The following is a 109,400-nucleotide window of genomic DNA, read 5'->3' on the forward strand; positions in this document are numbered from 1 at the left end:
CCGGCGACCGCGCGCAGGGGCGGCGCCTCGGCGCGCGTGCCGCCACCGCCGCCCGGCCCGCCAGACGGGGCACCTGCCGACGGCGCGGGCCCCGCTTCCTGCAGCCGCCGCACCAGGTCGCCCGGCGTTGGCAGGTCGGCCACATGGGTGAGCCGGATCACCGCCATCTCGGCCGCCATCATCGCCGAGGGCGCGACCGCCAGCTCCTCCATCGCCTTGAGCAGCATCTGCCAGGTCCGGGTCAGCACCCGCATCGACAGCCGCCCGGCCAGGTCGCGCCCGCGCCGGCGCTCGTCGGGCGAGACGGTGGGATCCTCGGCCGCGGTCTCGGAGATCTTCACGACCGAGATCCAGTGGGTCAGCTCGGCCAGGTCGCGCAGCACCACCGCGGGGTCCGCCCCTTCGGCATATTGCGCGCCAAGCTCGGCCAGCGCGCCGGCCGCGTCGCCGCGCATGATCGCCTCGAAGAGGTCGAACACCCGGCCCCGGTCGGCGAGCCCTAGCATCCGGCGCACCGCGGCGGCGTCGGTCTCGCCCTCGCGGCCATGCGCCACGGCCTGGTCGAGCAGCGAGAGCGCGTCGCGCACCGAGCCCTCGGCCGCGCGGGTGATCAGCGCCAGCGCGTCCTGCGCCACCTGCGCGCCTTCCTTGGCGGCGATGGCGGCGAGGTGCTCCATCATCACCTCGGGCTCGATGCGGCGCAGATCGAAGCGCTGGCAGCGGCTCAGCACGGTCACCGGCACCTTGCGGATCTCGGTGGTGGCGAAGATGAACTTCACATGCGCCGGCGGCTCCTCGAGCGTCTTGAGCAGCGCGTTGAAGGCCGAGGTCGAGAGCATGTGCACCTCGTCCACGATGTAGACCTTGTAGCGCGCCTGCGCCGCCCGGTAGCGCACCGAGTCGATGATCTCGCGAATGTTGTCGACGCCCGTGTTCGAGGCCGCGTCCATCTCGATCACGTCGACATGCCGCCCCGCCGCGATCGCGACGCAGGCGTCGCACTCGCCGCAGGGATCGGTGGTGGGCGCATCGCCGCGCCCGGTGCAGTTGAGGCCCTTGGCGATGATCCGCGCCGTCGTCGTCTTGCCCACGCCGCGCACCCCGGTGAGGATGAAGGCATGCGCGATGCGATCCAGCGCGAAGGCGTTGGTGAGCGTCTGCACCATCGCCTCCTGCCCGATCAGGTCGCGGAAATGCCCCGGGCGGTACTTGCGCGCGAGGACCTGGTACTCGGCGGCAGGGCTCGGGGTGGTGGCGTCGGCCATGCGGTCTCCGGTCGTCGGGGGGTTGCGGGCACAGATTAGGGCGCGGCGGCGACCGGTCGCAAGCGCCGATGGCCCCGCGGCCGGCCTTCGCCGCGCCTCAGCCCGCGAGCTTCCCCAGCAGTCCGGCCAGCGTGCGCGCCTCGCCGGGCCCGAGCCGCGCCGCCACGTGCCGACCGATCGCGGCGCGGTAGACGGGCCAGGCGGCCTCGCGCCGCCGCAGACCCTCGGCGGTGATGCGCAGCCGCTGGCCGCGCCGGTCGTCGGGGTCGGCCGCGCGCGCCACCAGCCCGGCCGCCTCCATCCGGTCGATCAGCCGCGAGAGGTTGTACTGCGCGACCAGAAGGCGCGCCTGCAGCTCGACCGGCCGCAGCCCCGCGTCGCCGGCGCGCTCGAGCTCGAGCAGCACGTCGTACCAGCCCAGCGGCGGCATCCCCGCGGCCTTGAGATCTGCCTCGACCGCCGACACCAGCGCCCCCGAGACCCGGACGAGGCGCGCCCATGCATGCACCGCCTCGGGGTCGGCCCCTCGGTCGGCCCCTCGGTCGGCCCCGGCATTCCCCGGGCCGCCGCCATGCGCCATCGTCCCCGATGCTGTCTGGTCTTCGCGGGTCATGCCCCCGATCTACCATGTCGATGCATTCGCATGAAGGTTGAAACTTGATGCATATGCATCTATATCACGGTAAATGCACATGCATGGAGTTGCCGCGATGACCCTGACCCTGGTGAGCCACGTGCTCTGCCCCTACGTGCAGCGCGCCGCGATTGCGCTGGCGGAGAAAGGCGTGCCCTACCGCCGCATCGACATCGACCTCTCGGACAAGCCGGACTGGTTCCGCCGGATCTCGCCGCTCGGCAAGGTGCCGCTGCTGCAGGTCGACGACGGCACGGGCCCGGTCGCGCTCTTCGAATCGCAGGTGATCGCGGAATACCTCGAGGAGACCCGGGGCGCGCTGCCGCTGCATCCGGCCGACCCGCTCGAGCGCGCGCGCCACCGTGCCTGGATCGAGGTGGCGTCGGCCACGCTCGCCGCCATCGCCCGCTTCTACGGCGCGCCTAACGATACCGCGCTCTCGCGCGAGCGCGAGGCGCTGGCCGCCCTCCTGGCGCGGATCGGCGCCGAGCTGGGCGACGGGCCGTTCTTCGGCGGCGACCGCTTCACGCTGGTCGATGCCGCCTGGGCGCCGGTCTTCCGCTATCTCGACGCTTTCGAGGCGATCGGCGAGGCGGATCTCACGGCCCCGCTGCCGCGCCTCGGCGCCTGGCGCGCGGCGTTGGCCGGGCGCCCGTCGGTGCGAGGCGCGGTGGCTGCCGACTACCCCGCGCGGCTGCTGGATTTCCTTGCGCGCCGCGACAGCGCCCTGGGGCGGCGGCTGCGCGACGCCGCCTGAGCCCTGTCCCGCCGGGGAGGCGGCGCGACCCGGTCAGGCCGCGTCGCGGATCACCCCCTTGTGCGAGAGATGAAGCTCGCAGAACTGCCCATAGGTCGCGTCGAGATTGATGGGCAGCGCACCCTGCGAGCGGGTGCTGCCGCTGCCGATCTCGGCGAATGTGTACTCGAAGCCGTTTGGCAGGTTGATCCGCACCCTGTGCTCGGCGCCGGTCACCGGGTTCAGGATCGGCTCGCCGCGCGCCTCGAAGGCGCCCGAGACACGGACAAGCCCGCGCCGGGCGGGGATGTCGACATCGATCTCGATGTCGCAGAACTGCGGCTCAAGCTTGTTCGGCGACATGGCCGAGAAGATCCACCACATCGTCGCGGCCTCCTCGGTATCCTCGCCCGACATGATCGCGAGCGCCGCCTTGCGCTGGGCCGCGCTCGCGCTGCGGTCGACGAAAAGCTGCATCGTGCCGTTGCCCTCGTGGACGGGGCCCGGCCACTTGTACTGCGCCGCCATGCGGACGCCATCGAGCGAGACTTCCCCGTGGTGCCCCTTGTCGATCGCATAGCCGACCGAGGCCTCGCAGAACCCTTCGTTGGGCAGGGAATTGAACTGGCAGGGGCAGGCGTAGCAGCAATTGCAATTGCCGAACTCGACGCCGTGAATCGTCCAAGGGGTCATCGCGGTCCCTCCCGTGGCGGCCCCGCGCTCCCCTGCGCCACGGTCTATCACAAAACCGCGCGAATCGGTATCGCGGCCGGCCGGCGGATGGACGGCGCCACAGTCGCCCGCGTCACCGCGGCGGGTCATTTCGGACTTAATGCAAGGAGGTGAGAGGCTGGACAGCGACCCAAGCGGGGCTCGTTACGGCTGCTTCCTTCCGGACCTGACCGGGTTGGCGAGGCGCTCGCCCGCGCCAACCTCTCACCCCGCGATATAGCGATTCGATGACGTCGGCACAACCGGCGGCACGATGGGCGGAGGCGCGGCGCACGGCCACGGCAAGCGGCCACAGGGGCGTGCCGGCGGGCGGTGTCAGGGTTCGCTCTTTGAGCGGCGGCGGGATTGCGGCTCCCCCGCGGCTCTGGCATTCAGAGGGCCCCGCGCCACGCAGCCAACAGGCCCCCGACCCGATGTCCTTCTCGCAACCGATCACCTTCGCCACGGGCGGCACCACGCTCGACCGCGCCGCGCATCTGCGGCGCGAGGCCGGGGCGCTGCTCGCATCGGCCGAGGCGCGGCTCCTCGTGCTCGCCGGCGGTCGCCCGGCCATCGACCTCGATGGCGAGGGGCCGCGGCTCCTGTGGCGCGCCCCCGATCCCGGCGTGCTGGCCGAGGCCGGCGAGGCGCCGGTCTTTCTGGGGCTGATCGACGGGGCGCCGCGCTTTGCCGCGGACCTGCCGCCCTCGGCCGCCGAGGGCCCCGACCCGCGCCTGCCCGAGGGGGCGAAGTTCATCGACCTGCGCTCGATCGCGGGGCAGCTGACGCCGGGCGAGGCCAGCGTCGCCGCCACCGCCAAGGGGGTGCTGGGCTGGCACGAGTCGCATCCGCGCTGCTCGCGCTGCGGCGCGCCGACCGTACCCGACGACGGCGGCTGGCGCCGGCGGTGCGGCGGCTGCGGCGCGCTGCATTTCCCGCGCACCGATCCGGTCGTGATCATGCTGGTCACCGACGGCGAGCGCGTCCTGCTGGGGCGCCAGGCCTCGTGGCCGTCGGGGCTGCATTCCTGCCTCGCAGGCTTCATGGAGCCCGGCGAGACCATCGAGGACGCCGTGCGCCGCGAGGTGTGGGAGGAGACGCGCGTGCGCGTGGGCCGGGTGCGCTATCTCGCCTGCCAGCCCTGGCCCTTCCCGACCAGCCTGATGATGGGCTGCACGGCCGAGGCGCTGTCCGAGGAGATCACCCTCGACCCGACCGAGCTCGAGGATGCATTCTGGCTGCCGCGCGCCGAGCTCGCCGCGGTGCTCGAGGGCCGACACCCCCGGCTGGGCTCGCCGCGCGTCGACGCGATCGCGCGCAGCCTGCTGGCCGCGTGGCTTGCGGGCGAGGCGGATCCTGTCTGAGACGCCGCGGCGCCCTATCTGTCGGTCAGCACGAAGCGGAGTAACGGGCCGATGATGCATCCCCCCACCGACACGGCCCATCTGCGGCAGGCGCTGAGCACGTTTGCCACGGGCGTGACCATCGTGACGGCGATGGACACCGAGACCGGCGAGCCCGTGGGCTTCACCGCCAATTCCTTCACCTCGGTCTCGCTCGACCCGCCGCTCCTGCTGGTGTGCCTCGCGCACACGGCGGCCAGCTACCGCATCTTCTGCGCCTCGGACGGCTTCGCGGTGAACGTCCTGTCCGCCGAGCAGGAGGCGGTCGCGAAGATCTTTGCCACGCGCGGCGCCGACAAGTTCGCCTGCGTCTCGTGGACGCCGGGCCTGCATGGCGCACCGCTGATCGACGGCTCGCTCGCGCGCTTCGACTGCGCCATGCACGAGCGCGTCGCCGCCGGCGACCACGACATCCTGATGGGCCGGGTCACCGCCTTCTCGCTGCACGAGGGCAAGGCGCTGGTCTATCACGGCGGCGCCTTCGCGGCGCTGGGCTGAGAACGCCTCAGCCCGCCCTGTCGGCGCGCAGCTGCGCGTAGGCGTCGTTCACCGTGGCGAGCCGCTGCTCGGCCAGCCGGCGCGCCTCGTGCGGGACGCCGCGCGCCACCATCTGGTCGGGATGCAACTCGCGCACCAGTTCGCGGTAACGCGCCCGCACCTCGACCGGGTCGGCGCCGGGCGCGATGCCCAGCACGCTCCAGGGGTCGATCTCGCCGGGCAGGTGGCGCGCGCGCATGGCGCGGAACTGTGCCTCGGACACGCCGAAGATGCGCGCCACCTCCTCGAGGAAGGCGTGCTCGCACGGGTGATACTCGCCATCCGCGATCGCGATGTAGACCAGCCCCTCGAGCAGGTCTGCCAGCACCGCCGGCCGGTCCCGAAACATCGCCGCGATCCGCTCGGCATAGACCTCGAAGCCGGCGACATCGGTGCGCGCGAGGTTGTAGATGCGCGCCGCGTTCTCCTCCTCCTCGGGCGGGATGGAAAAGATCTCGCGGAAGGCAGCCACCTCGTCGCGGGTCACGCGCCCGTCGGCCTTGGCCATCTTCGCGCCCAGCGCGATCACCGCGATGGTGAACGCCACCGTGCGCTCGGGCGGCGTCGCCAACCGCTCGAACACGCGGCTGAGCGGCTCGCCTCTGGCGAGTGCGGCGAGGCTTTCCCTGATTCGTGACCAGATCGACATGGTGCGGATGTTATCACGCGCGAATCACGCGTCTCCGGCGGCGCGCGAAATTCGGGGCGTCAAGGCGACGCATCCGGCGCGGCGCCATCGAGCGCGAGCACCATCAGTGCAAGATCGAGGCTGCGGCCCATCTTGCAGCCGACCCCCGTCAGCCGGCCCTGCTCCTCGAATCCCAGCGCGCGGTGGAGGGCGAGGCTGGGGCCCTGGTCGGCGCTGATGCCGCCCACCATGCGGCGCAGCCCGCGGGCCCGTGCCTCGGCGATCAGCCGCTCCATCAGCGCGCGTGCCACCCCGCGCCGCCGCGCGCCCGCGGCCACGTAGACGGAATGCTCGACAGTGTGGCGATAGCCCTCGCCCGGACGGAAGGGGCCGAAGCTCGCGTATCCCGCCACGGCACCGCCATCGGTGGCGACGAGGACCGGAAAGCCGCCCTCGGTGCGCGCGTCCAGCCAGGCGCGCATCTCGCCGTCCGATCTGGGGGTCTCGCCCCAGCTCGCGGTGCCCGACAGGATCTCGGCGTTCAGGATGTCACGGATGCGAGGGAGGTCCGACGCTTCCGCTGCCCGGATGCTGATCCGGGTGCCGGTCGGCTGCGGCCCGGGCGCGTTCAGCGCCGGGGATGATTGCGCGCGTCGTCCCGGCGGATACGCACGGGGATGGCACGCTGCTCGGGACGCGGCCGGGCAAGCACCAGCAGCCCGGCGCCCATCAGGGCGATCGCGGCAATGGCCAGGGTCATCCGAGTCTCCCCTCTCTTTCGCTTAACAGAGTAATCGTCTAAGCCGATCCGAGTCCATGACTAAGTGGGCTGGCTGCGGAGCGTTGCAAGGGGCGAGGGCGATGTCGGACGGCGCTTGGGACTTCTGGATCGACCGTGGCGGCACCTTCACCGACGTTGTCGCGCGCGAGCCGGGAGGGCGGCTGAGCACCCGCAAGCTCCTGTCCGAGAACCCCGAACAGTATCCCGACGCGGCACTGCACGCGATTCGCGGCTTTCTCGGGCTCGGCCCCGACGCGCCGATTCCCCCTGCGCGAATCGGTCGCGTCAAGATGGGCACCACGGTCGCGACCAACGCGCTGCTCGAGCGCAAGGGCGCGCCAACGGTGCTGGTGACCACCCGCGGCCTCGGGCAGCAGCTGCGCCTGGCCTACCAGAACCGCCCCGACCTCTTCGCCCGCCACATCGTCCTGCCCGAGATGCTGCACAGCCGGACCATCGAGGCCGACGAGCGCATCCGCGCCGACGGGACGGTCGAGCGCGCGCTCGACGAGGCGCGCCTGCGCGCCGACCTCGAGGCCGCCCATGACGCGGGCTTTCGCGCGGTCGCGATCGTCTTCGTGCATGGCTACCGCCACCAGGCGCACGAGGCCCGCGCGGCGGCGATCGCGCGCGAGATCGGCTTCCCGCAGGTCTCGGCCAGCCACGAGGTCTCGCCGCTGATGAAGATGGTCAGCCGCGGCGACACGACCGTGGTCGACGCCTATCTCAGCCCGATCCTGCGCGCCTATGTCGACCGCGTGGCGTCGGCATTCGAGGGCGCGGACGAGGCCCACGACCTCGGCTCCAGGCTGATGTTCATGCAGTCCTCGGGCGGGCTCACCGATGCACGCTTCTTCCAGGGCAAGGACGCCATCCTCTCGGGCCCGGCCGGTGGCGTCGTCGGTTGCACCCGCACGGCCGAGATCGCGGGCTTCGGCAAGGTGATCGGCTTCGACATGGGCGGCACCTCGACCGATGTCTGCCACTACGCCGGCGAGTACGAGCGCGTGCTCAACACCATGGTCGCGGGCGTGCGCATCACCGCGCCGATGATGAACATCCACACCGTCGCGGCGGGGGGCGGATCGCTCCTGCAGTTCGACGGCACGCGGCTTCGCGTCGGGCCGGAAAGCGCCGGCGCCAATCCCGGCCCCGCCTGCTACGGCCGAGGCGGGCCGCTGGCGGTGACGGACGCGAATGTCCTGACCGGCAAGCTGCGCCCCGAGTTCTTCCCCGCGATCTTCGGCCCGAATGCCGACCGCCCGCTGGATGCCGAGGCGACGCGGGCGAAGTTCGACGAGCTGGCCGCGAGCGTCGGCAAGACGTCCGAGGAGATCGCCGACGGCTTCCTCAGGATCGCCGTCGAGAACATGGCCAACGCGATCAAGAAGATCAGCGTCCAGCAAGGCCATGACGTGACGGAATACTGCCTCGCGGTCTTCGGCGGCGCCGGCGCGCAGCACGCCTGCCTGATCGCTGACGTGCTGGGGATGGAGACCTGCCTTGTCCACCCGATGGCGTCACTGCTCTCGGCCTATGGCATGGGGCTCGCCGACATCCGCGCGAGCCGCCAGCAGGCGGTCGAGGCGGTGCTGACGGACGGGTCCCGCCTGCAGGCGGCGGTCGATCTCGACCGGCTGGGCTCGGACGCGCTGTCGGAAGTCGAGAAGCAGGGCGTCGCCCAGGGCCAGATCCGCCTCGTGCAGACGGCGATGCTCAAGGTCAAGGGCACCGACACGGCGCTCCCCATCCCCTTCGGGACGGTGGCCGAGATGCGCACGGCCTTCCGCGAGGCGCACCGCGCCCGGTTCGGCTTCGACGCGGGCGAGACGGACCTTGTGATCGAGGCCGTCTCGGCCGAGGCGATCGGCGCCGCCGCCGACCTTGCCGAGGCGAAGGTCGCAACCGCCGAGCGCCCCGAGGTCGCCTTCGAGACCGCAAAGACCGCCCCCTTCTACAGCCAGGGCGCGTGGCACGAGGCCCGCTTCGTGCGGCGCGAGGCGATGCGCCCCGGCGACCGCCTCACCGGCCCCGCCGTGCTGGTCGAGCCGCATACCTCGATCGTGATCGAGCCCGGCTGGCAGGCGCGGATCACCGAACACGACCACGTCGTGCTCCACCGCATCGCGCCGCGCGAGGGCGTGGCCGTCGGCACCCAGGCCGACCCGGTGATGCTCGAAGTGTTCAACAACCTCTACATGTCGATCGCCGAGCAGATGGGCGCGGTGCTCGAGAACACCGCGGCCTCGGTCACCATCAAGGAACGGCTCGACTTCTCCTGCGCCGTCTTCGACGCCGCGGGCGATCTCATCGCCAACGCGCCGCACATGCCGGTGCATCTGGGCTCGATGGCGGCCTCGGTCCGCACCGTGATCGCGCAGAACCCCGACATGCGCCCCGGCGACGTCTTCGTGCTGAACGCGCCCTACAATGGCGGCACGCATCTGCCCGACATCACCGTGGTCACGCCCGTCTGGAACGACGCCGGCACCGAAGTGCTGTTCTACACCTCGGCCCGCGGCCACCACACCGATGTCGGCGGCCTCACCCCCGGCTCGATGCCGCCCGACAGCCGGGTGGTCGAGGACGAGGGCGTGCTGATCGACAACTTCCTGCTGGTCGACGGGCCCACGGGTCGCTTCCGCGAGGCCGAGATGCGCGCGTTGCTGACCGGCGCGAAGTACCCCGCGCGCGCGCCGGACATCAACATTGCCGATCTCAAGGCACAGGTCGCCTCGTGCGAGAAGGGGGTGCTCGAACTGCGCCGCATGGTCGATCATTTCGGCCTCGACGTGGTGCGCGCCTACATGGGCCACGTCCAGGACAACGCCGAGGAACTGGTGCGCCAGCGCATCGAGGCGCTGAAGGATTCCGAGTTCGTCTACGAGATGGACCCGGGCTTCGACGGCGAGCCGCGGCAGATCCGCGTCAAGATCACGGTCGACCGCGCCGCGCGCTCGGCCACGGTCGACTTCACCGGCACGACGGCTCAGCTTCGCACCAACTACAACGCGCCCGAGCCGGTGACGCGCGCCGCCGTGCTCTATGTCTTCCGCTGCCTCGTCGACGACGCGATCCCGATGAACGAAGGGGTGATGAAGCCGCTCGAAGTGATCCTGCCCAAGGGCACGATGCTCAGCCCCGAATACCCCGCGGCGGTGATCGCGGGCAACGTCGAGACCAGCCAGGCCGTGACCTCGGCGCTGTTCCTTGCGCTCGGCGTGCAGGCGGCGGCGCAGTCGACCATGAACAACACCACCTGGGGCAACGCGAAGTACCAGTATTACGAGACGATCTGCGGCGGCTCGGGCGCGGGCGTGCTGAACGACGGCACGGGGCATCCGGGCACCTCGGGCGTGCACACCCACATGACCAATTCGCGCCTCACCGACCCCGAGGTGCTGGAATGGCGCTTTCCCGTCGTGCTCGAGGAATTCGCCATCCGCGAGGGCACCGGCGGCCTGGGCAAGTGCCGCGGCGGCGACGGCGTGAGCCGGCGGATCCGCTTCCTCGAGGACATGACCATCGCGATCCTGTCGGGCCACCGGGTGGTGCCGCCACCGGGCCTCGACGGGGGCGCGCCGGGGGCGCTTGGGCGCAGCCGCATCCTGCGCGCGGATGGCACCGAGGAGGTGCTCAAATCCGCCGACAAGCGCGAGATGCAGGCGGGCGACACCTGGATGCTGGAGACCCCGGGCGGCGGCGGCTGGGGGCGGGCATGAGCCGCGCCGCGCACTCGGTCATGGCCGCAGCCGGCGATCCGCGGTAAGGCTGGCGCATGATCGGCAACATCGTCATCGCCATCGGCATCGCAATCGCGCTCGCGGGCATCGCCATGCTCGTGCGCTGCATCCAGCGCGCCTCGCGCATCCGCGCCTCGCAGTTCGAGCCCGGCGCGCTCGAGGCCGAACTGCGCCGGCTGATCCTGATGAACGGCGCCGCCGTCGGCATCGGCTTCTTCGGCCTCGCGGTCATGGTCGTGGGCATGGTGGTCTGAGCGTTATGCAGCCGGACAGCCCCCTGGGCGCGCTGGTCGCGCGTATCGCGGGCCCCGGCGAGGTCCGCTGGATTGGTCTGCGCCCCGGCCGCCGCATGCCGGTCCAGGCGGTCGAGCGGGCAGCCATCGCGCTCGACGGCCTCGCCGGCGACCACCGGGCCAGCCCCGGCAAGCGCGCCGTCACCCTGATCCAGTGGGAGCACCTGCCGGTCATCGCGGCGCTTGCACGCCACGACCAGGTCGACCCCGCGCTGCTTCGGCGCAACATCGCGGTGGCGGGCGTCAACCTCCTCGGCCTGCGCAACCGCGCGTTCCGCATCGGCACCGCGGTGCTGCGCGGCAGCGGTCTTTGCGCGCCATGCTCGCGGATGGAGGAAGTGCTGGGCCCCGGCGGCTACGCGGCCGTACGCGGCCATGGCGGGATCACCGCCGAGGTGGTCGAGCCCGGAGAGATGGCGCCCGGCGACGCCGTGACGCCCGTCTGAACGGTTCCGGCCGCGCCGCCGTCAGAACCGCTCGACCCAGGGCCTGAGCTCGATCTCCCAGGCCCAGCAGCTGCGGTCTTGGTCGAGGAAGTCGCAGTAGCTCGCGGCGATCGCGTCGGGGTCGAGCATCGAGTCGGGCGCATCCGCGGGCTCCGCGCGCCCGGGATTGCGGATGCCGCCATCGATCACGAAATGGCCGACATGGATCCCCTTGGGATGCAGCTCGCGCGCCATCGACTGCGCGAGGCCCCGCAGCGCGAACTTGCCCATCGCGAAGGGCGCCGATTGCGCGTAGCCCTTCACCCCCGCCGAGGCGCCGGTGAAGAGGATCGCGCCGCGCCCCTCGCGCTCCATCCGGATCGCGGCCTCGCGCGCGACGTAGAAGGCGCCCAGCGCGGTGACGCCGACCGCGTGCGCCACCGCCGCGGGATCGAGCGTGGCGAGCGGCCCGCGCACCCGGGCCGAGGGGTTGTAGACGACCACGTCCGGCGCGCCCTCGCGATCGAGCGCCTCGAAGAGCGCAGCCACCGACCCGGCATCCGCCGCGTCGCAGCCATGCGCCCGCGCCCCGGTCTCGGCCGCCAGCGCGCCCAGCTTGTCGACCCCGCGCGCGGCCAGGCTCACGCGCATCCCCCGCCCGGCGAAGGCGCGCGCCAGCGACGCCGACAGCCCTGTCCCCGCGCCCATGATCAGCGCATGCCCGTAAGTGTCTCGCATCGTCCGGTCTCCGTCTTCGGCTGGCGCGCCGGCCGCGCCGCCGCGCAGCATAGACAGATGCGCGGGCCACGTCAGGACGACGCGATCCGCAACTTCGCGTGATCCGGCGGCCGATCTGGCCGCAGCCGCATCGATCAGACGCTGCCTTCGGTCTCGATGCGGATCGGCGCGCCGCAATGCTTGCAGTGCACCGCATCGGGATCGTGCAGCAGCAGCCCGCAGCGCTCGCAGGGCTGGCGCACCTTCGCGGGGCGGAACATGACCTGTGCCAGCCGCAGGAACAGCGTCACCCCGAAGATCATCACGCCGACCGACAGCATGCGCCCCATCGTCCCGGTCAGCGTGATGTCGCCGAAGCCGGTAGTGGTCAGCGTGGTCACGGTGAAGTAGAGCGCGTCGGCATAGTTCCGGATCTGCGGATTGACGCCATATTGCAGCGTGTAGATCAGCCCTGTCGTCACGAACAGGAAGACCGCGAGGTTGATCGTCGCGAGGATCACCTCTTCGTGACTGCGGAAATAGGGGAAATCCTGCCGCAGCCGGACCAGCAGCTGGTAGGTGTGCAAGAGCCTCAGCGTGCGCAGGATGCGCAGGAAGCCGAAACCCTCGCCCGCGATCGGCGCGAGGAACGAGACCACGGCGACCAGGTCGGCCCAGTTCGTCGGCCGCAGGAAGAAGCGCGACCTTTGCGGATCGGTCATCAGCCGCGCGAGGAAATCCGTCAGAATGACAACCCCCAGCACCACGTCGATGGCCTCGACCAGCGCGGTATGCGTGAAGAACGAGGTGACGATGACGAAGATGATGGTCGAGAGGTCGAAGATCAGCAGGCCATAGCGGAAGCGATGCGCCGCCGCCGTGTTCGAATGGTAAAGCGTTCTCAGTCGTGCCAGCACCGCCGCGCCCGTCATTCCTCCGCCGGCTCCCGCCCGGCTTCGGGTCCGGCGCCGGGATGGGGCGAGGTTACCGTCATTCAGGCAACCGCACGACGCCGTTCTCGTCGAGCGGAAAGCCCGGGTTCCAGGCGACCTCCCACAGATTGCCGTCGGGATCGCGGAAATACCCCGAATAGCCGCCCCAGAACGCCTCCTCGGCCGGTTTGACGATCTCGCCCCCCGCCGACCGGACCTCCTTGAGAACGGCGTCTACCTCGTCCCTCGACCGCGTGTTGTAGGCAATGGCGAAACCGCCGAAGCCGTCGCCGCCCGGGGCGATGCCGGCCTCCCTGGCAAGGTCGGCCCGGGGATAGAGCGCGAGCGCGCAGCCGCCGCACTGGAAGAACGAGACCCCCTCGGCCGCCCGGACTGACCGCCGCCAGCCCAGCCGCTCGTAGAAGCGGGTGCACTTCTCGAGGTCCTGCACGCCGAGCGTGACGAGCGTGAAACGTTGTTCCATGCCAGCAGGTTACCAGAGCGCAAGGGACGGCGTCACCCGCTGTTGCGCCCGGCGGGCCGCTCCTGCCCGGATATTGCGCGCCATTCGGGGCCGGGGGGCTTCTCGCGCGATTTGACGCCCCCTCGCCCGCGACCACCGGCGTCTTCGAGGACGATCGCGGCACGCCGATCCCGTTCTGAGGCCTAGACCCCGCCCGCGACGTCCAGCGCGTCCAGCGTCGCGGCCAGAAGCGCAAGCTCGCGTGGCTCGGAAAAGCGGTGATCCGCGCCCTTGACCAGCGTGAGCTGCGCATCCGCGCAGTCGACGTGATCGAGCAGCCGCAGCGCGACCTCGGGCGGCACGTCGGTGTCGGCGGTGCCCTGCAACAGCCGCAGCGGGAAGGGCAGCACCAGCGGCGCACGCAGCACCAGCTGCTGGCGCCCCTCCTCGATCAGGCGGCGCGTGATTACATAGGGCTCGTCCGAGTAGTCCGAGGGTAGCTCGACCCGCCCGTTGCGCGCCAACGCCTCGCGCTGGGCCGCGTCGAAGCCCGCCCACATCGAATCCTCGGTGAAGTCGGGGGCCGCGGCGATCCCCACCAGCGCCGCCACGCGCTCGGGCATCCGCCGCGCCAGCAGAAGCGCGATCCAGCCGCCCATCGACGAGCCCACCAGGACCTGCGGCCCCTCGGTCAGGCGCATGACCGCCTCGGCCGCGTCGTCGGCCCAGTCGCCAATCGCCCCGTCGAGAAAGTCGCCCGAGCTCGCACCATGCCCGCGATAGTCGAAGCGCAGGAATGCCCGCCCGCGCTCGCGCGCCCAGTCCTCGAGGAAGGTGGCCTTGGTGCCGGTCATGTCCGAGCGGAAGCCGCCGAGGAAAACCACGCCCGGCGCGTCTTTGCCTGTCGCCCGCGCGTGGCTCCTGTGATAAGCGAGCCTTCGGTCTGGTGAGATCTCAAGCAGGTCCGGAGCATTCATGTCCGCGTCGTCCTCCAACATCGGCAGCATTGCCGGGGACAATAGACGCCCTGACCGTCCGGCGACAGTTCCGCATCCGCTCACCATCCTGCAGGTCGTGCCCCGGCTGGGCATCGGCGGGGTCGAGCGCGGCACGGTCGAGATCGCCGAGGGCATCGTGCAGGCCGGCGGCCGCGCGATCATCGCGACCGAGGGCGGCCAGCTCGCGCAGAAGGCGCTGCGGGCGGGGGCCGAGATCGTGACGATGAACGCCGCCACCAAGAACCCGCTCAACATCTGGCAGAACGCGGGCGTGCTCGAGCGCCTGATCCGTGCCGAGGGCATCGACCTCGTCCATGCCCGTTCGCGCGCGCCGGCCTGGTCGGCGAAATGGGCGGCCGAGCGCTGCCGGGTGCCCTTCGTGACCACCTATCACGGCGCCTACAGCGAGGGCTTCCCGCTCAAGCGCTTCTACAACGCGGTCATGGCCCGCGGCCGGCCAGTGATCGCGATCTCGGAATTCATCCGCGACCTGGTGATCGCGCGTCACAGGGTGGACCCCGCCGACATCGTCGTGATCCCGCGCGGCGCGGACACGGCCGTCTTCTCCGAGGACATGGTGTCGAACGAGCGCGCGGCGGCGCTGGCCGATGCCTGGGGCCTGCTCGACGACACCCGGCCGATCGTGATGCTGCCCGGCCGCCTGACGCGCTGGAAAGGGGCCGAGACGCTGATCGACGCCGCCGCGATCCTGCACGAGCGCCGCGGCGAGCCCGATTTCCTCATCCTGATCGTTGGCGATGACGGCGGCTCGGGCTTCGAGCTCAAGTTGCGCCGTCGGATCGAGGCGGCCGGGGTGGGCGACTTCGTCTATCTCACCGGCGCAACCTCGGACATGGCGGCAGCGCTCAAGCTCGCCTCGGTCGTGATCTCGGCCTCGATCGAGCCCGAGGCCTTCGGCCGCGTCGCCGTCGAGGCGCAGGCGATGAGCCGCCCCGTCATTGCCACCGATCACGGCGGCGCGCGCGAGACGGTGGTGCATGGCGAGACCGGCTGGCTCTACCCGCCGGGCGACGCGGCGGCGCTGGCCGCGGCGATCGAGCTTGCGCTCTCGCTCGACCCGTCGGCGCGGGCGCATATGGGGATGCAGGCCAAGGCGCGCATCCGCGCCCGCTACACCGTGGCCTCGATGCGCCGCGCCACGCTCAGCGTCTACGAGCGCGCAACGGGCCGGCTTTTCTCCGAGGCTTGAGCCCCCTTGCCGACGGGGCCGGGGTGCGCGGCCCAAGGGCGCGGGCGGCGGCGCTTGACTTCATCGCCCGCCGTAAACGATGGTGCGCGCGATTTTCGGGCCCGCACCCCGCGCGCGCCCACCCATCCACCACGGGGAAGACCGATGAGCGAAGTCGCCGAGGCCCATGTCACGATCACGCTGCCGGACGGGGCGACCCGGACCTACGGCACCGGCGTGACCGGGGCAGAGGTCGCGGCCGACATCTCGAATTCGCTGGCCAAGGCCGCGCTCGCCTGCCGCATCGACGGCACGCTCTCGGACCTCTCGCGCCGGATCGAGCATGACGCCGAGCTGTCGATCGTCACCGCGAAGGACGAGGCCGAGGCGCTCGAGCTGATCCGCCACGACTGCGCCCATATCATGGCCCGCGCGGTGCAGGAGCTGTGGCCCGCGACCAAGGTCACGATCGGCCCGGTGATCGACAACGGCTTCTATTACGACTTCGACCGCGACGAGCCCTTCACCGAGGACGACCTCGCCGCGATCGAGAAGCGCATGCGCCAGATCATCGAGGCGCGCGACCCGGTGAAGACCGAGGTCTGGACCCGCGCCGACGCGATCGCGCACTACGAGAAGACCGGCGAGCCCTTCAAGGTCGAGCTGGTCGAGGCGATCCCCGAGGGGCAGCCGATCCGGATGTACTGGCACGGCCCCTGGCAGGACCTCTGCCGCGGGCCGCACCTGGTGCATACCGGCCAGGTCCCGGCGGACGCCTTCAAGCTGATGTCGGTCGCCGGCGCCTACTGGCGCGGCGATTCCAGCCGCAAGCAGCTCCAGCGCATCTACGGCACCGCCTTCCGCACCAGGAAGGACCTCGAAGCCTATCTCCACATGCTCGAGGAGGCGGCCAAGCGCGACCACCGCCGCATCGGCAAGCAGATGGACCTCTTCCACCTGCAGGAAGAGGCGCCGGGCATGATCTTCTGGCACCCCAACGGCTGGGCGGTCTACCGCGCGCTCGAGGACTACATGCGCCGCCGGCTCACCGCCGCTGGCTACAAGGAGATCAAGACCCCCCAGGTCGTCGACCGCAAGCTGTGGGAGGCCTCGGGCCACTGGGACAAGTACCGCGAGAACATGTTCCTGGCCTATGTCGAGGAGGAGCACGCCAAGGAAAAGCGCATCAACGCGCTCAAGCCGATGAACTGCCCCTGCCACGTGCAGATCTACAACCACTCGCTCAAGTCCTACCGCGACCTGCCGCTGCGGCTGGCCGAGTTCGGCTCGTGCCACCGCTACGAGCCCTCGGGCTCGATGCACGGGCTGATGCGCGTGCGCGGCTTCACCCAGGACGACGCCCACATCTTCTGCACCGAGGACCAGATCGAGGACGAGACGGCGCGCTTCATCGAGCTGCTCGGCTCGATCTACAAGGATCTCGGCTTCGACAGCTTCGACATCAAGTTCTCGACCCGGCCCGAGCAGCGCGTCGGCTCGGACGAGATCTGGGACAAGGCCGAGGCCGCGCTCGAGGCCGCGGTGCGCAAGGTCACCAACGACTATACCGTCGACCCGGGCGAGGGCGCCTTCTACGGCCCCAAGCTCGACTTCAAGCTTACCGACGCGATCGGCCGTGAGTGGCAGTGCGGCACCTTCCAGGCCGACTTCAACCTGCCCGAACGGCTCGACGCCGAGTATGTCGATGCCGACGGCGAGAGGAAGCGCCCGGTGATGATGCACCGCGCGATCCTCGGCAGCTTCGAGCGGTTCATGGGCATCGTGATCGAGAACTGCGCCGGGCGCTTCCCGCTGTGGCTCGCGCCGGTGCAGGCGGTGGTCGCCACCATCGTCTCGGACGCCGACGGCTATGCCGAGCGGGTGGCCGCCGAGCTGCGCGCCAAGGGGCTTCGGGTCGAGACCGACACGCGCAACGAGAAGATCAACTACAAGGTGCGCGAGCACTCGGTAGCCGGCGTCCCCGTGATCCTTGCCGTCGGGCGGCAGGAGGTCGAGGGCGAGACCGTTGCCGTGCGCCGGCTCGGCGAACAGGGCCAGCGCGTCCTGCCGCTGGCCGAGGCCGCGGCCGGGATCGCGGCCGACGCCACGCCCCCCGACCTGCGCTGACCCTCCCGCAGGCCCGCCTTCCGCGCGGGCCTGCCGGCGCGGGGCGCTTCGCGGCCCGGGCAATGGCGGTCGTTGAACCCGCCGCGCGCGTCGGCTACCGTCGAGGGCCTACGGTGCGACGCGAGACTGGACCTGGCCATGTCATCCGACGTGCTTGGCGCGGTCATGGGGGAGATCCGCGCCGAGGCCCTCGCCCTCCTCCGCGAACGTTCGGTGACGTGCCGGTTCCCGAAGGGCGCGACGCTCTACAGCCAGTCGGACCCCGCGGACTGCATCTTCGTGATCGAACAGGGCTGCGTGATCGTCGAGCGCATGAGCGCGTCGGGCGACGTCACCAGCTACCGCATCGCGCTCAGGGGCGATGTGCTCGGGCACCGGTCCTATTTCGCGGGCGAGCACCGCTCGACGGCGCCGCGCTGCATCACCGACACCGTGGCGGTGAAGGTCCCTGCCGCGGCGCTGGCCGAGGCGATGTCCCGCGATCCCGGGATCGGCCTGCGCTTCGCCCGCGCCCTGGCGCGCGACGACGGCCCCAAGCTCGGCGCCATGCTGCGGGGCAACCGGACGCTTGGCATCGTGCGGCTCGCCTGCCTGCTGCACTACCTGCACGCACGGCTCGCGGGCGAGCCGGCGGTGGGCACGGGCGGCGACATGCCCTTCACCCAGAACGACCTCGCGAACATGCTGGGCCTGCGCTACGAGACCGTCTCGCGGCTCATCCACCAGCTCCAGGACCGCGCCGTCATCGACGTGGCCTCCAGCCCCCGCCGGATCGTCATCAAGGATCACGCCGCGCTGCTCGAGATCATCGGCGACGAGCACTGAACACATGCGCGGCGGCTCGCGCTAGCGGCCCGGCGCGGGCGCCAGCCGGTCCAGCCGCAGCCGCTGGCGGTGGTCGGTCAGGCGCCGGGCGCTGGCGATGACCGCGCCCAGCACCCCCAGCCCCGTGGCGCCGCCGATCAGGAACATGATCAGGAGCTGGTACTTCACCGCCTCCTGCGGGTCGACGCCCGACAGGATCTGGCCCGTCATCATCCCCGGCAACGACACCACCCCGGTGGCGGCCATCGCGTTGATGATGGGCGTGAAGCCGCTGCGCAGCGCGCGCCGCACGACCGGCAGCAGCGCTGCCAGCCGGGTATGTCCCAGCAGCAGCTGCGCCTCGATCGCGCGCCGCTCGCGCCCGACCATCCCGTGCAGCGCGTCGAGCCCGAGGCTCACCCCTGTCATGGTGTTGCCCAGCACCATGCCGAAGAGCGGCAGCGCGAATTGCGGCGACCACCAGGGCGTGGGCTGGATCTGGCTCGCCAGCGCGAAGGCGGTGACGATGGTGCCCGCCAGCGTCATCGCGCCGGCGCCCAGCGCATAGCCCCACGGGCCCGCCAGCCGCCGCTCCTGCCGCGCCCGGATCTCGTGCCCGGCGAACCCCACCATCACGAGCGCCACCAGCAGGGTGATCCATGGCGAGGCCGCGGCGAAGACCGCCTTGAGGATCAGCCCCACCATCAGGAGCTGCACGACCATCCGGCCCGCGGCGATCAGGAGCTGGCGCTCCAGGTCCAGCCGCAACGCCAGCGACAGGCCGGCATTGAGCACGAGGAAGACCGCCGCCAGCACGATGTCCCAGTAGGAGAGGGCGATATAGCCGCTCATGCCCGCGCCTCCGCTCGCGCGTGCAAGCGGCCCCGCTCCATCGTCAGGAGCCGCGACCCCATGCGCTTCGCCTGCGCTGGGTCATGGGTGACCAGCACCACCGGCACGCCGCGCGCCAACTCGTCGCGCAGCACCGCCTCGACCTGCGCGGTCGCCGCCTCGTCCAGCGTCGCCGTCGGCTCGTCGAGCAGGATTGCCGCGGGCTTCAGTGCCAAGGCCCGCGCCAGCGCCAGCCGGTGACGCTCGCCCGACGACAGGCGGCTCACTTCCCACGCCATCGCGTCTGGCAGGCCAAAGGCTTCGAGCAGCACGCCGGCCACCGCTCCGGGCTCGAAATGATCCGCCACCCGGTCGGACCACCAGCCGCTCTCGGCCGGGACCATCGCGACCTTGCGGCGCCAGCGGTCGGCGGGCATGGCGTCGCGATCCTCGTCCCCCAAGAGGACGCGTCCCTCGTTCGGATCGAGATCGGCAAGCGCGCGGAGGAACAGCGACTTGCCCGAGCCCGACGCGCCCATGATCGCCACGCATTCGCCCGCCGCGACGCTCAGCGAGACGGGGCCAAAGAGGGATGTGCGCAGGTCGATCACCTCGAGCATCGCGGCGCCCCGGCTCACCCACGCGCTCCGCCCGAGCGGAGGCGTGCGTGAACGCGACTCACATTATGGAATGATGTCAGTGGCTTGATCCCGTTTTCACGCGTGAAAGCCGCGGCCGCGGCCGGTCAATCCTCGACCAGCCGCCGATAGAGGTGCCACGAAGCATGACCAAGCACCGGCAGCACGACGACGAGGCCCAGGAATACCGGCAGCGACGCGACAGCCAGCGCCACGCCGATGAAGACGCCCCAGCCCAGCATCACCACGGGGCTGGCCAGCACCGTCTTGAAGCTGGTGACGATCGCGGTGATCACGTCCGAATCGCGATCGAGCAGGAAGGGGAAGGCCACCACCGACAGCGCGAACGCCACCGCGGCGAAGAACGCGCCGAAAGCGTGCCCCACGATCAGGAAGCTGATCCCGTGCGAGGTGGTGAGGAACTGGTCCATGAGGTCGAAGAAGCGCTCGGGCTGCGCACTGAAATGCAGCGCGAAGAGCATCACGCCGATCCGGCTCCAGACCGCCAGCCAGAACATCAGCGCAAAGCCCAGATAGATGATCTGCCGCCGTGCCGTCGCGCGGACCATCGCTGCCGCGTCGGACAGGCTGAAGGGCAGGCCGTACTCGCGCCGGCGCGAGACCTCGTAGAGGATCGTCGCGAAGAACGGCCCCACCAGCGCGAAGCCCGCGACGACCGGGAAGGTCAAGCCGCGCAGGTCGCGCGCCTCGATCACCCACAACAGAAGCCAGCCGCCCAGGACATAGACCGCGCCGACGATGGCTCCCACCAGCGGTGCCGCGCGAAAATCGGCCCAGCCGGCCGCCAGCGCCGCCTTGAGGTCCTCGACCGTCGCGGCCCGAACCGGCGGAACACCCTTCGTCTCGCGCCACGGGCCGCGATTCTCGTCGGCCGTCCCGCTTGCTGCCATTTGCCTTCCTCCCGGCCCGGCGCCTGCGCCATGGCGGCCCCGTGCCGCCCGGTATCGCGCTCTTTGCCCCGAGGATAGCCAAGCGGGCCGTCCCTCGGCAATCCGCGCGCGCGGCTTTGCCCATGCGGGCGATGCCAGCGCGCCGCGTCGTGCTATGTTGTCGCGCGGACCGCCTGCACCCGACCCGGCACCGGAGATTAAGCATGCGCCTCTTTCCCGCCTTTGCCGCCGCCTTAGCGGCGCTTCTCCCGGCCTCGGCCGCCGCCTCGATCTGCCACGCCTTCGTCGAGGGAGCACCGGGCGTGCGCGTGGCAAGCCTCGGCCCCGTCGCCGCTGTCGAGGAGGAGGTGACGATCAGCTATGTCGGCCACTCGACCTACCGGATCGAGACGGCGGCGGGCGTCACGATCCTGACCGACTATTACGGCAATGACGGCGAGGGCCCGGCCCCCGACGTGGTGACCATGAATCAGGCGCACGAGAGCCATTTCACGGATTACCCCAGCCCGGCGATCCGCCACATCCTGCGCGGCTGGGATCCGTTCGAGGACGGGCCGGCCGAGCACCTGGTCGAGGAGCGCGACGTGGTGATCCGCAACGTCACCACCGACATCCGCGGCTGGGGCGAACGCGGCCGCGGCGGCAACTCGATCTTCGTCTTCGAGGTCGCCGACATATGCATCGGCCATCTTGGCCATCTGCACCATCGCCTCGACGAGGCGCATTACGCCCAGCTCGGCCAGCTCGACGTCGTGATGGCGCCGGTCGACGGGACCTTCACGCTCGACCTGCCCGGCATGATCGAGGTTCTCAAGCGCCTCAAGGCGCGCGTCGTGCTGCCGATGCACGCCTTCGGCGGCGTAAGCCTGCGCCGCTTTCTCGACGGCATGTCGGACGAGTTCGTGGTCCGCCCCATCGGCGGGCCATCGATCACCGTCTCGGTCGGCAGCCTTCCGGACAAGCCGACGGTGATGGTGCCCTCGAACATCGCCTGGGGATTCTTCGACTGACGCGCGGCCTTTCCGCGCAAGGTTCCGCGTTGTATAACGCGCACTCGCGGCCGCCCCTTCAAGGGGCGGCGGTGCGATTCTGTCGGCGCGAGCCGATGCCATCAAGGAGAGTGACCCATAGCCAGACGCCCGCACAATGCGCCCCCGACCCGCGAGACGGGTCCGCGCATCAATCGCCAGATCCGCAATCCCGAAATCCGCCTGATCGACCACGAAGGCAACAATGTGGGCCTCGTCAGCCCGCAGCGCGCGCTCGAGATGGCGCAGGAAGTCGGGCTCGACCTGGTCGAGATCTCGCCGAACGCGACGCCGCCTGTCTGCAAGATCATGGACTTCGGCAAGTTCAAGTACGAGCAGCAGAAGAAGGCCGCCGAGGCGCGCAAGAAGCAGAAGGTCATCGAGGTCAAGGAAGTCAAGTTCCGGCCGAACATCGACACCCATGATTACGAGGTGAAGATGCGCTCGGTGCACAAGTTCCTCGGCGAGGGTGACAAGGTGAAGATCACCCTGCGGTTCCGCGGGCGCGAGATGGCGCACCAGGAACTGGGCCGCGAACTCCTGCAGAAGATTGCGGAAGACGTGACCGAGATCGGCAAGGTCGAATCGTTCCCCAAGCTGGAAGGCCGGCAGATGACCATGGTCATCGCGGCGGCGAAAAGCTGACCCGGGCAATCTGGCGCGGCGGTCGCGAGCCATGACCACGCCGCCGCGGCACATCCATCGCTACTCGCCGGCCAACGTCGATTCTGCACAGGACGGCCGGATGTTCTCCCCGAGCTTCGAGCGCAATGCCGAGCCGATCCGCGCGGCGCTGGAGCCTGTTGTCGGATCGCGTTCTGCCACGCTGCTCGAGATCGGATCGGGCACCGGGCAGCACGCGGCCTTCTTCGCGCAGGCCTTTCCGAAGCTGCGCTGGGCCCCCTCGGACCCGGTGCCCGAGCACCGCGTCAGCATCGCGGCCTGGCGTCGCTGGGCGGAGGCCGACAATCTCGACGCGCCGATCGATCTCGACGCGGCGGGCGACTGGGCCGGAATGGCCGAGGTCGTGGCGCTGGGGCCGCTCGCGGCAATCTTCTCGATGAACGTGGTGCACATCGCGCCGTGGTCGGTCGCGCAGGGGATCGTGGCGGGCGCGAGCCGCGCGCTCGGGCAGGGCGGACGCCTGATCCTCTATGGCCCCTTCGCCGAGGGCGGGCGCCATACCGGCGAGGGCAACGCGCGTTTCGACGCGGCGCTGCGCGCCGAGAACCCGGAATGGGGCGTGCGTGACCTGGACGATGTGGCGGCCCTCGCGCGTGACGCCGGCTTCGGGGCCGTGCAGGTGATCGCGATGCCGTCGAACAACCGGCTGGTGGTCTTCACGCGCGGCTGAGAGCCGCGCGCAACGCTGGCGTCAGCCGTTTCCCGCCAACACCTGCCCGGCGAGGTAGAGCGAGCCGCAGATGAGCACGCGCACGGGTGCCTCAGCCCCGTCGAGCACATGCGCGAGCGCCGCCTCGACCGATGGCGCCGACACCGCATCATGACCGGCGGCGCGGGCACGGGCGGCGAGCGTGTCGGCCGGGATCGCGGCCGCCGTTGCGGGGATCGTCACGCATGCCACGCGGCCGACGCGGCCGGCCAGTGGACGCAGGAAATCCTCGGCCGCCTTGGTGTCGATCATGCCGACGACCAGGTGCACGGGCACGGGGTGCGCGCCCTGTGCTGCCATCGCGTCGAGCGTCTGGGCGATCGCGGCACCCGCCGAGGCGTTGTGGCCGCCATCGAGCCAGAGTTCGACCCCCGCGGGAAGCGCCTCGACCAGCGGACCACTGCGCAGGCGCTGCATGCGGGCCGGCCACTCGGCGCGGGCGACGGCCGCGGCGCAGGCCGCCTCGTCCATGCCCAGACGTCGCAACGCCGCGATCGCGGCCCCGGCATTCTCGATCTGATGCGGTCCGGGCAGCACCGGCGCATCCAGATCGAGCAGTCCCGCGTCATCCTCGTAGACGAGGCGCCCGCGCTCGGCCCGCGCCATCCAGTCCTGCCCGTGGATCAGGAGCGGTGCGCCGACCGCCGCCGCGCGCGCCTCGATGACCGCGCGCGCCTCGTCGGGCTGTAGCCCGACGATGCAGGTAACACCGGGCTTGAGGATGCCGGCCTTCTCGGCGGCGATCTCGGCAAGGGTTTCGCCCAGATACTGCTGATGGTCGATCGACACCGGGGTGATGACCGTCAGCGCCGGATCGGGGATGACATTGGTCGCGTCGAGCCGGCCGCCAAGGCCGACCTCGAGCAGCAGCCAGTCGGCGGGAACCCGCGCGAAGGCAAGAAACGCCGCCGCCGTGGTGATCTCGAAGAAGGTGATGGGCTCGGTCCCGTTGACGCGTTCGCATTCCTCGAGCAGGGCGGCGAGCGTGGGCTCGTCGATCAGCTGGCCGGCCACGCGGATCCGCTCGTGGAAGCGCGCCAGGTGCGGCGAGGTATAGACGTGGGTGCGGTTGCCGGCCGCCTCGAGCCCGGCCCGGATCATCGCGATGGTCGAGCCTTTGCCGTTGGTGCCGGCAACGTGGACGACGGGCGGCAGCGCGCGCTCGGGATGTCCCAGACGGGCAAGCAGGCGCTCGACCCGGTCGAGCGTGAGGTCGATGACCTTGGGATGGAGCGTGAGCAGGCGATCGAGGATCGCGTCGCTCGGAACCATGTCGCGCATCTGGTGTCAGCCGTCCTCGCGCGTGGGTTTCTCGGCTTTGACGGGTGCCGCCTTGGCGCTCTCCGGCGGTGGGGGGGGAAGCTCGCCATGCACCGCCGGCGGCAGCCCCATCAGGAGGCGCAGGATGCGCCCCAGCTCCTCGCGCATCTCGCCGCGCTTGACCACGCGGTCGATCATCCCGTGGTCGAGCAGGTATTCCGAGCGCTGAAACCCTTCGGGCAGGGTCTCGCGGATCGTCTGCTCGATCACGCGCGGCCCGGCAAAGCAGATGAGCGCGTCGGGCTCGGCGATGTGCACGTCGCCCAGCATCGCGTAGGACGCCGTCACGCCGCCGGTGGTCGGGTTCGTGAGGACCACGACGAAGGGCAATCCCGCATCCTTGACCTGGGCCACGGCGATCGTGCTGCGCGGCATCTGCATCAGGCTGAGAATACCCTCCTGCATCCGCGCGCCGCCGGCCGCGGCGAAGACCACGAGCGGCGCGCGCGCCTCGACGGCGGCGTCGGCCGCGGCAAGCAGCGCGTTGCCCACATGCATGCCCATCGAGCCGCCCATGAAGCTGAAGTCCTGGCCGGCGCAGACGGTCTGGAGCCCGTAGATGGTGCCCTTGGCGACCAGCATCGCCTCGTTCTCGCCGGTCTTGCGGCGGGCGTCCTTCATCCGATCGGTGTAGCGCTTCTCGTCGCGGAAATGCAGCGGGTCGGCCAGCGCCTCGGGCACCTGGACCTCGCTGAAGGCGCCATGGTCGAACAGCGCGTGGAAGCGCTCGCGCGGCGTGATCGCCATGTGATGGCCGCACGAGGTACAGACGTTCAGCGCCTCGGCGAGGTCGCGATGGAACAGCATTTGCCCGCAGCTGTCGCATTTGTGCCAGAGGTTCTCCGGCATCTCGCGCCGCTGGAAGAACGACTTGATCTTCGGCGGGACGTAATCGGTGATCCAGTTCATGCGCGCGACCCCTTCGGCGACGGTTTGGGCTAGATAGCCTCCCGCGCCCCCGGTTGCAATCGGGCCGCGCGGGCGTGGCGCCGGGATGGCGCGGCACGAGCGCGCGCAACCGCTTGAGCGGCGGCGGTTTGCGGGGCATTGTGCCGCCGGCAACACGGAGGATGGTGATGAGCGGTGGCGCTGCGATCTGGACCTGGTTCGAAGGACGCTGGCAGGAAGGCAACGTGCCGATCCTCGGAGCCGCCGATCACGGCACCTGGCTCGGCTCGGTCGTCTTCGACGGCGCCCGCGCCTTCGAGGGGGTGGCGCCCGATCTCGACCTGCACTGCGCCCGCGCCAACGAGAGCGCGCGCCGCATGGGGCTCACGCCGCCGATCTCGGACGAGGAAATGACAGCCCTGGCGCGCGAGGGGATCGCGAAGTTCCCGGCCGATGCCGCCATCTACATCCGGCCGATGCTGTGGGCGCGCGAGGGCGGCTACTCGATGATCCTGCCGCAGGCCGAGACGACGGCCTTCGCGCTGTGCCTCGAGGCGCGCCCCATGTCGGGGCCGAACGGCTTCTCGATTGCGCCCACGCGCTTTCGCCGGCCGACCATCGAGTGCATGCCGACCGACCTCAAGGCCGGCTGCCTCTATCCCAACAACGCGCGGATGCTGCGCGAGGTGCGGGCGAAGGGCTATGACAACGCCATCGTGCTCGACATGCTCGGCAATGTCGCCGAGACCGCGACCGCGAACATCTTCATGGCGCGCGATGGCGAGGTGTTCACGCCGGTTCCGACCGGCTGCTTTCTCAACGGCATCACCCGCCAGCGGATCATCGCGCTGCTGCGCGACGATGGCGTCACGGTGACCGAGAAGACCCTGACGCTCGACGATTTCCAGGCGGCGGACGAGATCTTCTCGACCGGGAACGCCAACAAGGTGCTGCCGGTCACGCGTTTCGAGGAGCGCGACATGCAGTACGGGCCGATGGCGCGCCGGGCGCGCGAGCTTTACTGGGAGTACGCCCACGGGCAATAAGCCCGCATCGCGGCGCCGCGGAGACGCTTTCACGCGTGAAAATGGTGTTATCTGTCTGATTTAAAACAGATCTCACGGTCTTCGCGTGTGAGCGCCGGGCATGCGGCACTCCCAGCGCACGGCCGTCACGCCCCGTGCGCTGCCTCGGTGAGGGACTTCACGAAGGCCAGAACCGACGCCGTGTCCTCGCCCGCGGCGATGCGCTCGATGATGGCCGAGCCCACGACGACGCCGTCGGCGACCCCGGCGATCTCGGCCGAGGCCTCGGGCGTCTTGACGCCGAAGCCCACGCAGACCGGAAGCCCGGTGGCCTTGCGCACGCGATCGACCTCGGGCGCCACCCTGGCCGCGCTGGCCGAGGCCGCGCCGGTGATGCCGGTGATCGAGACGTAGTAGACGAAACCGCTGGTGTTGCGCGCGACCGCCGGCAGACGGGTGTCGTCCGTCGTGGGGGTCGCGAGGCGGATGAAGTTGAGCCCCGCCGCATTGGCCGGCAGGCAGAGCTCGTCATCCTCCTCGGGCGGCAAGTCGACCACGATCAGCCCGTCGACGCCCGCATCCTTCGCGGCCGCGACGAAGCGCTCGACGCCCATCGAGTAGATCGGGTTGTAGTAGCCCATCAGGATGATCGGCGTGGTCTGGTCGTCGACGCGGAAGCTGCGCACCATCTCGAGCACGCGCCCCAGCGTCATGCCGCCCGCGAGGGCGCGCTGCCCGGCAAGCTGGATCGCCGGCCCGTCGGCCATCGGGTCGGTAAAGGGCATGCCGAGCTCGATCACGTCGACGCCCGCGGCGGGCAGGCCCTTCACGATGGCAAGCGAGGTCTCGTAGTCCGGGTCGCCCGCCATCACGAAGCTGACGAAGGCGGCCTTGCCCTCGGCCTTGAGTGCCGCGAATTTCGCGTCGATGCGGGACATTCAGCCGGTCTCCCCCAGTTCACCCTGCGCCGGATCGGTGCCGGCATGCGCCCGAAGGGCGGCGCCCGCTTGCGCGGGCGGCCGCCGATCAGTCGTCCTTGCGGTAGTACTTCTTCTCGCGCGGCTTGCCGTCCCAGCCGGTCTTGCGCGCGGGACGCTCGTCGCCGTCGCGGTCGGATGCGCGCGGCTTGCGGGCCGGACGGTCGTCGCCGCCGCGGTCGCGGTCATAGGGCTTGCGCGCCGGGCGATCATCGCCGTCGCGGTCGCGCGGCGGGCCGCGCCGCTCGCGGGGGCCTGAATCCTCGCGCACTTCCCACTTGTTGAGCAGGCGGACGTCGAAGGTGTCGCGGCCGATCGCGCCCTCGTTGCACCAGACGCAAGAGATCGCGTCGCCGTCGGTGGCTTCCACGCACATGCGCATCGAGCCGGATTTGAGGACCACGAGATCCCCGATGTCGAACTTGGCCACGTCAGTGGTCCTTTCAGATCTTGGAGCCGAGCGCCTCGGCAACCGTGAAGATGTCCTTGTCGCCCCGGCCGCACATGTTCATCACCAGAAGGTTCTCGCGCGGCAGGGTCGGCGCAAGCTTGGCCACATGCGCCAAAGCGTGGCTGGGTTCAAGAGCCGGAATGATGCCTTCGGTGCGGCATGAAAGCTGGAATGCCGCCAGCGCCTCGTCGTCGGTCACGCTGACATACTCGACCCGGCCCATGTCGTGCAGCCAGGAATGCTCGGGACCGATGCCCGGATAGTCGAGCCCGGCCGAGATCGAATGCCCCTCGAGGATCTGGCCGTCGGCATCCTGCAACAGGTAGGTGCGGTTGCCATGCAGCACGCCCGGCCGGCCGCCCGTGAGCGAGGCGGCGTGCTCCATCCGGTCGTCGACGCCATGGCCGCCGGCCTCGACGCCGATGATCCTGACCTCGGGGTCGTCGAGGAAGGGATGGAACAGCCCCATGGCGTTCGAGCCGCCGCCGATGCAGGCCACCAGCGTGTCGGGCAGGCGGCCTTCGCGCTCCATCATCTGCGCGCGCGTCTCCTTGCCGATGATCGACTGGAAGTCGCGCACCATCGCCGGGTAGGGGTGCGGGCCGGCAACCGTGCCGATGCAGTAGAAGGTGTTCTCGACATTGGTGACCCAGTCGCGCAGAGCCTCGTTCATCGCGTCCTTGAGCGTCGCGCGGCCCGAGGTCACGGGCACGACTTTGGCGCCCAGCAGCTTCATGCGGAAGACGTTGGGCTTCTGGCGCTCGACATCGGTCGCGCCCATGAAGACGATGCATTCGAGCCCGAAACGGGCGCAGACGGTGGCGGTCGCGACGCCGTGCTGGCCGGCGCCGGTCTCGGCGATGATGCGGGTCTTGCCCATGCGGCGGGCGAGCAGGATCTGGCCCAGCACGTTGTTGATCTTGTGCGCGCCGGTGTGGTTGAGCTCGTCGCGCTTCATGTAGATCTTGGCGCCGCCCAGCTCCTCGGTCAGCCGCTCGGCGTAGTAGAGCGGCGAGGGGCGTCCGACGTAGTGGGTCCACAGATCGTCCATCTCGGCCCAGAAGCCGGGGTCGGTCTTGGCCTTCTCGTATTCCGCCTCGAGATCGAGGATCAGCGGCATCAGCGTCTCGGAAACGAAGCGCCCGCCGAAGATGCCGAAACGGCCGCGCTCGTCGGGCCCGGTGCGGTAGCTGTTCGGCGTGGTGTCGTTCATGGTCCTGTCATGCTCCTGGTCGGCAACCGGCCTTCTTTAGTGCCTCTGCCCCCGGCGGTCGAGTCAGAGTTCCAGTTTCATCCCCAGATGGGTGCCGCGGAACCCGAGCGCCTCGTAGAACCGGTGCGCGTCCTCGCGGCGCATGTCGGTGGTCAGCTGGACGAGACCGCAGCCCGCGTCGCGGGCCCGGGCGATGGCCTCGCGGATCAGAGCCTGGCCAAGCCCGGTGCCGCGCCGGCGCGCCGCCACGCGGACGCCCTCGATCTGCGCGCGCGAGGCGCCCTTGCGCGAGAGGCCGTGGATCACCGTGAGCTGCAGGCAGCCGACGATCGCGCCCGCGTCCTCGGCCACCAGGCAGAGGTTGCCGGGCTGCGCCGACATCCGGGCGAAGGCCTCGGCATAGACGGGATCACCGGGCGCCTCGCGGCCCTTGCCGAGACCATCATCGGCGAGCAGCGCGACGACGGCGTCGAGATCGCCGGCGGTGGCCTCGCGAAACCGTGTCATGTCCTCTCACCCCGCGATCTCCGCGCCGCCGGCGCAGCTTCGCACGTCGGCTCTACCGGGTGAACGCGGCGTGGACCGGCACCGCGAGCTCCTGCCCGAACCGCGGCGTCAGGCCGTCGCGGCGGCGACGAAAGCCCGGATCTTCTCGTCGTCCTTCACCCCGGGCGCGCTCTCGACGCCCGACGAGACATCGACTTGCTGCGCGCCGGTCAGGCGCACCGCCTCGGCGACATTCGCGGGCGTGAGGCCGCCTGCCAGCATCCACGGGACCGGCCAGCGGCGGCCGGCGATCAGTCGCCAGTCGAACGGAACCGCGTTGCCGCCGGGCAGGGGCGCGCCCTTCGGCGGCTTGGCGTCGATCAGAAGCTGGTCGGCCACCGTGGCGTAGCGCTCGATCTGGTCAAGGTCGCCCGCGTCGCGGATGCCCACCGCCTTCATCACCGGCAGGCCGTGGCGGCGGCGGATCTCGGCGACGCGCTCGGGCGGTTCCTCGCCATGCAGCTGGATCATGTCGAGCGGCACGACCGCCAGCACCTCGTCGAGCAGGTCGTCACCCGGATCGACGAACAGGCCGACCTTGGCCACGCCCGGCGGCACGTCGAGCGCGAGCAGGCGCGCCTCGGCCGGCCCGACCGCGCGGGGCGAGGGGGGGAAGAAGACGAAGCCCACATAGCGCGCGCCCGCCGAAACGGCGGCGGCGACGCCTTCGGGCGTCCGGAGGCCGCAGATCTTCACACGCATGACAGGTCTTCCAGGGAGGCTCGCGCCGAGTATCGCTTGCCGGGTATCGCTTACTGGGCCGCGATGCGCGGCAGGTCGTCCTTCACGCCGTGGCGGCGCTTGAGCGCGGCGATCTCGCCCTTCAGGCGCTCGACCTCGCGGCTGCGCTCGGACGCGCGGCGGCGGTGCTTGTGCTCACGCAGCCACTCGAACAGCTCGCCGAGCACGACGCCCACCAGGATCGCCACCAGGATCACGGCGGCAAGCGGCACCCCGGTGAGCACGAGATCGGTCTTGACGATGCTCGCGGGCAGCAGGTGCAGGTCGACCGGCGCCATGTTCGCCACGCCCAGAATGACCAGCGCCACGCAGATCGTGGCGAGGATCGCCCACTTGATCAGTCTCAGCATCTCGTCCTCTCACGAAGCGCGCGAGTGTGTCAGTCGGAGGTGTTCATCCGCTCGCGCAGTTCCTTGCCGGCCTTGAAGAAGGGGACGGACTTTTCCGGCACGGGCACCGCCTCGCCGGTGCGGGGGTTGCGGCCCGTGCGCGCGTCGCGCTTCTTCACCGAGAAGGCGCCGAAGCCGCGCAGCTCGACCCGGTCGCCGCGGGCGAGCGCGTTGGTGATCTCGTCGAAAACGGTCGAGACGATGCGCTCGACATCCCGCTGGAACAGGTGAGGGTTATCCTCGGCGAGCCTCTGGATCAGTTCCGATTTGATCATTCCATCCCCCCGGCCACTGCGGCGCGCCCGTTTCGGCCTGACCGACGCGCATCGGGCCCATGCCCGACTTCTGATTGCGCCAAAGGCTGTCACGCGCGTTGGTGCCACGTCAACGCCTTGATGTCATTCGGCTACTGAATAACCGCAAACAGCCGCGGCCCGACCCCGAGCAGAAGATCGATCTGCGATCGGCCGAACAGGCGGTCCTCGATCCCGGCGACGGGCCAGGGGAATTTGGGTTCGTCCCAGGTCCAGTCGCTGATCTTCATGCTCTCGGGCACGCCATGCTCCGAATCAAGCCAGGCGCGCGCGACCTCCTCGCCGCCGATGGCGTCGATCAGGCCAAGATCCAGCGCCTGGCGGCCGGTGAAGGCGCGGCCATCGGTCACCGCCGCAAGCTCGGCGCCGGAGAGCTTGCGGCGCTCGGCGACGAGATCGCGGAACCACACGAAGCTGTCGTCGATCAGCGACTGCTGGGCAGCGATCGCGCCGGGCGCGGGCTCGGTGAGGATCGAGGGCTCGGCCTTGAGCGGCGCCGACTTGGTGCGCATCACCGAGATGCCGAGCGTGTCGAGCAGCCCGGTGAAGTTGGGCGCCTCGGCAACGACGCCGATCGAGCCCGTGAGCGTTGTGGCGCGCGCCACGATGTGGTCCGCGGCGATGGCGGTGACGTAGCCGCCCGAGGCGGCGGCCTCGGCCATCACCGCGACCACCGGCTTCTCGGCCGCGACGGCGCGCAGCGACTGGTAGAGCGCCTCGGAGCCGGCAACGGTGCCGCCGGGGCTGTTGATCCGGACAAGGAGGGCGCGGACGTTGTCGTCCTTCGCCAGCTTGGCAAGCGAGGCGTCGCGGTCGCGGTCGTCGGTGATGATGCCGTCGATCGAGACGCGGGCGACATGGTCGCCGCGCACGCCGCCGGAGGGGCGGGGGATCAGGACGATGGCCACCGCCGCCAGGGCGACGATGGCGAGGATCCGCCAGAAGGCAAGGCGGCGCCGCATGCGGCGCCGCTCGATGATGAGGTCCGAGGTCGCAGTCATGCCTTAGATTTGGACTGCGACCCGGCCTGCGTCAATTGTCCTGCTGCTGCTTCAGGGCAGCACCGAGGATATCGCCCAGCGAGGCGCCCGAGTCGGAGGAGCCATACTGCTCGACAGCCTCCTTCTCCTCGGCGATCTCGCGCGCCTTGATCGAGAGCGACAGCTTGCGGGTCGCCTTGTCGATGTTGGTGATGCGCGCATCGATCCGGTCGCCGACCTGGAAGCGCTCGGGGCGCTGGTCCTGGCGGTCGCGGGCAAGGTCCGAACGGCGAATGAAGGCCTTCATGCCGTCGTACTCGACCTCGACGCCGCCGTCCTCGATCTTGGTGACCGTGACGGTGACCGTGGCGCCACGCTTTACGCCCTTGGTCGCCTCGGCGAAGGGATCGCCCTGGAGCTGCTTGATACCGAGCGAGATGCGCTCCTTCTCGGTGTCGACGTCGAGGACCACCGCCTTGACGACGTCGCCGCGGCGGAACTCCTGGATCGCCTGCTCGCCGGCCTGATCCCAGCTGAGATCCGAGAGGTGCACCATGCCGTCGATGTCGCCCTCGAGACCGATGAAGAGGCCGAACTCGGTGATGTTCTTGACCTCGCCCTCGACCTCGGTGCCGGCGGGATGCGTCTCGGCAAAGGTATCCCAGGGGTTGCCCATGCACTGCTTGAGGCCAAGCGAGACGCGCCGCTTCTGCGGATCGACGTCGAGCACCATGACCTCGACCTCCTGGGAGGTGGAGACGATCTTGCCCGGATGGACGTTCTTCTTGGTCCAGGACATCTCGGAGACGTGCACGAGACCCTCGACACCGGGCTCCAGTTCGACGAACGCGCCGTAGTCGGTGATGTTGGTGACGCGCCCGGTCCACTTCGAGCCGGCCGGATACTTTTGCGCCACGCTCTCCCACGGATCGGCCTGCAGCTGCTTCATGCCGAGGCTGATGCGCTGGGTGTCCTTGTTGACCTTGATCACCTGGACCTTGACGGTCTCGCCGATGTTCAGGATCTCGGACGGGTGGTTGACGCGGCGCCAGGCCATGTCGGTCACGTGCAGCAGGCCATCGACGCCGCCGAGGTCCACGAACGCGCCGTAATCGGTGACGTTCTTGACCACGCCGTCGACGATATCGCCTTCCGACAGCTTGGCGACGATCTCGGCACGCTGCTCGGCGCGGCTCTCCTCGAGCACGGCACGGCGCGACACCACGATGTTCCCGCGGCGGCGGTCCATCTTGAGGATCTGGAAGGGCTGTGGCATGCCCATGAGCGGGCCCACGTCGCGCACCGGGCGCACGTCGATCTGGCTGCCGGGCAGGAAGGCCACGGCGCCGCCGAGATCGACGGTGAAGCCGCCCTTCACGCGGCCGAAGATGGTGCCCTCGACGCGCTCCTGCTTGTCGTTGGCGGCCTCGAGCCGGTCCCACGCCTCTTCGCGGCGCGCCTTGTCGCGGCTGATCGCGGCCTCGCCGCGGGCATTCTCGACGCGCTCGAGATAGACCTCGACCTCATCGCCGACCGACAGTTCGGCAGGGCGTCCGGGCGAGGCGAATTCCTTGAGGTCAACGCGGCCTTCGACCTTGAAGCCGATGTCGATCACGGCCTGGCCGTTCTCGACCGCGATGACGGTTCCCCTAACGACGGAACCTTCTTCGGGGGTCTCCTTGTCGAGGCTCTCGTTGAGAAGGGCCTCGAATTCCTCCATGGAGGCAAGTGCGGACATGCGTTCAGTTCTCCTTCGATCGTCGTTTTCACAGGCCAGCCGGTTGGGTCCGGCGGTCTTGTTGACAGTCAGTTCAGGGGCACGAAACAAAACAGGCCTGATTCGCGGGGCTCAGCTTCGTCCCGCGCGACTCAGTGCCTGCTCGATTATCTCGGCCGCCTTTGCGACGGCCGTCTCTATATCCAACTCGGTCGTGTCCAGCAAGATCGCATCGGAGGCCTGCACCATCGGCGCGTCGGCGCGGGCGGCATCGCGGGCATCGCGGTCGCGCACGTCGGCCAGGACGCGCTCGAAGCTGGGCGCCTCGCCCTTGGCTGCGAGCTCGGCCTGGCGGCGGCGGGCGCGTTCCTCGGCGCTGGCGGTGACGAAAAGCTTCACCGCCGCGTCGGGGCAGATCACCGTGCCGATGTCGCGCCCGTCCAGCACGACGCCCTCGGGCCGCCGCGCGAAATCGCGCTGGAAGTCCAGGAGCGCCTTGCGCACTGCCGGAAGGGCCGCGACCTTCGAGGCCGCGCGCGCCACCAGGATCGACCGCAGGCCGGGCTGGTCGAGATCGGCTGGCGTCAGCTCGCGGGCCACGATCTCGGCCACGCCGTCGTCGATCACGCCGCGGCCGATGTCGATCGCCCGTTTGCCCACCGCCCTGTAAAGCAGCCCCGTGTCGAGATGCGCGAAGCCGAACCGCTCGGCAATGCGGCGCCCGATCGTGCCCTTGCCCGCCGCCGCCGGCCCGTCGATGGCGACGACGAAGCTCATGCCGCCTCGATCCCGGCGCCGAGCGTGTGCATCAGGCCCATGAAGCTGGGGAAGCTGGTGGCGATCGGCCCGGCGTCGTCGACCGTCACGGGCTTGTCCGCGCCGAGCCCGAGGCACAGGAAGCTCATGGCGATGCGGTGATCGAGATGGGTTGCGACCGTGCCGCCGCCGGACACCTTGCCCGTGCCGTGGACGATCATGCCGTCGGGCTCCTCGGTCACCTCGACGCCGTTGGCGCGCAGCCCCGCCACCACCGCGGCGATGCGGTCGGATTCCTTCACCCGAAGCTCGCCGATGCCGCGCATGACCGTGTCGCCCTCGGCATAGGCCGCGAGGCAGGCGAGCACGGGGTATTCGTCGATCATCGAGGGCGCGCGGTCGGGCGGCACCTCGATGCCCCTGAGCGTGCCGCCGTGACGCACGCGCAGGTCGGCGACCGGCTCGCCACCCTCCTCGCGCGGGTTGTCGTGCACGATGTCGGCGCCCATCTCGGCCAGCGTCTGGTAGAGCCCCGCGCGCGTCGGGTTGAGGCAGATGTTGGGGACCACGATCTCCGAGCCCTCGGCGATCAGCGCGGCCACCACCGGGAACGCGGCCGAGGAGGGGTCGCGCGGCACGGCGATGGTCTGGGGGCGAAGCTCGGGCCGGCCCCTGAGCCGGATGACGCGGCCCTCGGGCAGATCCTCGACCGCGACCTCGGCACCGAAGCCGTGCAGCATCCGCTCGGTATGGTCGCGCGTCGCCTCGCGTTCGATCACGACCGTCTCGCCGGGCGCGTTGAGGCCCGCGAACAGCACCGCTGACTTGACCTGGGCCGAGGGGACGGGGAGCGCGTATTCCACCGGCACCGGGTCGGCCGCGCCCCTCAGGGTCAGCGGCAGGAGGCCCCCGTCGCGGCCCATCGAGGTCGCGCCGAAGAGCCGCAGTGGGTCGAGGATGCGCCCCATCGGCCGGCGCCTGAGCGAGGCATCCCCGGTGAAGGTCGCGCTGATCGGGCAGGTCGCCATCATGCCCATGATCAGCCGCACGCCAGTGCCGGCATTGCCGCAGTCGATCACATCCTCGGGCTCCATCAGACCGCCGACGCCGAGGCCATGGATGGTCCAGGCGCCGCGGTCGGTGCGGATCACCTGCGCCCCGAAGGCGCGCATCGCCTGGGCGGTTCCAAGCACGTCCTCGCCCTCGAGCAGGCCCGTCACGCGGGTCTCGCCGACGGCCAGCGTGCCGAAGATCAGCGCCCGGTGCGAGACCGACTTGTCGCCGGGGATGGTCGCGCTGCCCGAGAGCCCGCTCGATCTGTGCGCGGTCGCGGGGCGGGGCTGGTGGCTGGTCATGGGGAGGCTCCCTCGGGATGCGCGGTCACGCGTCTCCTATATCGGCGGGGGTTGGCCCCGTCCACTCGCGCCATGGCGTCCGGGCCCCGCGCCGTGCGAGCGGCGTCAGACCTTCTCGCGCGCCCTGAGCTCGCGGCGCATGATCTTGCCCGTGGCGGTCACCGGCATCTGGTCGATGAACGCGACCGCGCGCGGTGCGACATGCGGGCTGATCCGCGTGCGCACCAGCGCCTTGAGCTCGTCGACCAGCGCGTCGCTGGGCTCGGCGCCGGGCTTGAGCGTGACATAGGCCTTCACGATCTCGGTGCGGACCGGGTCGGGCACGCCGATGCAGGCGGCAAGCGCGACCGACGGGTGGCCGGCGAGGCAGGTCTCGATCTCGCTGGGCCCGATGCGGTAGCCCGCCGAGGTGATCACATCGTCGGTGCGCGAGGCGTAGAAGAAATAGCCGTCGTCGTCGACCCGGCCCTCGTCGCCGGTCAGCATCCAGTCGCCGACGAATTTCTCGGCCGTCTTGGCAGGCTGCTTCCAGTATTCGAGGAACATCGCCGGATCGCCGCGCCGGATCGCGATCTCGCCGGTCGCGCCCGGCCCCAGCACCTCGCCGTCCGGGCCGAGGATCGCGACCTCGGAGCCGGGAAACGGCTTGCCCATGGATCCGGGCCTGACCTCCATCACGCTGGCGCAGTTGCCGAGCACCAGGTTGCATTCGGTCTGGCCGTAGAACTCGTTGATCGTGAGCCCCAGCGCCTCGCGGCCCCAGTCGATCATCTCGGCGCCGAGCGCCTCGCCGCCCGAGCCCACGCTGCGCAGCCGCGCCCCGAAGCGGGCCGGGTCGGGCACCGTGCGCATCATCCGCAGCGCGGTCGGCGGGATGAAGGAGTTGCGCACCTCGTGCCGCGCAGTCAGGTCGAAGGCACGCTCGGGGTCGAACTTCTCCATGCGGTGCGCGACCAGGGTGACGCCCGCGCGCAGGGCGGGAAGCGCCATGTTGCACAGCCCGCCGATCCAGGCCCAGTCGGCCGGCGTCCAGGCGCGATCGCCGGCCTGCGGAAAGAACTCGTGCGTCAGGGTCACGGCAGGCACATGGCCCAAGAGCACGCGGTGACCGTGCAATGCGCCCTTGGGCGGGCCCGTCGTGCCCGAGGTGTAGGAGATGAAGGCCGGATCATCGGGCCCCGTCTTGGCGACCGTGAAATCGTCGCGGGCCTTGCCCAGCTCCTGCCAGAAGCCCCAGGCGCCATCGCCGGGGCGATCGACCGAGAAGACGGTACCAAGGTCCGGCAGGCGGTCGCGGACAGCCATCAGCTTGGGCAGGTTGGCGGCATCGGTGACCGCCATCCGCGCGCCCGAGTCGGCAAGCCGGTATTCCAGTGCGTCCTCGCCGAACAGGGTGAAGACCGGCACCACCACCGCGCCCATCATGTAGGCGGCGATATGGGTGATGATGGTCTCGGGCATCTGCGGCAACAGCACCGAAATCCTGTCGCCCCGCCGCAGCCCGTGCTCGGCCAGCGCATTGGCCAGCCGCCGCGCGGCGCGCGCAAGCTGGGCGTAGCTGTAGTTCCGCACCTGGCCGTCGGGGCGCAGGTAGAGGAGCGCGAGCCGATCCGGATTGGTCCGCGCCCATCGCTCGCAGACATCCCAGGCGATGTTGTAGTGCTGCGGGACCTGCCAGCGGTGCGCGGCGCGCATCGCGTCCCAGCTTTCGGCACGCGTGACCTCGACCATGTTCCTCTCCGTCCCAGGCCGTGGGCGGGAACGCTAGACGACCGCCGTCGCCCGCGCAATCGCGCTCGGAGATCCGGCGCACAAGATGGCGCGAGGCGGCCTGTCGGCCGGGGCCGCAATGCTCAGGAGGGGAGCTCGAAGGCGCGGCGCGAGCGGCGCGGGCATCCCGTGAGGATGTCGCCGATATCCTCGACGAGATCCTCGACGGCGCGGTCGAGCCACATCATGGCGAGCGTCATGAAGGTCGCGCGGCGCACGCGCTCGGCGTAATCGAGGATCGCGCCGTCGCCATCGGGGGTGACCTCGGCCGTCACCACCACCTCGAAGCAGGGCCAGGACGGCGACCACTGCTGCGTCACGATCCGGCGCGGCGTATCCTCGAGAACGCGGAGCCGCATCGAAAGTCCGCGCGTGCCCCGGCGCTCGATGCGGAGGTCGAGGTTGGCGGGATCATCCGGGTCCGTGGCCACGATCCGGGCGGTCTCGTCCCAGTAGCCGGGTTCCCGAATGTCGAGCGCCGTGCGGAGCCGCGCGGGCGCGACATCCATGTGCCGCCGTGCGCGGAAGGTGAAGGCGAATGGAACCGGCAGGGCGTAGATCGCGACCAGCACCCCGATCACCAGCAGGAAGCGGCCGGCGGAGGCGAGACTGCCGTCACCCGGGAGCGCCGCGGCGGCGACGAGGGCGGTGGTCCCGCAGATCAGGAAGGGAAGCGTCAGGTTGCGCAGGAAGGGCAAAATCACGATCAGGACGAAGGCGACCGCCGAGAGGGCCGTTCCCAGGATCAGCACCGCAAGCGCCATGGGCAGCGAGAGTTCCGGCGGCGCATTCTCCCGCAGCACGCCCAGAGCCGCCAGCAGGATCGCCGCCGCGACCGACCCGAAGCCCGCGAGGATCGCGTTGCGCCGCAGCCGCCAGGCAATCCCGAGCCTGAGCGCCAGCCAGTCGGGCATCCGCCGTCAACCGCGCGAGCGCAGGAAGCCCACGACGTCGAAGACCTCGGCCATGATCGGGCGCGCGATGGCGTCGGCGCGCTCGGCCCCGTCGCCCAGCACCCGGTCGATCTCGGCGGGATCCGCCAGCAGGCGGTTCATCTCGGCCGTCAGGGGCGACAGATGCGCGACCGCCGCCTCGGCAAGCCTGGGCTTGAAGGCGCCGAAGCCCTGGCCGGCGAACTCGGCCAGCACGTCCTCGGCGGTGCGGTCGGTCAGCGCCGCCATGATGCCGACGAGGTTGCGCGCCTCCGGCCGGCCCTCGAGCCCTTCCAGCGTCTCGGGCAGCGGCTCGGGGTCGGTCTTGGCCTTGCGGATCTTGGCGGCGATGGTGTCGGCGTCGTCGGTCAGGTTGATGCGGCTCATGTCCGAGGGGTCGGACTTCGACATCTTCTTGGTGCCGTCGCGCAGGCTCATGACGCGCGGCGCGGGGCCGCCGATCATCGGTTCGGGCAGCGGGAAGAAGTCGGGCACGTTGAAATCGTTGTTGAACTTGGCCGCGATGTCGCGCGCAAGCTCGAGATGCTGCTTCTGGTCCTCGCCCACCGGCACGTGCGTCGCGCGGTAAGCGAGGATGTCCGCCGCCATCAGCGCGGGATACATGTAGAGTCCGCCCGAGGCGGCCTCGGCGTGCTTGCCGGCCTTGTCCTTGAACTGGGTCATGCGGTTCAGCCAGCCAAGCCGCACGACGCAGGAGCAGACCCAGCCCAGCTCGGCATGGGCGCTGACCTGGCTCTGGTTGAAGATGATCGATTTCTTCGGGTCGAGGCCCGAGGCGAGGTAGGCGGCCGCGACGGCGCGAATGGCCTGGCGCAGGCTCTCGGGCTCCTGCCACAGGGTGATGGCGTGGAGATCGACGATGCAGTAGATCGTCTCCATCCCCGCATTGTCCTGCATCTCGACGAAACGCTTGAGCGCGCCGAGATAGTTGCCCAGCGTCAGCGCCCCCGTGGGCTGCACGCCCGAGAAGATGCGCGGGGTGTGGGTCGCGGTCGGTGCGGCGGCCTCGGTCATGGTTGTCCTGTCCCCGTGGTTTCGCCCGGCAGCGGGCGCATCGTGAATGCGCCGGACTTAATGCGCGCGGCCGGACACTTCGTCAAGCCGGGCGGCCGCGCGCACTGGCGGGCGCACGCATCCCGCGCTAGAACGCCCAACCATGAGCGATAGCCCCACATTCTGGCCCCGCCCCGCCGCAGGCATCCCGGTCCACCCGATGCTGTGGGCGATGCTTGGGGTCATGGTCGCGATCGAGGCGCTGATGAGCGCCGCCGATCACGGCATGGCGCCCCAGATCTTTCACCGCGTCTGGGTCTACACGATGTTCGCCTTCTTCGACGGCCAGTTCGAGCTCGCGCGCCAGGGCATCGCGCTCGATCCGCAGCTGGTCTGGTCGCTCGTGACCTATGCCTTCCTGCATGGCGGCTGGCTGCACCTGGTGCTGAACGGCGCGATCTACCTTGCGCTGGGTCACGCCATCAGCCGCAACATCGGGATCGGGCGCACGGTTGCGCTGTTTGCGATCAGCGCGGCGGCCGGGGCGATCGTGTTCGGGCTGCTCACGGACACGCAATGGCCGCTGGTCGGCGCATCGGGCGCGGTCTTCGGGTTCCTGGGAACGGTGACGGCCTGGCGGCTCAGGACGCTGGCGGCGCTGGGCATGTCCACGGCGCCGGTCTGGCGCCTGGTGGTCGGGTTGGCGGCGATCAACGCCTTGATGGCGCTGGGCTTCATCGGCATAGGCGGCGCGCTGGCATGGCAGGCGCATCTGGGCGGCTTCATCGCCGGCTGGCTGATGGCGCGGGTCTGGCCCCCGCGCCCGATGATGCCGCGGTGACGGCGGATCAGTCCGCGCCGCGCCGCATCGATGCCTTCAGATCGGACAGCCTGAATGCCCCGAGCCGCGTCGCGGCGGTGAAATAGAGCGCCGCCGACGCGGCGATGATGACCGCGAGCCCGGGCGCGCGCAGAGTTGGTGCGTTTGCCTCCAGCCACGTGGCCATGCCCAGCGCCGCCACCCCCGTCAGCAGCGAGGCGGCGAGGATGCGCGGCGCCCGCGTGACCAGCCGGGCGTCGGCCGAGACCTCGCCCCCGAGGGCGCGGGCGCCGCGCCACAGCAGCACGAGGTTGAGCCACGCCGCGACGGTCGAGCCGATGGCGGCGGCGGTCCAGCCGATCAGCATGGCGCCGAAGGCCGCGATCACGACATTCGCGAGCATCGACCAGATGGCGAAGCGCAGGGGCGTTCGGGTGTCCTCGCGGGCGAAGAAGGCGGGCTGCAGCACCTTCTGCAGGACGAAGGCGGGCAGGCCCAGCGCGTAGATCGCCAGCCCCAGCGCCGTCGCGGCCGTGTCCTCGGCGGTGAAGGCGCCACGCTCGAACAGCACGGCGCTGATCAGCTGGGGTATCGCCACGAAGGCGACCGCCGCGGGGACGGTCAGGATCAGGCAGAACTCGGCCGCGCGGTTTATCGCGTCGCGCGCCCCGGCATGGTCCTCGATCCGCACGCGGCGCGACAGCTCGGGCAGGAGCACGACGCCGACCGCCACGCCCACCACGCCAAGCGGAAGCTGGAACACCCGGTCGGCATACCAGAGCCAGGCGATCGCGCCCTCGAAATGGCTCGCGACCTGGCGACCGACGACGATGTTGATCTGCATGACCCCGCCCGCGAGCGCCGCCGGCAGCGCGATCGCCGCGAGCCGGCGCAGCGCGGGCGTCATCCGGGGCCGCACCAGCGTGAGCGGCATCCCCGCCCGCGCCGCCGCACGCCAGACCAGCCACAACTGCGCGATGCCCGCGACCAGCACGCCCCAGACCAGCATGGCGCCATAACCGAGCCCGCTTTCGCCGGCTCCCGTCACCGCGCCGGTATCGACGACGCCGGCAAGAAGCCCGGTCTCGGCCAGCATCAGCGCCCCGATCAGCACCACGTTCAGCGCGACCTGTGCCGCGGCCGCCGCCGCGAAGCGGCCAAGCGTGTTCAGAACCCCCGAGACCAGCGCCGCGAGCGAGATGAACAGGATGTAGGGAAAGGTGATCCGCGCGTAGAGGACCGCGAGATCGAACCGGTCGTCCCCGGCAAAGCCGCTGGCCAGCGCCAGCACCATCCACGGCATCAGTGCCTGGGCGGCAATGGTGAAGACCACGAGGACCGTCGCGAGCCCCGCCAGCGCCTGCTGCGCGAAGCTGCGCGCGACCGCGGGTCCCTCGGCCTCGAGGCGCTTGGCGAACATGGGGACGAAGGCGGTGTTGAACGCGCCCTCGGCGAAGAAGCGGCGGAAAAGGTTGGGCAGGGTGAACGCGACCACGAAGGCCTGTGCCACCGGGCCCGAGCCCAGGAACGCCGCCATCAGGATGTCGCGCACGAAGCCCAGGACGCGGCTGGCCATGGTCCAGCCGCCCACCGTCGCGAAGGCACGGAACAGGCGAACCTGCGGGACGCTCATTTCGGAGACCGGCTCGGCTCGTCGGTGGCGGCGGCGGCGGTGGCCGGCAGTGCGGGCATGACCGCCTCGATCGCGTCAAAGAGGCGGCGCTCGATCAGCCTCTGCTTCTGCGGGTTGCGGATCTTAAGCCCGAAAAGGTCCTTCACGTAGAAGACATCCACGGCGTGCTCGCCATAGGTCGCGATGATCGCCGAGAAGATGTTGATGTTGCAGTCGGTCAGCGTCCGCGCCAGCACGTGCAGAAGCCCCAGCCGGTCGCGCGCGTTCACCTCGATGACGGTGTAGAGCTCGGAGGCTTCGTTGTCGAAGACGATGCGCGTGGGCACGCGGAAGCTCAGCTCGCGCGGCTTCTCGCGGCGTTTCTCGCGCAGCGCATCGCGGGCCACCACTTCGCCGCGCACGGTGCGCTCGATGGTGCGCTGCAGGCGCGGCAGGCGCGACGCCTCGAACGGCTTGCCCTCGGCGTCCTGGATCCAGAAGGCCGAGCAGGCCATGCCGTCGGCGGTGGTGTAGGTGCGTGCATCGACCACGCTGGCGCCGGCCAGCGCGAACGCCCCCGCCATCCGGCTGAAGATGCCCGGATGGTCCTGAAGGTAGATGCAGGCGGTGGTCGCGTCGCGATCGGGGTCCTGCTCGAACCGGCTGATGATCTTTCCCTGCGCCCCCTCGCGCGACAGTTCGGCGAAGACCTTGTGGAGCTCGGGCTCGAGCCCGAGCCAGTAATGCGGGTAGTGGCGGTCGCACTCGGCCTCGACCGCCGCCGCGTCCCAATCCGGCAGCAGCGCCGCGAGCGCGTCCTTCGCGTCCTGCACCCGAGCGGCCTGAGTCGTGTCGACATCTGCGCCGCCGGTGAGAACGGCGCGCGTATCCCAGTAGAGCTTGCGCAGCAGCTGTGCCTTCCAGTTGTTCCACACGCCCGGCCCCACGCCGCGGATGTCGCAGACCGTCAGCACCAGGAGCAGGCGAAGCCTCTCGGGGCTCTGGATCGTCCGGGCGAAGTCGCGCACCGTCACGGGATCGGCGATGTCGCGCTTCTGCGCCACGTCGGACATCAGCAGGTGGTTGCGCACCAGCCAGGCGACGAGCTCGGTCTCGGCATCGTCGAGGCCGAGGCGGGGGCAGAGCCGCTCGGCGATCTCGGCGCCAAGCTCGGAATGGTCGCGCGGATCGCCCTTGCCGATATCGTGGAACAGCAGCGCGGTGTAGAGCACCCGGCGGTTGAGGCCGGACTTCGCGATGTCGGTCGAGACCGGGTGCTCCTCGCCGGCGGCGCCCTGCTCGATGCGGTTGAGGACGCGGATCGTCTGGATGATGTGCTCGTCCACCGTGTAGTGGTGGTACATGTTGAACTGCATCATCGACACGATGCGGCCGAACTCGGGGATGAACCGGCCGAGCACGTCCGTCTCGTTCATCAGGCGCATCAGCCATTCCGCGTTCTGACGGTCGGTCAGCATCTCCATGAAGACCGAGTTCGCCGCCGCGTTCTCGCGCAGCCGGTCGTCGATCAGGTCGAGGCTTTGCGTGACCAGGCGCAGCGCCGCGGGATGGATCTGGGCGTCGAGCCGCGCGGCCTCGCGGAACAGGCGCAGCAGGTTGACCGGGTCGTTGCGGAACACCTGGTCGTCGCGCGTCGCCAGCCGGCCGTCGCGCACCACGAAGGCCCCGGCCGCGGCGGAGGCACCCGAGCGGAAGCTGAGCGCGCGCAGGAGCATCGAGAAACGCGGCATCGCCTTGGCGTGCTGCGCCTCGAGCGCCGACGAGAAGATGCGCGTCAGGTCGCCGACATTCTTTGCGTGGCGGAAATAGGCGTGCATGAAATGCTCGACGCCCATCCGCCCGCCCGCGTCGTGATAGCCCATGCGTGCCGCGATCTCGATCTGCCGATCGAAGGTGAGCTGTTCCTGCGCGCGGCCGGCGACGTCATGCAGGTGGCAGCGCACCGCCCAGATGAACTTCGCGGCCTCGGCGAAGAGGGCGACCTCCTCGCGCTCGAACACGCCCATCTCGCAAAGCTCCCAGGCCTTGTCGACGCGGTAGAGGTAGCGCGAGATCCAGTGCAGCGTCTGGAGATCGCGCAGGCCGCCCTTGCCCTCCTTGATGTTCGGCTCGAGCAGGTAGCGCGAGCCGCCATGACGCTCGTGCCGCTTGTCGCGCTCCTCGAGCTTGGCCTCGACGAATTCGGGGCCGGTCTTGAGGAAGAGATCGTCCCACAGCTTGCGGTCGAGCCGCTCGAAGGGCGCGCGATCGCCCGCGATCAGCCGCTTTTCCAGCAGGTTGGTGCGGATCGTGATGTCCTCGGCCCCGAGGCGCAGGCACTCGTCCACGGACCTGACCGCCTGACCCACCTTCAGCTTGAGGTCCCACAGGATATAGAGCATCGATTCGACGACGCTCTCGGCCCAAGGCGTGCGCTTCCAGGGTGTCACGAACAGCAGGTCGACATCCGAAAACGGCGCCATCTCGCCCCGCCCGTAGCCGCCGACCGCGACGATGGCGAGGCGCTCGCCCTTGGTGCGGATCGGGGCGTGATGCAGGTAGGCGGTGGCATAGTGCCAGACCGCGGCGACGACCAGATCGGTCATGTGCGCGGTCGTGCGGGCAAGCCGCAGGCCGGCCTGCGGCTCGTCGATCATCGCGCGGCGCACGGTGTCGCGGCCCGACGTCAGGGTCCGCATCAGGAGCTCGACGACCGCGGCGCGCGCGCGCGCCGGCGTGTCGGCGGCCTGCGCGATCGCGTCGATCTCGGCTTGCAGCGCCTCGATCGTCGGCAGCTCGGCCGCGCTTGCCACCAGGTGCGAAAGACCGGCGAAGGTGGTCTGCCCTCCGGGCTCGAGCTCGTCGGAGGCGTCCTTCACCTGGCTGTCGAGATCGCTCAAGCCGGGCGCCCTCACAGGCCGGGGCCGAAGGCGACGGGTGCGGGGTCGAGCACGTCGAAGCCGCGCGGGCCGACCTCGAGCACCGCGAGCGCGCGGCGCGAGGTGCCGTCGGGCTCGAAGCGGAACGGCCCGAGCGCGCCCATGAACCCTTCCGGCCGGGCGATCGCCTCGGCGGTGAAGGGCCTGTCGACGCCGCTGCGGCGCGCATCCGCGGCAAGCGTCACCGCCACCTGGACCGCGTCGTGGCCGAGGACGGCGATGAAGGGCGGCGTCGCGCCGAAACGCGCGGAATAGTCGCGCGCGAAGTCCTGCACCGCCACCGGATCGGCGCCAGCGAACCAGCCGCCGCGCAGGGCCGGCTCGGTCAGGGTCGCGCGCGTCTCCCACTGGCCCAGCCCGAGATACTTCACCTGCGCGGGGGCGAGGCCGTTGAAGTCGAGGAAGCTGCCGACGATCTTGAGCCCGTCGCCCGAATCCGGCAGCAGCACGGCCTGCACGCCCGAGGCGCGGGCATCCTGCGCGAAGTCGCCAACCGTCTCCTGGATGTCCCGGAAGCTGCGCGGGTAGAGCCGCCGCGTCGCGATGAAGCTGCCCACGCTCGGCGCGGCGCTCTCGGCCCCGCGCAGGGCGGCCTCGCCATAGGGGGTCTGGGGCGCGTAGACGCCGATCGTGGTGAGGCCCTGGCGCGCCGCGAAGCCGAGGATCCGCTCGGCCTCGACCTCGGGCAGGTAGCCCGAGACGAAGATCGGCACGCCGGCCACGCTGCTGTCGGTCGAGAACGAGATCACCATGATGTCGCGGCCCGCGACCGCGTCGGCGACAGCGGGCGTGTTGGCCCCGAAAAGCGGCCCGAGGATCAGCACGGCGCCATCGTTGACCGCCTGGCGCGCGACCGCGGCGGTGCGGGACAGGTCGCCCGCCGTGTCGTAGACGCGCAGGTCGATCAGCCCGGTCCCCCGCGCCTGCGCGGCATGCTGGGCGGCGTTGACAATCGCGCGGGCGTCCGAGGACACCTTCTCGTTCGCAGCACCAAGCGGCGCGAGGATCGCGACCTTGGCCGGCCCCGCGCGCGGCACGGTCGGGGCGGGCGCCGTCTGGGCGGGCTGCTGCGGCGCGCCAACCGACGGCGCGGAGCTTCGCGGCGCACAGGCCGACAGCGCGAGCAGGAGTCCGACCACCAAACCGAGCCCCGGTGAGGCGTTGAGCGCGCGCGCGAGCATGTGCGAAGTCTCCTTGCAATCCGTCGGCGGTTCGGCCACCGACACCTTTGGCGCCGACGTTAGGGGGACGGCCATGCAAAGTAAACGCGGTGACCCGGGGGCGAAGCCCGATCGCGCCGGGCGAGTCGCGCCGGAACCACGCCGGGGCGCGCGCGAGGCCGCGTCCGGCGCCGATGCGGACCGGGAGGGCCTTGCGGCCGGGCTTTACCTCGTGTCGACCCCGATCGGCAACGCGGCCGACATCAGCTTGCGCGCGTTGAAGGTCCTGGAATGCGCCGACGCGATCGCGGCCGAGGATACCCGCCAGACGCGCAAGCTGATGGAGATCCACGGGATCGCCCTGCGCGGGCGGCCGATGACCCCCTATCATGACCGCAACGGCCCGAAGGCGCGGCCGCGGATCGCGGCGTGGCTTGAGGAGGGCTGTGCCGTGGCCTATTGCACGGATGCGGGCTCGCCCCTTATCGCCGACCCCGGATACCGGCTGGCGCAGCTCGCGATCGAGAACGGGCACCCCGTGACCACCGTGCCCGGCGCCTCGGCCGTGCTCGCGGCCCTGCCGCTGTCGGGGCTTCCGACGGACCGGTTCTTCTTCGGTGGCTTCCTGCCCACCAGGTCGGGCGAGCGCGGGCGCGCGCTGCACGAGGTCGCGGGGCTGCGGGCAACGCTGGTGTATTACGAGAGCCCCCGGCGCCTCGCGGCCACGCTTGCCGACATGGCGCTGGCCCTCGGCGCGAGCCGGCCCGCGGCGGTCGCACGCGAGCTGACGAAGCTGCACGAGGAAGTGCGGCGCGGCACGCTGGGCGAGCTTGCGGCCGCCTTCGCGGAAGGCCCCGCGCCACGCGGCGAGATCGTGATCCTGGTCGGGGCGGCCGGGGACGATGCGGCCGGGGCGGACGCCAAGGACCTCGACGCGGCGCTTCGGGCCGCCCTGTCCGAGCTCAGCGTCAAGGACGCAGCGCGCGAGGTCGCAGCGGCGCTCGGGCTGCCACGACGGGAGGTCTATGCGCGCGCGCTGGAGCTGAGCAAGGCGCGCGACGAGGAACGTTAACCGACCATTATCCCCTCTGCTTCAGCGTCGGCACACCACCGCCGAGGAAGAAGGGCCGCCGATGCGCCGCACGCCCACCGGGTTTCCCGATCTGCCCGCCCACGCGACGTCGGAGCCGTCCGACGCGCGCCGGCGCCGCGGCCGGCGCAACCAGATCGCCGGGCTCCTCGCCGAGGATTGCGTGGCCCGCCACTATGCTCGCAGGGGTGGCGTCATCCTCGAGCGGCGCCTTCGGACGCCGGGCGGCGAGCTCGACCTGGTGGTTCTCGACGGCCCGATCCTCGTCTTCGTCGAGGTCAAGCGTCGCATGCGGGCGGTTCCCGCCGACGAGGTCGTCACGCACCGCCAATGGCGACGCTTGGAGGCAGCGGCAACCCATTATATGATGTCGGCAGCTGAAAAGACGGGTGCGATCCGCGGTTGCCGCTTCGACCTGGCCATCGTTGGCCCCGACGCGGTGCCGCAGATCATCGAGAACGCCCGCAGCTTTGACGAGCATTGAGGCGGAGCAGAACGATGAAATCTTACCAAGCAGCGGCGACGCTGGCGCTTTGCGCCTGCGTGGCATCAGGGTGCGCACCGGTGGCCGTGATCGGCACGAGCACGGTCGTGGCCCACTCGGTCGCGCAGGAGCGCACGACTTTCGACGCGCTCACCGATACCGAGATCGAAATCTCGCTTGCCAACCGGCTGGCGAACCATTCGGGCGAGCTCTATCGCGACGTGTCGGTCGACGTGATCGAGGGACGCGTCGTGCTGACCGGCTCGGTCCCGCGGCGCGAGGACAAGGTGACGGCGACCCGCATCGCCTGGGAGACGCCCAGCGTTGTCGAGGTGACCGACGAGTTGACCGTCAAGGGAGACTCGGGCACCGGCGCCTATATCGACGACGTCGCGATCTCGAACCGCGTGCGCTACGAGCTCTTCACCGATCTCAACGTGCGCTCGATCAACTTCAACGTCGAGACGGTCGACGGCGTCGTGCACCTAACGGGCCTTGCCCGCTCGCAGCGCGAGCTCGAGCGCGTCGTCAACCACGCGCGGTCGGTCAACGGCGTCAAGCGGGTGGTCAGCCACATATTGACGATCGACGATCCCCGACGCAGGGTAGCCGCGCGCAAGGCACCGGCCCAGGCGGAGACCCCGCAGGTTCCGGCGAACAGCGCACCCGTAACCGAGACCTCCGGCTGGAGCGGGACCGGCAATGCATCGACGATCGAGGCGACGCCTCTGCCGGGTGCAACGCAGGGATAGGCGCCGTGCGGGTGTCGTGGTTGCGTCTTCTTCCGCCGGTGTGTCGCCGGCGGATCATGAATACATGACGCCGCATGACGGCAGAGGAGGAACCTGATGCCGTTGTCCGTCGCGATCCAGATGGACCCCATCGCGAGCGTCAACATCGACGCCGATTCGACCTTCCGGCTTGCGCTCGAGGCGCAGGCGCGCGGGCATTCGCTGTTCTACTACCATGTCCCCGACCTCTTCTGGGAAGGCGGCAAGGTGCTTGCGAGCGGCTGGCCGCTCGAGGTTCGGCGCGAGCACGGCAACCATTTCAGCCTGGGCGCGCGCGAGACCCGCGACCTTGGCGAATGCGACGTGGTGCTGCTGCGGCAGGATCCGCCGTTCGACATGTCCTACGTGACGAACACGCATCTGCTCGAGAAGATCCATCCCCGCACGCTGGTGGTGAACGACCCGTTCTGGGTGCGCAACAGCCCCGAGAAGCTGCTGGTGCTCGACTTCATCGACCTGATGCCCCCGACCATGATCGCCCGCGACCTGGTGGCGCTGCGCGAGTTCAAGGCGCGGCATGGTGACATCATCCTCAAGCCGCTCTACGGCAATGGCGGCGCCGGCGTGTTCAAGCTGGGCCATTCCGACACCAATCTCAGCGCGCTCTTCGAGCTGTTCACCGGCATCAACCGCGAGCCGCTGATCGCGCAGAAGTTCCTTCCGGCGGTCGAGCGCGGCGACAAGCGCGTGATCCTGGTCGACGGCGAGGCGGTCGGCGCGATCAACCGCGTGCCGCAGAAGGGCGAGACGCGCTCGAACATGCATGTCGGCGGCCGGCCCGAGAAGGTCGAGCTGAACGAGCGCGACCGCGAGATCGCCGCGCGCATCGGGCCGCTTCTGCGCGAGCGCGGCCTGATCTTCGTCGGCATCGACGTGATCGGCGACTGGCTGACCGAGATCAACGTGACCTCGCCCACGGGCATCCAGGAACTCGAACGCTTCGACGGCACCAATGTCGCGGCCCTGATCTGGGCCGCCATCGAACGCCGCCGGGGCGTCTGAGCCCCGCGCGGCGCCCTCGCCATGTCGATCCGGCTCGCGCTCTTCAATCTCGGGCTCCGGTTCTCGGTCAAGCGCCCGCTTTCGCGCATCGAGACGCCCGAAGAGATGCGCGCCCTCTTCGAGCGGCAGGCCGAGAAGATGCTGCGCGGGCCCGAGGACGCGCACCGGCTGGCCGAGCGGATCCCGCGCGGACCCGAGGGGAGCGACGCGCGCTGGTTCGACGCCGCGTGGTGCTCGGCCGGGCGACCCGACCGCCATCGCGCGGTGCTCTACCTCCATGGCGGCGCCTTCATCGCGGGCTCGGTCGGGACCCACTGGCGCCTTGCGGCCGCGCTGGGCAAGGCCGCTCAGGCGCGGGTGCTGGTGCCCGAGTACCGGCTCGCGCCCGAATTCCCCTTGCCTGCGGCGACCGAGGACGCGCTCGCGGCCTATCGCTTCATGCTGGACCGCGGGCTCGATCCCAACCGCATCGCGCTTGCGGGCGACTCGGCCGGCGGCGGGCTTTGCTTCCTTCTGGCCGCACGGATCGAGCGCGCCGGGTTGCCGCGGCCGGCGGCGATCGTCGCGTTCTCGCCCTGGACGGACCTGACCTGTTCGGGCGACAGCATCGAGCGCAACGCCCGTCGCGACCCGATGCTGCCCGCGGGCAGGGTGCTGGAGGCCAGCGCGATGGCCCGGGGCGCATTGGCCGCCGATGATCCCGAGGTCTCGGCGCTGCGTGCGGAGATCGCCGTTGCACCGCCATCGCTGATCTTTGCGGGCAGCGACGAGATCCTTGTCGATGACGCCCGGGCGATGGCGCGCGCCCTGGCCGCCAAGGGTGGCGACGTGCGCCTCGAGATCTGGCCGCGCGTTCCGCATGGCTGGCCCATCTTCCAGGGCTGGATCCCGCAGGCCGAGGCGACGCTTGCCGTCGCGGGCGACTACATCGCACGCCTCACCGCCGCCTGAGCGGCGGCGCCGGCGCGCAGCTATCCGGCGCTCAGCTTCTTGCGCATCGTGAGGTGTGGTATCCCGGCGTCGAGGAACTCCTCGCCCTCGGCCACGAAGCCCAGCGCCTCGTAGAAGGCGACGGCATGGATCTGCGACTCGAGCCAGGCCTCGGCCATGCCGGGCTCGTGCGCCAGGTCGTCGAGGATGCGCTGCATGATCGCGAGGCCCACGCCCTGGCCGCGCGCGGCGGGGACGACGGCCACGCGCTGGATCTTGGCCCGGCCGTCCTGGGGCAGGACGCGCGCGGCACCAACCGGCTCGGCGCCGAGGGTCGCGAGATAATGCCGGCAGCGTGGGTCGAGCCCGTCGACCTCGAGCTCGGCGGGGACCGCCTGCTCCTCGATGAACACCAGCTCGCGGATCGCGAGGCAGCGCGCGATGCCGGCCTCGTCGCTCACCCGGCGAACGGAGACGCCGGGGCCGCGCGCGGCCTTCTCGGCCACGCCCGAGACGCCTTCGCGCCGCTCGAGTTCGGCCAGCACCTCGGCCAGCGGCACGTCGCGCGACGCCAGCATCACCAGCAGGTGATAGAGCACATCCGCGGCCTCGCCGGTCAGCCGCGCACGGTCGCCGCGCACGGCCTCGACGATCGCCTCGACCGCCTCCTCGCCGAACTTCTCGGCGCATTTGGCCGGGCCCTTGGCGAACAGGGCGGCAGTGTGGGACGCCGCCGGATCGGCGTCCTTGCGCGCGGCGATCGTCGCCGCCAGCCGCTCGAGCACCGTCGCCATCAGAGCCTCACCGCCACGCCGCCGCGGGCCATGTGCAGCTTCGCCTCGCGGATCGTGTGCTCGCCAAAGTGGAAGATCGAGGCCGCCAGCACCGCCGAGGCGTGCCCCTCGGTGACCCCCTCGACCAGGTGCTCGAGCGTGCCCACGCCGCCCGAAGCGATCACCGGGATCGAGACCGCATCCGCGATCGCACGCGTCAGCCCCAGATTGAAGCCCGCGCGCGTGCCATCGCGGTCCATCGAGGTGAGCAGGATCTCGCCCGCGCCCTTCTCCTCGACCAGTTTCGCGAAGGCGACGGCGTCGATGCCCGTCGCCTCGCGCCCGCCATGGGTGAAGATCTCGTAGCCCGACGGGGTTCGTCCCTCGGGCACCGATTTCGCGTCGATCGCCACGGTGATGCATTGGCTGCCGAACTTCTCGGCCGCCTCGCGCACGAAATCGGGGTTCTTCACCGCAGCCGTGTTGATCGAGACCTTGTCGGCGCCGGCGAGCAGAAGCGCCCGGATGTCGTCGATGGTGCGCACCCCGCCGCCGACGGTCAGGGGCATGAAGCAGGCCTCGGCCGTGCGCCGCGCGACATCGAGGATCGTGCCGCGGTTCTCGTGGCTTGCGGTGATGTCGAGAAAGCAGAGCTCGTCCGCGCCGGCGGCGTCGTATACGCGCGCCTGCTCGACGGGGTCGCCCGCGTCCTTGAGATCGACGAAATTGACCCCCTTGACGACGCGCCCGTCCTTCACGTCGAGACAGGGAATGACGCGCACCTTCAGCATGGATGGGCCCCCTTCCGCTTCGACCCCGGTGATTAGCGGCTTTCCGGCGCCGCGCCTAGCGCGAAGCCGGCTCAGTCGGCAAGCAGCGCCATCGCCTCGACGAGATCGATCCGCCCGTCATAGATCGCCCGGCCCGAGATGACCCCGTTGAGCGGCGCGCCGCAGGTCCTGAGCGCGCGCAGGTCGTCGAGCGACGACACGCCCCCCGAGGCGATCACGGGGATCGTGACCGCATTGGCCAGCGCCGCCGTCGCTTCGACATTCGGCCCCTGCAACGCGCCGTCGCAGTCGATGTCGGTGTAGATGATCGCGCCGACGCCGGCGTCCTCGAACCGGCGCGCGAGCTCGAGCGCGCTGATATCGGTCGTCTCGGCCCATCCCGCGACGGCGACCATCCCCTTGCGCGCGTCGATGCCGACGGCGATCTGGCCGGGGAACGAGCGCGCGGCCTCGCGCACCAGGTCGGGATCGCGCACCGCGGCAGTGCCCAGGATCACGCGCGCAAGGCCGCGATCGAGCCAGTCGCCGATCGTGGCCATGCTGCGGATGCCGCCGCCAAGCTGGGCGGGCAGCGAGGTCGCCGACAGGATCGCCTCGACCGCGTCGGCATTCTCGGGCCGGCCCGCGAAGGCGCCGTCGAGATCGACCAGATGCAGCCAGCGGCAGCCGGCCTCCTCGAAGGACACCGCCTGCGCGGCCGGATCGTCGTTGAAGACGGTCGCGGCCTCCATCTCGCCTCGGAGCAGGCGGACGCATTTCCCGTCCTTCAGATCGATCGCGGGATAGAGGATCATCGAGGGCACTCCCGAGCGGGGTACAGGCAGGGCTGCCACCGTCTATCCGACGCGCTGGCGAATGAAAAGTGCGCGCGACCCCGTGGTGCTCTCGCATGGGTTGACGGAAACTTGAATCGACCCCGGACGAGAGGTCGGGCACCGTCGGGTTGCGGTCACGTATCTCGAAACACACACAGGTTCGGAGGTGATCATGAACAGGCGGCTTGGGATGGCTTTCGCGCTGCTCGCGGGCGCGTTTTCGGGCGGCGCGGCGATCGCCGAGGGCGACCCGGTCAGCGTCACCGGCGAGGTCATCGACACGTGGTGCTACTTCTCGGGCGTGATGGGCGGGCCCGAGGCGGTCGTCGGCTCGGCGCATCATACCTGCGCGATGTGGTGCGCGGCGGGGGGCATTCCGGTCGGCGTCCTCGCCGATGACGGCACGGTCTACATGGTGATGAAGTGGCAGGGCGATCCGGCCATCGCCGACGGGACCGCGATGCTCGACGCGCAGAGCCACCGGATCACGGCCAAGGGCACGCTCTATGTCCGCGACGGCATCAACTATCTCATGGTCGCCGAGATTGCCGCCGACGACGGCATCGTCAACCGCAGCCACGAAGATTTCGGCGTGGTGCCGCCCTTCGCGATCCCGGAGTTGTGACAATGACCGCAACCCTTCGCATCGCCGCGATCCTGGCCGCCCTCGCCCTTCCCGCACAGGCCGAGGAGGATTTCTCAGCCGGCAGCACCGCCTCGAGCTGGGGCCTGACGGGCGAGCGGCTCGCGCGCTTCGACGCTCGGGTGGTGGACGCAGTCTGCGCGCTGACCGGCGACTGCCCGGCCGACTGCGGCGCGGGCCTGCGGCAGATGGTGCTGATCCGCGAGGCCGACGGCGTGATGGTGCTGGCAATGAAGAACACCCAGCCGATCTTCACCGGCGCGACGGTCGATCTGGCACGGTGGTGCGGCCAGACCGTGACGGTCGACGGGCTGCTGGTTGGCGAGCCCGAACAGACGCAGGGCGGGCGGCTCATGCAGGTGCAGACCGTCACCGCGCCGGGCGCCGAGGCGGCGAAGACCGACCAATGGCTGGACGAATGGCGCGCGGCGAACCCGGACGCCGGGACTGGCGACTGGTTCCGCCACGACCCGCGGATCCGCGAGCGCATCGCGCGCGACGGGTATCTCGGCCTGGGCCTCGAGACGGATGCCGCGTTCATCAGCGAGAACCAGTGATGCACCGCGCAAGCCTGGCCTTGCTGGCCATGCTCTGGGCCCCGGCGCCGGGTCTGGCGCATGACGGTGCGTCTCACCGCCCGTCGCCAGCCGAGGCGGCACCGGGTGCCGAGGCATTGCCCTTTCCGGTTGACATCCGGCCCGACTTCGACCTGACCGATCAGTCGGGCAATCGGGTGACCGAGGCGGATTTCGCGGGGCGCCCGATCGCCCTTTTCTTCGGCTACGCCAATTGCGAGGCGATCTGCTCGGTCGCGCTGCCGACCATAGCCGAGGCGGTAACGCGTTTGGGGCCCGAGGGCGCGCGGATCACGCCGGTGATGATCACCGTCGATCCCGAGCGCGACACGCCCGAGGCCCTGGCGCGAAGCCTGCCGCGCTACCACCCGCGGCTGGTCGGGCTGACCGGAAGCCCCGAGGCGCTGGCGCAGGCGCGGGACGCCTTCCAGGTCGAGGCAACCGAGGTTGCGCGCGACGCGGCGGGCGAGCCGATCTTCGCGCATGGCGGCTTCATCTACCTGATCGGCGAGATGGGCGAGGTGCGCAGCGTCCTGCCACCGATCCTTGGCCCCGAGCGGGTCGCGGAACTGATGCGGCGCCATCTGCTGGTGAACTGACCCCCGCTGCGGCCGGGCGCGCGGATGCGGGGTCCCGGGCATGGCGGCCGCGCGGTGACGCGCGGTTTGCGCTTGTGATCCGCCTGCGATCCGCGCCACTCTCGCCCTGACAAGCGGCGAAGATCCGCGCGGAGTGGGAGAACCCGGGACAATGAGAGCGACCCTGTTGACGGCGCTTGCCGGCATCGCGATCGCGTTTGCGGCAAGCGCGGAGCAACCCGTGGGCGTGTGGAAGACCACGCCCAAAGATGACGGCCGATACCTGCATATCGAGATCGCCCCCTGCACCGACGGCGCGCAGTTGCTTTGCGGCACGACGGTCGGGGCTTTCGCCGGCGCGCGCACCGACATCGTCGGCAAGCGGATCTTCTGGGACATGGCACCCGACGGCGCCGGCAAATGGACCGGCGGCGAGATCTGGGCGCCGGACGAGGACAAGACCTACAGCGGCATGCTGGAGATGAACGGCGCCACGCTCGAGATCTCGGGCTGCGTCATGGGCGGCCTGATCTGCCGCGGCCAGGACTGGACGCGGGCGCATTGACGCCGCCACCCAAGCCGCCGGCCTCAGGGCCGCCAGTTCAGGAAATTCGCGATCAGCCGAAGCCCGGTCGCCTGGCTCTTTTCGGGGTGGAACTGGGTGCCGACCATGTTCGCGCGGCCGACGACGGCGGTGACCATCTGGCCGTAATGGACATGGGCAAGGCGGTGTTCGGGCACGCGGACGCGCAGGTGATAGGAATGCACGAAATAGGCGTGCGCGCCCGCCTCGATCCCGGCCAGCACCGGATGCTCCGCGGTGATCACCAGCTCGTTCCACCCCATATGCGGGACCTTGAGCTCGGGGTCGTTGGGCGCGAGCCGCTCGACCTCGCCGGGGATCCAGCCGAAGCCCGGCGTCTCGCCATGCTCGAGCCCGCGGGTCGCCATCAGCTGCATGCCGACGCAGATCCCGAGGAAGGGGTAGCCGTCGGCCACGCGCGCCTCGATCGCCTCGGCCATCCCCCCGACCGCCATCAGGCCGCGCCGGCAATCGGCGAAGGCGCCGACGCCCGGCAGAACGACCCGGTCGGCGCGGGCCACGACATCGGGGTCGGAGGTGACAATGACCGCGCCGCCCCCCGTCTCGGCCGCCATGCGCTGGAAAGCCTTCTCGGCCGAGCGCAGGTTGCCCGATCCGTAATCGATGATCGCCGTGGTCACGATGCCTCGCCCCTGAGATAGAGTTCCTCGGCGCCTTCCTCGGTGCGCGCCTCGACCACACCGATCTCGCGCCAGCCGCGGATGCGCCATTCCAGGCGCTCGAGCGTCGAGCCCTCGAACACGGTGATCGCGATCAACGCACCCCAGACCGTGCCGGCGGCGGCGGGATGCAGCAGCACCGCCGCCACCATCAGCGCGACCATGGCCACCGCCGTGAGCCAGAGCCCGCGCCACAGCGCCCAGAACGGCGGGATGACGCCCAGCGGATGCCGGTGATCGCCGACCGCGATCAGCTCGTCGGGGTGGCCGCGCGACAGGATGGTGTAGAGGCAGGTCCGCGCCGCCATGGCGTCACAGCGCCCCCTTGGTCGAGGGGATCGCGTCGGCCTTGCGCGGATCGGCCTCGACCGCCTCGCGCAAGCTGCGCGCCACCGCCTTGAACGCAGCCTCGGCGATGTGATGGCTGTTGATACCGTCGATCCGCTCGACATGCAGCGTGATGCCGCCGTTCATCGCAAGCGCCGTGAAGAACTCGCGCACAAGCTCCGTGTCGAAGGTCCCGATCTTGGGCGCGGTGAAATCGACCTTCCAGACCAGGTGAGGCCGCCCCGAGAGGTCAAGCGCCGCGCGCACCAGCGTGTCGTCCATCGGCAGGAGGCAGGCGCCATAACGCCGGATCCCCTTCTTGTCGCCAAGCGCCTGCGCCAAGGCCTTGCCCAGCACGATGCCGACATCCTCGACCGTGTGGTGGTCGTCGATGTGCAGGTCGCCCTTGGCCCGCACGCGAATGTCGATCAGCGAGTGCCGCGCCAGCTGGTCGAGCATGTGGTCGAAGAAGCCCACGCCCGTCTGGCAGTCGTATGCACCCGATCCGTCGAGATCGATCTCGACCTCGATCGCGGTTTCCGCGGTCTCGCGGCTGAGGCTTGCCTTTCGCATCGAACCCTCCGATCCCTCTGGCGTTTCTATAGATCGTGATCCGGCCCGAGGCCAGCACCCCGGTGGATTTCGCACGGGCGGTGTTATATGGCCGGAGGAAGCATCAGGGAGCACGATATGAGCGCAGACGAGCGTTTCCCCGGCTGGCATGGCACCACCATCTGCGCGGTGCAGAAGGATGGCCGCGTCGCGGTCGCGGGCGACGGGCAGGTCAGCCTCGGCCCGACCGTGATCAAGGGCAACGCGCGCAAGGTGCGGCGCCTCTCGCCCGGCGGCTACGACGTGGTCGCGGGTTTCGCGGGGGCGACTGCGGATGCCTTCACGCTGCTCGAGCGGCTCGAGGCCAAGCTCGAGGCCGCGCCCGGCCAGCTGATGCGCGCCGCGGTCGAGCTGGCCAAGGACTGGCGCACCGACAAGTACCTGCGCAACCTCGAGGCCATGCTGATCGTCACCGACGGCGCGACGCTTCTGGTGATCACCGGCGCGGGCGACGTGCTCGAGCCCGAGAACGGCATCGCGGCGATCGGCTCGGGCGGCAATTTCGCGCTGGCCGCCGCGCGCGCGATGGCCGACACCGATCGCGACGCCGAGACGATCGCGCGCCGCGCGCTGGAAATCGCGGCCGGGATCTGCGTCTACACCAACGGAAACATGGTGGTCGAGGTGATCGAGGCATGACCGCCGAGCCCGCCCGCCCGGCATTCCGCCCGCCGCGGAACAAGCCGCGCGAGCTGGTCCTGGCGCTCATCATCTGCCTCGCCTGGTATGGCGCGGTCCGGCTGGTCATGGGGCGCGCGCCGATCACCGGGGGGCATACGGCGGACCCGCTGATCGGGCTGATCGTCATCGGCTGCACCTGCTGGGCGATGGCCGAGCTTGTCGCGCGGCGGCGGCTGATGCTCTGGCCCGGCTCGGCGCTGGGTATCCTCGGGCCCCTGTCCTTCGGGATCGCGGCGTCCATCGCGACGCCCGAGCTGCGCGCCGCCACGGCCTTCGCGCGGCTGCCGGTCATCTATGGCGTGACATCGCTGGGCATGCTGGTCTTCCTGCTGCGCTTCCGGCTGCCGGGACTGGTCTCGCCGGTCGCGCTGTTCGGGATCGTCGCGCTGTTCCTGTGGCTCACGGGCGGCAACCTGGCGGCGCTGTCGAAGGTCGAGGGGCTGACCCCGCGCGGGGTGCTGGCGGCGCTGCTCGACCGGCCGGTGATCGCGGCGGTGTCGACTTCGCTGGCCTTCGGCGCCTGTTGCCTGGGCTGGTATCTCGACCGCACGGCGGGGTATTTCGGCCTCGAAGCGGCACGGCCGCTGCACATCGTCGGCGGCGGCATCCTTGCGCTGATCGCCGGCAAGTTCGCGGGCGCGTTGCCTGCCTATGTCGACCTGGGGGTCCTGCTGGTCCTCTACGCCATCCTGCTGGCCTGGTCGCTGCGGATCGACCGGATGGCGGTGTTCTCGGCCGGCACGGTGGCGATGACCCGGCCGCTGACGCTGGGGGTGATCGAGCCGATGGGGCTGACCCTCGACATCTGGCAGTGGGGCGGCATCTACAACGCCATGGTGGGGCTTGCGATGATCTTCTGGCTGTTGGCGCGGCGGCGCACGATCGCCTCCGGCTGGACGCGGAAGGTGCGCAACATTAGGTGGGAGTGGAGCGACCCGGTCCGCTGGTCGCGAAGATCGAGGCAGAAGGCATGACCGAGCTGACCCCGCGCGAGATCGTATCCGAGCTCGACCGCTTCATCATCGGCCAGCGCGAGGCCAAGCGCGCCGTCGCGGTGGCGCTGAGGAACCGCTGGCGTCGCAAGCAGCTCGATGCCGAGCTGCGCGACGAGGTGACACCGAAGAACATCCTGATGATCGGGCCGACGGGCGTGGGCAAGACCGAGATCTCGCGCCGCCTCGCACGCTTGGCCAACGCGCCCTTCCTGAAGGTCGAGGCGACCAAGTTCACCGAGGTCGGCTATGTCGGCCGGGACGTCGAGCAGATCGTCCGCGACCTGGTCGAGACCGCGATCGTGATGGTCCGCGGCGCCAGGCGCGAGGAGCTCAAGGCGCAGGCGCATCGCGCGGCCGAGGACCGGGTGATCGAGGCGCTGGTCGGCAAGACGGCGTCCGACACCACGCGCGAGGCGTTTCGGCGCAAGCTGCGCGGCGGCGAGCTCGACACCACCGAGGTCGAGATCGAGATCGCCGATACCTCGAACCCCATGCCCTTCCTCGACATGCCCGGCATGCCGGGCCAGCAGGGCATGGCGAGCCTGGGCGACATCTTCGGCAAGGCGTTCTCGGGCCGGACGCGGCGGCGCAAGATGACGGTCGCCCAGAGCTACGAGATCCTGATCGCCGAGGAAGCCGACAAGATGATCGACCAGGAAGCGATCACTCGCGAGGCGGTCGAGGCGGTCGAAAGCAACGGCATCGTCTTCATCGACGAGATCGACAAGGTCGCGGCCCGCAAGGACGTGCGCGGCGCCGATGTCAGCCGCGAGGGCGTGCAGCGCGACCTGCTGCCGCTGATCGAGGGCACGACCGTGGCAACCAAGCACGGCCCGGTGAAGACCGACCATATCCTCTTCATCGCCTCGGGCGCGTTCCATATTGCCAAGCCCTCGGACCTTTTGCCCGAGCTGCAGGGGCGGCTGCCCATCCGGGTCGAGCTCAAGGCGCTGACCGAGGCCGATTTCCGCGCGATCCTCACCGACACCGACTACTCGCTCACCCGCCAGTACGCGGCGCTGATGAAGACCGAAGGGGTCGCGGTCAGCTTTGCCGATGACGGCGTGGCAGCCCTTGCCCGGATCGCCGCCGAGGTGAATGCGCAGGTCGAGAACATCGGCGCGCGACGGTTGCACACCGTGCTGGAGCGCGTCTTCGAGGAGCTCTCCTTCACCGCGCCCGACCGCCAGGGCGAGAGCGTCGTCGTCGACGCGGCACTGGTCGAGGCACAGCTGGGCGATCTCGCGCGCTCGGTCGATGTGAGCCGCTACGTCCTCTGAACGCTCTCGCGTCGGAGTGTCTGGGTCGCCCGCAACGCCGCGTCGACGGATGCGGCAAATTCGAACACGTCGGTCATGCGCGCGAGCCGGAAGACGCGGTGAACCGGGCCGTGCACCGCGGCAAGCACGATCCCCACGTCCCAGCCGAGACGCTTGCGGATCCCGACGAGGGCGCCGAGCCCGCCCGAATCCATGAACAGGACCGCGCCGAGATCGAGCACCAGCCGGGACATGCCCGGCCCGGCCCGCAACAGCACCTCGTCGCGGAAATCGGATGCGATCAGGTGATCGAGGCGCGTCTCCTCGAGCGCGATCACGAGGTGATCGCCCTCGCGCCGTTCCGTGATCTGCATTCCCGGGCTCCGCTCCGCTCTCAACCGGACGGAGCTTCAGGCAATGTGGTGAAGATCACCTGAATCAACGGCGCGGGGGGCGCTATCTCGCGTCGTAGGTCGCGACCTCGACGAGGTTGCCGTCGGGGTCGCGGAAATAGACCGAGGTGATCGCGCCGCGCGCGCCGGTGCGCGGCACCGGGCCGATCTCGACCTCGACGCCCTCGCGCCCGAGATGGGCGGTGACCTCGTCGAGCGGCTGGTCGGTGATCAGGCAGAAATCGCCGCTGCCCGGGCGCGGGGCCAGTGCCTTGGGCTCGAACTCGGCACCTGCCTCGTGCAGGTTGATCTTCTGGCGCCCGAAGCTCAGCGCGCGGCGCTCGGTCCCGTCGGCGGGGCGGAAGGTCTCGACCTTCATTCCGAGAACGCGGCTGTAGAAATCGCAGGTCGCGTCGAGCGACGCGACCGTGAGCACGAAGTGGTCGATGCGGTCGATGATCATGCGGGCTCCGTAAAACGATGCTTTCCCGCGCGGCTGCCACGCGGGACTACGGGAACCCTAGAACAGCGCCGCGCGGCACCCAAGGCCGCGCGCCACCGTCGTCTGGCCGATCAGGCGTTGCCGGTCTTCTCTGCCTTCGCCTCGGCGACGGTTTCCTCGGCCGCCTCCGCCGCCATGCCGACGCACAGCTTCATCAGGCCCGCCGCTTCCTCGCTGTAGTCGCGCGCCGCGGTCTGGCAGAACTCGTTCATCACGCGCGCGGCGTCGTTGGGCGAGGTGCAGCGCATCAGCCGGTCCTGCGCCTCGATGTCTGCGGAGACGCGGCGGCGGGCGAAATCCAGCAACTCGGCCTGGAAGCGCAGGCTGTCGCGGATCATCCGGTTGTGCAGATGGGTGATGGTCGCAAGCGATTTCTGGCTCGCGCGGGCAACCTCGCCCAAGTCCACGGAACCGGCGGCCGGGCGTCCTCCGTTCTGCTTCGGCATCATCGAGCATCCTTTGCGAGAGGTGATGGTCAGGTGGCCGAGGCGCCGCTCCAACGTGGCGGGCCAAAGGAAAGCGGCCGCTGATCCGCACGCGACTCACGCACGAGTTGAACCGGTAGCATGGCGATCGCCGTACCACTATGACACAGGTCAAACTCTGTCCCCGGCCGCCGCAATTGGCGTATCGGCCACGGGCACGACCCGCTAGAAATGGGGCGAGGGACGGCGTGCAAGCTGGTGCGCCGCCCCGTCCTCGCCTGGAACGAACGGAGCTCAGATGGCCGGCGCCGAATCCCCTCGCACCACACCCTTCTCGACGCATTGGGGCACCTACCATGCCGAAGTCCGCGACGGCCGCGTGACGGCGGTGCGCGACTATGCCCGCGACCCCGACCCGGCGCTGATCGGGCATGGCATCGTCGAGGCGCTGGACCACCCGACGCGGGTGGGCAGGCCCATGATCCGGAAAGGTTTTCTCGAGCACGGCCACCGCTCGGACCGCACCGGGCGCGGGCGCGAGCCCTTCGTCGCCGTGCCGTGGGACGAGGCGCTCGACATCGCCGCGTCCGAGATCGCGCGCATTCGGGACAGCCATGGCAGCGACGCGATCTTCGCGGGGTCCTATGGCTGGGCCTCGGCCGGACGGTTCCATCACGCGCAGAGCCAGCTCCGCCGGTTCTTCAACCTGGTTGGCGGCCATGTGCAGGCGATCGACACCTATTCCTACGCGGCGATCAGCGCGACCATGCCCCATGTCACCGGGCCGTTCCGGGATATCCTCGACGGTGCGACCTCGTGGCCGGTGATCGCCGAGCATTCGAGCCTGGTGGTGATGCTCGGCGGGCTCGCGCGCAAGAACGCGCAGGTGACCTCGGGCGGGGTCGGCCAGCACACGATGCGCGAGTGGCTGCTGAAGGCGCATGCCCGCGGCTGCCAGTTCGTGAACATCAGCCCGATCCGCAGCGACGCGATCTCGGGCCTCGAGGCCGAGTGGATCGCGCCGCGGCCGGGGTCGGACACCGCGCTCCTGCTGGCGCTGTGCCACACCCTGCTGGCCGAGGGGCTGGAGGACCGCGCGTTCCTCGACCGCTGCACCGTCGGCATGGATCGGTTCGAGGCCTATCTGCGTGGCGACGCGGACGGGCAGGTCAAGGATGCGGACTGGGCCTCCGGGATCACCGGGGTCGAGCCGGAGACGATCCGCGCCCTGGCGCGCCGCATGGCGAAGAACCGCACGATGATCACCATCGCCTGGTCGATCCAGCGCGCCGACCATGGCGAGCAGCCCGGCTGGGCGGCCGTCACCCTGGCTGCCATGCTGGGCCAGATCGGCCTGCCGGGCGGCGGCTTCGGCATCGGCTATGGCTCGGAGAACGGGATCGGCAACCCTGTGCTGCCGTTCAAGTTCCCGGCGGTGCCACAGCGCCTGAACCCGGTGCGCGAAGCGATCCCGGTGGCGCGCATCTCCGACGCCCTGCTGCACCCGGGCGAGCCTTACGAATTCAACGGCACGCGCCGCGTCTATCCCGACCTGCGGATGGTCTACTGGACCGGGGGCAACCCGTTCCACCACCACCAGGACCTCAACCGCCTGGTGCGCGCCTTCCACCGCCCCGAGACCGTCATCGTCAACGAGATCTGGTGGACGGCAACGGCGCGCCATGCCGACATCGTGCTGCCGGCGACCACGGCGCTCGAGCGCGAGGACATCGCCATGACGCATTGGGAGCCGCTGATCGTCGCCATGCGCAAGGCGATCGAGCCGGTCGGCGAGTCGCGCAGCGATCACCAGATCTTCGCGGGCCTCGCGCGGCGGTTCGGCGTCGAGGAGGCGTTCACCGAGGGCCGGACCGAGGAGGAATGGATCGAGCACCTGTGGAACCAGTCGCGCCAGCGCGCGGCCGAGGCAGGCTTCGAGTTGCCGTCGCTGGCGGAGTTGCGCGAGCGCGAGATGGTCGAGCTGCCGCCGAACCCGCGCGAGCCCATCCTTTACGACAGCTTCCGAACCGACCCCGAGGGCGCGCCGCTCGAGACCCCATCCGGCCGGATCGAGATCTTCTCCGAGCGCGTCGCCGGCTTCGGCTATGACGACTGCCCCGGGCATCCGGCCTGGATCGAGCCGCGCGAATGGCTGGGCAGCCCCAAGGCCGAGCGTTTTCCGCTGCACCTCGTCTCGAACCAGCCCAAGACGCGGTTGCACAGCCAGCTCGATCCCGGTGGCGTCAGCCGCGCCTCGAAGATCAAGGGCCGCGAGCCGATGACCATGCATCCCGAGGACGGCGCCGCGCGTGGCCTGAAGGATGGTGACGTCGTGCGCGTCTACAATGATCGTGGCGCCTGCCTGGCCGGCCTGATCCTGTCGGACAAGGTGCGGCGCGGGGTCGTGCAGCTTTCGACGGGCGCGTGGTACGACCCGATCGAGCCCTTCGGCATGTGCAAGCACGGCAATCCCAATGTGCTGACCGCCGACCGCGGCACCTCGCGTCTGGGCCAGGGGCCGTCGGCCCATTCGACACTGGTCGAGGTCGAACGCTGGGACGGCCCGCTGCCGCCCGTCACCGCCTTCGACCCGCCGCCGATCATCGGGCGCGACTGACCGGGCGGGCGCAACCGGGCGCGTGCGCGGCTGCACGCGCTTGGGCGACCGGCGGCCTGCAGGCCGGGTGATGCCTTCATGCGTGACACGGCCGGCGACGGTTTCGCGGGGCCGGAGAAGGGCGTTGGCGCCAGCCCGGCGGCGGAGAAGCACCCCATGCAATTTCCTTGTCGCCGGCACGGCCTTGGGGTTTCGTCGTGCCTGCGGCTGGGCTAGTGCTGCGGAATACCGATTTTTCCTCCGGCCCGCTCCGCTCGGGGCGCGCGCACCCGGCCGGGCTCCGAATTCAACGCTGCGGGCGACGTTATGACCGAACAGAAGTTCTTGCCGGCCCGGAGCCTCGCGGCCCCCGTCGTGACGCTCATGTTCATCGCCGTGATCGAGTTCGCTTTCCACGGGATCGTGTCGACGCCGCTGTTCCTGCTCGCTGTTCCCCTTCTGCTTCTCACGGTTCTCGCAGCCGTTGACCACGCCGAGCTTGTCGCCCATCGCATCGGGCAACCCTTCGGCTCGATCATCCTCACCCTCTCGGTCACGGTGATCGAGGTCGCACTGATCGTCTCGGTGCTCCTGTCCGACAGCGAGGGCGACGGCACCGTGGCCCGCGATACCGTCTTCGCCGCGATCATGATCGTCATGAACGGGATCGTCGGGGTCTGCCTGCTGACAGGGGGGATCCGCTACCACCAGCAGGGCTTCCAGGTGCGCGGCGCGACGGCGGCACTGGGCGTGCTCGGCACCCTCGCCGCGTTGGGCCTGATCCTCCCCAGCTACACGCTGGCCGAGCCGGGTCCGGTCTATAACCCCACGCAGCTGACCTTCGTCGCGGCGATGTCGCTGATCCTCTACGGCCTGTTTCTCTTCGTCCAGACGGTCAGCCATCGGGCGGACTTCCTCGACACGATCGCCGCCGAGCACCACGACGCCGCAGCGCCGCCGCAGCGTGTCTTCGTGGTGGCGATCCTGATGCTTCTTCTCGCGCTTCTTGCCGTCGTGCTGCTGGCCGAGCTGCTGTCCGACCCGGTGCGATCCGTCATCGAGGACGCAGGGCTTCCCGAGGCCATGGTCGGCGTGGCCATCGCGCTGATCGTGTTGCTGCCCGAGGGCATCACGTCGATCCGCGCCGCCAGCGAGAATCGCTTGCAGACCAGCCTGAACCTCGCGCTGGGATCCGCGCTCGCCAGCCTTTGCCTGACGATCCCGACCGTCGCCCTGATCTCGGTGGCGATGGGCCGGACCCTGATCCTCGGCCTCGATCCCGAACATATCGTGCTGCTGGTGCTGACCCTCTTCATGAGCACGCTGTCGCTTGCCACGGGGCGCACGACCATCATGCAGGGCGGCATCCACCTGGTGATCTTCGGCGCCTTCCTGACGATCTCGGCCGTGCCCTGACGGTGCGTCCCAGCCGACCTCCGCGACGCGGCCGGCCGGGAAAGGGGCCCGAACGCGCCTCAGAAGCTGCGCGGCATGCCGAGGATGTGCTCGGCGATGTAGGAGAGGATCAGGTTGGTCGAGATCGGCGCCACCTGGTAGAGCCGCGTCTCGCGGAACTTGCGCTCGACATCGTACTCCTCGGCAAAACCGAAGCCGCCGAAGGTCTGGAGGCAGGCGTTCGCCGCCTCCCATGACGCCTCGGCCGCCAGCATCTTGGCCATGTTCGCCTGGGCGCCGCAGTGCTGCATGGCGTCGAAGCGGCGGCAGGCCTCGAACCGCATCAGGTTCGCCGCCTCGACGCCCGCGTAGGCCCGCGCCAGCGGGAACTGCACGCCCTGGTTCTGGCCGATCGGGCGCCCGAACACTTCGCGCTCCTTCGCGTAGGCCGTGGCCTTGTCGATGAACCAGTAGCCGTCGCCGATGCATTCGGCGGCGATCAGCGTGCGCTCGGCGTTGAGGCCGTCGAGGATGTAGCGAAATCCCTTTCCTTCCTCGCCGATCAGGGTCTCGGACGGAAGCTCGAGGTCGTCGAAGAACAGCTCGTTCGTCTCGTGCCCGACCATGTTGGGAATGGGTTTGACGTCCATGCCCTTGCCGATCGCCTGGTCGAGCTCGACGAGAAAGATCGACAGCCCCTCGGACTTGCGCTTCACCTCGCTCAGCGGCGTTGTCCGGGCCAGGAGGATCATCAGGTCCGAATGCTGGATCCGGCTGATCCAGACCTTCTGGCCGTTCACCACGTAGCGGTCGCCCTTCTTCACCGCGGTGGTTTTGAGCTTGGTGGTGTCGGTGCCGGTGGTGGGCTCGGTCACCGCCATCGACTGGAGCCGAAGCTCGCCGGTCGCGATCTTGGGCAGGTAGCGCCGCTTCTGCTCGTCCGAGCCATGCCTCAGCAGCGTTCCCATGTTGTACATCTGGCCGTGGCAGTGGCCCGCATTGCCGCCGCTGCGGTTGATCTCCTCCATCACGATCGAGGCCTCGGTCAGGCCGAGCCCCGAGCCGCCGTATTCCTCGGGGATCATCGCGGCCAGCCAGCCCGCATCGGTCAGAGCGGTGATGAATTCCTCGGGGTAGCTGTCCTCGGCGCCATGCCTCCGGTGGTACTCGGCAGGAAACTCGGCGCAGAGCGCGCGCAAGGCTTCGCGCAGATCGTCATGGTCGTCGGGGGCGCTGGTCTGCACGTCGCTCTCCTTGAATCTGGCATCCTGCCGCGGGCTAGGCGGCAAGGCTCCGACAGTCGCCGGATCCCCGCGCGCGTCAAGGGCTGAGGGGGTCTCCGACGCAGTGCCGGCCGTCACTCCCGCGCCGGAACGGTCGCCACCTCGGCGGGCGAGAAGATCTCGAGGAATTCCAGATCAGCCGACACGCGGGTCACGCGATGCAGGGACGCTCGCGGCAGCCAGATGGCGTCACCGGCACCTAATGTCTTGATCTCATTGTCCTGCAGCTCGAACTCGATCTCGCCCTTCAACACGTGGACATACTGAAACTCGGCATCATGCCAGTGCATGTCCTGCTCGACCGCACCGCCTTCGATCACCCGGAAATGGCGCGCCGTATAGGCGCCGCGGCTGGCCGCCAAGAGACCGTTCTCGCGCATCTCGAACCGGGTTCCGGGAATCGCGGCATAGCCGGTCGATGACCCGCGCAGCGTTGCCGCGGGAGGGTGGGCCTTGGGTGGAACCGTCTCAGTCACGTCTTTCTTCCTTCCGCGCTCCGAGGCGCCGGCGAGGCGAGTGGCCTGCCGGGAAACATGAGCTCGTGGCCCAGATCGCTCATCAGGTGCGGCAGGATGTTCTTCCACGCCTCCAGCAGCGCGCGGTAGTATGCCGGGTCGTCCTTCAGAACCGTCTGGACGCCCATCCCGCGGACCAGGCAAACGGTCAGGTTCAGCACGACCCGCGCCTCCTGCGGATTGCTGTTCAGCGCCTGCAGCTCGGCCCAGATGCCGTCCAGCACCTCGTGGAACTGCCGGACGACGGGAACCATCTTCTGCCGCAACTCGGTGTCGGTGCGCGCCTCGTTGATGAACTCGATCGAGAGATAGAAGAACTTTCCCGAGAACTTTCCCCAGAGGAACTCGATGAACTCGCCGAGCCGGATCTTGCCCTTCGCGACATCCGCCGCGCAGCTGCGGATGTCATGCGTGCCGTCGGCGAGCAGCCGCTCCATCGCCGCGACGATGATGTCCGAGCGCGTCGGGAAATGGTGCAGGAGCGCGCCACGGGACACCCCGGCCCGCTTCGCGAATTCGGATGTCGTGGCTCGGTTGTAGCCCCGGTCGTAGATGACATCCAACGTGGCCGCGATCAGGCTCTCGCGCGTTGCGATGCTGCGTGCTTGTACATGTTTCTCACTCGTCGTCATGTCCGACCCGTGCCATGCGTTCCTCCTTCCGCTGCCGCGTGCCTAAAGGCCGTCGGGGGCGCATGCATGGTGCGCCCGGCTCGTTTTTACTTGCGTGCCGCTGCCCCGGATGCAGGCGGCGAGATCGGTCAATAGGCGATCGAGGGCAGCCACAAAGAGATGATCGGGAACATGAACAGGAGAAGGAGCGCCACGAGGTCCATCGCCAGGAACCAGGTAATGCCCCGGAAAATCTCGGGCAGCGTCACCCTGTTATTCAATGCGCCGTTGATCATGTATACGTTGAGCCCGATCGGCGGCGTGATCAGCCCGATTTCCAGGAGCTTGATCACGATGATGCCGAACCAGACCGGGTTGATTCCAGCCGTATCGATCAGGGGAACCAGGATCGGCAGCGTCAGCAACAGCAGCCCGATGCTGTCGATCAGCATCCCCAGGACCAGGTAAATGACGGTGACGGCCAGGAATATCCACCAGGTCTCGCTGCTGACCGACAGGATCGCGCCGCTGAAGGCTTGCGGGAAGCCCGACAGCGCCAGGAAGCGTGTGAAGAACAGCGATCCGATCAGGATGATGAAGATCGACGCGGTCGAGACGACCGCTTGCGCCACGGCCTCGAGTGCTGCCGCGCGGGTGAGCCTGCGGCGGGCGGCCGCGATCACCATTGCCGCGAAGGCGCCGAGCGCACCCGCCTCGGTTGGCGAGAAGACGCCGGTGAAGATTCCGCCCAGCACGACGAGGATCAGCGTCGGCAGCGGCCAGACATCGCGCAGCGCCGCCGCGCGCTCCTCGGGTGTGGGGTTGAACTGGACGGCCCCCGCGCCGGCAAGCTCGGGCTTAAGCTTCACGCGAATGACGATCATCGCCATGTAGATCAGGGCCGACAGGATCCCCGGGATGAACCCGGCCATGAAGAGTTGCCCGACCGAGACCTGCGCATAGACCCCGTAGAGGATCAGGAGAACCGAAGGCGGGATCAGCGACCCGAGCGTTCCCGAAGCCGCGATCGTGCCGGTGGCGAGGCCGCGGTCGTAGCCGTTGTTGAGCATCTCGGGCACCGCCATGCGCGCCATCGCCGAGGCGGTCGCGACCGACGAACCCGACGCCGCGGCGAAGAAGGCGCAGGCGCCGACCGACGTGATGGCGAGGCCACCGGGGAGCCGCGCGAGGTAGAGGCGCAGGGCGAGAAACAGCCCGCGGGTCATGTCCGTCGACGAGCAGATGAAGCCCATGAGAAGGAACATCGGCGCGGCCGACAGCTCCCATTGCCCGACATAGTCGAACGGCGTCGCCGAGATCATGCCCCAGGCCACGTTCATGTTGAACATGACGGCAATGCCGATGATCGAGACCAGGCCCAGCGCGAGCCCGATCGGCACCCTCAGCGCAATCAGCGCCAGTGCGGCGACCACGCCCCAGATGCCAACGTCGAGATTGCTCATCTACCGCCCTCCGGGGACCTGATCAGAGCGCCTTGCGGCGCGAGAGGGAAATCAACAGGTTCGAGAGGATCGCGAGGAAGACGCCCGCGAAGCCGATCGGCAAGGCCCAGCGCGCGGGCCAGAGGTAGAATGTGAAATTCGCCATCGCATCCTCGCCTCGCTGCGTCGAGCCGATCGCGTCATTGAGCGACTGCCAGAACAGCATCCCGAAGAACACAAGGCCCAGAAGGCAAGCCATGATGTAGAGCGCGAACTGCACCCAGCGCGGCATCATCTGGGCAAAGAGATCGACGCGGATGTTCTCGAACCGCATCTCGACATAGCCGAATGCGAGAAAGACGAGCACCACCATGTAGTAGAAGGAGACGACCTCGAGCGTGCCGACGATCTGGCCGTTGAAGAAATACCGGACGGCCACGTCCAGGGTGATGTGCAGCATCATCAGGACCATGGCGATTCCGGCCAGAACCGCGCTGCCGATGTTGATCCACCGGGATATTCGGAGAGCAGCCTGCATCGAAGGAACCTCCGGTCCCGTGAGTGTCTGGTGGGCGTGCCCGCCCTGGTGACGGGCACGCCCGGATCGGCTCAGTCGGTGCCGTAGGTCGCCGGGTCGATGTCGCCGTAGACCTCTTTCATCGCCAGCGCGGTCAGGGCGTCCTCGTCCGTCGTGTCGACATTGGCGAGAAGCTCTTCCCACTTGGTCATCGTGGCGCGGAAGCTATCGATCAGCGCCTCGGCATTCTCGATCCCGTGCTGGGTACGCGCTGTCTCGTAGACAGAGGCAAGCGACTTCTCGCGGAAGGCGGCCACCGACGCGGCAAGATCTTCCTCCGGCTCGTAGGTATTGCCACCAGCCTCGGCGGCCTTGTCGAGCCCGGCCTGCACCTTCTCGTTATACGCAATCACGATGCGGGCCATCGACCGCGCCGACGCCTCCATGAGCACCTTGCGCTGATCGGGCGTCAACCCATTCCAGAACGCACGGTTGAAGCCCCATTGCGGGCCCGACCAGTACATCCCGGTCGAGAGCAGTGTCGTGTGCTTGGCGACCTCCATCAGCGAGCGATCGACCAGATCGCTGGCCGAGTTCGTCGCGCAGTCGAGCGTTCCGCGCTCGAGCCCGGTATACATCTCGCTCGAGGGCACGTTGACGGGAATGCCGCCGGCCTCTTCAACCCAGACCGACACGGCCGAACCCGCGGTGCGGATGCGCTTGCCCTTGAACTCCTCGAGGTTGCGCACCGGGCTCGAGCACATCAGCACATAGGCCGGGGTCGAGTAGGCGCCGAGATAGACGATCCCGTTGTCCTTCCACTCGGCGAGCTGCTCGGGATTGTGCATCGAGAACTCGGCGACCGCGAAGATGGTCGGAACGGGGTCGGAATAGTTGAACCCGAGTTCCTGCACCGCGTTCGCGACCGGAAGCTCGGACGGGGTGTAGATCGCCGCGTGATGCACCACCTGCGCCACGTTATCGCGCGCGCCCTGCAAGGCGGCGCGAGGGGCAAGGAGCACCGTGCCGGTGTAGACTTCCGGCACCAGGTCCCCGCCCGACAGCTCCTTCACGAGCTCGGCCCATTCCACGTAGCCAGCGCCCGACATCGGCACCGCGGCGTCGTAGAAGCTGTTGGCGATAAAGCTCGTTTGCGCGGCGGCCGGGGCGGCGATCACCCCCGCGAGCGCCGCAATCCTGAACATGTTCTTCATCACTTTCTCCCTGCTGCTGAGGATCCAAGATTGCCGCGGCACCTCAGTCGACCGCGGATTGGTCGGCTTATCCTTGTTCGGGGCGGCGGATCCGCTCCGTCTTCCCTGAGCAACTTCCGGACCGGGTTGCCTTTCCTGGTCGGTTGCAATCACCGATCCCCGAGAACCGGTTCCTTCGGCCAGCGCGTCAGAGGCTCGCGGACCGTTTCATTGCCTTGCCGTCCTTCATGATGAGCGGCATGTGAGCGCCCTGGCCGGTCAGCAGGTCGAGGTCGGCGATCGGATTGCCATCCACCGCGATCAGGTCGGCATATGCCCCGGGGACGATCGCGCCGATCCGGCCCTCCATCCGCAGCACCTTGGCGGCATCCACGGTGGCCGAGCGGATCACCGCATCGGCGGGGATGTAGCGGCCGCGGAGGGGGAACTCGCCCGATTGCTCGGTCTGCATCCCGCCCAAGAGGTCCGAGCCGTAGCCCATGGTCACACCTGCCTCGTGCATCTTCACCAGGCGCTCCAGCCCGGCCTCGCGCACATCCGAGACCTTGGCGACCGATTCCGGCGGCAGCCCGAACTCGGCGCCTTTCCGGGCCAGGAGGTCATAGGTGATGTTGGTCGGCACCACGAACGCCCCTTCGCGCACGACACGCGCGATGGTCGCGTCCGAGATCAGGTTGCCATGCTCGATGGTGTCGATGCCGCAGTCGAGCGCCCGCACGATGGCCTCGTCCGCGTAGAGATGCCCCGAGACATAGGTTCCGAAGCCCTTCGCGATCTCGACGATCGCTTTCAGCTCCTCGACCGAGAACACAAGATAGCCGACCGGGTCCGAGGGCGAGGACACTCCGCCATCCGCCATGACCTTGACGAATTGCGCACCGTTCTTCAGCTCCTCGCGCGTGGCGCGCCGGACTTCCGAGACGCCGTCGCAAATCCGGCCCATCGCGCCGAGCTGGTCCTTGTACCAGCGAACGTCGCGGTTATCGAACGGACCGCGGTAATCGGTGTGACCACCGGTCTGGGACAGCGCCTTGCCGCAGATCACCAAGCGCGGGCCCTGGAAGTAGCCCTCCTCGACGGCCTGCTGCAGACCGCGGTCGGCCCCACCGAGGTCGCGCACGGTGGTAAAGCCGCGCATCAGCATCTGGTTCATCAGCCGCGCGCTCTTTGCCGCCACCAGCGAGGACGGAAGCACGGCGTTCAGTCCCAGGTTCGCCGTCGTCGCGATGACATGAACGTGGCAGTCGATGAGGCCCGGCATCACCGGGAGACCCTTGAGGTCGAGCACCTCGTCCGTCTTGGCGGTGACCCCCGGCCCTACTTCGCGGAAAAGCCCATCTTCGATGACGATCCCGACCGGATCGGTCGGCTCGGGCTGTGTGCCGTCAACGATCCGGGCATTCTTGATGAGCAGGGCGGTCATTCCGCGTCTTCCTTTCTGGTCGGATCGTCCCGGCGGGCCCGTCGTCCGAATCTCTCTTGCTGCTGTGCCCGGCAGTTCGCCCGCAGGACACCGTGCACTCTCGCGGCGGATTTCCGTGCGGGCAAACCTCCGGTGGCGCCGGGTTCAGGCGGCGTGATCTTTCCTCGATGCGTGCCACGTCTCGAGGAAGTTGAGGGCCGTCTTCAAGTCCACGACGTCGACATAGCGCCGGCCAAGGTCGCGCAGGTTGTCGTGATGGGGCTGCTCCTCGATGTCACCGACGCAATCTTCCGGAACCAGGGTGCGATAGCGGTGGCTGAAGGCGTCAATCGAGGTCGCCCGGATGCAGCCGCTGGTGTTGCAGCCGGTTACGATCACTGTATCGACCCGCTCCTTGGTGAAGTAGTCGTTCACGTCGGTGTTGAAGAAGATCGACGGCGCTTTCTTGCAGACCGTCAGATCATAGGTCCGATCGTAGATGCGATCGTCGAACGCGACGCTGGGATGATCGTGCAGGAAGGTCTTCCTGACCGCGGTGATCTTCCAGTAGGGCATCTCGCGCTCGTTCATGTAGGCCGTGTTGCAGTTGGCAACCGGCACGCCATACGCGCGCGCAACCTTGAGCAGCTTGGCGGTGTTCTCCAGCGCGCGCATCACCAGTGGCGCACCGCCGAGAGGGTACTGCGCTTCGGTGAAGCCCTTCTGGAAATCCACGACCACAATTCCGGGCTTGAACCCGGTGCCGACCGGTATCTCGCCATAGCTTCTGTTCTTGTAGTCGTCGGTTCCCATGATCTTCCCCTTTCAGTTCGTCGGCCCGAGCGTAGGGGTTGAAAAAAATCAGTCAAGACTGTTTTTTTATCGAGGCGGATGTCTGCCCGTCATATGGTGGAAACTCGCTGCGCGATCCGCCGCGAAGGCGACGACACCGCCAATCGCGCCATGCGGTCCGGGACGCGGTCGACGGGGTTCTCGCGCTGGAATCAGCGCAAGTCCGGGGGATGCCGGATGAGCGCCCATGTCGGTCATGTGAGATTGCCCTGGGAGAGGGCCAGAACGAAACAAGGGCTCGGGCGTTTTCGCCCAAGCCCTTGATTTATTTGGTGGGCGCACAAGGACTCGAACCTTGGACCCGCTGATTAAGAGTCAGCTGCTCTACCAACTGAGCTATGCGCCCGAAAGAGGCGCTCTCCATAATCGCATTCCCATGACGCGTCAAGCGCCGGGCGGGGCCTTCAGCGATGCTTCTTCAGATAGACGTAGAACGCGCCTTCGCCGCCGTGCCGGCGATGCGCAGCGTAGATCCCGACGATCATTCGCGCCGCGGGACCAGCGCGCAGCCATCTGGGCGCGTCCTGGCGCAGCCGTCCGCGATCCGGACGCATGAAGCCCGCGTCATGGTCGTCACCGCCGCGTCCGCCCTTGCCCGTGATCACCAGCACGCAGCGCAACCCGCGCGCCGCCGCATCCGCGATGAACCGGTCCAGCGCGCGGTGGGCACGCTCGGCCGTCATGCCATGGAGGTCGATGCGCGCGTCCGGCGCGCGCTCTCCGCGCCGCAGGCGCTCGGCCGTGCGGCGATCAAGCCCGGCCTCGGGGCGCCCGACAGGGGCGGGTGCCGGGTCATGAAGATCGAGCGTGACCCGTGACGGCTCCGGGGGCGTCGGCAAGCGCCTGAAGCCCGCATCGTCCTGTCCTGGCCGGCGCGCGCCCGCGAGCAATGCGGCGGGCGACACGGCAGCGCGCGGGGCGGGGGCCCCTGGCTCCTGGTGACGGGGCTGCGGCGCATCCGCTCCGGGTTCGACACCGGGTTCGGCGCCGGGTTCGGCATCTGGTCCGGCTTCTGGCACCCGGTGCTCCTGCGCCCGCTCGAGGGGACGGATCTGCCGGGCAACGAGATCCCACACCGCGCGATCCTCCGGTGTGAGATGTCCGCGTCCGCGCCGCCCGCGTTTGGGCGGCCGGCTCACGCGTCGCTCTCGACGGGGACAAGCCGCAACAAACGGCCGCGCGCGGACACGCGGCCGGCCTCGTTCCCGGCCGCCTCGCCCGTTCCGAAGAAGATGTCGCCGCGCTGCGGCCCGCGAATCGCGGTGCCGCGATCCATCGCCACCATCAGCCGGGGCGTGAGCCCGTTCGCCTCGACCCAGATCGCGCTGCCGAAGGGGTGGTGCCGGGTATCGATCGCAAGCGAGCGATGCGCGCTGAGCGGCAGGCCCATCGCGCCGATCGGGCCTTCGTCGTCGCGAAGGTTCGCGATCTCGCGGAAGAACACGTAGGACGGATTGCGCGCCATCATCCGGGCACCGCGATCAGGGTCGGCGCGCAGCCATTTCTTGATCCGGCCCGCGCTCGCGCCGCCCTCGGGCATATGGCCCTCGGCCATCATGATCCGCCCGATCGAGGCGTAGTCATGCCCGTTGCGCCCCGCATACCCGATGCGCACCAGGCGCCCGTCGGGCAGTTTGAGCCGCCCGGACCCCTGGATCTGGAGGAAATACAGCTCGACCGCATCCTCGAGCCAGAAGAGTTCGAGCCCGAAGCCGGCGAAGGCCCCGGCCACGATAGCCGCGCGATCCGGCATCGGCTCGCGCCACGCGCTTTCGGGCGGCAGCGCCAAAAGGGGCGCGGTGAAGCGCGCCGTGGGCACGTCCGACGCCGGGATGACGGGCTCGTAATAGGCCGTCAGGCGCGCGCGCGCAGGATCGCCGACCAGGACGGGGCGGAACCGCTCCTGCCACCAGCGCCGCGCAACCGCCGGGCCGTCTTCCGGCGAGGGCGCCGCGAGGGTCCGCGCCAGATCCGGCGGATTGCTTCTTAGCCAGACCGCCAGCGCGGCGTCGTGGGCGTCATCGTCCCAGCCGCGCAGGTCGGAGAAATCGAGCCATGTTTCCGCGCGTGCGCTCATCGGTGCGATACCCCCACTCCCGAGGGCAAGCGTGGCGCCCAGACCTGCGAGAACAGCACGGCGCGTGCCCGCTCGCCGACCCATCCTCACGCGCCGCCCACGCTCACTCGCCGGTCGCGGTCAGCAACCAGTTGGGATCGGGCGCACCCATGACGCGCGAGAAGGTCCAGACATCCGTCTGGCGGCGGATCTCGTTCGGGTCGCCCTCTACGACGCGGTTCTCGCGGTCGCGCACCGCGGTGATCATCTCGCCGACGAAGCGGATCGTCACGTCGGCCTCGCTGGTCTCGGGATCGAAGGACGCGGTTTCCACCCGCACATCGCGCACGCCGATGAAACGGGCCTCGACGCTCAGCCCCTCGCTCTCGCGCGTCGCGATGACACCCTCGAAGGCGCGGTAGACATCGGGGGCAAGGAGGTTCTGCAGGGTCTGGCGGTCGCCCTCCTCGAAGGCCATCAGCACCATCTCGTAGGCCGAGCGCGCGCCGTCGAGGAACTCGTCGAGCGAGAAGCTCGGCTCGACCGCGCGCATCGCGGCCAAGGCGTCGCGCGCATCGGCGGGCAGGGTATGGCGAAGCGCCATCTCCTCGGCCGGCGGCTCGGCGCGCTGGTCCTCCGGCAGATGCCCGGGACCGTCGCTTCCGGGCCCGCGATGCTCGGGCGGCGCCTCGTAGCCCGTCCGCGTGCCGATCACGGATTTAAGGCGGAACAGCACGAAGGCCGCGACGGCGAACAGAATCAAAAGCTCGATCATCTGGGGACTCATCGCTTTCCGGCCTCTCGTCTGCCTGCCGTCCGCTTGCTCGCACGAAAGGCCCCTGGCTGAAGGGGCGCGGTCGGTTGGTCTCTCATTTTTCATATCTTATGTAGGGGGTGCGCGGGCCCAAGTCTATTCTCGGTCCACTTGCGAAACGGACTCGATGCACCCTGATGACGGAGTGACGCAGATGTGGCTCTTTGCGATCCTGCTGATCGTGCCCCTGATCGAGATCGCCCTCTTCATCGAGGTCGGCTCGCTGATCGGCACCTGGCCCACGGTCGCGATCGTCTTCCTGACTGCGGTAATCGGCACCTTCCTGCTGCGCCAGCAGGGGATCCAGGCATTGGGCGAGCTGCAGGCACGGCTCTCGTCGGGCCGCGACCCCGGCGCGGTCCTTGCGCACGGTGCGATGATCCTCGTCGCGGGCATCCTGTTGCTCACGCCGGGCTTCTTTACCGATGCTATCGGCTTCCTCTTGCTGGTGCCGGCGGTGCGCAGCGCGGCGATCGCCGCGCTGTCGCGGCGCATCACCGTGGTGCATGCCCAGAGCTACCGCCGCGCGCCGGGCGGGCCCCCTCCGGGCGGCGGCCAGACCGTCGAGGTCGACTACGAGGACGTGACCGACGAGGCGCCGCCGGCAAAGGGCGCGTCAGGCAGTTCGTCGAGCGGCTGGACGCGCCACCCGGGCGGCCAAGGCTGAGCGCGACCCCCGGCCCGATTGCCCCTGGCGGACCGATCTGCTACGCCCCACCTCGACCCGTGACGTGTCCGACAGGAAGGAATTTCGAATGGCCGAAGACGAGCCGAAAGAGGGTGCCGGAGCCGAGGCCCAACCCCAGCAGCAACAGCAGCAGCCGCAGGTCAAGATCCTCGCGCATTTCGTCCGCGACCTGAGCTTCGAGAATGTCGGCGCCATCGAGGGGACCTCGGCCGAGGGGACGCCCGAGATCAGCGTCAACGTCAATCTCGAAGGCAACTCGATCGGCGAGGACCGTTACCAGACGGCGATGAAGATCACCGCCACCGCCAAGGCGGGCGAGAAGACGCGCTTCATGGTCGAGCTCGACTATGTCGGCATCTTCTCGATCAACAACGCGCGCCAGGATCTCGTTCACCCGCTCGTCTTCATCGAGTGCCCGCGGCTGATCCTGCCCTTTGCCCGCCGCGTGGTTGCCGACGTGACGCGCGATGGCGGCTACCCGCCGCTGATGATCGAGAATGTCGATTTCGCGGCGCTCTACCGCCAGCGCCTCGCGCAGCACCAGGCCCAGCAGGCCGGGAACGCCTGAGCGGGCATGCGCGCCGCGGCCGGGCGGTTCAGCCGTCCGACCGCATCTTCAGCCACATGGCATTCTCTCCGAGTTCCGCGAGGAACGCGTCGTGGGCCGCGGCCTCGGCATCGCTCAGGCGCGGCGCCAGTGGCCTCGGCCTTTGCGCTGCCGTCGCGCCGGGTGCGGCCACCGCCACCTTCTGCTCGGACTTCTGATCCGCGACGTTCAACGCGAAACCGGTCTGACGCCCGCCCATCAGTTCGAGATAGACCTCGGCCAGCAACTCGCAGTCGAGCAGCGCGCCGTGCTTCTCACGCGCCGAATTGTCCACGCCAAAGCGCTTGCACAGCGCGTCGAGGTTCGCCGGGGCACCGGGAAAGCGCTGACGCGCGATCTGCACCGTGTCGAGCGCGCGGCTCATCGGCAGCTCGTCGGCACCCAGCCGACGCAGCTCGGCATTGATCATTGCCATGTCGAACGAGGCGTTGTGGATCACCAGCCGCGCGTCGCCCACGAAGTCGAGAAACCCGCGCGCAATCCTGCGGAACACCGGCTTGTCCGCGAGAAAATCATCTCCCAGCCCGTGAATGCGGAACGCGTCGGGCGGCATCGGCATTTCGGGGTTGATGTACTGGTGATAGGTGCGCCCGGTCGGCAGCAGGTTGAACAGCTCGACCGCGCCAATCTCGACGATGCGGTGGCCCTGGGACGGCTCGAGCCCCGTGGTCTCGGTGTCGAGAACGATCTCACGCATCGTCGCTCTTGCTCCCTTGCTTATCCGCGCCCGTCAGGCTCTCGACGATCTGGTGCACCGCCGCGCGGGCCGCGTCCATCCCTTCGCCGGTCTCGATCACGAAGTCGGCACGGCGGCGTTTCTCGGCATCGGGTACCTGCCGCGCGAGAATTGCATCGAGCGCGGCTTCCGTCATCCCCGGCCGTTCCAGGACCCGGGCGCGCTGCAACTCGACCGGGGCGGACACAACCGCCACGCGGTCGACCCACGCATCGGCGCCTGTCTCGAACAGAAGCGGGATATCGAGCAGCACCAGCGGCGCGCCGACAGCACGCGCATCCGCGATGAATGCTTCGCGATCCGCCGCTACCAGCGGGTGGATCGCCGCCTCGATCCGCGGCAGCAGCGTATCGTCCGCGAGCACCGCGTCACGCAGGGCGGCGCGATCGACGCCCTCGGCCCCCACGGCCCGGGGCGCCAGTTCCGCGATCGCCCGGGCGCCCGCAGCCCCGGCAGCGTAAAGCCTGTGCACCGCGGCATCCGCGTCCCAGACCGGCACGCCCAGCGCCGCGAACATCTTCGCGGTGGTGGATTTCCCCATCCCGATCGAACCGGTGAGGCCAAGAGTGATCATGCCGCGCCCGGCAGGCAGGCCCGCCGCAGGCCGTCGTCGACCTGCGGGTCGACCCCGAACCAGGCACGAAACGCCGGGCGGGCCTGGTGCAGCAGCATGCCCAGCCCGTCAACGGCCCGAAGCCCGCGCCGCCGCGCCGCGGCCAGCAGCGGCGTCTCGAGCGGGACATAGACAATGTCGTTGACCAGCGCGCCGTCGGGCACGGCATCGAGCGGCATCTCCAGCGCGGGCTTTCCCGTCATGCCAAGACTGGTCGCATTCACCACCAGCATTGCGCCAGCCCCGGCGGCGGCACGCGCATCCCAGTCGACGCAGGCAACGCGCGGCCCGAACGCATCGGCAAGTCCCTCCGCCTTGTCGCGCGAGCGGTTGGCGAGGCGGATCTCGGGGACGCCCGCCTCCAGCAGGCCATGCAGAATGGCACGCGCGGCGCCGCCAGCACCAAGCACCAGCGCGGGCCCGGTCTCGGGCCGCCAGCCGGGTTCGGCATGCCGCAGGTTCTCGATGAAGCCATAGGCGTCGGTATTGTCCGCGACGATGCGGCCATCCTCGGCGAAGCAGATCATGTTGGCCGCCCCGATGGCGCGCGCGGCCTCGGTCGCCTCGTCGGCAAGCCGAAGGGCATCGAGCTTGTGGGGGATCGTCACGTTGATGCCGCGGAACCCGGCATGCGGCAGGGCCCTGTAGACCTCGGCGAAACGCTCGGGCCTGATCGCGAGCGGCACGTAGCGCCCCGCGATCCCTGTCGCCCCGAACCAGTGATCGAACAGGACGGGCGAGCGCGAATGCGCGATCGGCCATCCCGCAACCCCGGCAACGAGGGGCCGTCCGTCGTGATCGTTCATTCCACCAGCATCCCTTGCGCGCGCAGAAAGCCCAGCACCTCGAGCAGCGGCAGGCCCAGCACGGTAAAATAGTCGCCTTGGACCCGGGCAAACAGCTGCGACCCGAGCCCTTCGAGCATGTAGGCACCGACCGTGGTCGTGACCGCATCGCCCATGGCGTCGAGATACTGGTCGAGGAAGGCGTCGGTAAAGGGCCGCATCGCCAGTTGCGCCTGCCCGACATGCCGCCAGATCGGCGCCCCGTCGCGCGCGATCACCGCGGCGGAGAGGAGCCGATGCGTCTGCCCGCGCAATGCGCAAAGCTGTTCGCGCGCAGCCTCGCGGGTCGGGGGCTTGTCGAAAAGCTTTCCTTCGCAGACCAGCACCTGGTCGGCGCCGATCACCAGGCGGCCGGGGCAGCGCGCCGAGACACGCAACGCCTTGAGCTCGGCAAGCTTGTCGGCGATGTCGCGTGGCGGCGCCTCCTCGGCCAGCAGTGCCGCCTTGACCATGGCCTCGTCGATCCGCGCCGGCATGGTCTCGACGGCGACGCCCGCGGCGCGCAGCATGGTGGCGCGCGCCTCGCTCGCGCTGGCCAGGACGATCGCGCTCATGCCTCGCCCCGCGCGGCACCGGTCGAATGCAGGATCGCCTGGATCTCGGCCGCCGTCTCCTCGATCGATCGGCGCGTGACGTCGATGACCGGCAGGCCGTGGCGCTCGAAGAACAGGCGGGCATCCGCCACCTCGGCGCGGATCTGCTCGATATCCGCATAATCATGCGAGCGCTCGCCCAATGCCTCGAGCCGCTGGCTGCGCACCTGCGCGAGCCGCGCGGGGCTTGCGGTCAGCCCGATCACCGGGATGCCCGCGGCCATCGCCTGGAAGAACGCGGGGTCCGGCTCTCGCTTGGGGATTAGCGGCATGTTGGCAGCCTTGATGCCGCGATAGGCGAGATAGATGCATGTGGGTGTCTTCGAGGTCCGGCTCACGCCCGTGAGAATGACATGGGCGGCCTTCAGCCGATCGCCCAGCGCCCCGTCATCGAAAGCGATGGCAAAGTCGAGTGCCGCGATGCGTTCGAAATATGCGTCGTTCAGGCGATGCTGCGCGCCCGGGCGATGATCCGGCTCGCGACCCAGGAACCGCGCAAGGCAGTCGATCGGCGCATCCAGCATGGCGACCGCCTCGTGCCCCGACGATCGTGCGGACTCGACCACGCGCGCACGGTGATCGGGATCGACCAGGGTATGAAAGACGGGGCCCGGATGCGCCGCGATCCGGCGCAGCGCCGTCTCGAGGTCGGCGTCGCTGCGGACGAAGACCGACATGTGGATCGCCACGTCGGTGCCCGTGAACCGCGCCAGCACGGCCTTCGCCACCGCGTAAAGCGTCTCGCCCGTCGAGTCCGAGACAAGGTGGAGGCAGCGGCGGTTGGTGTCAGGCATCAGGTCTCCGTCAGGCGAACCGGCAAGGGTCGGATCGATGTGGGAATCGTGGATATCGGTGACAGAATTGCGTCAAGCATGGAAGCCGTGGACAGAGTCGAAAGATATCCACCTGTGAACGGCGAGGCGACCCAAAACGCCCGATCTGTGGATAACTTCGGTCACCATTCCCGGAGTCTGCAACCTGCGCGCGAGCTAAAATAAGAAGTTTTCGCGTCATTTTGGTAACCTGTTGACGAGAAGAATGAAAATCGGCCCTGATTGCGCGCTCGCGCCGCTCCCCCGGACCTTCCGTCGCAGCCGCAAGCCACAATATCTGCGGATAAGCCTGTGAACGGTTTTGAGAATACGGTAATCCCCAAGACTCAGCGTCCCTCTCAACACATCATCCATAAATATAAAGACTCTAGAGCGAGACCCCGGGAGATCCGATGAAGACCCTGCTGAGAGTGCTGCGCGGAGAAGCGTTGCCGACACCGCCCGTCTGGCTGATGCGGCAGGCAGGACGCTACTTGCCGGAATACCGGGCCACGCGCGCGAAGGCAGGCTCGTTTCTCGACCTGTGTTACACGCCGGAACTTGCCGAGGAAGTGACGCTGCAGCCGATCCGCCGCTTTGGCTTCGACGCGGCGATCCTGTTCGCCGACATCCTGCTCATTCCCCAATCCCTGGGCCTCGATCTTTCCTTCGTCGAAGGCGAGGGCCCGCGGCTGGCCTGGCGGCGGGAACCGCGCGACCTCGGGTCGCTCAGGCCGCTCGACGAGATCGACGAGACGCTTTCCCCGGTCTACGAGACGGTCCGCCGCCTCTCGCGCTCGCTGCCGGCCGAGACGACGCTTATCGGCTTTGCCGGGGCCCCTTGGACGGTCGCGACATACATGGCCGCGGGACGCGGGACGCCCGACCAAGGGCCGGCGCGGCGCTGGATGTTTGGCGATCCCGACGGCTTTGCGGAACTCATCGACCGCGTGACCGATGCGACGATCCATTATCTCTCGTGCCAGATCGAGGCCGGCGCCGAGGTGGTGAAGATCTTCGACAGTTGGGCAGGCGCGCTGACGCCGCCGATGTTCGAGCGTTTCGCCATTCGGCCCGCGGCCCGCATCGCCGCGGCACTCAAGGAACGGCACCCCGACGTTCCGATCATCGGCTTCCCTCGGGGGGCGGGCGCGCTCTACCGAGATTTCGCGCGGGGTGCGGGCGTCGACGCCATCGCGCTCGACTCGCAGGTTCCGCTTGGCTGGGCGCGGGGCGCGCTGGGCGACGTGGCGCTCCAGGGCAATCTCGATCCGATGTTGATGGTCGTCGGCGGCACTGCGCTGGAGGCCGAGGCGCGCCGGATCAGGGACGAGATGGCGGGCCATCCGCATATCTTCAATCTGGGCCACGGGATCACGCCGGATGCGGATCCGGCGAATGTCGATCGTCTCCTGAAAGCGATCCGCGGGTGAAGGCGGCACGATGATCGGCGATTTCCTCGTGTCCGCTTATCCCTGGACCAAGGCGTTGCATGTCATGTCGGTCATCGCCTGGATGGCCGGCCTGTTCTACCTTCCGCGCCTCTTCGTCTATCACGCCGAACGGGCCTCGCCCGGCTCCGAGCTCGAGGCGACACTGATCGTGATGGAGCGCAAGCTCCTGAAACTGATCATAAATCCGGCAGGCGTCGCGACCTGGGTGTTCGGTCTTGCATTGGTGTTCACGCCGGGAGTGATCGACTGGGGCTCGGATATCTGGGCCTATGTGAAGGCAGTGCTCGTCATCGGCATGACGGTGTTCTATCATGCGCTTGTCGCGTGGCAGCGCGCATTCGAGAAAGGCCGGAACAGCCATCCGGGCCGATACTTCCGATTGATGAACGAGGTGCCGACGGTCCTGATGATCGGCATCGTACTGATGGTGATTGTCAAACCGTTTTGATCAGTTTCTCACGCGAATCGAATGGAGAATTGACAAGCGCGAAATTCTTCCCATATAGCCCCCCGACAGGCGGTTCGTCATCGCCACGGCGCGTGCTCACCTTCCCGGGCCTTCAGCGTGCCTGTCTCATCCCCGACCGCCGTCACATCCTTCCGGACGAGAGCCCATGAGCCAGCAGAGACTTTCCGACCTCAAGGCGAAAACGCCCACCGAGCTTCTTGCCCTTGCCGAGGAGCTGGAGGTCGAGAACGCCTCGGCGATGCGAAAGCAGGACATGATGTTCGCCATCCTCAAGGAGATGGCCGAGCGTGATGTCGAGATCATCGGGTCGGGTGTGCTCGAGGTTCTGCAGGACGGCTTCGGCTTCCTTCGCTCGCCCGAGGCCAACTACCTTCCGGGCCCCGACGACATCTATATCGGCCCGAACCAGATCCGCCGCTTCGCCCTGCGCACCGGCGACACGATCGAGGGCCCGATCCGCGCGCCCAAGGATGGCGAGCGCTACTTCGCCCTGCTCAAGGTCAACACGATCAATTTCGAGGATCCAGAGCAGGCGCGCCACAAGGTCCATTTCGACAACCTCACGCCGCTCTATCCGGACGAGCGCTTCAAGATGGAGATCGAGGATCCGACCATCAAGGACCGCTCGGCCCGGATCATCGATCTCGTCTCGCCGATCGGGAAGGGCCAGCGCTGCCTGATCGTCGCGCCGCCCCGGACCGGCAAGACGGTTCTGCTCCAGAACATCGCGCACTCGATCGAGAAGAACCACCCCGAGTGCTACCTCATCGTGCTGCTGATCGACGAGCGGCCGGAAGAGGTCACTGACATGCAGCGCTCGGTCCAGGGCGAGGTCATCTCCTCGACCTTCGACGAGCCCGCGACGCGCCACGTTGCCGTGGCCGAGATGGTCATCGAGAAGGCCAAGCGGCTGGTCGAGCATGGCCGCGACGTCGTCATCCTGCTCGACTCGATCACCCGCCTCGGCCGCGCCTACAACACCGTGGTGCCGTCCTCGGGCAAGGTGCTGACGGGTGGTGTCGACGCCAATGCGCTGCAGCGGCCCAAGCGCTTCTTCGGCGCCGCGCGCAACATCGAGGAAGGCGGCTCGCTCACCATCATCTCGACCGCACTGATCGACACCGGCAGCCGCATGGACGAGGTGATCTTCGAGGAGTTCAAGGGCACCGGCAACTCCGAGATCGTGCTCGACCGCAAGGTGGCCGACAAGCGCGTCTACCCCGCGATCGACATCCTCAAGTCGGGCACCCGCAAGGAAGACCTGCTGGTCTCGAAGACCGACCTCACCAAGATGTTCGTGCTGCGTCGCATCCTCAACCCGATGGGCACGACCGACGCGATCGAGTTCCTGCTCTCGAAGCTGAAGCAGACGAAGTCGAACTCGGAATTCTTCGACTCGATGAACGCCTGAGCGGTTTGGGCCGCACGCCGGGGGTTCCCCACGCGCGGCCCCGTAGTCAGCTCGCCGATCTCAGGGCTTAAGGATCAGGGATCCGGTGGTCTTGCGCCCCTGCAGATCGGTATGCGCCTGCACCGCGTCCTTCAGCGCGTAGACGGTGGGATCGGCGATCTTCACGGCGCCCGACTTTAGGGCGGCGAAATAATCGTCCGCTGCTCCCTGCAGGCTCTCGCGCGTCGCGGTGTAGTGGACAAGGGTCGGCCGCGTCAGGAAGAGCGATCCCTTGGCCGCGAGGATCCCGACATCGACACCGGTCACCGGCCCCGAGGCATTGCCGAAGCTGACCATCAGGCCACGGGTCTGCAACGAGTCGAGCGACTCGAGCCAGGTGTCCTTGCCGACGCCGTCATAGACGACGCGGACGCCCTTGCCGCCGGTAATCTCGCGCACGCGCGGCGCCACCTTCTCGCTGCGATAGTCGATCACGTGGTCCGCGCCCAGCGCGCGCGCGATCGCGCATTTCTCGGCGCCGCCCGCGGTCGCGATCACCGTGCTTCCCAGGTGCTTGAGCCACTGCACCGCGATCTGGCCGACGCCGCCGGCACCGGCGTGGAACAGCACCGTGTCATCCGGCCCGCAGCGGTGGATCTGCCTGATAAGGTACTGGGAAGTCAGGCCTTTCAGCATGCTCGCGGCGATTGTTTCGCTTGCCAGCCAGTCCGGAAGCGTGACGCAGCGATCGGCCTTGATGACATGTGCCTCGGCATAGGCGCCGATCGGGCCCGAACAATAGGCGACGCGATCGCCGACCGCGGGGCTGCTGACACCCGGACCCACGGCCTCGACCGTCCCCGCGGCCTCGAGGCCGATCCCGCTGGGCAGCGGCACGGCATAGAGGCCGGTGCGGTGATAGGTGTCGATGAAGTTCACGCCGATGGCCTCGTGGCGGACCAGGATCTCTCCCTCGCCGGGGGTTGGCGTCTCCCACCTGGTGAAGCTCATCTTCTCGGGTCCGCCGAACTCGGCGATCTTGATGCCCGCGACCTGTGCCATATGCGTTCTCCGTCTGGCTGTTCTCGGCGGCCAGAGGATGCTATTGGGCGCCTCTCGGTCAAGGAGCGAATGTGTGAGCACGGGCATCAGCGATGATGGCGCGACGATCTTTGCGCTGGCGACCCCGCCTGGGGTCGGCGGGATCGCCGTGCTGCGCGTTTCGGGTCCCGGGGCGGACGAGGCGCTTTCCCGGCTGACACAGCGCGCGCTTCCGGCGCCGCGCCAGGCGACGCTGCGCCGGCTGCGCGATGCGGAAGGTGCGCTGCTCGACGAGGCGCTCGTCCTGCGGTTCGCTGCCGACGCGAGCTTCACCGGCGAGCCGGTGGTCGAGTTCCATTGTCACGGTGGCCGGGCCGTCGTCGCCCGGCTTCTCGATGTGCTGGGCGGCATGGCGGGGCTGCGCCCCGCCGAGGCCGGCGAGTTCACCCGGCGCGCGGTGCTGAACGGGCGGCTCGACCTTGCCGAGGTCGAGGCGCTCGGCGATCTCATCTCGGCCGAGACCGAGCGTCAGCGCCAGCTCGCGGCCGCAGGTTTCGGCGGGGCGCTGCATCGCCGCGCCGAGGCGTGGCGTGACCGGCTGCTCGACATTCTGGCGCGGGTCGAGATCACCATCGACTGGGCCGATGAGGAGGTCCCGTCCGACCTCGACGCCGAGCTGGCCCAGGAGCTTGACGCGCTCGCGGGGGAGTTCGATCGCGAACTTTCGGCCTCGCATGGCCTCGAGCGCCTGCGCGAGGGCTTCACCGTGGCGATCCTCGGCGCACCGAACTGCGGAAAGTCTAGTTTTATCAATTATTTAGCTGGGCGCGAGGCAGCCATCGCCTCGCCGCATCCGGGAACCACCCGAGACGTGATCGAGCTGCGATACGACCTGCGCGGTCTGCCGGTCACCTTTCTCGACATGGCGGGTCTGCGCGAGACGCAGGATCCGGTGGAGCGGATCGGTGTTGACCGCGCCGTCGCGCGCGGAAGCGCGGCGGACCTGCGGCTTCATTTCAGCGCACCGGATGTGGCGGACATTGCGCTGCCCGGGACGCTATGGCGCGAGGGCGACATCGGGGTCCGGACCAAGGCCGACCTTGGCGCCGGTTCCGGGGATCACGCCATTTCGGTCGTGACGGGCGAGGGGATCCGGCCGCTCCTCGATGCGATCCATGACCGGCTCTCAGGCCGGATCCCTTGCGACGGCGTGACCAGCCATGCGCGACAGCGTGCGGCACTGGCCGCGGCGCGCGAGGCGTTGTGCCGAGCACGAAAGCAGCTATCTTCTGGAGAGCCCGAGCTGATCGCCGAGGATCTCCGCGGCACGCTGACCGAGCTCGGGCGGATGGTGGGGCGCGTCGGTGTCGAGGACATGCTCGACCGGGTCTTCTCCAGGTTCTGTGTCGGGAAGTAGGAATGTTTCACGTGAAACAGTCTCGGTTCGATGTCCTGGTGATCGGCGGCGGCCATGCCGGGACCGAGGCCGCGCATGCCGCGGCCCGGACGGGCGCGAGTGTCGCGCTGGTGACCCACCGATTTGACCGCATCGGCGAGATGTCCTGCAACCCGGCGATCGGCGGGCTCGGCAAGGGGCACCTCGTGCGTGAGATCGACGCCTTCGACGGTGTGATGGGGCGCGCGGCCGACACGGCCGGCATCCAGTTCCGGCTCCTAAACCGCCGCAAGGGCCCCGCGGTGCAGGGCCCGCGGGCGCAGTGCGACCGCGCGCTCTACCGTCGTTTCGTCCAGGACACGATCGCCGCGACCCCGGGCCTTTCGGTCATCGAGGGCGAGGTTGTCGACCTTGTCGTAAAGGGCGGACGCCTCGTGGGCGCCAGTCTCGCAGATGGCGGGGTGGTCGAGTGCGGCGCGGCGGTACTGACGACGGGCACGTTCCTCGGGGGGCTGATCCATTTCGGCCCCGAGAGCCGGCCCGCGGGTCGCATCGGCGATCCCGCCGCGACGCGCCTTGCCGCGCGCATCCGCGATCTTGGCCTGCCCGTCGGGCGGCTCAAGACGGGGACACCGCCGCGGCTCGACGGGCGCAGCATCGACTACGCACGGCTGGAAGCTCAGCCCGGCGACGACGATCCGTCCTTCTTCTCGTTCTTGACGCGCGGCTGCAGGGCGCGCCAGGTCAGCTGCCACATCACCCACACCAACGCCCGGACGCACGCGATCATCCGCGCGAATCTCGGGCTCTCGGCGATGTATTCGGGGCGGATCGAGGGTGTCGGGCCGCGCTACTGCCCGTCGATCGAGGACAAGGTCGTGCGCTTTGCCGAGAAGGATGCGCACCAGATCTTCCTTGAGCCCGAGGGGCTTGACGACGACACCGTCTATCCGAACGGGATCTCGACCTCGCTCCCCGCCTCGGTGCAGGAGGAATACGTCCGCAGCATCGCCGGCCTCGAGGACGCCGTCATCCTTCAGCCGGGCTACGCCGTGGAATACGACTATGTCGACCCGCGCGCGCTGTCGCGGACGCTCGAGCTCAAGGCGATGCCGGGCCTGTTCCTCGCGGGCCAGATCAATGGCACCACCGGCTACGAGGAGGCCGGCGCCCAGGGGCTCATCGCGGGCCTGAACGCGGCGGCCGGCAGTTGCGGCGCGGAGCCCGTGGTGCTCGAGCGCGACGAGGCCTATATCGGCGTGCTGATCGACGATCTCGTGACCCAGGGCGTCTCGGAACCGTACCGCATGTTCACCTCGCGGGCCGAGTACCGCCTGAGCCTGCGCGCCGACAATGCCGACCAGCGCCTGACACCGGTGGCGATCGCCGCCGGCTGCGTATCGGCCGCGAGGCGCGCGGCCTTCGAGGCCAAGATGGAGCGCCTCGAGGCGGGCAGGGAGATGTGCGGCGCGCTTGCCGCGACGCCCTCCGCGCTTTCCGCGCATGGCATCGACGTGAACCAGGACGGCGTTCGGCGCGACGTCCACACCCTGCTCGCGTTTCCCGGCCTCGACCTCGCGAAGCTCGCAGGCGTCTGGCCCGAGCTTGGCGCGCTGGAGCCCGAGATCGCCCGCCAGATCGAGCGCGAAGCGACCTACCGCAGTTACGAGCTTCGGCAGCGGGCCGAGGCCGATCGGCTGAGGGCCGAGGAACGCCGCGCGTTGCCTGAGGGTCTCGATTATCACGCAATATCAGGGCTCTCGGCCGAGCTTCGCGACAAGCTCGACCGCGTGCGGCCTGAAACTCTGGGGCAGGCGTCGCGCATCCAGGGCATGACACCGGCCGCGCTCGCGCTGCTGCTTGCCGTGAGCGAGCAGAGCCGGCGGCGGAGGCGCGCGTGACGCCCGAGGGTTTTGCGGCCGAGTTCGATGTTTCACGTGAAACGCTCGACCGGCTGCTGCGGTACGAGGCCGTGCTGCGGCACTGGAACCCCCGGATAAACCTCGTCGCGCGGGCCTCGCTCGACGATGTCTGGGCCCGCCACTTCGCCGATTCCGCACAGCTCGTCGGTCTTGCCCCGCCATCGCCCGCGAACTGGGTCGACATGGGCTCGGGCGCCGGGTTCCCGGGCCTCGTCGTCGCGGCGATCCTGGCCGAGCAGGCGCCGGGGTGTCGGGTCAGCCTGATCGAGAGCGACGGCCGGAAATCCGCTTTCCTTCACAGTGCGGCGCGCGAGATGGGGATCGAGGTCGGGATCGAGACGACCCGGATCGAGGACGCGCCCGCGCGCAGCGTGGATGTCGTCTCGGCCCGTGCGCTCGCGCCGCTCGATGCCTTGCTGGCTCTTGCGCAACGGTTTTGCGGGTCGGGCACGCGGCTCCTGTTTCCCAAGGGGCGCATGGTGGAATCCGAATTGACCGACGCCCGCGCGCATTGGCATATTGACGCCCGTCTTCATGTGAGCAGGACGGATCCGTCGGGGCGGATCGTCGAAGTCCGCGATTTTCATCCGCGTCGTGACAACTGAGGTGGGCCAGATGGGCGCTCGAAAGATCATTGCCATCGCCAATCAGAAGGGCGGCGTGGGCAAGACCACCACGGCCATCAATCTCGGCGCGGCGCTCGCGATGTCGGGCAAGTCGGTGCTGATGATCGATCTCGACCCGCAGGGCAACGCCTCGACCGGCCTTGGGCTGCTGGCCTCGCGGCGCAAGACCACCGCCTATGATCTGCTGACCGGCGAGGCGACGCTCGAGCAGGCAGCCGCGTCGACCCCGGTCGAGGGGCTGTCGATCGTGCCGGGCAGCGGCGACCTCTCGGGCCTGGACGTCGAACTGGCGGGCGAGGCCGACCGCGGCGAGCGCCTGCGCGAGGTGCTGAGCGCCGAGGAAGTGGGCGGTAAATACGACTACATATTGATCGATTGCCCGCCATCTCTCAATATATTGACCGTGAACGCGATGGTTGCGTCGGACTCGATCCTCGTCCCCCTGCAATGCGAGTTCTTCGCACTCGAAGGCGTGAGCCAGCTTCTGAGCACGATCCGGCGCATTCAGCTCAAGATCAACCCGAGGTTGCGGATGGAAGGCATCGTACTCACCATGTACGACCGGCGGAACAATCTCTCGGCCCAGGTCGCGCAGGACGTGCGCGAGAACCTGACCGATGTCGTCTTCCGCACCATCGTGCCGCGTAACGTCCGCCTCTCCGAGGCGCCGAGCCATGCGCTCCCCGTCATGCTCTACGATCCGGATTGCGCGGGCAGCGAAGCCTATCGCCAGCTCGCGGACGAGCTGATCCGCCGCAACGACGCCAGCGCCGCCGCCTGAGGAGAGAGCGATGAAGAAACCCGACCGCAAGAGCCTGGGCCGCGGCCTGTCGGCGCTGCTGGGCGATATCGAGGCGGCCGAGGTTCCCGTCGGACCCCAGCAGGAGGCCGCGCCCGCGGGCGAGCCCGCACCGGCGGCGGGAGCGGAACGCAGCATCACCAGCGCCCCGATCGAGCGCATCCACCCCAACCCCGACCAGCCCCGCCGCGATTTCCGCGAGGAGGATCTTGCCGAGCTTGCCGCCTCGATCCGCGAGCGCGGCATCATCCAGCCGGTGATCGTGCGCCCGCACCCCGCGCGCGAGGGCGAGTTCCAGATCGTCGCCGGCGAGAGGCGCTGGCGCGCGGCGCAGCGCGCTCAGCTGCACCGTCTGCCCATCGTGGTGCGCGATTTCGACGACCGCACAGTGCTGGAAGTCGCGGTCATCGAGAACGTCCAGCGCAGCGATCTCAACCCGATCGAGGAAGCCCAGGGCTATTCCCAGCTGCTCGAGCGTTATGGCCATACCCAGGACGAGCTTGCCCGCATCGTCGGCAAGAGCCGCAGCCACCTCGCGAACATCCTGCGCCTCTTGGCCTTGCCGCCCGAGGTGCTTGAGATGCTCCGCAAGGGCACGCTGTCGTCGGGTCACGCGCGCGCGCTGATCAATGCGCCCGACCCCGTGGGGCTTGCGCGGCGCGCGGTCTCGGCCGGACTCACGGTGCGCCAGGTCGAGAAGCTGGTGCGCGAGGCCAGCGCCGCCCCGCGCCGTAGCGTCAGCCGCCGGAAGCGCGGCACGCCCGAGAAGGACGCCGACACGCGGCTCCTCGAGGGCGATCTCTCGGCCGCGACCGGAATGCGGGTCGAGATCGAGCATGCCGGTGACGGCACGGGCGAGGTGCGCATCCGGTATCGCGACCTCGACGAGCTCGACACGCTCTGTCAGAAGCTCAGCGGCTGAACGGGACGTGGCCTAGCCGCGCGCGCCCATCATCGCGATGCGGATGAGGCAGCGCTCGACCATGGCCCGGTCGGGCCGCGCGCCGGGCGAGCGCAAGGTCAGGTCCGTTTCCTGCAGCAGGCGCAAGGCCGCCTCGGCGCGGCCCGAGGACCAGGCGGCTGCCTGGCGCGACAACGCCGTGCGGCGCGGCCCGAAGACCGGTGGCCGCAGCCGGGCGATCGCCGCCTCGATCCCGTCGGGTGCGCTGGCGAGCGTGACCAGCTGGCGGAACATCCGGCCTGCCGCGATCAGGACCTGCACGGGCGAGCCGCCGCCGGCTGCGACGCGGCTGAGCAGCGGCACCACTTCGTCCGCGCGCCCCGCGGCGACCGCGTCGATCAGCCGATCGAGCTCGGCCTCGGTCGCGGCGGGCATCAGACCAAGGACCGCCTGTGCATCGAGGGGCTGGCTTTCGGACGCGCCATAAAGTGCAATCTTTTCAACAAGTTGCGTAAGCTGCGCGCGATCGAGCTCGTGCACTGCGGCGGCGAGCGCGCCCTCCGCCTCGCGGGTCAGCCCAGCCGCGAGGCCCGCCGCCTTCAGGTCGGCCGCCAGCTCGGCGGGATCGGGCGGATCGGGGTAGAGGCCGCAGGCGGCCGCGACGCGGCTTCCCTCGAACAGCTTTCGCAGGCTCGAGCGCGGCGCCAGCGCGCCCGCCTCGGCGACGATGAAGGCATCCTCGCCGCTGATGTCGGCCAGGACCGCTTTCAGCGTCTCGGCGATCTCGTCGCGCGCGGTTTCAATCAGCACCACGCGGCGCCCGGGAAAGAAGCCGCGCGCCCGCACCGCCTCGTCGAGCGCGGCCGGGTCCTTGCGGATCGCCGCGCCCTCGAGTCGCGTGACCCGCATCTCGTCGCCTTCCGACAGTGCCGCCACGATCTCGCGCCGCGCGGCCGACACCGTCGCGGCGTCAGGCCCGAACAGCAGCGCCGCCGAAAGCCGCGCGTCGGGCGCCTTGCAGAACCTCGCGCTGTCGCGGCCCGAGAGCTTCACGTCACGACTGCGCCGCAGCCTCGATCTGCGAGGCTTGCGCCTGGATGCGCCGCGCGATGCGCTCGCCCAGATCCTTGGCCAGTCGACGCTCGATGTCCTGCTCGGTCGTGCGCGAGGCATAGAGCGAGGCGGTTGCGTCGTAACCCGATTCCGTCACGATGCGGTCCCGCAGCACCGGCTCGGCGGCATCCTTGTAGTAGAGCCTGAAATCGGCGACCGCCTGCACCCTGATGCGGGTGATCGTGTTGTCCTGCTCGACCAGCAGGCCGCTTTCGGTCAGCGCGGTCGCGACCTCGAGCCGGTAGTCGGGGTTGTTCGGCGTTCCGAGCCGCGATTCCAGCGTGTCGTGCAGGAAGTAGCTCAGCCGGTCATTGGTCTGCGGCAGCGCGATGCGCCCGCGCAGCTCCGACGCGCCGCTTCCTTCCGCCAGCATCGGGCGGAAGCAGCCGGGCAGGACGGCGAGCGCCCCGCACAGCGCGAGAAAGCGTCTTCGATCACATGACGACATTGACGATCCGTCCCGGTACCACGATGACCTTCTTCGGCGGACGACCCTCAAGGTAGCGCTGAACATCGGGAAGCGCGAGAGCCAATCCCTCGATGGTCGGGGCATCGGCTTCGCGCTCGACCTCGATCTCGCCGCGCTTCTTGCCATTGACCTGCACCGGCAGGGTGATGCGCTCGTCGCGTGCCAGCGCGGGGTCGGCCGCGGGCCAGGCGATGTCGACCAGCGGTGTCGCGTGGCCCAGTACCGCCCACATCTCTTCCGCGAAATGCGGCGTCATCGGTGTCATCAGGCGGGCCAGCGTCTCGAACGCCTCGCGCCGCGCGTGATCGAGTGCCGCGCCCTCGCCGTCGGCCTTCTGGATCGCGTTGACGAACTCGTAGATGCGCGCCACCGCCTTGTTGAAGGTGAAGCCCTCGATGTCCTGGGTGACGCCAAGGATCGTCTTGTGCGTCGCCCGGCGCAGTGCCTCGGCCTCGGCCGGGGTGTCGCCGGGCACCGTGGCGCCCAAGGGGGCGAGGCTCGCCTCCTGCAGCATCCGCCAGATGCGCTGCAGGAAGCGCCACGCTCCCTCGACGCCGGCGGTGGTCCACTCGACGTCGCGCTCGGGCGGGCTGTCCGACAGCATGAACCAGCGCGCGGTGTCGGCGCCGAACTGCTCGATGATCGCCTCGGGGTCGATCACGTTCTTCTTCGACTTCGACATCTTGATCGATGGGCCGATCTCGACCGGCTCGCCCGTCGCGATCAGCCGCGCGCTGTCAGCCGTGCGCTCGACCTCGTCGGGCGTGTGCCAGGCCCGCCGCCCGTTCGCGTCGCGGCTGGCATAGGTCTCGTGCGTGACCATGCCCTGGGTGAACAGCGCCTCGAAGGGCTCGATGCACCGCGCCGGCAGGTGTCCCGTGCGGTGCATCGCCCGGGCGAAGAAGCGCGAGTAGAGCAGGTGAAGGATCGCGTGCTCGATCCCGCCGATATACTGGTCGACATTCATCCAGTAGCCGACGTCAGCCTGATCCGTCGGCGTCGGCGCGTGCGGCGAGGTGAAGCGCGCGAAGTACCACGACGAGTCGACGAAGGTGTCCATCGTGTCGGTCTCGCGCCGCGCGGGCTTGCCGCAGGCGGGGCAGTCGACCCGCGTGAAGCCCGGATGGCGATCGAGCGGGTTGCCGGGACGGTCGAACTCGACATCCTCGGGCAGGCGCACCGGCAGGTCGGCCTTCGGCACCGGCACCACGCCGCAGGCGTCGCAATGGATCACCGGGATCGGGCAGCCCCAGTAGCGCTGCCGGCTGATGCCCCAGTCGCGCAGGCGAAAATTCTCGACGCCGCGGCCATAGCCGTTCGCCTCGGCATGGCCAATCGCGGCCTCGACCGCTTCCTCGCCGGTCTGGATCTCGGGCCCGGCGAAGCCGCGGACATAGCGGACCGGCTCGGTCTTGGGCGGCACGTAAGCCTCGGTCCCGACCGGCGCGCCGCCCTCGCGCGCGACATAGACATCCTCGACCGGAAGCCCGTATTTTCGTGCGAAATCAAGGTCGCGCTGGTCATGCGCCGGGCAGCCGAAGATCGCGCCCGTGCCGTAATCCATCAGGATGAAGTTGGCGATCCACACCGGCAGCTCCCAGTCCGGGTCGAGCGGGTGGACGACCCGGATGCCGGTGTCGACGCCCTTCTTCTCGGCCGTCTCGAGCGCCTCCTCCGAAGTGCCGACGCGGCGGCACTCGGCGCAGAACGCCGCGATCGCGGGGTGGTCCTGCTCCAGCGCCCGCGCCAGCGGGTGGTCGGGCGAGATCGCGGCGAAGCTCGCGCCCATCAGCGTGTCGGGCCGCGTGGTGTAGACCTCGAGCCGCTCGTGCCCCGCGGGCGCGCCCCTCGTCTCGAAGGCGAACTGCAGGCCGCGGCTCTTGCCGATCCAGTTGCGCTGCATCAGGCGCACCTTCTCGGGCCATTTCTCCAGCCCGTCGATCGCCGTCAGGAGCTCGTCGGCCATTTCCGAGATGCGGAAGAACCACTGCGTGAGCTCGCGCCGCTCGACCTCGGCGCCCGAGCGCCAACCCTTGCCGTCGATCACCTGCTCGTTGGCCAGCACGGTCTGGTCGACCGGGTCCCAGTTCACGACCGAGGACTTGCGGTAGACCAGCCCTGCCTCGAGCATGTCGAGGAACATCGCCTGCTGCTGGGCATAGTAGTCCGGGTCGCAGGTCGCGATCTCGCGCGACCAGTCGAGGCTCAGGCCCATGGCCTTGAGCTGGGCCCGCATCGCCGCGATGTTCTGGTAGGTCCACTCGCCCGGATGGACCTTGCGCTCCATCGCCGCGTTCTCGGCCGGCATGCCGAAGGCGTCCCAGCCCATCGGGTGCAGCACGTTATAGCCCTGCGCGCGCTTGAACCGGGCGATCACGTCGCCCATCGCGTAGTTGCGCACATGCCCCATGTGGATGCGCCCCGACGGGTAGGGAAACATCTCGAGCACGTAGTACTTGGGCCGCGAGGGATCACGCTCGACCCGGAAGGCGCCGCGCTCCTCCCAGATCTTCTGCCATTTCGGTTCCGCTTCGCGGGCATTGTAGCGCGACATGGGCGCGACCCCTCTTGGTCAAGACGAAAAAGCCGCGCCCGTCATACGAAGGGCACGGCCCGAATTCAACGTGCGCTGCCGCGGGCGGCGGCGCGGCTCAGCCGGTGGTCGTGGTGCCGTCCGACGCCAAGCGCAACTGTCGCGCCCGGGTGAGGATCGCGTCCTCGAGCTTGCGCGCCGTCTCGGGATTGACCTCGGCGGGTGCCCAGACACCGGATTCGTTCAGCCGCTCGCGGTAGACTGCGACCTTGAGCGACGAGGCCGAAAGCTCGGTATTGAGCAGATAGGCGGTCACCTTGAAACGCTCGCCCTCGGCCTCGGGGGTCATGCCCCAGTCGGTCGCGATCACCCCGGTGAAGGGATCGGTCGAGGCCAGCGGCAGGAACGAGAGCGTATCGAGCGAGGCCTGCCACAGGAACTTGTTGACCGGGATCGCGCCCTTGCGGTCGCTCTCGCCGCCGCCGAAGACCTCGTTGAGCGTGCCGATGCTGAAGCCGCCCTCGCCGAAGATCGAATCGTCGCGGTCGGGGTCGAACTCGCGCTGGGGTCCCGAGCGCGGCCCGGTCGGTTCTTCCGCTGCCAGCTCGCCCGAACCGGCGCCGCAGCCGGCCAGAAGCAGTCCGCCGGCAGCCACAAGCGACATGGCCAATCGTCTTCTCATCCTGCCCTCGCGGTTTCCAGAACCTCCGGCGCGCACTGCGTCTCTTATACGGAGCCTCCGCGCCGCGCCGTCTCTAACATAGCCGAACAAGGCTGCCTAGCCGTTCGCGGCTTGTTGCCAAAATGCACCGCAGTCGACTCACCGCTTGAACGGTGGCGTACATCTGATTGACGACATGGGGCTCTCGGGTAAGAAAAGCGTGGTGGGGCAGGCGAGCCTCCTGAAAAACTCGGTGGGGACAACCTCGCCGACTCGGATTCTGAAACACACGTGTGGAATCGAAAGAGGGACACAATGAAGAAAGTTCTCCTCAGCACCAGCGCAATCGCGCTTGCCGGGGCGTTCGCTTCGACCGCGAGCGCGGCGGAGTGGAACGTGCGGGTCGGCGGCTACATGGAGCAGTTCGTCGCGTACGCTGACTCGGACGTTGACGGCCTGGCGGGCGAGAAGCTCGGTGGCGTGGACTCGAAGCAGGATGCGGAAATCCACTTCATTCCGACCATCACCCTGGACAACGGCATCAAGTTCGGCGCCAACATCCAGCTCGAGGCCAACACCTCGGGTGACCAGATCGACGAATCCTACATGTTCATCCAGGGCTCGTTCGGTGAGATCGACCTCGGTTCGGAAAACTCGGCCGGCTACAAGATGACGTATGCCGCGCCTGACGTGACCTTCCTGAACGTCAACTCGGGTTCGACGACCGCGTTCATCCCGTGGTCGGGCAGCGTCACCAACAACATCGGCACCAGCGTCGCCACCGGTTCGGACGTGTTCCGCGGCACCCTGGGCGCGACCTACATCGAGAACGACCGCAACAACGACGCTCAGCGCATCACCTACTACACCCCGCGCTTTGCCGGCTTCCAGCTCGGTGGCTCGTTCGCACGTGACGCCCAGCAGGACAGCAATGCCCAGGTCAACCTCGACAACATCACGGGGAACTACATCGACCTCGGCGCCAACTACGTGAACTCGTTCGGCGAGTTCGACGTGGCCGCGTCGGCCCGCTGGGGCATCGGCTTCAACGACGCCGCTGGCGCCGACGATCCGACCGTCCTGGCCTTCGGTCTGAACCTCGGCTACGCCGGGTTCACCATCGGTGGTTCGTGGGCCGAGCAGAACAACTCGTCGGCCGGCAACGCTGACGGTACTGCTTGGGATGCGGGCATCAGCTACGAGACCGGCCCCTGGGGCTTCTCGTTCACCTACTTCCACGGCGAAAACCAGGACAACGAGAACGTCGCTCTCGGCCTGGGCCTGGACGAAGAGGTCAGCCAGTACCTGCTCGGCGTGAACTACACCCTGGCCAAGGGTGTCAACCTCGGCGCCTACGGTGCTTATGTCGACTTCGAGGAAGACGCGGGCGACGGCTCGGCGGTCGGCGCTCTGACGCCCGGCAACGACGTCGACGGCTTCATCATCGGCACCGGTGTGAAGATCTCGTTCTGATCCTTACCGGATCGGTCATGGATCTGGGGAGGGGGGCTTTGCCCCCCTCTCTCTTTTTGTTATAGGCGTTGGCCGGTTCCAGGCATCGGCAGAGCGAGGGCGCGGGGTCATGCCGACCAAGAACATTCTGTGGCTGGCCTCCTATCCCAAGTCGGGCAACACTTGGGTTCGGATTTTTCTCGCCAACTACCTGTTCGCAAAGGACGAACCCGTCCCGATCAACGAGGTGCATCGCCTCGGCATCGGTGACTCCGTCACGGCGACCTACCGCAGGGTGGCGAAGGGAAATTTCGATCCGCTCGACCATCAGCAGACCATCGCGCTGCGCGGCAAGGTGCTGCGCGCCATTGCCGCGAACGACGCCGACATCAATTTCGTGAAGACCCACGCCATGAACTCCAAGGCGCTGGGCGTCGACCTGGTCCCGCAGCACCTGACGCGCAGCGCCGTCTACCTCGTGCGCAACCCGCTCGACATGGTGGTGTCCTATGCGCGCCACTATGGCATGACCCATGCCGCCGCCGCCGCCGGCATCGCGCGCGACGACAACACCACCGTGGGCAACAGCGGCTCGGTCAAGCAGTTCCTGGGCAACTGGTCGCGGCATGTCCGGTCCTGGACCCGCACCAAGGCCTTCCCGGTCTTCGTGATGCGCTACGAGGACATGCTTGCCGATCCGAACACCGCGTTCGAGGGCCTAGTGCGCTTCATCGGCCTGACGCCCGACGCGGGCAAGCTCGAACGCTCGATCCGCTTCTCTTCGTTCGAGGAAGTGAGCCGGCAGGAGAAGACCTCCTCGTTCATCGAGCGCTCCGAGAACAGCGAGCGGTTCTTCCACACCGGCAAGTCGGACCAGTGGAAGGACGCGCTCGCCCCCGAGATCATCGAGCGGATCCGCAAGGACCACCACGACGTTATGGCCGAGTTCGGCTATCTCTGAGAGCGGCCCGTGCCGGGCGCGTCCGGCCCGCGGCGAGAGGACGAAGACGACATGCAGACGGCGCAACGCATCATCTGGCTCGCCTCCTACCCGAAGTCCGGCAATACCTGGACCCGCAGCTTCCTCGCCAACTACTTCGCGCCGAAGGGCGGGGAGCTCGACATCAACTCGCTGCGCCAGTTCACCACGGGCGACGTTCGCCAGGATTTCTTCGACCGCGCGGCCGGGCGGCCCTTTCACGCGTCGGATTTCGACGAATGGCTGCTGGTGCGACCCAAGGCACTGCGGCTGATCGCGCTCTCCAAGCCGCACCACCATTTCGTCAAGACGCATTCGCGCATCGAGCGGATCGGCCATATCGACCTGATCCCGCCCGAGGTCACCGCCGCGGCCATATACATCATCCGCAACCCCTTCGACGTCGCCCAGTCCTACGCCCGGCACCTCGCGACGGATCTCGACGAGGCGATCGACCGCATGCTCGACCGGCGCGCGATGAATTTCGGCCCGACGATGATCTGCGAGGTCCTCGGCAGCTGGGAGACCCATGTGCAAAGCTGGGTCAACGCGGTCGGCCTGCCGCTCCACGTGATGCGCTACGAGGACATGGCCGGAGATCCCGAGCGCGCCTTCCGCGGCCTGCTCAGCTTCCTGCGCGCGCCGGTCAACGATGGCCAGTTGCGCCGGGCGATCCGCGGCTCCTCCTTCGACCAGCTGCGCAAGCAGGAAGAGAAGGCCGGCTTCGTCGAGCGTCCGCCGGGAATGGAGCGCTTCTTCTCCAAGGGCAAGGCCGGCAGCTGGCGCGACGATCTCGCACCCTCCCATGTCGCGCGGCTGCGCGAGGCGTTCCTGCCGACCATCGTGAAATGGTATCCCGAGCTGGTCGAGGAGACCGCGAGCTTCGCGGCCGGCAAATGAGCGCGCTCGCTGATATCCGCGCCCGGATCGGGGCCGCCGCCAGCGCCGCCGGCCGCGCGCCCGCCGAGGTCACGCTCGTCGCCGTCTCCAAGGTCCAGCCACTCGACCGCGTCGAGGCCGTGCTGGCCGAGGGCCACCGCGTCTTCGGCGAGAACCGCGTCCAGGAGGCGGCCTCGAAGTGGCCCGCCTTCCGTGAGTGCTTCGACGGCATCGAGCTTCACCTCATCGGCCCGCTCCAGTCGAACAAGGTCCGCCAGGCCGTCGAGCTCTTCGACGTGATCCAGTCGGTCGACCGGGCCAAGATCGCCCGCCGCCTTGCCGAGATCATGGCCGAGACCGGCCGCCACCTTCCGGTCTTCGTCCAGGTCAACACCGGTGCCGAGGCGCAGAAGGCGGGCTGCGCCGTCGACGAGACCGAGGCGCTGGTTGCCGAATGCCGCGCGCTCGGTCTCGACCTGCGCGGCCTGATGTGCATCCCGCCGCTCGAGGACGACCCCGCGCCCCATTTCGAGCGGCTTGCGCGCCTTGCCGAGCGTTGCGGCCTGCCGGGCCTGTCGATGGGCATGAGCGGCGATTTCGAGCAGGCCATCGCCCAGGGCGCGACCCATGTCCGCGTCGGCTCGGCCCTGTTCGGCGCACGCGACTACGGCTGAAGTCTCTCATTCAGAAAGAAAAAAACCCGGAACCCCATTCGGGAGTTCCGGGCCAAGGCGGGGGCGCGCGCTCGCGCACCCCCAGGGGAAATGTGCGGGCTCAGACGAACTGCGAGCCCTTGCCGAACTCGGGATAGGCCTCCATGCCCAGTTCGGCGCTGTCGAGGCCCAGCATCTCCTCTTCCTGGCTGACCCGGATGCCCATGGTCATCTTGAGGATTCCCCAGACCACGCCCGAGACGACGAAGACGAAGATGCCGATGGCGACGATCCCGGTCAGCTGCGCGCCCAGGCTCGTGCCGGGGTTGGTCAGCACCACCGCGATCGTGCCCCAGATGCCGGCGATCAGATGGACCGGGATGGCGCCGACCACGTCGTCGATCTTGAACTTGTCGAGCATCGGCACGGCCAGCACCACGATCACGCCGCCAATGCCGCCGATCACGATCGCCATGAACTGCGACGGCATGAGCGGTTCGGCCGTGATCGACACGAGGCCGGCCAGCGCGCCGTTCAGCACCATGGTGAGGTCGACCTTGCCATAGAGCAGCTGCGTCAGCACCAGGGCCGCGACTGCACCGGCCGCCGCGGCGACATTGGTGTTCACGAAGATCCGGCTGACATCCGTCACGTCACCCAGCGAGCCCATCGCCAGCTGCGAGCCGCCGTTGAAGCCGAACCAGCCCAGCCACAGGATAAAGGTGCCAAGCGTCGCCAGCGGCAGGTTCGAGCCCGGGATCGGGTTGATCCGGCCGTCCTTGTACTTGCCCATCCGGGGCCCGAGGATCAGCGCGCCCGCCAGCGCGGCCCAGCCGCCGGCCGAGTGCACCAGCGTCGAGCCAGCGAAATCCGAGAAGCCCATGTCCGAGAGCCAGCCGCCGCCCCACTGCCACGAGGCCTCGATCGGGTAGATGATGCCGGTCAGCAGCACGGTGAAGCCCAGGAACGGCCACAGCTTGATGCGCTCGGCCAGCGTGCCCGAGACGATCGAGGCCGTGGTGGCGCAGAACATCAGCTGGAAGAAGAAGTCCGAGGCCGAGGAATAGCCGGTGGCAAGGTCGTTGCCGCCCACCTCGTCGATCGACTTGGCGCCGATCGCGCCGATCACGTCGGCGACGATCCAGCCGTCATCGCCCGGATACATCAGGTTGTAGCCGACGAGGTAGAACATCAGGGCCGCGATCGAGAACAGCGCGACGTTCTTGGTGCACTGCATCGCGACGTTCTTGGTGCGCACGAGGCCGGCTTCGAGCATCGCGAAGCCCGCCGCCATCCACATGACGAGGAAGCCGCCGATCAGGAACAGCAGCGTGTTGAAGATATAGACCGAGTTTGCGGGAACCTCGGGCGAAGCCTCCTGCGCCAGCGCCGGGCCGGCGGTCAGCAGGGCTGCCGACAGGGCGCCGGCAAGGGTCAGCTTGTACTTCATGGTGTTTCTCATGGCTCTCTTCTGATCGCGGCGCCTTCAGAGCGCGTCTTCGTTGCGTTCGTCGGTGCGCACGCGCACCGCCGCTTCGACGTTGACGACGAAGATCTTGCCGTCGCCGATCTTGCCCGTGCGGGCGGTCGAGGCGATCGTCTCGACCAGCCGGTCGACCTGATCGTCGGGGGCGACGATCTCGATCTTGATCTTGGGTACGAAGTTCACGACGTATTCGGCGCCGCGGTAGATCTCGGTATGCCCGCTCTGGCGGCCATACCCCTTCACTTCCGAGACCATGAGTCCCTGAACCCCGATCGCGGTCAGGGCCTCGCGGACCTCCTCGAGTTTGAAGGGTTTGATGACGGCAATGACGAGTTTCATCTGTCTCCCCAGCTTGCGTGTGACCGTGCGGATCACTCGCGGGGGTGACATTCAAGACCCGTGCCAGTTTCTGGATCGACGGGAAATTGGTTGAAACTCAAGGGAATTTCGACCCAGTTCATGTGATACTGCTCAGGATTTGCGCAAAAAATCCCGGCAACACGCGTATCGCGCCGCGTCAATGCTCATATTTTAGGCATTCCTGCGACCGCGCCACAGTCACCCACTATCTGTCACAATGCACCTGCACGGGCTGGCGTCAGCGGACGCCAGGTCATATCTAGCACGCAGCGAAGCCGGGATCCGGCACCCGCCACCGGGGGACACGTGGCCGACCGAAGCAAGGGCAAGACGAAGCAGGAGCCCGCGAGGCGCAAGGGCGAGACGAGCCGCAGGAAACCGGCGAATGACCCCGGGCCGCTTGGCCGGGCGGTCCGCTTCGTCGTTCTGGGGACCCTCGGCCTGCTCTGGCGCATCTTCTGGCGACTTGGTCTCGTGGGCGCGGCGGTGCTGGCGCTGGCGACGGGCTACTACTACACCCAGCTTCCCGCGCCGGGCGTTCTCTTCGACGGGCGCGGCGGCGGCTCGGTGACCATGCTCGATCGCGACGGCAACGTCTTCGCCTGGCGCGGCGAGCAGTATGGTGGCGAGTTGCGCGCCACCGAGGTCTCGCCCCACCTGATTCACGCCGTGGTCTCGGCCGAGGACCGCCGCTTCTGGGATCACGCCGGCGTCGACCCCCGGGGGCTGGCGCGCGCGATGCTGGTCAACCTGCGGGCCGGGCGCATCGTCCAGGGCGGCTCGACCCTCACGCAGCAGGTTGCCAAGAACGTCTTCCTCACCGCCGAGCGCTCGCTCGAGCGCAAGCTCAAGGAGGTGCCGATGGCACTGGCGCTCGAGCTGAAATACGACAAGGAAGACATCCTCTCGATCTATCTCAACCGGGTCTATCTCGGCGCCGGAACCTACGGGTTCGAGGCGGCGAGCCAGCGCTACTTCGGCAAGTCGGCGCGGCTCCTCACGCCGGCCGAGGCAGCGATGCTCGCGGGCCTGTTGCGCGCGCCCTCGCGCTACGCGCCGACCTCGGATCTCGACCGGGCGCAGGGCCGCGCCAGCGTCATCATCCGCCTGATGGAGGAGGAGGGCTACCTCACCCAGGCGCAGGTGACCGAGGCGCTGGCCAATCCCGCCCGGCTCAGCGCCGCGGCGGCCGCGCGCGCCGGCGGATATTTCGCCGATTGGGTGATGGAAACCGCGCCCGGCTTCCTCGCCAAGGACACGACCGAGGACGTGACCATGGCGACCACCTTCGACCCCGAGATCCAGCGCAAGGCCGAGGCCGCGCTCGCCCGCGTCTTCGACGAGAAGGTGAAGGAGGGCTCGACCGCCCAGGCCGCGATCGTGGTGATGAGCCGCGATGGCGCGGTGCGCGCCATTGTCGGCGGCCGCGAGCATGCCGCCGGCCAGTTCAACCGCGCAAGCCAGGCGCTGCGCCAGACCGGAAGCGCGTTCAAGCCGGTGGTCTACGCCGCCGCACTCGAGGCCGGCTGGTCGCCCAACGACATCGTCGAGGACGCGCCCCTGACCATCGGCAACTGGTCGCCGTCGAACTACGACAACCGCTTCCGCGGGCCGATGACGCTGACCGATGCTCTTGCGAACTCGATCAACACGGTCGCTGTGCGAGTCTCGGAACAGGTCGGGCGCGAGCGGGTGGCCGAGCTCGCCACGCGCATGGGCATCACCTCGCCGATCGCGCCGGGGCCCGCGGTGGCACTTGGCACCTCCGAGGCCACGCTGGTCGACATGACCGGCGTCTTCGCCACCATCGCCAATGCGGGCCGTTCGGCCGCGCCCTACGGCATCAGCGAGATTCGCCTGCGCGGCGACGACCTGCCGCTTATGCGCGGTGATGCCGGCAGCGGCGCGCAGGTGATCTCGCCGCGCTCGGCGGGGCTGCTGACCTACATGATGCGCGAGGTGATCGAGGCGGGCACGGGACGCCGCGCGCGCCTGCCCGCACACGAGGCCGCCGGCAAGACCGGCACCACCCAGGCCGCCCGCGACGCGTGGTTCATCGGCTTCACCGCCGACTACGTGACCGGCGTCTGGATGGGCAATGACGACAACACGCCGCTGACCGGGGTGACCGGCGGCGGCCTGCCCGCCGAGATCTGGCGCGAGGCGATGACCGCCATCCAGGACGGCATCGAACCCAAGCCCCTCGATATCGTGACGCCCGAGCCGTCCTCGGTCATCCTTGCCGAGGAATTCGGCCGCGGTCGCGACACCGTGGTCGAGCGCGTGTTCAACGACGTGCTGCGCGGACTGCTGGGCGGCGGCGACACCCGGAGCGGCGGTGGCGGCGGCGGCGATTTCCGGCCCGGCCGCGCCTCGGACCGCTGAGCCCGGCAGCCGCGGAGGCCCGGTCAGCCCAACCGCAATCAGTCGAAGCGGAAGGCGTGGAGCCTGCGGCCCTCGTCCCTGAGCCACGCCCGCTCGGCCCGATGGTCCGGCCGAAGCCGCTCGACCAGCGCCCAGAAACGCGGCCCGTGGTTCATCTCGACAAGATGCGCCGCCTCGTGCGCGGCGACATAGTCCTGCACCTCGGGCGGGGCCATGGCGAGCCGCCAGGAAAAGCTCAGCCGCCCGGTGGACGAGCACGATCCCCAGCGCGAGCGGGTGTCGCGCAGCGCCACGCCCTGCACCTTGCGGCCGAGCGTCCCGGCGTAAGCCTGCGCCGCGGGCACCAGCACCGCCCGGGCCTGCTCGCGCAGCCATGCCGCGATGCGCGGCCCGGCCGTCCCGTGCCCGGCCAGGACCAGCTGTCCGCCCTCGATCCGCGGCGCCCGTCGCGGGCCCTCGGCGGCGACGATCTCAAGAAGACTGCCGCCCACCGGCAGCTGCACGCCGTGACCAACCCGGACCCCCTCGGGCTGGCGCGCCAGAGCGCGCTCGAGCCAGCCGGCATGGCGCTCCAAGAAATCCTCGGCCTCGCGGCGCGGCACGCATGGCGGAAGGGTCAGCACCGCGTCCTCGCCCGGCGCGCCCAGCCGCAACGTGAAGCGCCGCGCGCGCGCTCACCTTGAGGCGCACGGCGACGGGCAGGTGCGAAAGCGCGATCCGGTCGGCGGGCATGGCGTCGAGACTGGCGCGACCGCGCGCGGGCTTCAACCCCGGACCATCTTGCGGTTGGCGCGGATGAAATCGCGGATCTTCGGCTGGATATGCATCCGGAAGCGCGAGCCGTTGAACACGCCGTAATGCCCGACCTTGGGCTGGGTGTAGTGGAACTTCTTGGCCTCGGGAATGTTCTCGCACAGCGCCAGCGCCGCCTCGGTCTGGCCGCGGCCGGTGATGTCGTCCTTCTCGCCCTCGATGGTCATCAGCGCCGTGTCGCGGATCGCGGCGGGCCGGATCGGACGGTCGCGCAGCGTCAGCTCACCCTTGGGCAGCGAGTGCTTCTGGAACACCTCCTCGACCGTCTGCAGGTAGAACTCGGCCGACAGGTCCATCACTGCCAAGTACTCGTCATAGAAGGCGCGGTGCGCCGCCGCCGAGTCGCCGTCGCCGCGCACCAGGTTGCGGAACTGGTCGACATGGGCGTCGACATGGCGGTCGAGATTCATCGACATGAAGCCCGACAGCTGCAGGAAGCCCGGGTAGACGCGCCGCAGGAACCCGCGGTTCGGCCAGGGCACCATGACGATCATGTTCTTCTCGAACCACGAGATCGGCCGGGTCGTCGCCAGCCGGTTGGGCTCGGTCTCGCTGATGCGGGTGTCGATCGGGCTGCCCATCAGGATCAGGGTCGCGGGCCGCGCGGCGTCGCCGTCCTCGGCCATCATCGCGGCCGAGGCCATGCAGGGCACCCCCGGCTGGCAGACGGCCATCACGGTGACGCGCTCGCCGTCCTTCGCCAGGAACCGGCAGAATTCCGAGATGTAATCGGCGAAGTCGGCCAGGTCGAAGCGACCGTCCGAAACCGGGATGTCGCGCGCGTCCGTCCAGTCGGTGATGTAGACCTCGTGCTCGGGCAGCATCGCCTCGACCGTGCCGCGCAGCAGCGTGGCGAAGTGGCCCGACATCGGCGCGACCATCAGCACCTTGGGGTCATTGCGCGCCTCGGCGACGGTGGCGTTGCGCTTGAAGTGCACGAGCTGGCAGAACGGCTTCGAGAGCACGACCTCCTCGATCACCGGGACCGCCTCGCCCGAGATCTCGACTTCCTCGATCCCGAACTCCGGCTTGCCATAACGCTTGGTCGCGTTGACGAACATCTCGAAGGCCGCCGCGGTCGCGCGGAAGGGCAGCGCCTCGCGCAGCGGGAAGAAGGGATTTCGCAGCGCCTGGGACGACATCCGTGCCGCCGTGCGCATCGGACCCATCGCGGCATGGGTCATCTCGTATGCGTGATAAAGCACTTCCGTGTCCCCCGGATCCGGTATTCTGCGATTTTGTGACAGATTACGCGCCGATGCATCCCCCGGCAAGGGCTTCTTCGCAACTGCACAATGAGCCGCAGGCGCCCGTGTGCCACTTGGGCGGGCAATAGGCTTTGACAAGATCGCCGGTTCTGTGGCAAGGGCGCCTTCTTCAAACGACACATGGTCCGTCAAAGGGGTGGTCCAGATGCCGAATCCGGAATGGGGCGTGAAGCGCACCTGCCAGACCTGCGGCGCGCGGTTTTACGACCTCATGCGCGATCCGATCCTGTGCCCGAGCTGCGGGTCGCAGTTCGATATCTCGACCGTCACGCGCGTCAAGCGCGGCAAGCCGGCGGCCAAGGCGGCCGCGGTGGTCGAGGATGACGAGGATCTGATCGACGATGACGACGACGCGCTCGACGACGATGACGACGACGCGGTCGACGATGACGACACCGACGACGATCTGGTGATCGCCGATGACGACGACGAGGACGAGGTCACCACGCCCAAGGCCAAGTCGGCCAGCGCTGGCGATGACGACGACGATGTCATCGACGACGACATTGCCGACGACGACGAGGAAGAGTTCGACTCGGACGTTCTCCTCGTCGACGAGGAGGAAGAGGAAGACGATCTTCCCCTCGACGACGTCAAGCCGAAGGGCGCGGGAGAGGAGTGATCCCGGGCGCGGATCCGGCTCAAGTTTTCGCTTGAACCACCGCGCCCACCTCCCTATGTTCCGCGCACGCCGAAAGGCGCCGAGTCTTGGGGGCCATAGCTCAGTTGGGAGAGCGCTTGAATGGCATTCAAGAGGTCAGGGGTTCGACTCCCCTTGGCTCCACCAAGACACAGCCGCCGGATCGACACGCCAAGGGCCGCCACGAGCGGCCCTTTCGCGTTCCGGCCCTGCGCGGCCCGCATTCGGCACGAGCTCTCGTCCCTGTGACCATCCCCCTTCGACACGTCTGATTGCGCCTTCTGCGCCCCGTCGCGCCGCCGCCCTCGATGCGGCGTCGGGCGGACTTGACGCAAGGGTTGCGCTTCTGTCAGGTGCGGCGAGGGCGCCTGGTACCGGCACGGGCCGCGCGCATCGATCTTGGGGACGCGGGCTGGGACGGGGGCCGGGCGGTGACGGAACTGACGATCAGGCGGCCGGATGACTGGCACCTGCATCTGCGCGACGGCGCGATGCTGGCGGCGGTGCTGCCCTGGACGGCGGCGCATTTCGGGCGCGCCATCATCATGCCGAACCTTGTTCCGCCCGTCGTCACCGCGTCGGACGCCGCGGCCTATCGCCAGCGGATCATGGATGCCCTGCCGCCCGGCTCGGACTTTCAGCCGCTGATGACCCTCTACCTGACCGAGACGACCGACCCCGATGACGTGGCCGCGGCCGCCGCCTCGGAACTGGTGACGGCGGTCAAGCTCTACCCAGCCGGCGCCACCACCAATTCCGCCTCGGGGGTGCGCGACATCGAGCGCGTGCTCCCCGTGCTCGAGCGCATGGCCGAGATCGGGCTGCCGCTCTGCGTGCATGGCGAGGTTACCGACCCCGAGGTCGACATCTTCGACCGCGAGGCGGTGTTTCTCGAGCGCGTGCTCGAACCCCTGCGCCGGCGGGTGCCCGGGCTCAGGGTCGTGCTCGAGCACGTCACCACCAAGGAAGGCGTCGAGTATGTGCAGGAGGGCGGCCGGGGCATCGCCGGGACGCTGACGGTCCACCACATGGTGATCAACCGCAACCACCTCCTCGCCGGCGGCATTCGCCCGCATTACTACTGCCTGCCGGTCGCCAAGCGCGAGGCCCACCGCCTCGCTCTGCGCGCCGCCGCCGTCTCGGGCGACGGGCGGTTCTTCCTCGGCACCGATTCGGCTCCGCATACCGACGCGACCAAGCTGCAGCCCTGCGGCTGCGCCGGCTGCTTCACCGCGCCGAACGCCATCGCGCTCGCGGCCCAGGTCTTCGACGAGGAAGGCGCGCTCGACCGGCTCGAGGACTTCGCCTCGCTGAACGGCCCGGCGTTCTACCGGCTGCCGCCGAGCGCATCGAGCATCCGCCTCGTGAAGGACGGTACCCTCGGCCTCGTCCCCTCCGAGATCGAGGTCGGCGCCGACACCGTCACCGTGTTCGACCCCGGCTTCCCGCTGACATGGCGGGTGGAAGAGGAGCCCAGCCAGTGATCCCCACCGCCATGCCCGACCGCAGCGTGATGGCGCGCGAAGTCGCCAGGATGCTGCTCGAGATCGGCGCCGTGCATTTCCGCGCCAACCCGCCCTACATGCTGACCTCGGGCCTCGCGAGCCCGGTCTACATCGACTGCCGCAAGCTGATCTCGTTCCCGCGCATCCGCGCGGCGGCGATGGATTTCGCCTGCTCCACGCTGATGCGCGAGGCGGGCTACGAGCGGTTCGACGCCGTCGCGGGCGGCGAGACCGCCGGCATCCCCTTCGCCGCCTGGATCGCCGAGCGCCTCGGCCTGCCGATGCTCTATGTCCGCAAGAAGCCCAAGGGCTTCGGCCGCGACGCCCAGATCGAGGGCCAGCTGAGCGAGGGCGCGCGCGTCCTGCTGGTCGAGGATCTGACCACCGATGGCGGCTCGAAGGTCAAGTTCGTCGAGGCGATCCGCAAGGCGGGTGGTGAATGCGCCCACACCATCGTGGTGTTCTACTACGACATCTTCCCCGAGGTGCCGCAGCGCCTGGCCGACCAGGGGATCGGGCTGCACTACCTCGCGACCTGGCGCGACGTGCTGGCCGAGGCGCGCGCGGGCGACTACTTCGACACCGCGACCATGGACCAGGTCGAGGCCTTCCTCGACCGGCCGCTGGAATGGTCCGCCGCCAACGGCGGAAAGGGCGAGACCTCGATCTGACGCGGATCGCGAGGGCGACTCCGAAAACATATATGTTTCAATGATCTGACCTCATTTTCACGCGTGAAAGCGAGGGTTGGGCGGCGCGAAGCGCGGGCGGCCTCAGCTAGGTCTCGTCGCGTGCCAGGGGTGCGGCCACCATCGCCCCGCCCACCAGCACGCCCGCGGCGATCAGGCTGGGGCCGGCATAGCTGCCGGTCGCATCGCGCATCCAGCCCGCCACCGCCGGCCCGATCATCTGGCCCAGCCCGAACGCGGCGGTCATCAGGCCCATCACGGCCCGGCCGTCGCCGCCCGCGCGCCGCGCGGCCTCCTGCAGGCCGAGCGCTGTCAGGCCGATGAAGGTCCCGCCCAGCGCGGCGGCGGCCAGCGCCAGCGCGACCGTGCCGGACGCCACCGCACTCAGAGCGACGCCCGCGGCCTCGACCAGCATCGCCGCCTGGTAGGCACGAACCGTGCCGAAGCGCGCAGCGATACGCGACCAGAACCACACCGAGGGGATCGCGGCGAGGCCCACGACCAGCCAGACCAGCATCTCGCCGATGCGCCCCGAAGGTCCGTCGCGGAGGATCGCGACGATGAAGGTCGCGGTGATCACATAGCCGAAGCCCAGCGCGGCATAGGCCAGCACCAGCCGCCAGATCCCGGGCGACCTGCGCCGCGCGTCCCCGCCGGCGCCGCGCGGTGCTCCGCCGTCTCCGGGCACGAGCAACGCCACCGCCGCGGCCGCGCCCAGGCTGAGCGCCCCGCCGGTCAGCCAGACCTGCCGCCACGCCTCGGCGCCCGCGACGAAGGGCGCCGCGATCAGGGCCGAGGCCGCGATCCCCGCGCCGACACCCGCGAAATGGACGGCGGCAAGCGCGCCCCGCCCCTTCGCGTTCAGCCGCGCCACGATCAGCGACGAGGCCAT

At 69.1% G+C, this 109,400-nt stretch carries 113 protein-coding genes, 2 tRNA genes, 1 other RNA gene and 1 pseudogene (1 of these 117 running past the window's edge); 47 read left to right on the forward strand and 70 right to left on the reverse strand.

Going from position 1 to position 109,400, the window contains the following annotated elements; translation table 11 throughout:
- Nucleotides 1-1,265, reverse strand: a 1,265-nt coding sequence (locus tag H0I76_RS14665) for a DNA polymerase III subunit gamma/tau (RefSeq protein ID WP_200611267.1), incomplete at its 3' end; no start/stop codon positions are given.
- Nucleotides 1,266-1,362: 97 nt separating this feature from the next.
- Complete coding sequence (locus H0I76_RS14670; protein ID WP_234455347.1) at nt 1,363-1,878, reverse strand: MarR family winged helix-turn-helix transcriptional regulator; 516 nt, start codon at nt 1,876-1,878, stop codon at nt 1,363-1,365.
- Between the two features lie 97 nt (nt 1,879-1,975).
- On the opposite strand from H0I76_RS14670, the gene H0I76_RS14675 reads away from it, so the two are divergent.
- A complete protein-coding gene (locus H0I76_RS14675) occupies nt 1,976-2,656 on the forward strand; it encodes a glutathione S-transferase family protein (protein ID WP_200611269.1) in 681 nt (226 codons plus the stop codon).
- Nucleotides 2,657-2,689: 33 nt separating this feature from the next.
- Here the strand turns inward: H0I76_RS14675 and H0I76_RS14680 are convergent, their stop codons facing one another.
- Both H0I76_RS14680 and ffs read right to left on the reverse strand, forming a co-directional pair.
- Nucleotides 2,690-3,328: a DUF1326 domain-containing protein gene (locus H0I76_RS14680; RefSeq protein ID WP_200611271.1), complete on the reverse strand. Its 639-nt coding sequence runs from the start codon at nt 3,326-3,328 to the stop codon at nt 2,690-2,692.
- Nucleotides 3,329-3,476: 148 nt separating this feature from the next.
- An RNA gene (gene ffs, locus H0I76_RS14685) (signal recognition particle sRNA small type) lies at nt 3,477-3,573 on the reverse strand.
- Between the two features lie 207 nt (nt 3,574-3,780).
- On the opposite strand from ffs, the gene nudC reads away from it, so the two are divergent.
- Nucleotides 3,781-4,710: an NAD(+) diphosphatase gene (gene nudC, locus H0I76_RS14690; RefSeq protein WP_200611273.1), complete on the forward strand. Its 930-nt coding sequence runs from the start codon at nt 3,781-3,783 to the stop codon at nt 4,708-4,710.
- A gap of 51 nt (nt 4,711-4,761) precedes the next feature.
- Nucleotides 4,762-5,247, forward strand: a complete 486-nt coding sequence (locus tag H0I76_RS14695; protein ID WP_200611275.1) for a flavin reductase family protein — start codon at nt 4,762-4,764, stop codon at nt 5,245-5,247.
- 7 nt (nt 5,248-5,254) lie between these two features.
- Here H0I76_RS14695 and H0I76_RS14700 read toward each other — a convergent pair whose 3' ends face one another.
- From H0I76_RS14700 to H0I76_RS19605, 3 genes are read right to left on the reverse strand one after another with little or no spacing between them, the layout of a single operon-like run.
- Nucleotides 5,255-5,935 carry a molecular chaperone DjiA gene (locus tag H0I76_RS14700; RefSeq protein WP_200611277.1) on the reverse strand — a complete coding sequence of 227 codons (681 nt, stop codon included), beginning with the start codon at nt 5,933-5,935 and terminating at the stop codon, nt 5,255-5,257.
- 59 nt (nt 5,936-5,994) lie between these two features.
- Nucleotides 5,995-6,546, reverse strand: a complete 552-nt coding sequence (locus tag H0I76_RS14705; protein WP_267913359.1) for a GNAT family N-acetyltransferase — start codon at nt 6,544-6,546, stop codon at nt 5,995-5,997.
- Nucleotides 6,543-6,674 (reverse strand): hypothetical protein, encoded by a 132-nt coding sequence (locus tag H0I76_RS19605; RefSeq protein ID WP_267913355.1) that lies wholly within the window; start codon nt 6,672-6,674, stop codon nt 6,543-6,545. Before H0I76_RS19605 ends, H0I76_RS14705 begins: the two co-directional genes overlap by 4 nt.
- Before the next feature lie 101 nt (nt 6,675-6,775).
- On the opposite strand from H0I76_RS19605, the gene H0I76_RS14710 reads away from it, so the two are divergent.
- The 3 genes from H0I76_RS14710 to H0I76_RS14720 are packed head-to-tail and all read left to right on the forward strand — an operon-like array spanning nt 6,776 to nt 11,177.
- Nucleotides 6,776-10,417 carry a hydantoinase B/oxoprolinase family protein gene (locus H0I76_RS14710; protein WP_200611281.1) on the forward strand — a complete coding sequence of 1,214 codons (3,642 nt, stop codon included), beginning with the start codon at nt 6,776-6,778 and terminating at the stop codon, nt 10,415-10,417.
- A gap of 56 nt (nt 10,418-10,473) precedes the next feature.
- A complete protein-coding gene (locus H0I76_RS14715) occupies nt 10,474-10,692 on the forward strand; it encodes a hypothetical protein (protein WP_200611284.1) in 219 nt (72 codons plus the stop codon).
- A 5-nt stretch (nt 10,693-10,697) separates the two neighbouring features.
- Nucleotides 10,698-11,177: an MOSC domain-containing protein gene (locus tag H0I76_RS14720; RefSeq protein WP_200611289.1), complete on the forward strand. Its 480-nt coding sequence runs from the start codon at nt 10,698-10,700 to the stop codon at nt 11,175-11,177.
- A 21-nt stretch (nt 11,178-11,198) separates the two neighbouring features.
- On the opposite strand, the gene H0I76_RS14725 is transcribed toward H0I76_RS14720, so the two are convergent.
- The 4 genes from H0I76_RS14725 to H0I76_RS14740 form a co-directional block, all read right to left on the reverse strand.
- Nucleotides 11,199-11,894, reverse strand: coding sequence for an SDR family NAD(P)-dependent oxidoreductase (locus tag H0I76_RS14725; protein ID WP_200611291.1), 696 nt, complete (start codon nt 11,892-11,894; stop codon nt 11,199-11,201).
- Between the two features lie 134 nt (nt 11,895-12,028).
- Nucleotides 12,029-12,805: an ion transporter gene (locus H0I76_RS14730; RefSeq protein ID WP_200611293.1), complete on the reverse strand. Its 777-nt coding sequence runs from the start codon at nt 12,803-12,805 to the stop codon at nt 12,029-12,031.
- 58 nt (nt 12,806-12,863) lie between these two features.
- On the reverse strand, nt 12,864-13,289 hold the full coding sequence (locus H0I76_RS14735; protein WP_200611294.1) for a VOC family protein: 426 nt from the start codon (nt 13,287-13,289) through the stop codon (nt 12,864-12,866).
- 182 nt (nt 13,290-13,471) lie between these two features.
- Nucleotides 13,472-14,245, reverse strand: a complete 774-nt coding sequence (locus H0I76_RS14740; protein WP_234455348.1) for an alpha/beta hydrolase — start codon at nt 14,243-14,245, stop codon at nt 13,472-13,474.
- On the opposite strand from H0I76_RS14740, the gene H0I76_RS14745 reads away from it, so the two are divergent.
- The 3 genes from H0I76_RS14745 (at nt 14,244) to H0I76_RS14755 (ending at nt 18,407) form a co-directional block, all read left to right on the forward strand.
- A complete protein-coding gene (locus H0I76_RS14745) occupies nt 14,244-15,476 on the forward strand; it encodes a glycosyltransferase family 4 protein (RefSeq protein WP_200611296.1) in 1,233 nt (410 codons plus the stop codon). The genes H0I76_RS14740 and H0I76_RS14745 overlap by 2 nt on opposite strands.
- A gap of 144 nt (nt 15,477-15,620) precedes the next feature.
- Nucleotides 15,621-17,582 carry a threonine--tRNA ligase gene (thrS, locus tag H0I76_RS14750; protein WP_200611297.1) on the forward strand — a complete coding sequence of 654 codons (1,962 nt, stop codon included), beginning with the start codon at nt 15,621-15,623 and terminating at the stop codon, nt 17,580-17,582.
- Between the two features lie 138 nt (nt 17,583-17,720).
- A complete protein-coding gene (locus tag H0I76_RS14755) occupies nt 17,721-18,407 on the forward strand; it encodes a Crp/Fnr family transcriptional regulator (RefSeq protein WP_200611299.1) in 687 nt (228 codons plus the stop codon).
- A 21-nt stretch (nt 18,408-18,428) separates the two neighbouring features.
- On the opposite strand, the gene H0I76_RS14760 is transcribed toward H0I76_RS14755, so the two are convergent.
- The 3 genes from H0I76_RS14760 to H0I76_RS14770 all read right to left on the reverse strand — a co-directional run bounded on the left by H0I76_RS14760 (nt 18,429) and on the right by H0I76_RS14770 (nt 20,766).
- Complete coding sequence (locus H0I76_RS14760) at nt 18,429-19,238, reverse strand: ABC transporter permease (protein WP_200611301.1); 810 nt, start codon at nt 19,236-19,238, stop codon at nt 18,429-18,431.
- Nucleotides 19,235-19,855, reverse strand: coding sequence for an ABC transporter ATP-binding protein (locus H0I76_RS19610; RefSeq protein ID WP_325166462.1), 621 nt, complete (start codon nt 19,853-19,855; stop codon nt 19,235-19,237). The genes H0I76_RS14760 and H0I76_RS19610 overlap by 4 nt, the downstream gene beginning before the upstream one ends.
- Nucleotides 19,856-19,962: 107 nt before the next feature.
- Nucleotides 19,963-20,766 (reverse strand): DUF2189 domain-containing protein, encoded by an 804-nt coding sequence (locus H0I76_RS14770; RefSeq protein WP_200611303.1) that lies wholly within the window; start codon nt 20,764-20,766, stop codon nt 19,963-19,965.
- A 203-nt stretch (nt 20,767-20,969) separates the two neighbouring features.
- On the opposite strand from H0I76_RS14770, the gene H0I76_RS14775 reads away from it, so the two are divergent.
- From H0I76_RS14775 to H0I76_RS14785, 3 genes are all read left to right on the forward strand, one after another.
- Nucleotides 20,970-21,776 carry an MBL fold metallo-hydrolase gene (locus H0I76_RS14775; protein WP_200611305.1) on the forward strand — a complete coding sequence of 269 codons (807 nt, stop codon included), beginning with the start codon at nt 20,970-20,972 and terminating at the stop codon, nt 21,774-21,776.
- A 168-nt stretch (nt 21,777-21,944) separates the two neighbouring features.
- Nucleotides 21,945-22,439, forward strand: coding sequence for a translation initiation factor IF-3 (infC, locus tag H0I76_RS14780; protein ID WP_325166468.1), 495 nt, complete (start codon nt 21,945-21,947; stop codon nt 22,437-22,439).
- Between the two features lie 31 nt (nt 22,440-22,470).
- Nucleotides 22,471-23,148 (forward strand): DUF938 domain-containing protein, encoded by a 678-nt coding sequence (locus tag H0I76_RS14785; RefSeq protein ID WP_200611307.1) that lies wholly within the window; start codon nt 22,471-22,473, stop codon nt 23,146-23,148.
- 21 nt (nt 23,149-23,169) lie between these two features.
- On the opposite strand, the gene H0I76_RS14790 is transcribed toward H0I76_RS14785, so the two are convergent.
- A complete protein-coding gene (locus H0I76_RS14790; protein ID WP_234455349.1) occupies nt 23,170-24,468 on the reverse strand; it encodes a bifunctional folylpolyglutamate synthase/dihydrofolate synthase in 1,299 nt (432 codons plus the stop codon).
- A gap of 6 nt (nt 24,469-24,474) precedes the next feature.
- The gene (gene accD, locus H0I76_RS14795; protein ID WP_200611309.1) at nt 24,475-25,416 is read right to left on the reverse strand and encodes an acetyl-CoA carboxylase, carboxyltransferase subunit beta; all 942 of its coding nucleotides are present in this window, start codon (nt 25,414-25,416) and stop codon (nt 24,475-24,477) included.
- Nucleotides 25,417-25,583: 167 nt separating this feature from the next.
- Here accD and H0I76_RS14800 point away from each other — a divergent pair, with 167 nt between their 5' ends.
- Nucleotides 25,584-26,441, forward strand: coding sequence for a branched-chain amino acid aminotransferase (locus tag H0I76_RS14800; RefSeq protein WP_200611311.1), 858 nt, complete (start codon nt 25,584-25,586; stop codon nt 26,439-26,441).
- Nucleotides 26,442-26,566: 125 nt separating this feature from the next.
- On the opposite strand, the gene trpA is transcribed toward H0I76_RS14800, so the two are convergent.
- From trpA to trpS, 14 genes are all read right to left on the reverse strand, one after another.
- The gene (gene trpA, locus H0I76_RS14805) at nt 26,567-27,358 is read right to left on the reverse strand and encodes a tryptophan synthase subunit alpha (protein WP_200611313.1); all 792 of its coding nucleotides are present in this window, start codon (nt 27,356-27,358) and stop codon (nt 26,567-26,569) included.
- A gap of 88 nt (nt 27,359-27,446) precedes the next feature.
- The gene (locus tag H0I76_RS14810; protein ID WP_200611315.1) at nt 27,447-27,827 is read right to left on the reverse strand and encodes a DUF2158 domain-containing protein; all 381 of its coding nucleotides are present in this window, start codon (nt 27,825-27,827) and stop codon (nt 27,447-27,449) included.
- 13 nt (nt 27,828-27,840) lie between these two features.
- Entirely contained in the window at nt 27,841-29,061 is a 1,221-nt protein-coding gene (gene trpB, locus H0I76_RS14815; RefSeq protein ID WP_200611317.1) for a tryptophan synthase subunit beta, read from the reverse strand.
- 63 nt (nt 29,062-29,124) lie between these two features.
- Nucleotides 29,125-29,568, reverse strand: coding sequence for a GNAT family N-acetyltransferase (locus tag H0I76_RS14820; protein WP_200611319.1), 444 nt, complete (start codon nt 29,566-29,568; stop codon nt 29,125-29,127).
- Between the two features lie 108 nt (nt 29,569-29,676).
- Complete coding sequence (locus tag H0I76_RS14825) at nt 29,677-30,309, reverse strand: phosphoribosylanthranilate isomerase (protein ID WP_200611321.1); 633 nt, start codon at nt 30,307-30,309, stop codon at nt 29,677-29,679.
- A 50-nt stretch (nt 30,310-30,359) separates the two neighbouring features.
- On the reverse strand, nt 30,360-30,698 hold the full coding sequence (locus H0I76_RS14830; protein WP_200611323.1) for a lipopolysaccharide assembly protein LapA domain-containing protein: 339 nt from the start codon (nt 30,696-30,698) through the stop codon (nt 30,360-30,362).
- 29 nt (nt 30,699-30,727) lie between these two features.
- The gene (gene ihfB / locus H0I76_RS14835; protein WP_200611325.1) at nt 30,728-31,012 is read right to left on the reverse strand and encodes an integration host factor subunit beta; all 285 of its coding nucleotides are present in this window, start codon (nt 31,010-31,012) and stop codon (nt 30,728-30,730) included.
- Nucleotides 31,013-31,143: 131 nt separating this feature from the next.
- Nucleotides 31,144-32,052: a signal peptide peptidase SppA gene (sppA, locus tag H0I76_RS14840; protein WP_200611326.1), complete on the reverse strand. Its 909-nt coding sequence runs from the start codon at nt 32,050-32,052 to the stop codon at nt 31,144-31,146.
- A gap of 31 nt (nt 32,053-32,083) precedes the next feature.
- Nucleotides 32,084-33,769, reverse strand: coding sequence for a 30S ribosomal protein S1 (rpsA, locus tag H0I76_RS14845; RefSeq protein WP_200611330.1), 1,686 nt, complete (start codon nt 33,767-33,769; stop codon nt 32,084-32,086).
- A gap of 111 nt (nt 33,770-33,880) precedes the next feature.
- Nucleotides 33,881-34,525, reverse strand: coding sequence for a (d)CMP kinase (gene cmk, locus H0I76_RS14850; RefSeq protein ID WP_200611332.1), 645 nt, complete (start codon nt 34,523-34,525; stop codon nt 33,881-33,883).
- The gene (aroA, locus tag H0I76_RS14855; RefSeq protein ID WP_200611333.1) at nt 34,522-35,859 is read right to left on the reverse strand and encodes a 3-phosphoshikimate 1-carboxyvinyltransferase; all 1,338 of its coding nucleotides are present in this window, start codon (nt 35,857-35,859) and stop codon (nt 34,522-34,524) included. The genes cmk and aroA overlap by 4 nt, the downstream gene beginning before the upstream one ends.
- Before the next feature lie 105 nt (nt 35,860-35,964).
- Complete coding sequence (locus H0I76_RS14860) at nt 35,965-37,590, reverse strand: AMP-binding protein (RefSeq protein ID WP_200611334.1); 1,626 nt, start codon at nt 37,588-37,590, stop codon at nt 35,965-35,967.
- A gap of 122 nt (nt 37,591-37,712) precedes the next feature.
- Complete coding sequence (locus H0I76_RS14865) at nt 37,713-38,543, reverse strand: hypothetical protein (protein WP_200611335.1); 831 nt, start codon at nt 38,541-38,543, stop codon at nt 37,713-37,715.
- A 6-nt stretch (nt 38,544-38,549) separates the two neighbouring features.
- A complete protein-coding gene (gene trpS / locus H0I76_RS14870; RefSeq protein ID WP_200611337.1) occupies nt 38,550-39,596 on the reverse strand; it encodes a tryptophan--tRNA ligase in 1,047 nt (348 codons plus the stop codon).
- Nucleotides 39,597-39,738: 142 nt separating this feature from the next.
- Here trpS and H0I76_RS14875 point away from each other — a divergent pair, with 142 nt between their 5' ends.
- Nucleotides 39,739-40,416 (forward strand): rhomboid family intramembrane serine protease, encoded by a 678-nt coding sequence (locus H0I76_RS14875; RefSeq protein WP_200611339.1) that lies wholly within the window; start codon nt 39,739-39,741, stop codon nt 40,414-40,416.
- 7 nt (nt 40,417-40,423) lie between these two features.
- On the opposite strand, the gene murJ is transcribed toward H0I76_RS14875, so the two are convergent.
- Genes murJ through H0I76_RS14890 form a run of 3 tightly spaced genes read right to left on the reverse strand, consistent with a single transcriptional unit; the run spans nt 40,424 to nt 46,127 of the window.
- Nucleotides 40,424-42,028, reverse strand: coding sequence for a murein biosynthesis integral membrane protein MurJ (gene murJ, locus H0I76_RS14880; protein WP_200611340.1), 1,605 nt, complete (start codon nt 42,026-42,028; stop codon nt 40,424-40,426).
- The gene (locus H0I76_RS14885; RefSeq protein ID WP_234455350.1) at nt 42,025-44,907 is read right to left on the reverse strand and encodes a [protein-PII] uridylyltransferase; all 2,883 of its coding nucleotides are present in this window, start codon (nt 44,905-44,907) and stop codon (nt 42,025-42,027) included. Before H0I76_RS14885 ends, murJ begins: the two co-directional genes overlap by 4 nt.
- An 11-nt stretch (nt 44,908-44,918) precedes the next feature.
- Nucleotides 44,919-46,127 carry a penicillin-binding protein activator gene (locus H0I76_RS14890; RefSeq protein ID WP_200611344.1) on the reverse strand — a complete coding sequence of 403 codons (1,209 nt, stop codon included), beginning with the start codon at nt 46,125-46,127 and terminating at the stop codon, nt 44,919-44,921.
- A 73-nt stretch (nt 46,128-46,200) separates the two neighbouring features.
- Between H0I76_RS14890 and rsmI the strand changes: the two genes are divergently transcribed.
- The 5 genes from rsmI (at nt 46,201) to H0I76_RS14915 (ending at nt 50,424) form a co-directional block, all read left to right on the forward strand.
- Nucleotides 46,201-47,178, forward strand: coding sequence for a 16S rRNA (cytidine(1402)-2'-O)-methyltransferase (gene rsmI / locus H0I76_RS14895; RefSeq protein ID WP_200611345.1), 978 nt, complete (start codon nt 46,201-46,203; stop codon nt 47,176-47,178).
- A 61-nt stretch (nt 47,179-47,239) separates the two neighbouring features.
- Nucleotides 47,240-47,680: a YraN family protein gene (locus H0I76_RS14900; RefSeq protein ID WP_200611347.1), complete on the forward strand. Its 441-nt coding sequence runs from the start codon at nt 47,240-47,242 to the stop codon at nt 47,678-47,680.
- 14 nt (nt 47,681-47,694) lie between these two features.
- Entirely contained in the window at nt 47,695-48,432 is a 738-nt protein-coding gene (locus H0I76_RS14905; protein ID WP_200611349.1) for a BON domain-containing protein, read from the forward strand.
- Between the two features lie 96 nt (nt 48,433-48,528).
- Nucleotides 48,529-49,473, forward strand: coding sequence for a glutathione synthase (gshB, locus tag H0I76_RS14910; RefSeq protein ID WP_200611351.1), 945 nt, complete (start codon nt 48,529-48,531; stop codon nt 49,471-49,473).
- A gap of 21 nt (nt 49,474-49,494) precedes the next feature.
- Complete coding sequence (locus H0I76_RS14915) at nt 49,495-50,424, forward strand: alpha/beta hydrolase (protein ID WP_200611352.1); 930 nt, start codon at nt 49,495-49,497, stop codon at nt 50,422-50,424.
- 20 nt (nt 50,425-50,444) lie between these two features.
- On the opposite strand, the gene H0I76_RS14920 is transcribed toward H0I76_RS14915, so the two are convergent.
- From H0I76_RS14920 to hisA, 4 genes and pseudogenes are all read right to left on the reverse strand, one after another.
- Nucleotides 50,445-50,909 (reverse strand): GNAT family N-acetyltransferase, encoded by a 465-nt coding sequence (locus tag H0I76_RS14920; protein WP_325166469.1) that lies wholly within the window; start codon nt 50,907-50,909, stop codon nt 50,445-50,447.
- Nucleotides 50,886-51,197, reverse strand: a pseudogene (locus H0I76_RS19495) (phosphoribosyl-ATP diphosphatase); the annotation flags it as partial. The pseudogene H0I76_RS19495 and the gene H0I76_RS14920, both read right to left, overlap by 24 nt.
- Nucleotides 51,197-51,967, reverse strand: a complete 771-nt coding sequence (hisF, locus tag H0I76_RS14925) for an imidazole glycerol phosphate synthase subunit HisF (RefSeq protein ID WP_200611354.1) — start codon at nt 51,965-51,967, stop codon at nt 51,197-51,199. The gene hisF and the pseudogene H0I76_RS19495, both read right to left, overlap by 1 nt.
- A 71-nt stretch (nt 51,968-52,038) precedes the next feature.
- On the reverse strand, nt 52,039-52,761 hold the full coding sequence (gene hisA, locus H0I76_RS14930; protein WP_200611357.1) for a 1-(5-phosphoribosyl)-5-[(5-phosphoribosylamino)methylideneamino]imidazole-4-carboxamide isomerase: 723 nt from the start codon (nt 52,759-52,761) through the stop codon (nt 52,039-52,041).
- A gap of 193 nt (nt 52,762-52,954) precedes the next feature.
- Between hisA and H0I76_RS14935 the strand changes: the two genes are divergently transcribed.
- The 4 genes from H0I76_RS14935 to H0I76_RS14950 all read left to right on the forward strand — a co-directional run bounded on the left by H0I76_RS14935 (nt 52,955) and on the right by H0I76_RS14950 (nt 55,143).
- A complete protein-coding gene (locus H0I76_RS14935; protein WP_200611359.1) occupies nt 52,955-53,407 on the forward strand; it encodes a hypothetical protein in 453 nt (150 codons plus the stop codon).
- Nucleotides 53,408-53,409: 2 nt separating this feature from the next.
- Nucleotides 53,410-53,982: a hypothetical protein gene (locus H0I76_RS14940; protein WP_200611362.1), complete on the forward strand. Its 573-nt coding sequence runs from the start codon at nt 53,410-53,412 to the stop codon at nt 53,980-53,982.
- The gene (locus H0I76_RS14945) at nt 53,982-54,599 is read left to right on the forward strand and encodes an SCO family protein (protein WP_200611366.1); all 618 of its coding nucleotides are present in this window, start codon (nt 53,982-53,984) and stop codon (nt 54,597-54,599) included. The genes H0I76_RS14940 and H0I76_RS14945 overlap by 1 nt, the downstream gene beginning before the upstream one ends.
- 151 nt (nt 54,600-54,750) lie before the next feature.
- A complete protein-coding gene (locus tag H0I76_RS14950; protein WP_200611367.1) occupies nt 54,751-55,143 on the forward strand; it encodes a DUF2147 domain-containing protein in 393 nt (130 codons plus the stop codon).
- Nucleotides 55,144-55,166: 23 nt separating this feature from the next.
- On the opposite strand, the gene hisH is transcribed toward H0I76_RS14950, so the two are convergent.
- The 3 genes from hisH to hisB are packed head-to-tail and all read right to left on the reverse strand — an operon-like array spanning nt 55,167 to nt 56,741.
- Nucleotides 55,167-55,802 (reverse strand): imidazole glycerol phosphate synthase subunit HisH, encoded by a 636-nt coding sequence (hisH, locus tag H0I76_RS14955; RefSeq protein WP_200611369.1) that lies wholly within the window; start codon nt 55,800-55,802, stop codon nt 55,167-55,169.
- Nucleotides 55,799-56,149, reverse strand: a complete 351-nt coding sequence (locus tag H0I76_RS14960) for a hypothetical protein (protein ID WP_200611371.1) — start codon at nt 56,147-56,149, stop codon at nt 55,799-55,801. The genes hisH and H0I76_RS14960 overlap by 4 nt, the downstream gene beginning before the upstream one ends.
- A 4-nt stretch (nt 56,150-56,153) precedes the next feature.
- Entirely contained in the window at nt 56,154-56,741 is a 588-nt protein-coding gene (gene hisB, locus H0I76_RS14965) for an imidazoleglycerol-phosphate dehydratase HisB (RefSeq protein WP_200611374.1), read from the reverse strand.
- A 117-nt stretch (nt 56,742-56,858) separates the two neighbouring features.
- Here hisB and hslV point away from each other — a divergent pair, with 117 nt between their 5' ends.
- From hslV to hslU, 3 genes are read left to right on the forward strand one after another with little or no spacing between them, the layout of a single operon-like run.
- Nucleotides 56,859-57,419, forward strand: coding sequence for an ATP-dependent protease subunit HslV (gene hslV / locus H0I76_RS14970; protein WP_200611376.1), 561 nt, complete (start codon nt 56,859-56,861; stop codon nt 57,417-57,419).
- Nucleotides 57,416-58,435 carry a hypothetical protein gene (locus H0I76_RS14975; RefSeq protein ID WP_200611378.1) on the forward strand — a complete coding sequence of 340 codons (1,020 nt, stop codon included), beginning with the start codon at nt 57,416-57,418 and terminating at the stop codon, nt 58,433-58,435. The genes hslV and H0I76_RS14975 overlap by 4 nt, the downstream gene beginning before the upstream one ends.
- Nucleotides 58,432-59,736, forward strand: coding sequence for an ATP-dependent protease ATPase subunit HslU (gene hslU / locus H0I76_RS14980; RefSeq protein WP_200611380.1), 1,305 nt, complete (start codon nt 58,432-58,434; stop codon nt 59,734-59,736). Before H0I76_RS14975 ends, hslU begins: the two co-directional genes overlap by 4 nt.
- Here the strand turns inward: hslU and H0I76_RS14985 are convergent.
- The 3 genes from H0I76_RS14985 to H0I76_RS14995 form a co-directional block, all read right to left on the reverse strand.
- Nucleotides 59,724-60,089 (reverse strand): STAS domain-containing protein, encoded by a 366-nt coding sequence (locus H0I76_RS14985; protein ID WP_200611381.1) that lies wholly within the window; start codon nt 60,087-60,089, stop codon nt 59,724-59,726. The genes hslU and H0I76_RS14985 overlap by 13 nt on opposite strands.
- A gap of 82 nt (nt 60,090-60,171) precedes the next feature.
- Nucleotides 60,172-60,570, reverse strand: coding sequence for a VOC family protein (locus H0I76_RS14990; RefSeq protein ID WP_200611383.1), 399 nt, complete (start codon nt 60,568-60,570; stop codon nt 60,172-60,174).
- A gap of 110 nt (nt 60,571-60,680) precedes the next feature.
- A complete protein-coding gene (locus H0I76_RS14995; RefSeq protein WP_200611385.1) occupies nt 60,681-61,055 on the reverse strand; it encodes a phasin family protein in 375 nt (124 codons plus the stop codon).
- A gap of 277 nt (nt 61,056-61,332) precedes the next feature.
- Here H0I76_RS14995 and H0I76_RS15000 point away from each other — a divergent pair, with 277 nt between their 5' ends.
- The gene (locus tag H0I76_RS15000) at nt 61,333-63,651 is read left to right on the forward strand and encodes a molybdopterin-dependent oxidoreductase (protein ID WP_200611388.1); all 2,319 of its coding nucleotides are present in this window, start codon (nt 61,333-61,335) and stop codon (nt 63,649-63,651) included.
- Between the two features lie 306 nt (nt 63,652-63,957).
- A complete protein-coding gene (locus H0I76_RS15005) occupies nt 63,958-65,046 on the forward strand; it encodes a calcium:proton antiporter (RefSeq protein ID WP_200611390.1) in 1,089 nt (362 codons plus the stop codon).
- A 59-nt stretch (nt 65,047-65,105) separates the two neighbouring features.
- Here the strand turns inward: H0I76_RS15005 and H0I76_RS15010 are convergent, their stop codons facing one another.
- The 12 genes from H0I76_RS15010 to H0I76_RS15065 form a co-directional block, all read right to left on the reverse strand.
- Nucleotides 65,106-66,269 carry an acyl-CoA dehydrogenase family protein gene (locus tag H0I76_RS15010; protein ID WP_200611392.1) on the reverse strand — a complete coding sequence of 388 codons (1,164 nt, stop codon included), beginning with the start codon at nt 66,267-66,269 and terminating at the stop codon, nt 65,106-65,108.
- A gap of 113 nt (nt 66,270-66,382) precedes the next feature.
- Nucleotides 66,383-66,784 (reverse strand): cupin domain-containing protein, encoded by a 402-nt coding sequence (locus H0I76_RS19500; protein WP_200611394.1) that lies wholly within the window; start codon nt 66,782-66,784, stop codon nt 66,383-66,385.
- Nucleotides 66,781-67,455 carry a TetR/AcrR family transcriptional regulator gene (locus H0I76_RS15020; RefSeq protein ID WP_200611396.1) on the reverse strand — a complete coding sequence of 225 codons (675 nt, stop codon included), beginning with the start codon at nt 67,453-67,455 and terminating at the stop codon, nt 66,781-66,783. The genes H0I76_RS19500 and H0I76_RS15020 overlap by 4 nt, the downstream gene beginning before the upstream one ends.
- 128 nt (nt 67,456-67,583) lie before the next feature.
- Nucleotides 67,584-68,897 carry a TRAP transporter large permease gene (locus H0I76_RS15025; RefSeq protein ID WP_200611397.1) on the reverse strand — a complete coding sequence of 438 codons (1,314 nt, stop codon included), beginning with the start codon at nt 68,895-68,897 and terminating at the stop codon, nt 67,584-67,586.
- A 22-nt stretch (nt 68,898-68,919) separates the two neighbouring features.
- Nucleotides 68,920-69,414: a TRAP transporter small permease gene (locus tag H0I76_RS15030; protein WP_200611399.1), complete on the reverse strand. Its 495-nt coding sequence runs from the start codon at nt 69,412-69,414 to the stop codon at nt 68,920-68,922.
- 71 nt (nt 69,415-69,485) lie between these two features.
- The gene (locus H0I76_RS15035; protein ID WP_200611401.1) at nt 69,486-70,607 is read right to left on the reverse strand and encodes a C4-dicarboxylate TRAP transporter substrate-binding protein; all 1,122 of its coding nucleotides are present in this window, start codon (nt 70,605-70,607) and stop codon (nt 69,486-69,488) included.
- A 187-nt stretch (nt 70,608-70,794) separates the two neighbouring features.
- The gene (locus tag H0I76_RS15040) at nt 70,795-72,030 is read right to left on the reverse strand and encodes a metal-dependent hydrolase family protein (RefSeq protein ID WP_200611403.1); all 1,236 of its coding nucleotides are present in this window, start codon (nt 72,028-72,030) and stop codon (nt 70,795-70,797) included.
- Nucleotides 72,031-72,174: 144 nt separating this feature from the next.
- Nucleotides 72,175-72,822 (reverse strand): isochorismatase family protein, encoded by a 648-nt coding sequence (locus H0I76_RS15045; RefSeq protein ID WP_200611405.1) that lies wholly within the window; start codon nt 72,820-72,822, stop codon nt 72,175-72,177.
- A 309-nt stretch (nt 72,823-73,131) separates the two neighbouring features.
- A tRNA-Lys gene (locus H0I76_RS15050) sits at nt 73,132-73,207 on the reverse strand.
- A gap of 58 nt (nt 73,208-73,265) precedes the next feature.
- Nucleotides 73,266-73,700, reverse strand: a complete 435-nt coding sequence (locus H0I76_RS15055; protein ID WP_200611408.1) for a Smr/MutS family protein — start codon at nt 73,698-73,700, stop codon at nt 73,266-73,268.
- A 296-nt stretch (nt 73,701-73,996) separates the two neighbouring features.
- Nucleotides 73,997-74,938, reverse strand: coding sequence for a murein transglycosylase A (gene mltA, locus H0I76_RS15060; RefSeq protein WP_200611411.1), 942 nt, complete (start codon nt 74,936-74,938; stop codon nt 73,997-73,999).
- Between the two features lie 103 nt (nt 74,939-75,041).
- Entirely contained in the window at nt 75,042-75,692 is a 651-nt protein-coding gene (locus H0I76_RS15065; protein ID WP_234455351.1) for a Tim44/TimA family putative adaptor protein, read from the reverse strand.
- A 193-nt stretch (nt 75,693-75,885) separates the two neighbouring features.
- Between H0I76_RS15065 and H0I76_RS15070 the strand changes: the two genes are divergently transcribed.
- Nucleotides 75,886-76,398: an FxsA family protein gene (locus H0I76_RS15070; RefSeq protein ID WP_200611417.1), complete on the forward strand. Its 513-nt coding sequence runs from the start codon at nt 75,886-75,888 to the stop codon at nt 76,396-76,398.
- Between the two features lie 88 nt (nt 76,399-76,486).
- Entirely contained in the window at nt 76,487-76,987 is a 501-nt protein-coding gene (gene secB / locus H0I76_RS15075) for a protein-export chaperone SecB (protein ID WP_200611418.1), read from the forward strand.
- Between the two features lie 28 nt (nt 76,988-77,015).
- Here secB and dnaQ read toward each other — a convergent pair whose 3' ends face one another.
- From dnaQ to H0I76_RS15100, 5 genes are read right to left on the reverse strand one after another with little or no spacing between them, the layout of a single operon-like run.
- Nucleotides 77,016-77,723, reverse strand: a complete 708-nt coding sequence (gene dnaQ, locus H0I76_RS15080) for a DNA polymerase III subunit epsilon (protein WP_200611421.1) — start codon at nt 77,721-77,723, stop codon at nt 77,016-77,018.
- The gene (coaE, locus tag H0I76_RS15085) at nt 77,716-78,336 is read right to left on the reverse strand and encodes a dephospho-CoA kinase (RefSeq protein ID WP_200611424.1); all 621 of its coding nucleotides are present in this window, start codon (nt 78,334-78,336) and stop codon (nt 77,716-77,718) included. Before coaE ends, dnaQ begins: the two co-directional genes overlap by 8 nt.
- Complete coding sequence (locus tag H0I76_RS15090; RefSeq protein ID WP_200611427.1) at nt 78,333-79,181, reverse strand: shikimate dehydrogenase; 849 nt, start codon at nt 79,179-79,181, stop codon at nt 78,333-78,335. Before H0I76_RS15090 ends, coaE begins: the two co-directional genes overlap by 4 nt.
- A complete protein-coding gene (locus H0I76_RS15095; protein ID WP_200611430.1) occupies nt 79,178-79,774 on the reverse strand; it encodes a Maf family protein in 597 nt (198 codons plus the stop codon). Before H0I76_RS15095 ends, H0I76_RS15090 begins: the two co-directional genes overlap by 4 nt.
- A complete protein-coding gene (locus H0I76_RS15100; RefSeq protein ID WP_200611432.1) occupies nt 79,771-80,607 on the reverse strand; it encodes a pyruvate, water dikinase regulatory protein in 837 nt (278 codons plus the stop codon). The genes H0I76_RS15095 and H0I76_RS15100 overlap by 4 nt, the downstream gene beginning before the upstream one ends.
- Before the next feature lie 431 nt (nt 80,608-81,038).
- Between H0I76_RS15100 and hemE the strand changes: the two genes are divergently transcribed.
- From hemE to rho, 3 genes are all read left to right on the forward strand, one after another.
- Nucleotides 81,039-82,058: a uroporphyrinogen decarboxylase gene (hemE, locus tag H0I76_RS15105; RefSeq protein ID WP_200611434.1), complete on the forward strand. Its 1,020-nt coding sequence runs from the start codon at nt 81,039-81,041 to the stop codon at nt 82,056-82,058.
- Between the two features lie 10 nt (nt 82,059-82,068).
- The gene (gene hemJ, locus H0I76_RS15110; RefSeq protein WP_200611437.1) at nt 82,069-82,527 is read left to right on the forward strand and encodes a protoporphyrinogen oxidase HemJ; all 459 of its coding nucleotides are present in this window, start codon (nt 82,069-82,071) and stop codon (nt 82,525-82,527) included.
- Between the two features lie 166 nt (nt 82,528-82,693).
- Nucleotides 82,694-83,959 (forward strand): transcription termination factor Rho, encoded by a 1,266-nt coding sequence (gene rho / locus H0I76_RS15115; protein WP_200611439.1) that lies wholly within the window; start codon nt 82,694-82,696, stop codon nt 83,957-83,959.
- Nucleotides 83,960-84,019: 60 nt separating this feature from the next.
- On the opposite strand, the gene H0I76_RS15120 is transcribed toward rho, so the two are convergent.
- On the reverse strand, nt 84,020-85,000 hold the full coding sequence (locus H0I76_RS15120) for a quinone oxidoreductase family protein (RefSeq protein WP_200611441.1): 981 nt from the start codon (nt 84,998-85,000) through the stop codon (nt 84,020-84,022).
- 73 nt (nt 85,001-85,073) lie between these two features.
- On the opposite strand from H0I76_RS15120, the gene mnmE reads away from it, so the two are divergent.
- Genes mnmE through H0I76_RS15145 form a run of 5 tightly spaced genes read left to right on the forward strand, consistent with a single transcriptional unit; the run spans nt 85,074 to nt 90,644 of the window.
- Nucleotides 85,074-86,396 carry a tRNA uridine-5-carboxymethylaminomethyl(34) synthesis GTPase MnmE gene (gene mnmE, locus H0I76_RS15125; RefSeq protein ID WP_325166463.1) on the forward strand — a complete coding sequence of 441 codons (1,323 nt, stop codon included), beginning with the start codon at nt 85,074-85,076 and terminating at the stop codon, nt 86,394-86,396.
- Between the two features lie 2 nt (nt 86,397-86,398).
- Nucleotides 86,399-88,276 carry a tRNA uridine-5-carboxymethylaminomethyl(34) synthesis enzyme MnmG gene (gene mnmG / locus H0I76_RS15130; RefSeq protein WP_200611448.1) on the forward strand — a complete coding sequence of 626 codons (1,878 nt, stop codon included), beginning with the start codon at nt 86,399-86,401 and terminating at the stop codon, nt 88,274-88,276.
- Entirely contained in the window at nt 88,273-88,902 is a 630-nt protein-coding gene (gene rsmG, locus H0I76_RS15135) for a 16S rRNA (guanine(527)-N(7))-methyltransferase RsmG (protein ID WP_200611451.1), read from the forward strand. The genes mnmG and rsmG overlap by 4 nt, the downstream gene beginning before the upstream one ends.
- 10 nt (nt 88,903-88,912) lie before the next feature.
- Complete coding sequence (locus H0I76_RS15140) at nt 88,913-89,704, forward strand: ParA family protein (RefSeq protein ID WP_200611454.1); 792 nt, start codon at nt 88,913-88,915, stop codon at nt 89,702-89,704.
- A 10-nt stretch (nt 89,705-89,714) separates the two neighbouring features.
- Nucleotides 89,715-90,644 (forward strand): ParB/RepB/Spo0J family partition protein, encoded by a 930-nt coding sequence (locus H0I76_RS15145; RefSeq protein WP_200611455.1) that lies wholly within the window; start codon nt 89,715-89,717, stop codon nt 90,642-90,644.
- Between the two features lie 12 nt (nt 90,645-90,656).
- Here H0I76_RS15145 and holA read toward each other — a convergent pair whose 3' ends face one another.
- The 4 genes from holA to H0I76_RS15165 all read right to left on the reverse strand — a co-directional run bounded on the left by holA (nt 90,657) and on the right by H0I76_RS15165 (nt 95,402).
- Complete coding sequence (holA, locus tag H0I76_RS15150) at nt 90,657-91,676, reverse strand: DNA polymerase III subunit delta (RefSeq protein ID WP_200611456.1); 1,020 nt, start codon at nt 91,674-91,676, stop codon at nt 90,657-90,659.
- Nucleotide 91,677: 1 nt separating this feature from the next.
- Nucleotides 91,678-92,184: an LPS assembly lipoprotein LptE gene (locus H0I76_RS15155; protein ID WP_200611457.1), complete on the reverse strand. Its 507-nt coding sequence runs from the start codon at nt 92,182-92,184 to the stop codon at nt 91,678-91,680.
- Complete coding sequence (gene leuS, locus H0I76_RS15160) at nt 92,171-94,759, reverse strand: leucine--tRNA ligase (RefSeq protein ID WP_200611467.1); 2,589 nt, start codon at nt 94,757-94,759, stop codon at nt 92,171-92,173. Before leuS ends, H0I76_RS15155 begins: the two co-directional genes overlap by 14 nt.
- 97 nt (nt 94,760-94,856) lie before the next feature.
- Nucleotides 94,857-95,402, reverse strand: coding sequence for a DUF3576 domain-containing protein (locus tag H0I76_RS15165; RefSeq protein WP_200611470.1), 546 nt, complete (start codon nt 95,400-95,402; stop codon nt 94,857-94,859).
- Nucleotides 95,403-95,714: 312 nt separating this feature from the next.
- Between H0I76_RS15165 and H0I76_RS15170 the strand changes: the two genes are divergently transcribed.
- The 4 genes from H0I76_RS15170 (at nt 95,715) to H0I76_RS15185 (ending at nt 99,383) form a co-directional block, all read left to right on the forward strand.
- Nucleotides 95,715-96,872, forward strand: a complete 1,158-nt coding sequence (locus H0I76_RS15170; RefSeq protein ID WP_200611473.1) for a porin — start codon at nt 95,715-95,717, stop codon at nt 96,870-96,872.
- A 109-nt stretch (nt 96,873-96,981) separates the two neighbouring features.
- Nucleotides 96,982-97,812 carry a sulfotransferase domain-containing protein gene (locus H0I76_RS15175; RefSeq protein ID WP_200611475.1) on the forward strand — a complete coding sequence of 277 codons (831 nt, stop codon included), beginning with the start codon at nt 96,982-96,984 and terminating at the stop codon, nt 97,810-97,812.
- Between the two features lie 51 nt (nt 97,813-97,863).
- Nucleotides 97,864-98,730: a sulfotransferase domain-containing protein gene (locus tag H0I76_RS15180; RefSeq protein ID WP_200611477.1), complete on the forward strand. Its 867-nt coding sequence runs from the start codon at nt 97,864-97,866 to the stop codon at nt 98,728-98,730.
- A complete protein-coding gene (locus tag H0I76_RS15185; protein ID WP_200611479.1) occupies nt 98,727-99,383 on the forward strand; it encodes a YggS family pyridoxal phosphate-dependent enzyme in 657 nt (218 codons plus the stop codon). Before H0I76_RS15180 ends, H0I76_RS15185 begins: the two co-directional genes overlap by 4 nt.
- Nucleotides 99,384-99,483: 100 nt before the next feature.
- Here the strand turns inward: H0I76_RS15185 and H0I76_RS15190 are convergent, their stop codons facing one another.
- Together H0I76_RS15190 and H0I76_RS15195 are read right to left on the reverse strand one after the other, a co-directional pair.
- On the reverse strand, nt 99,484-100,824 hold the full coding sequence (locus H0I76_RS15190) for an ammonium transporter (RefSeq protein ID WP_407704275.1): 1,341 nt from the start codon (nt 100,822-100,824) through the stop codon (nt 99,484-99,486).
- A 24-nt stretch (nt 100,825-100,848) separates the two neighbouring features.
- Nucleotides 100,849-101,187 (reverse strand): P-II family nitrogen regulator, encoded by a 339-nt coding sequence (locus tag H0I76_RS15195; RefSeq protein WP_200611481.1) that lies wholly within the window; start codon nt 101,185-101,187, stop codon nt 100,849-100,851.
- A gap of 276 nt (nt 101,188-101,463) precedes the next feature.
- Between H0I76_RS15195 and H0I76_RS15200 the strand changes: the two genes are divergently transcribed.
- Entirely contained in the window at nt 101,464-103,593 is a 2,130-nt protein-coding gene (locus H0I76_RS15200) for a transglycosylase domain-containing protein (RefSeq protein ID WP_407704277.1), read from the forward strand.
- Between the two features lie 38 nt (nt 103,594-103,631).
- Here the strand turns inward: H0I76_RS15200 and H0I76_RS15205 are convergent, their stop codons facing one another.
- Nucleotides 103,632-104,216 (reverse strand): M48 family metallopeptidase, encoded by a 585-nt coding sequence (locus H0I76_RS15205; RefSeq protein WP_325166464.1) that lies wholly within the window; start codon nt 104,214-104,216, stop codon nt 103,632-103,634.
- A 141-nt stretch (nt 104,217-104,357) separates the two neighbouring features.
- Nucleotides 104,358-105,611, reverse strand: coding sequence for a polyhydroxyalkanoate depolymerase (locus H0I76_RS15210; protein ID WP_200611488.1), 1,254 nt, complete (start codon nt 105,609-105,611; stop codon nt 104,358-104,360).
- Nucleotides 105,612-105,819: 208 nt separating this feature from the next.
- On the opposite strand from H0I76_RS15210, the gene H0I76_RS15215 reads away from it, so the two are divergent.
- From H0I76_RS15215 to H0I76_RS15230, 4 genes are all read left to right on the forward strand, one after another.
- Complete coding sequence (locus H0I76_RS15215) at nt 105,820-106,296, forward strand: FYDLN acid domain-containing protein (RefSeq protein ID WP_200611491.1); 477 nt, start codon at nt 105,820-105,822, stop codon at nt 106,294-106,296.
- 89 nt (nt 106,297-106,385) lie between these two features.
- Nucleotides 106,386-106,461: transfer RNA gene (locus H0I76_RS15220), tRNA-Ala, on the forward strand.
- Nucleotides 106,462-106,805: 344 nt separating this feature from the next.
- Entirely contained in the window at nt 106,806-107,798 is a 993-nt protein-coding gene (pyrC, locus tag H0I76_RS15225; RefSeq protein ID WP_234455372.1) for a dihydroorotase, read from the forward strand.
- The gene (locus H0I76_RS15230) at nt 107,795-108,490 is read left to right on the forward strand and encodes an orotate phosphoribosyltransferase (RefSeq protein ID WP_200611494.1); all 696 of its coding nucleotides are present in this window, start codon (nt 107,795-107,797) and stop codon (nt 108,488-108,490) included. The genes pyrC and H0I76_RS15230 overlap by 4 nt, the downstream gene beginning before the upstream one ends.
- A 106-nt stretch (nt 108,491-108,596) precedes the next feature.
- On the opposite strand, the gene H0I76_RS15235 is transcribed toward H0I76_RS15230, so the two are convergent.
- Nucleotides 108,597-109,400, reverse strand: the 3' portion of a protein-coding gene (locus tag H0I76_RS15235; RefSeq protein ID WP_407704276.1) for a YbfB/YjiJ family MFS transporter. 411 nt of this gene lie beyond the right edge of the window; only the last 804 of its 1,215 coding nucleotides appear in the window; the start codon falls outside the window, past its right edge; it ends in the stop codon at nt 108,597-108,599.

Origin of the sequence: Thermohalobaculum xanthum (assembly GCF_016623495.1) — a bacterium.
Classification (GTDB): Bacteria; Pseudomonadota; Alphaproteobacteria; order Rhodobacterales; family Rhodobacteraceae; genus Thermohalobaculum; species Thermohalobaculum xanthum.

What these genes read in the sequence shown, in the direction of transcription:
- H0I76_RS14915 (WP_200611352.1), top strand. Translation starts at nt 49,495, where the DNA reads ATGTCGATCCGGCTCGCGCTCTTCAATCTCGGGCTCCGGTTCTCGGTC.
- aroA (WP_200611333.1), bottom strand. Translation starts at nt 35,859, where the DNA reads ATGACCAGCCACCAGCCCCGCCCCGCGACCGCGCACAGATCGAGCGGG.
- H0I76_RS15145 (WP_200611455.1), top strand. Translation starts at nt 89,715, where the DNA reads ATGAAGAAACCCGACCGCAAGAGCCTGGGCCGCGGCCTGTCGGCGCTG.
- H0I76_RS14995 (WP_200611385.1), bottom strand. Translation starts at nt 61,055, where the DNA reads ATGCCGAAGCAGAACGGAGGACGCCCGGCCGCCGGTTCCGTGGACTTG.
- hisB (WP_200611374.1), bottom strand. Translation starts at nt 56,741, where the DNA reads ATGCGAAAGGCAAGCCTCAGCCGCGAGACCGCGGAAACCGCGATCGAG.
- H0I76_RS14890 (WP_200611344.1), bottom strand. Translation starts at nt 46,127, where the DNA reads ATGCTCGCGCGCGCGCTCAACGCCTCACCGGGGCTCGGTTTGGTGGTC.
- H0I76_RS14760 (WP_200611301.1), bottom strand. Translation starts at nt 19,238, where the DNA reads ATGAGCGGCTATATCGCCCTCTCCTACTGGGACATCGTGCTGGCGGCG.
- H0I76_RS14720 (WP_200611289.1), top strand. Translation starts at nt 10,698, where the DNA reads ATGCAGCCGGACAGCCCCCTGGGCGCGCTGGTCGCGCGTATCGCGGGC.
- H0I76_RS14770 (WP_200611303.1), bottom strand. Translation starts at nt 20,766, where the DNA reads ATGGCAGCAAGCGGGACGGCCGACGAGAATCGCGGCCCGTGGCGCGAG.
- hslU (WP_200611380.1), top strand. Translation starts at nt 58,432, where the DNA reads ATGACCGAGCTGACCCCGCGCGAGATCGTATCCGAGCTCGACCGCTTC.
- rsmI (WP_200611345.1), top strand. Translation starts at nt 46,201, where the DNA reads ATGCAAAGTAAACGCGGTGACCCGGGGGCGAAGCCCGATCGCGCCGGG.
- H0I76_RS14940 (WP_200611362.1), top strand. Translation starts at nt 53,410, where the DNA reads ATGACCGCAACCCTTCGCATCGCCGCGATCCTGGCCGCCCTCGCCCTT.
- H0I76_RS14670 (WP_234455347.1), bottom strand. Translation starts at nt 1,878, where the DNA reads ATGACCCGCGAAGACCAGACAGCATCGGGGACGATGGCGCATGGCGGC.
- H0I76_RS15070 (WP_200611417.1), top strand. Translation starts at nt 75,886, where the DNA reads ATGTGGCTCTTTGCGATCCTGCTGATCGTGCCCCTGATCGAGATCGCC.
- H0I76_RS15190 (WP_407704275.1), bottom strand. Translation starts at nt 100,824, where the DNA reads ATGAGAAACACCATGAAGTACAAGCTGACCCTTGCCGGCGCCCTGTCG.
- H0I76_RS15040 (WP_200611403.1), bottom strand. Translation starts at nt 72,030, where the DNA reads ATGACCGCCCTGCTCATCAAGAATGCCCGGATCGTTGACGGCACACAG.
- nudC (WP_200611273.1), top strand. Translation starts at nt 3,781, where the DNA reads ATGTCCTTCTCGCAACCGATCACCTTCGCCACGGGCGGCACCACGCTC.
- H0I76_RS14905 (WP_200611349.1), top strand. Translation starts at nt 47,695, where the DNA reads ATGAAATCTTACCAAGCAGCGGCGACGCTGGCGCTTTGCGCCTGCGTG.
- secB (WP_200611418.1), top strand. Translation starts at nt 76,487, where the DNA reads ATGGCCGAAGACGAGCCGAAAGAGGGTGCCGGAGCCGAGGCCCAACCC.
- H0I76_RS14785 (WP_200611307.1), top strand. Translation starts at nt 22,471, where the DNA reads ATGACCACGCCGCCGCGGCACATCCATCGCTACTCGCCGGCCAACGTC.
- murJ (WP_200611340.1), bottom strand. Translation starts at nt 42,028, where the DNA reads ATGAGCGTCCCGCAGGTTCGCCTGTTCCGTGCCTTCGCGACGGTGGGC.
- H0I76_RS14700 (WP_200611277.1), bottom strand. Translation starts at nt 5,935, where the DNA reads ATGTCGATCTGGTCACGAATCAGGGAAAGCCTCGCCGCACTCGCCAGA.
- H0I76_RS15005 (WP_200611390.1), top strand. Translation starts at nt 63,958, where the DNA reads ATGACCGAACAGAAGTTCTTGCCGGCCCGGAGCCTCGCGGCCCCCGTC.
- H0I76_RS15215 (WP_200611491.1), top strand. Translation starts at nt 105,820, where the DNA reads ATGCCGAATCCGGAATGGGGCGTGAAGCGCACCTGCCAGACCTGCGGC.
- H0I76_RS15030 (WP_200611399.1), bottom strand. Translation starts at nt 69,414, where the DNA reads ATGCAGGCTGCTCTCCGAATATCCCGGTGGATCAACATCGGCAGCGCG.
- H0I76_RS14900 (WP_200611347.1), top strand. Translation starts at nt 47,240, where the DNA reads ATGCGCCGCACGCCCACCGGGTTTCCCGATCTGCCCGCCCACGCGACG.
- H0I76_RS14960 (WP_200611371.1), bottom strand. Translation starts at nt 56,149, where the DNA reads ATGGCGGCGCGGACCTGCCTCTACACCATCCTGTCGCGCGGCCACCCC.
- thrS (WP_200611297.1), top strand. Translation starts at nt 15,621, where the DNA reads ATGAGCGAAGTCGCCGAGGCCCATGTCACGATCACGCTGCCGGACGGG.
- hisF (WP_200611354.1), bottom strand. Translation starts at nt 51,967, where the DNA reads ATGCTGAAGGTGCGCGTCATTCCCTGTCTCGACGTGAAGGACGGGCGC.
- trpS (WP_200611337.1), bottom strand. Translation starts at nt 39,596, where the DNA reads ATGACCGAGGCCGCCGCACCGACCGCGACCCACACCCCGCGCATCTTC.
- H0I76_RS14775 (WP_200611305.1), top strand. Translation starts at nt 20,970, where the DNA reads ATGCGCCTCTTTCCCGCCTTTGCCGCCGCCTTAGCGGCGCTTCTCCCG.
- hisA (WP_200611357.1), bottom strand. Translation starts at nt 52,761, where the DNA reads ATGATCCTCTATCCCGCGATCGATCTGAAGGACGGGAAATGCGTCCGC.
- H0I76_RS14695 (WP_200611275.1), top strand. Translation starts at nt 4,762, where the DNA reads ATGATGCATCCCCCCACCGACACGGCCCATCTGCGGCAGGCGCTGAGC.
- hemE (WP_200611434.1), top strand. Translation starts at nt 81,039, where the DNA reads ATGAAGACCCTGCTGAGAGTGCTGCGCGGAGAAGCGTTGCCGACACCG.
- H0I76_RS15020 (WP_200611396.1), bottom strand. Translation starts at nt 67,455, where the DNA reads ATGACGACGAGTGAGAAACATGTACAAGCACGCAGCATCGCAACGCGC.
- H0I76_RS14825 (WP_200611321.1), bottom strand. Translation starts at nt 30,309, where the DNA reads ATGCGTGTGAAGATCTGCGGCCTCCGGACGCCCGAAGGCGTCGCCGCC.
- H0I76_RS15155 (WP_200611457.1), bottom strand. Translation starts at nt 92,184, where the DNA reads ATGTCGTCATGTGATCGAAGACGCTTTCTCGCGCTGTGCGGGGCGCTC.
- H0I76_RS14830 (WP_200611323.1), bottom strand. Translation starts at nt 30,698, where the DNA reads ATGCTGAGACTGATCAAGTGGGCGATCCTCGCCACGATCTGCGTGGCG.
- dnaQ (WP_200611421.1), bottom strand. Translation starts at nt 77,723, where the DNA reads ATGCGTGAGATCGTTCTCGACACCGAGACCACGGGGCTCGAGCCGTCC.
- mltA (WP_200611411.1), bottom strand. Translation starts at nt 74,938, where the DNA reads ATGAGCGCACGCGCGGAAACATGGCTCGATTTCTCCGACCTGCGCGGC.
- H0I76_RS14715 (WP_200611284.1), top strand. Translation starts at nt 10,474, where the DNA reads ATGATCGGCAACATCGTCATCGCCATCGGCATCGCAATCGCGCTCGCG.
- H0I76_RS14725 (WP_200611291.1), bottom strand. Translation starts at nt 11,894, where the DNA reads ATGCGAGACACTTACGGGCATGCGCTGATCATGGGCGCGGGGACAGGG.
- rho (WP_200611439.1), top strand. Translation starts at nt 82,694, where the DNA reads ATGAGCCAGCAGAGACTTTCCGACCTCAAGGCGAAAACGCCCACCGAG.
- H0I76_RS14975 (WP_200611378.1), top strand. Translation starts at nt 57,416, where the DNA reads ATGACCGCCGAGCCCGCCCGCCCGGCATTCCGCCCGCCGCGGAACAAG.
- H0I76_RS14710 (WP_200611281.1), top strand. Translation starts at nt 6,776, where the DNA reads ATGTCGGACGGCGCTTGGGACTTCTGGATCGACCGTGGCGGCACCTTC.
- H0I76_RS15095 (WP_200611430.1), bottom strand. Translation starts at nt 79,774, where the DNA reads ATGAGCGCGATCGTCCTGGCCAGCGCGAGCGAGGCGCGCGCCACCATG.
- H0I76_RS14755 (WP_200611299.1), top strand. Translation starts at nt 17,721, where the DNA reads ATGTCATCCGACGTGCTTGGCGCGGTCATGGGGGAGATCCGCGCCGAG.
- H0I76_RS14865 (WP_200611335.1), bottom strand. Translation starts at nt 38,543, where the DNA reads ATGCCCGACTGGCTGGCGCTCAGGCTCGGGATTGCCTGGCGGCTGCGG.
- trpB (WP_200611317.1), bottom strand. Translation starts at nt 29,061, where the DNA reads ATGAACGACACCACGCCGAACAGCTACCGCACCGGGCCCGACGAGCGC.
- hslV (WP_200611376.1), top strand. Translation starts at nt 56,859, where the DNA reads ATGAGCGCAGACGAGCGTTTCCCCGGCTGGCATGGCACCACCATCTGC.
- H0I76_RS14745 (WP_200611296.1), top strand. Translation starts at nt 14,244, where the DNA reads ATGTCCGCGTCGTCCTCCAACATCGGCAGCATTGCCGGGGACAATAGA.
- H0I76_RS15025 (WP_200611397.1), bottom strand. Translation starts at nt 68,897, where the DNA reads ATGAGCAATCTCGACGTTGGCATCTGGGGCGTGGTCGCCGCACTGGCG.
- ihfB (WP_200611325.1), bottom strand. Translation starts at nt 31,012, where the DNA reads ATGATCAAATCGGAACTGATCCAGAGGCTCGCCGAGGATAACCCTCAC.
- H0I76_RS15175 (WP_200611475.1), top strand. Translation starts at nt 96,982, where the DNA reads ATGCCGACCAAGAACATTCTGTGGCTGGCCTCCTATCCCAAGTCGGGC.
- mnmG (WP_200611448.1), top strand. Translation starts at nt 86,399, where the DNA reads ATGTTTCACGTGAAACAGTCTCGGTTCGATGTCCTGGTGATCGGCGGC.
- H0I76_RS15100 (WP_200611432.1), bottom strand. Translation starts at nt 80,607, where the DNA reads ATGCCTGACACCAACCGCCGCTGCCTCCACCTTGTCTCGGACTCGACG.
- H0I76_RS14740 (WP_234455348.1), bottom strand. Translation starts at nt 14,245, where the DNA reads ATGAATGCTCCGGACCTGCTTGAGATCTCACCAGACCGAAGGCTCGCT.
- H0I76_RS15045 (WP_200611405.1), bottom strand. Translation starts at nt 72,822, where the DNA reads ATGGGAACCGACGACTACAAGAACAGAAGCTATGGCGAGATACCGGTC.
- H0I76_RS14675 (WP_200611269.1), top strand. Translation starts at nt 1,976, where the DNA reads ATGACCCTGACCCTGGTGAGCCACGTGCTCTGCCCCTACGTGCAGCGC.
- H0I76_RS14820 (WP_200611319.1), bottom strand. Translation starts at nt 29,568, where the DNA reads ATGACACGGTTTCGCGAGGCCACCGCCGGCGATCTCGACGCCGTCGTC.
- H0I76_RS14990 (WP_200611383.1), bottom strand. Translation starts at nt 60,570, where the DNA reads ATGATCATCGACCGCATCGACCACTTCGTGCTCACGGTCGCGTCGCTC.
- coaE (WP_200611424.1), bottom strand. Translation starts at nt 78,336, where the DNA reads ATGATCACTCTTGGCCTCACCGGTTCGATCGGGATGGGGAAATCCACC.
- leuS (WP_200611467.1), bottom strand. Translation starts at nt 94,759, where the DNA reads ATGTCGCGCTACAATGCCCGCGAAGCGGAACCGAAATGGCAGAAGATC.
- H0I76_RS15065 (WP_234455351.1), bottom strand. Translation starts at nt 75,692, where the DNA reads ATGATCGAGCTTTTGATTCTGTTCGCCGTCGCGGCCTTCGTGCTGTTC.
- H0I76_RS14985 (WP_200611381.1), bottom strand. Translation starts at nt 60,089, where the DNA reads ATGCAGATCACGGAACGGCGCGAGGGCGATCACCTCGTGATCGCGCTC.
- H0I76_RS15185 (WP_200611479.1), top strand. Translation starts at nt 98,727, where the DNA reads ATGAGCGCGCTCGCTGATATCCGCGCCCGGATCGGGGCCGCCGCCAGC.
- H0I76_RS15000 (WP_200611388.1), top strand. Translation starts at nt 61,333, where the DNA reads ATGGCCGGCGCCGAATCCCCTCGCACCACACCCTTCTCGACGCATTGG.
- H0I76_RS14935 (WP_200611359.1), top strand. Translation starts at nt 52,955, where the DNA reads ATGAACAGGCGGCTTGGGATGGCTTTCGCGCTGCTCGCGGGCGCGTTT.
- trpA (WP_200611313.1), bottom strand. Translation starts at nt 27,358, where the DNA reads ATGTCCCGCATCGACGCGAAATTCGCGGCACTCAAGGCCGAGGGCAAG.
- H0I76_RS15165 (WP_200611470.1), bottom strand. Translation starts at nt 95,402, where the DNA reads ATGTCGCTTGTGGCTGCCGGCGGACTGCTTCTGGCCGGCTGCGGCGCC.
- H0I76_RS14790 (WP_234455349.1), bottom strand. Translation starts at nt 24,468, where the DNA reads ATGCGCGACATGGTTCCGAGCGACGCGATCCTCGATCGCCTGCTCACG.
- pyrC (WP_234455372.1), top strand. Translation starts at nt 106,806, where the DNA reads ATGCTGGCGGCGGTGCTGCCCTGGACGGCGGCGCATTTCGGGCGCGCC.
- H0I76_RS15120 (WP_200611441.1), bottom strand. Translation starts at nt 85,000, where the DNA reads ATGGCACAGGTCGCGGGCATCAAGATCGCCGAGTTCGGCGGACCCGAG.
- hemJ (WP_200611437.1), top strand. Translation starts at nt 82,069, where the DNA reads ATGATCGGCGATTTCCTCGTGTCCGCTTATCCCTGGACCAAGGCGTTG.
- H0I76_RS14735 (WP_200611294.1), bottom strand. Translation starts at nt 13,289, where the DNA reads ATGGAACAACGTTTCACGCTCGTCACGCTCGGCGTGCAGGACCTCGAG.
- H0I76_RS15090 (WP_200611427.1), bottom strand. Translation starts at nt 79,181, where the DNA reads ATGAACGATCACGACGGACGGCCCCTCGTTGCCGGGGTTGCGGGATGG.
- gshB (WP_200611351.1), top strand. Translation starts at nt 48,529, where the DNA reads ATGCCGTTGTCCGTCGCGATCCAGATGGACCCCATCGCGAGCGTCAAC.
- H0I76_RS15180 (WP_200611477.1), top strand. Translation starts at nt 97,864, where the DNA reads ATGCAGACGGCGCAACGCATCATCTGGCTCGCCTCCTACCCGAAGTCC.
- H0I76_RS14800 (WP_200611311.1), top strand. Translation starts at nt 25,584, where the DNA reads ATGAGCGGTGGCGCTGCGATCTGGACCTGGTTCGAAGGACGCTGGCAG.
- H0I76_RS19605 (WP_267913355.1), bottom strand. Translation starts at nt 6,674, where the DNA reads ATGACCCTGGCCATTGCCGCGATCGCCCTGATGGGCGCCGGGCTGCTG.
- H0I76_RS14730 (WP_200611293.1), bottom strand. Translation starts at nt 12,805, where the DNA reads ATGACGGGCGCGGCGGTGCTGGCACGACTGAGAACGCTTTACCATTCG.
- H0I76_RS14875 (WP_200611339.1), top strand. Translation starts at nt 39,739, where the DNA reads ATGAGCGATAGCCCCACATTCTGGCCCCGCCCCGCCGCAGGCATCCCG.
- H0I76_RS14860 (WP_200611334.1), bottom strand. Translation starts at nt 37,590, where the DNA reads ATGGTCGAGGTCACGCGTGCCGAAAGCTGGGACGCGATGCGCGCCGCG.
- H0I76_RS14680 (WP_200611271.1), bottom strand. Translation starts at nt 3,328, where the DNA reads ATGACCCCTTGGACGATTCACGGCGTCGAGTTCGGCAATTGCAATTGC.
- sppA (WP_200611326.1), bottom strand. Translation starts at nt 32,052, where the DNA reads ATGACTGCGACCTCGGACCTCATCATCGAGCGGCGCCGCATGCGGCGC.
- accD (WP_200611309.1), bottom strand. Translation starts at nt 25,416, where the DNA reads ATGAACTGGATCACCGATTACGTCCCGCCGAAGATCAAGTCGTTCTTC.
- H0I76_RS15140 (WP_200611454.1), top strand. Translation starts at nt 88,913, where the DNA reads ATGGGCGCTCGAAAGATCATTGCCATCGCCAATCAGAAGGGCGGCGTG.
- H0I76_RS15195 (WP_200611481.1), bottom strand. Translation starts at nt 101,187, where the DNA reads ATGAAACTCGTCATTGCCGTCATCAAACCCTTCAAACTCGAGGAGGTC.
- H0I76_RS14945 (WP_200611366.1), top strand. Translation starts at nt 53,982, where the DNA reads ATGCACCGCGCAAGCCTGGCCTTGCTGGCCATGCTCTGGGCCCCGGCG.
- H0I76_RS15035 (WP_200611401.1), bottom strand. Translation starts at nt 70,607, where the DNA reads ATGAAGAACATGTTCAGGATTGCGGCGCTCGCGGGGGTGATCGCCGCC.
- rpsA (WP_200611330.1), bottom strand. Translation starts at nt 33,769, where the DNA reads ATGTCCGCACTTGCCTCCATGGAGGAATTCGAGGCCCTTCTCAACGAG.
- H0I76_RS14950 (WP_200611367.1), top strand. Translation starts at nt 54,751, where the DNA reads ATGAGAGCGACCCTGTTGACGGCGCTTGCCGGCATCGCGATCGCGTTT.
- cmk (WP_200611332.1), bottom strand. Translation starts at nt 34,525, where the DNA reads ATGAGCTTCGTCGTCGCCATCGACGGGCCGGCGGCGGCGGGCAAGGGC.
- H0I76_RS15170 (WP_200611473.1), top strand. Translation starts at nt 95,715, where the DNA reads ATGAAGAAAGTTCTCCTCAGCACCAGCGCAATCGCGCTTGCCGGGGCG.